Source organism: Pseudotabrizicola sp. L79, assembly GCF_036553525.1.
Taxonomy (GTDB): Bacteria; Pseudomonadota; Alphaproteobacteria; order Rhodobacterales; family Rhodobacteraceae; genus Pseudotabrizicola.
Map to the genome: position 1 here is coordinate 277,619 of NZ_JAZHDA010000053.1, position 111,915 is coordinate 389,533.

The 111,915-nt window shown below is 62.3% G+C and carries 110 protein-coding genes and 1 tRNA gene (2 of these 111 only partly in view); 52 read left to right on the plus strand and 59 right to left on the minus strand.

Going from position 1 to position 111,915, the window contains the following annotated elements; translation table 11 throughout:
• Both V3C85_RS16305 and V3C85_RS16310 read right to left on the minus strand, forming a co-directional pair.
• On the minus strand, positions 1-415 hold the 5' portion of the coding sequence (locus V3C85_RS16305; protein ID WP_331796431.1) for an aldo/keto reductase. It extends 479 nt beyond the left edge of the window; the window shows 415 of its 894 coding nt (coding positions 1-415); its start codon is at positions 413-415; its stop codon lies off the left edge, out of view.
• Positions 415-1,572 carry an LLM class flavin-dependent oxidoreductase gene (locus V3C85_RS16310; RefSeq protein ID WP_331796432.1) on the minus strand — a complete coding sequence of 386 codons (1,158 nt, stop codon included), beginning with the start codon at positions 1,570-1,572 and terminating at the stop codon, positions 415-417. The genes V3C85_RS16305 and V3C85_RS16310 overlap by 1 nt, the downstream gene beginning before the upstream one ends.
• Before the next feature lie 120 nt (positions 1,573-1,692).
• Here V3C85_RS16310 and V3C85_RS16315 point away from each other — a divergent pair, with 120 nt between their 5' ends.
• From V3C85_RS16315 to V3C85_RS16330, 4 genes are all read left to right on the plus strand, one after another.
• Positions 1,693-2,406, plus strand: coding sequence for a GntR family transcriptional regulator (locus V3C85_RS16315; RefSeq protein ID WP_331796433.1), 714 nt, complete (start codon positions 1,693-1,695; stop codon positions 2,404-2,406).
• A gap of 7 nt (positions 2,407-2,413) precedes the next feature.
• The gene (locus V3C85_RS16320; protein WP_331796434.1) at positions 2,414-3,523 is read left to right on the plus strand and encodes a Gfo/Idh/MocA family protein; all 1,110 of its coding nucleotides are present in this window, start codon (positions 2,414-2,416) and stop codon (positions 3,521-3,523) included.
• Positions 3,524-3,594: 71 nt separating this feature from the next.
• The gene (locus tag V3C85_RS16325; RefSeq protein ID WP_331796436.1) at positions 3,595-4,419 is read left to right on the plus strand and encodes an aldo/keto reductase; all 825 of its coding nucleotides are present in this window, start codon (positions 3,595-3,597) and stop codon (positions 4,417-4,419) included.
• Between the two features lie 174 nt (positions 4,420-4,593).
• Positions 4,594-5,838: an MFS transporter gene (locus V3C85_RS16330; protein ID WP_331796438.1), complete on the plus strand. Its 1,245-nt coding sequence runs from the start codon at positions 4,594-4,596 to the stop codon at positions 5,836-5,838.
• Here the strand turns inward: V3C85_RS16330 and V3C85_RS16335 are convergent.
• Positions 5,835-6,884 carry a DUF4424 family protein gene (locus V3C85_RS16335; protein ID WP_331796439.1) on the minus strand — a complete coding sequence of 350 codons (1,050 nt, stop codon included), beginning with the start codon at positions 6,882-6,884 and terminating at the stop codon, positions 5,835-5,837. The two genes, V3C85_RS16330 and V3C85_RS16335, sit on opposite strands and share 4 nt — an antisense overlap.
• A 113-nt stretch (positions 6,885-6,997) precedes the next feature.
• Here V3C85_RS16335 and V3C85_RS16340 point away from each other — a divergent pair, with 113 nt between their 5' ends.
• Entirely contained in the window at positions 6,998-8,170 is a 1,173-nt protein-coding gene (locus tag V3C85_RS16340) for an MFS transporter (protein WP_331796440.1), read from the plus strand.
• Positions 8,171-8,271: 101 nt separating this feature from the next.
• On the plus strand, positions 8,272-9,294 hold the full coding sequence (locus tag V3C85_RS16345) for an aspartate-semialdehyde dehydrogenase (RefSeq protein ID WP_331796441.1): 1,023 nt from the start codon (positions 8,272-8,274) through the stop codon (positions 9,292-9,294).
• Positions 9,295-9,361: 67 nt separating this feature from the next.
• On the opposite strand, the gene V3C85_RS16350 is transcribed toward V3C85_RS16345, so the two are convergent.
• Positions 9,362-10,006: a carbonic anhydrase gene (locus V3C85_RS16350; protein WP_331796442.1), complete on the minus strand. Its 645-nt coding sequence runs from the start codon at positions 10,004-10,006 to the stop codon at positions 9,362-9,364.
• 142 nt (positions 10,007-10,148) lie between these two features.
• On the opposite strand from V3C85_RS16350, the gene V3C85_RS16355 reads away from it, so the two are divergent.
• The 3 genes from V3C85_RS16355 to V3C85_RS16365 all read left to right on the plus strand — a co-directional run bounded on the left by V3C85_RS16355 (position 10,149) and on the right by V3C85_RS16365 (position 12,830).
• On the plus strand, positions 10,149-10,538 hold the full coding sequence (locus V3C85_RS16355) for a hypothetical protein (protein ID WP_331796443.1): 390 nt from the start codon (positions 10,149-10,151) through the stop codon (positions 10,536-10,538).
• 81 nt (positions 10,539-10,619) lie between these two features.
• Positions 10,620-12,011, plus strand: a complete 1,392-nt coding sequence (locus V3C85_RS16360; RefSeq protein ID WP_445942031.1) for a leucyl aminopeptidase family protein — start codon at positions 10,620-10,622, stop codon at positions 12,009-12,011.
• A complete protein-coding gene (locus V3C85_RS16365; RefSeq protein WP_331796445.1) occupies positions 12,012-12,830 on the plus strand; it encodes a C40 family peptidase in 819 nt (272 codons plus the stop codon).
• 7 nt (positions 12,831-12,837) lie between these two features.
• Here V3C85_RS16365 and V3C85_RS16370 read toward each other — a convergent pair whose 3' ends face one another.
• Both V3C85_RS16370 and V3C85_RS16375 read right to left on the minus strand, forming a co-directional pair.
• Positions 12,838-13,188, minus strand: a complete 351-nt coding sequence (locus tag V3C85_RS16370) for a DUF2794 domain-containing protein (protein WP_331796446.1) — start codon at positions 13,186-13,188, stop codon at positions 12,838-12,840.
• Between the two features lie 216 nt (positions 13,189-13,404).
• Positions 13,405-14,397: an asparaginase gene (locus V3C85_RS16375; RefSeq protein ID WP_331796447.1), complete on the minus strand. Its 993-nt coding sequence runs from the start codon at positions 14,395-14,397 to the stop codon at positions 13,405-13,407.
• A 183-nt stretch (positions 14,398-14,580) separates the two neighbouring features.
• Here V3C85_RS16375 and V3C85_RS16380 point away from each other — a divergent pair, with 183 nt between their 5' ends.
• The 4 genes from V3C85_RS16380 (at position 14,581) to V3C85_RS16395 (ending at position 18,822) form a co-directional block, all read left to right on the plus strand.
• Complete coding sequence (locus tag V3C85_RS16380) at positions 14,581-15,105, plus strand: invasion associated locus B family protein (protein ID WP_331796448.1); 525 nt, start codon at positions 14,581-14,583, stop codon at positions 15,103-15,105.
• A 114-nt stretch (positions 15,106-15,219) separates the two neighbouring features.
• A complete protein-coding gene (rlmN, locus tag V3C85_RS16385) occupies positions 15,220-16,398 on the plus strand; it encodes a 23S rRNA (adenine(2503)-C(2))-methyltransferase RlmN (protein ID WP_331796818.1) in 1,179 nt (392 codons plus the stop codon).
• A gap of 154 nt (positions 16,399-16,552) precedes the next feature.
• Positions 16,553-17,587, plus strand: coding sequence for a fatty acid desaturase (locus V3C85_RS16390; RefSeq protein WP_445942032.1), 1,035 nt, complete (start codon positions 16,553-16,555; stop codon positions 17,585-17,587).
• 41 nt (positions 17,588-17,628) lie between these two features.
• Positions 17,629-18,822: a winged helix-turn-helix domain-containing protein gene (locus tag V3C85_RS16395; RefSeq protein ID WP_331796449.1), complete on the plus strand. Its 1,194-nt coding sequence runs from the start codon at positions 17,629-17,631 to the stop codon at positions 18,820-18,822.
• On the opposite strand, the gene uvrC is transcribed toward V3C85_RS16395, so the two are convergent.
• From uvrC to V3C85_RS16450, 11 genes are all read right to left on the minus strand, one after another.
• Positions 18,819-20,693 (minus strand): excinuclease ABC subunit UvrC, encoded by a 1,875-nt coding sequence (gene uvrC, locus V3C85_RS16400; RefSeq protein WP_331796450.1) that lies wholly within the window; start codon positions 20,691-20,693, stop codon positions 18,819-18,821. The two genes, V3C85_RS16395 and uvrC, sit on opposite strands and share 4 nt — an antisense overlap.
• A 318-nt stretch (positions 20,694-21,011) precedes the next feature.
• Positions 21,012-21,785, minus strand: a complete 774-nt coding sequence (locus V3C85_RS16405; RefSeq protein WP_331796451.1) for an SDR family oxidoreductase — start codon at positions 21,783-21,785, stop codon at positions 21,012-21,014.
• A gap of 4 nt (positions 21,786-21,789) precedes the next feature.
• Positions 21,790-21,972: a hypothetical protein gene (locus tag V3C85_RS16410; protein ID WP_331796452.1), complete on the minus strand. Its 183-nt coding sequence runs from the start codon at positions 21,970-21,972 to the stop codon at positions 21,790-21,792.
• Position 21,973: 1 nt separating this feature from the next.
• The gene (locus V3C85_RS16415; RefSeq protein WP_331796453.1) at positions 21,974-22,768 is read right to left on the minus strand and encodes a S49 family peptidase; all 795 of its coding nucleotides are present in this window, start codon (positions 22,766-22,768) and stop codon (positions 21,974-21,976) included.
• Positions 22,769-22,816: 48 nt separating this feature from the next.
• On the minus strand, positions 22,817-23,026 hold the full coding sequence (locus tag V3C85_RS16420; protein WP_331796454.1) for a hypothetical protein: 210 nt from the start codon (positions 23,024-23,026) through the stop codon (positions 22,817-22,819).
• 104 nt (positions 23,027-23,130) lie between these two features.
• Positions 23,131-23,763, minus strand: coding sequence for a 4'-phosphopantetheinyl transferase family protein (locus tag V3C85_RS16425; protein WP_331796455.1), 633 nt, complete (start codon positions 23,761-23,763; stop codon positions 23,131-23,133).
• On the minus strand, positions 23,756-28,333 hold the full coding sequence (locus V3C85_RS16430; protein WP_331796456.1) for a MupA/Atu3671 family FMN-dependent luciferase-like monooxygenase: 4,578 nt from the start codon (positions 28,331-28,333) through the stop codon (positions 23,756-23,758). Before V3C85_RS16430 ends, V3C85_RS16425 begins: the two co-directional genes overlap by 8 nt.
• The gene (locus V3C85_RS16435; RefSeq protein ID WP_331796457.1) at positions 28,330-29,346 is read right to left on the minus strand and encodes a glycosyltransferase family 2 protein; all 1,017 of its coding nucleotides are present in this window, start codon (positions 29,344-29,346) and stop codon (positions 28,330-28,332) included. The genes V3C85_RS16430 and V3C85_RS16435 overlap by 4 nt, the downstream gene beginning before the upstream one ends.
• Before the next feature lie 4 nt (positions 29,347-29,350).
• Positions 29,351-35,698 (minus strand): type I polyketide synthase, encoded by a 6,348-nt coding sequence (locus V3C85_RS16440; protein WP_331796458.1) that lies wholly within the window; start codon positions 35,696-35,698, stop codon positions 29,351-29,353.
• A 106-nt stretch (positions 35,699-35,804) separates the two neighbouring features.
• On the minus strand, positions 35,805-37,100 hold the full coding sequence (locus tag V3C85_RS16445) for a glycosyltransferase family 4 protein (protein WP_331796459.1): 1,296 nt from the start codon (positions 37,098-37,100) through the stop codon (positions 35,805-35,807).
• A complete protein-coding gene (locus V3C85_RS16450; RefSeq protein ID WP_331796461.1) occupies positions 37,097-38,506 on the minus strand; it encodes a hypothetical protein in 1,410 nt (469 codons plus the stop codon). Before V3C85_RS16450 ends, V3C85_RS16445 begins: the two co-directional genes overlap by 4 nt.
• 192 nt (positions 38,507-38,698) lie before the next feature.
• Here V3C85_RS16450 and V3C85_RS16455 point away from each other — a divergent pair, with 192 nt between their 5' ends.
• The gene (locus tag V3C85_RS16455) at positions 38,699-39,451 is read left to right on the plus strand and encodes a WecB/TagA/CpsF family glycosyltransferase (RefSeq protein WP_331796462.1); all 753 of its coding nucleotides are present in this window, start codon (positions 38,699-38,701) and stop codon (positions 39,449-39,451) included.
• Here V3C85_RS16455 and V3C85_RS16460 read toward each other — a convergent pair whose 3' ends face one another.
• Positions 39,452-40,417 carry a glycosyltransferase family 2 protein gene (locus V3C85_RS16460; RefSeq protein WP_331796463.1) on the minus strand — a complete coding sequence of 322 codons (966 nt, stop codon included), beginning with the start codon at positions 40,415-40,417 and terminating at the stop codon, positions 39,452-39,454.
• A 340-nt stretch (positions 40,418-40,757) separates the two neighbouring features.
• On the opposite strand from V3C85_RS16460, the gene V3C85_RS16465 reads away from it, so the two are divergent.
• On the plus strand, positions 40,758-41,630 hold the full coding sequence (locus tag V3C85_RS16465; protein ID WP_331796464.1) for a CpsD/CapB family tyrosine-protein kinase: 873 nt from the start codon (positions 40,758-40,760) through the stop codon (positions 41,628-41,630).
• A 1-nt stretch (position 41,631) separates the two neighbouring features.
• A complete protein-coding gene (locus V3C85_RS16470; RefSeq protein WP_331796465.1) occupies positions 41,632-42,963 on the plus strand; it encodes a GumC family protein in 1,332 nt (443 codons plus the stop codon).
• Positions 42,964-43,042: 79 nt separating this feature from the next.
• On the opposite strand, the gene V3C85_RS16475 is transcribed toward V3C85_RS16470, so the two are convergent.
• Positions 43,043-43,750: a sugar transferase gene (locus V3C85_RS16475; RefSeq protein WP_331796467.1), complete on the minus strand. Its 708-nt coding sequence runs from the start codon at positions 43,748-43,750 to the stop codon at positions 43,043-43,045.
• An 803-nt stretch (positions 43,751-44,553) separates the two neighbouring features.
• Between V3C85_RS16475 and V3C85_RS16480 the strand changes: the two genes are divergently transcribed.
• Complete coding sequence (locus tag V3C85_RS16480; RefSeq protein WP_331796820.1) at positions 44,554-45,780, plus strand: glycosyltransferase; 1,227 nt, start codon at positions 44,554-44,556, stop codon at positions 45,778-45,780.
• Positions 45,777-46,574 (plus strand): hypothetical protein, encoded by a 798-nt coding sequence (locus tag V3C85_RS16485; RefSeq protein WP_331796469.1) that lies wholly within the window; start codon positions 45,777-45,779, stop codon positions 46,572-46,574. The genes V3C85_RS16480 and V3C85_RS16485 overlap by 4 nt, the downstream gene beginning before the upstream one ends.
• Here the strand turns inward: V3C85_RS16485 and V3C85_RS16490 are convergent.
• Positions 46,561-47,196, minus strand: a complete 636-nt coding sequence (locus tag V3C85_RS16490) for an SGNH/GDSL hydrolase family protein (protein WP_331796471.1) — start codon at positions 47,194-47,196, stop codon at positions 46,561-46,563. The two genes, V3C85_RS16485 and V3C85_RS16490, sit on opposite strands and share 14 nt — an antisense overlap.
• Before the next feature lie 111 nt (positions 47,197-47,307).
• Between V3C85_RS16490 and trxA the strand changes: the two genes are divergently transcribed.
• Genes trxA through V3C85_RS16505 form a run of 3 tightly spaced genes read left to right on the plus strand, consistent with a single transcriptional unit; the run spans position 47,308 to position 49,097 of the window.
• A complete protein-coding gene (gene trxA, locus V3C85_RS16495) occupies positions 47,308-48,231 on the plus strand; it encodes a thioredoxin (protein ID WP_445942033.1) in 924 nt (307 codons plus the stop codon).
• Positions 48,232-48,261: 30 nt separating this feature from the next.
• The gene (locus V3C85_RS16500; protein WP_331796823.1) at positions 48,262-48,906 is read left to right on the plus strand and encodes an LON peptidase substrate-binding domain-containing protein; all 645 of its coding nucleotides are present in this window, start codon (positions 48,262-48,264) and stop codon (positions 48,904-48,906) included.
• The gene (locus tag V3C85_RS16505; RefSeq protein ID WP_331796473.1) at positions 48,903-49,097 is read left to right on the plus strand and encodes a Trm112 family protein; all 195 of its coding nucleotides are present in this window, start codon (positions 48,903-48,905) and stop codon (positions 49,095-49,097) included. The genes V3C85_RS16500 and V3C85_RS16505 overlap by 4 nt, the downstream gene beginning before the upstream one ends.
• On the opposite strand, the gene mnmH is transcribed toward V3C85_RS16505, so the two are convergent.
• Positions 49,094-50,155: a tRNA 2-selenouridine(34) synthase MnmH gene (mnmH, locus tag V3C85_RS16510; protein WP_331796474.1), complete on the minus strand. Its 1,062-nt coding sequence runs from the start codon at positions 50,153-50,155 to the stop codon at positions 49,094-49,096. The genes V3C85_RS16505 and mnmH overlap by 4 nt on opposite strands.
• Positions 50,155-51,309: an acetylornithine deacetylase gene (gene argE, locus V3C85_RS16515; protein WP_331796475.1), complete on the minus strand. Its 1,155-nt coding sequence runs from the start codon at positions 51,307-51,309 to the stop codon at positions 50,155-50,157. The genes mnmH and argE overlap by 1 nt, the downstream gene beginning before the upstream one ends.
• Positions 51,310-51,492: 183 nt before the next feature.
• On the opposite strand from argE, the gene V3C85_RS16520 reads away from it, so the two are divergent.
• Positions 51,493-52,179 carry a hypothetical protein gene (locus V3C85_RS16520; protein ID WP_331796476.1) on the plus strand — a complete coding sequence of 229 codons (687 nt, stop codon included), beginning with the start codon at positions 51,493-51,495 and terminating at the stop codon, positions 52,177-52,179.
• Between the two features lie 3 nt (positions 52,180-52,182).
• On the opposite strand, the gene V3C85_RS16525 is transcribed toward V3C85_RS16520, so the two are convergent.
• The 7 genes from V3C85_RS16525 to V3C85_RS16555 all read right to left on the minus strand — a co-directional run bounded on the left by V3C85_RS16525 (position 52,183) and on the right by V3C85_RS16555 (position 60,755).
• On the minus strand, positions 52,183-52,401 hold the full coding sequence (locus V3C85_RS16525) for a hypothetical protein (RefSeq protein WP_331796477.1): 219 nt from the start codon (positions 52,399-52,401) through the stop codon (positions 52,183-52,185).
• 321 nt (positions 52,402-52,722) lie between these two features.
• Positions 52,723-53,766, minus strand: a complete 1,044-nt coding sequence (locus V3C85_RS16530) for a serine protease (RefSeq protein WP_331796478.1) — start codon at positions 53,764-53,766, stop codon at positions 52,723-52,725.
• Between the two features lie 36 nt (positions 53,767-53,802).
• Entirely contained in the window at positions 53,803-55,749 is a 1,947-nt protein-coding gene (locus tag V3C85_RS16535) for a caspase family protein (RefSeq protein WP_331796479.1), read from the minus strand.
• Positions 55,750-55,842: 93 nt separating this feature from the next.
• A complete protein-coding gene (locus V3C85_RS16540; RefSeq protein ID WP_331796480.1) occupies positions 55,843-57,288 on the minus strand; it encodes a patatin-like phospholipase family protein in 1,446 nt (481 codons plus the stop codon).
• An 18-nt stretch (positions 57,289-57,306) separates the two neighbouring features.
• Positions 57,307-58,668, minus strand: a complete 1,362-nt coding sequence (locus V3C85_RS16545; protein ID WP_331796481.1) for a sensor histidine kinase — start codon at positions 58,666-58,668, stop codon at positions 57,307-57,309.
• Entirely contained in the window at positions 58,665-59,360 is a 696-nt protein-coding gene (locus tag V3C85_RS16550) for a response regulator transcription factor (RefSeq protein WP_331796482.1), read from the minus strand. The genes V3C85_RS16545 and V3C85_RS16550 overlap by 4 nt, the downstream gene beginning before the upstream one ends.
• 15 nt (positions 59,361-59,375) lie before the next feature.
• Entirely contained in the window at positions 59,376-60,755 is a 1,380-nt protein-coding gene (locus V3C85_RS16555) for a trypsin-like peptidase domain-containing protein (protein WP_331796483.1), read from the minus strand.
• A 150-nt stretch (positions 60,756-60,905) separates the two neighbouring features.
• Between V3C85_RS16555 and V3C85_RS16560 the strand changes: the two genes are divergently transcribed.
• A complete protein-coding gene (locus V3C85_RS16560) occupies positions 60,906-61,523 on the plus strand; it encodes a hypothetical protein (RefSeq protein WP_331796484.1) in 618 nt (205 codons plus the stop codon).
• A 5-nt stretch (positions 61,524-61,528) separates the two neighbouring features.
• Entirely contained in the window at positions 61,529-63,571 is a 2,043-nt protein-coding gene (locus V3C85_RS16565) for a caspase family protein (protein ID WP_331796485.1), read from the plus strand.
• Positions 63,572-63,581: 10 nt separating this feature from the next.
• Here the strand turns inward: V3C85_RS16565 and V3C85_RS16570 are convergent, their stop codons facing one another.
• Positions 63,582-64,157, minus strand: coding sequence for a DNA-3-methyladenine glycosylase I (locus V3C85_RS16570; protein ID WP_331796486.1), 576 nt, complete (start codon positions 64,155-64,157; stop codon positions 63,582-63,584).
• Between the two features lie 107 nt (positions 64,158-64,264).
• On the opposite strand from V3C85_RS16570, the gene V3C85_RS16575 reads away from it, so the two are divergent.
• The 3 genes from V3C85_RS16575 to V3C85_RS16585 all read left to right on the plus strand — a co-directional run bounded on the left by V3C85_RS16575 (position 64,265) and on the right by V3C85_RS16585 (position 67,244).
• On the plus strand, positions 64,265-65,101 hold the full coding sequence (locus tag V3C85_RS16575; RefSeq protein WP_331796487.1) for an EAL domain-containing protein: 837 nt from the start codon (positions 64,265-64,267) through the stop codon (positions 65,099-65,101).
• A 122-nt stretch (positions 65,102-65,223) separates the two neighbouring features.
• Positions 65,224-66,396 carry an acetyl-CoA C-acetyltransferase gene (locus V3C85_RS16580; RefSeq protein ID WP_331796488.1) on the plus strand — a complete coding sequence of 391 codons (1,173 nt, stop codon included), beginning with the start codon at positions 65,224-65,226 and terminating at the stop codon, positions 66,394-66,396.
• A 122-nt stretch (positions 66,397-66,518) separates the two neighbouring features.
• Positions 66,519-67,244, plus strand: coding sequence for a beta-ketoacyl-ACP reductase (locus V3C85_RS16585; protein ID WP_331796489.1), 726 nt, complete (start codon positions 66,519-66,521; stop codon positions 67,242-67,244).
• A 55-nt stretch (positions 67,245-67,299) separates the two neighbouring features.
• Here V3C85_RS16585 and V3C85_RS16590 read toward each other — a convergent pair whose 3' ends face one another.
• Complete coding sequence (locus V3C85_RS16590) at positions 67,300-67,440, minus strand: RSP_7527 family protein (protein ID WP_331796490.1); 141 nt, start codon at positions 67,438-67,440, stop codon at positions 67,300-67,302.
• Between the two features lie 165 nt (positions 67,441-67,605).
• On the opposite strand from V3C85_RS16590, the gene yddG reads away from it, so the two are divergent.
• Positions 67,606-68,472, plus strand: a complete 867-nt coding sequence (gene yddG, locus V3C85_RS16595; RefSeq protein ID WP_331796491.1) for an aromatic amino acid exporter YddG — start codon at positions 67,606-67,608, stop codon at positions 68,470-68,472.
• A 10-nt stretch (positions 68,473-68,482) separates the two neighbouring features.
• Here yddG and V3C85_RS16600 read toward each other — a convergent pair whose 3' ends face one another.
• From V3C85_RS16600 to V3C85_RS16610, 3 genes are all read right to left on the minus strand, one after another.
• Positions 68,483-68,650, minus strand: coding sequence for a YdcH family protein (locus V3C85_RS16600; RefSeq protein ID WP_331796492.1), 168 nt, complete (start codon positions 68,648-68,650; stop codon positions 68,483-68,485).
• A gap of 100 nt (positions 68,651-68,750) precedes the next feature.
• Entirely contained in the window at positions 68,751-69,506 is a 756-nt protein-coding gene (locus V3C85_RS16605; RefSeq protein WP_331796493.1) for a tRNA1(Val) (adenine(37)-N6)-methyltransferase, read from the minus strand.
• Positions 69,506-69,721, minus strand: coding sequence for a putative signal transducing protein (locus tag V3C85_RS16610; RefSeq protein WP_331796494.1), 216 nt, complete (start codon positions 69,719-69,721; stop codon positions 69,506-69,508). Before V3C85_RS16610 ends, V3C85_RS16605 begins: the two co-directional genes overlap by 1 nt.
• A gap of 53 nt (positions 69,722-69,774) precedes the next feature.
• Here V3C85_RS16610 and V3C85_RS16615 point away from each other — a divergent pair, with 53 nt between their 5' ends.
• The gene (locus V3C85_RS16615; protein WP_331796495.1) at positions 69,775-70,776 is read left to right on the plus strand and encodes a polyprenyl synthetase family protein; all 1,002 of its coding nucleotides are present in this window, start codon (positions 69,775-69,777) and stop codon (positions 70,774-70,776) included.
• Here V3C85_RS16615 and V3C85_RS16620 read toward each other — a convergent pair.
• The 4 genes from V3C85_RS16620 to V3C85_RS16635 form a co-directional block, all read right to left on the minus strand.
• On the minus strand, positions 70,769-71,599 hold the full coding sequence (locus V3C85_RS16620) for a 4-(cytidine 5'-diphospho)-2-C-methyl-D-erythritol kinase (RefSeq protein WP_331796496.1): 831 nt from the start codon (positions 71,597-71,599) through the stop codon (positions 70,769-70,771). The two genes, V3C85_RS16615 and V3C85_RS16620, sit on opposite strands and share 8 nt — an antisense overlap.
• Positions 71,589-73,298, minus strand: coding sequence for a tetratricopeptide repeat protein (locus V3C85_RS16625; RefSeq protein WP_331796497.1), 1,710 nt, complete (start codon positions 73,296-73,298; stop codon positions 71,589-71,591). The genes V3C85_RS16620 and V3C85_RS16625 overlap by 11 nt, the downstream gene beginning before the upstream one ends.
• A gap of 108 nt (positions 73,299-73,406) precedes the next feature.
• Positions 73,407-73,838, minus strand: coding sequence for a hypothetical protein (locus V3C85_RS16630; RefSeq protein ID WP_331796498.1), 432 nt, complete (start codon positions 73,836-73,838; stop codon positions 73,407-73,409).
• Positions 73,838-75,487 (minus strand): electron transfer flavoprotein-ubiquinone oxidoreductase, encoded by a 1,650-nt coding sequence (locus tag V3C85_RS16635; protein ID WP_331796499.1) that lies wholly within the window; start codon positions 75,485-75,487, stop codon positions 73,838-73,840. Before V3C85_RS16635 ends, V3C85_RS16630 begins: the two co-directional genes overlap by 1 nt.
• 276 nt (positions 75,488-75,763) lie before the next feature.
• On the opposite strand from V3C85_RS16635, the gene greA reads away from it, so the two are divergent.
• Positions 75,764-76,234, plus strand: a complete 471-nt coding sequence (gene greA, locus V3C85_RS16640; RefSeq protein ID WP_331796825.1) for a transcription elongation factor GreA — start codon at positions 75,764-75,766, stop codon at positions 76,232-76,234.
• A gap of 25 nt (positions 76,235-76,259) precedes the next feature.
• Positions 76,260-77,273: a hypothetical protein gene (locus tag V3C85_RS16645; protein WP_331796500.1), complete on the plus strand. Its 1,014-nt coding sequence runs from the start codon at positions 76,260-76,262 to the stop codon at positions 77,271-77,273.
• Between the two features lie 2 nt (positions 77,274-77,275).
• On the opposite strand, the gene V3C85_RS16650 is transcribed toward V3C85_RS16645, so the two are convergent.
• Positions 77,276-78,232: an L-threonylcarbamoyladenylate synthase gene (locus tag V3C85_RS16650; RefSeq protein ID WP_445942034.1), complete on the minus strand. Its 957-nt coding sequence runs from the start codon at positions 78,230-78,232 to the stop codon at positions 77,276-77,278.
• 108 nt (positions 78,233-78,340) lie between these two features.
• Here V3C85_RS16650 and V3C85_RS16655 point away from each other — a divergent pair, with 108 nt between their 5' ends.
• The 5 genes from V3C85_RS16655 to V3C85_RS16675 all read left to right on the plus strand — a co-directional run bounded on the left by V3C85_RS16655 (position 78,341) and on the right by V3C85_RS16675 (position 82,427).
• A complete protein-coding gene (locus tag V3C85_RS16655; protein WP_331796502.1) occupies positions 78,341-80,053 on the plus strand; it encodes an acyl-CoA dehydrogenase in 1,713 nt (570 codons plus the stop codon).
• 74 nt (positions 80,054-80,127) lie between these two features.
• A complete protein-coding gene (locus tag V3C85_RS16660; RefSeq protein WP_331796503.1) occupies positions 80,128-81,072 on the plus strand; it encodes an MBL fold metallo-hydrolase in 945 nt (314 codons plus the stop codon).
• Complete coding sequence (locus V3C85_RS16665; RefSeq protein ID WP_331796504.1) at positions 81,054-81,548, plus strand: DUF6173 family protein; 495 nt, start codon at positions 81,054-81,056, stop codon at positions 81,546-81,548. Before V3C85_RS16660 ends, V3C85_RS16665 begins: the two co-directional genes overlap by 19 nt.
• 100 nt (positions 81,549-81,648) lie before the next feature.
• Positions 81,649-81,783: an aa3-type cytochrome c oxidase subunit IV gene (locus tag V3C85_RS16670; protein WP_331796505.1), complete on the plus strand. Its 135-nt coding sequence runs from the start codon at positions 81,649-81,651 to the stop codon at positions 81,781-81,783.
• A 32-nt stretch (positions 81,784-81,815) separates the two neighbouring features.
• Positions 81,816-82,427, plus strand: coding sequence for a hypothetical protein (locus tag V3C85_RS16675; RefSeq protein WP_445942039.1), 612 nt, complete (start codon positions 81,816-81,818; stop codon positions 82,425-82,427).
• On the opposite strand, the gene V3C85_RS16680 is transcribed toward V3C85_RS16675, so the two are convergent.
• Positions 82,428-82,733: an AzlD domain-containing protein gene (locus tag V3C85_RS16680; RefSeq protein WP_331796826.1), complete on the minus strand. Its 306-nt coding sequence runs from the start codon at positions 82,731-82,733 to the stop codon at positions 82,428-82,430.
• A 14-nt stretch (positions 82,734-82,747) separates the two neighbouring features.
• The gene (locus tag V3C85_RS16685; RefSeq protein ID WP_331796507.1) at positions 82,748-83,458 is read right to left on the minus strand and encodes an AzlC family ABC transporter permease; all 711 of its coding nucleotides are present in this window, start codon (positions 83,456-83,458) and stop codon (positions 82,748-82,750) included.
• A 73-nt stretch (positions 83,459-83,531) separates the two neighbouring features.
• Here V3C85_RS16685 and V3C85_RS16690 point away from each other — a divergent pair, with 73 nt between their 5' ends.
• Positions 83,532-84,125 (plus strand): GNAT family N-acetyltransferase, encoded by a 594-nt coding sequence (locus V3C85_RS16690; RefSeq protein WP_331796508.1) that lies wholly within the window; start codon positions 83,532-83,534, stop codon positions 84,123-84,125.
• A 144-nt stretch (positions 84,126-84,269) separates the two neighbouring features.
• Entirely contained in the window at positions 84,270-84,695 is a 426-nt protein-coding gene (mscL, locus tag V3C85_RS16695; protein ID WP_331796509.1) for a large conductance mechanosensitive channel protein MscL, read from the plus strand.
• A 64-nt stretch (positions 84,696-84,759) separates the two neighbouring features.
• Here the strand turns inward: mscL and ald are convergent, their stop codons facing one another.
• On the minus strand, positions 84,760-85,878 hold the full coding sequence (ald, locus tag V3C85_RS16700) for an alanine dehydrogenase (RefSeq protein WP_331796510.1): 1,119 nt from the start codon (positions 85,876-85,878) through the stop codon (positions 84,760-84,762).
• Positions 85,879-86,028: 150 nt separating this feature from the next.
• Between ald and V3C85_RS16705 the strand changes: the two genes are divergently transcribed.
• Entirely contained in the window at positions 86,029-86,487 is a 459-nt protein-coding gene (locus tag V3C85_RS16705; protein WP_331796511.1) for an Lrp/AsnC family transcriptional regulator, read from the plus strand.
• Positions 86,488-86,700: 213 nt separating this feature from the next.
• Here the strand turns inward: V3C85_RS16705 and rpsU are convergent, their stop codons facing one another.
• Entirely contained in the window at positions 86,701-86,907 is a 207-nt protein-coding gene (rpsU, locus tag V3C85_RS16710; RefSeq protein WP_101919315.1) for a 30S ribosomal protein S21, read from the minus strand.
• A gap of 108 nt (positions 86,908-87,015) precedes the next feature.
• Here rpsU and V3C85_RS16715 point away from each other — a divergent pair, with 108 nt between their 5' ends.
• Together V3C85_RS16715 and V3C85_RS16720 are read left to right on the plus strand one after the other, a co-directional pair.
• Positions 87,016-87,723 (plus strand): COQ9 family protein, encoded by a 708-nt coding sequence (locus tag V3C85_RS16715; protein WP_331796512.1) that lies wholly within the window; start codon positions 87,016-87,018, stop codon positions 87,721-87,723.
• Positions 87,724-87,769: 46 nt separating this feature from the next.
• A complete protein-coding gene (locus tag V3C85_RS16720; RefSeq protein ID WP_331796513.1) occupies positions 87,770-88,744 on the plus strand; it encodes an NAD(P)H-quinone oxidoreductase in 975 nt (324 codons plus the stop codon).
• A gap of 4 nt (positions 88,745-88,748) precedes the next feature.
• Here the strand turns inward: V3C85_RS16720 and V3C85_RS16725 are convergent, their stop codons facing one another.
• A complete protein-coding gene (locus tag V3C85_RS16725) occupies positions 88,749-89,414 on the minus strand; it encodes a ribonuclease T2 (RefSeq protein WP_331796514.1) in 666 nt (221 codons plus the stop codon).
• 124 nt (positions 89,415-89,538) lie between these two features.
• Here V3C85_RS16725 and V3C85_RS16730 point away from each other — a divergent pair, with 124 nt between their 5' ends.
• Complete coding sequence (locus V3C85_RS16730; RefSeq protein WP_331796515.1) at positions 89,539-90,294, plus strand: DUF1013 domain-containing protein; 756 nt, start codon at positions 89,539-89,541, stop codon at positions 90,292-90,294.
• 49 nt (positions 90,295-90,343) lie between these two features.
• Here the strand turns inward: V3C85_RS16730 and V3C85_RS16735 are convergent, their stop codons facing one another.
• The 4 genes from V3C85_RS16735 to V3C85_RS16750 form a co-directional block, all read right to left on the minus strand.
• The gene (locus V3C85_RS16735; protein ID WP_331796516.1) at positions 90,344-91,219 is read right to left on the minus strand and encodes a LytTR family DNA-binding domain-containing protein; all 876 of its coding nucleotides are present in this window, start codon (positions 91,217-91,219) and stop codon (positions 90,344-90,346) included.
• A 147-nt stretch (positions 91,220-91,366) separates the two neighbouring features.
• Entirely contained in the window at positions 91,367-91,981 is a 615-nt protein-coding gene (gene recR, locus V3C85_RS16740) for a recombination mediator RecR (RefSeq protein ID WP_331796517.1), read from the minus strand.
• 7 nt (positions 91,982-91,988) lie between these two features.
• Entirely contained in the window at positions 91,989-92,342 is a 354-nt protein-coding gene (locus tag V3C85_RS16745; protein ID WP_331796519.1) for a YbaB/EbfC family nucleoid-associated protein, read from the minus strand.
• A gap of 10 nt (positions 92,343-92,352) precedes the next feature.
• Complete coding sequence (locus V3C85_RS16750) at positions 92,353-94,116, minus strand: DNA polymerase III subunit gamma/tau (protein WP_331796521.1); 1,764 nt, start codon at positions 94,114-94,116, stop codon at positions 92,353-92,355.
• A gap of 74 nt (positions 94,117-94,190) precedes the next feature.
• On the opposite strand from V3C85_RS16750, the gene V3C85_RS16755 reads away from it, so the two are divergent.
• Positions 94,191-94,688, plus strand: a complete 498-nt coding sequence (locus V3C85_RS16755; protein WP_331796522.1) for a phosphatase domain-containing putative toxin — start codon at positions 94,191-94,193, stop codon at positions 94,686-94,688.
• 143 nt (positions 94,689-94,831) lie between these two features.
• Here the strand turns inward: V3C85_RS16755 and rlmH are convergent, their stop codons facing one another.
• Together rlmH and rsfS are read right to left on the minus strand one after the other, a co-directional pair.
• Positions 94,832-95,302, minus strand: coding sequence for a 23S rRNA (pseudouridine(1915)-N(3))-methyltransferase RlmH (gene rlmH / locus V3C85_RS16760; RefSeq protein ID WP_331796523.1), 471 nt, complete (start codon positions 95,300-95,302; stop codon positions 94,832-94,834).
• Positions 95,302-95,676, minus strand: a complete 375-nt coding sequence (gene rsfS / locus V3C85_RS16765; RefSeq protein ID WP_331796524.1) for a ribosome silencing factor — start codon at positions 95,674-95,676, stop codon at positions 95,302-95,304. Before rsfS ends, rlmH begins: the two co-directional genes overlap by 1 nt.
• 305 nt (positions 95,677-95,981) lie before the next feature.
• On the opposite strand from rsfS, the gene V3C85_RS16770 reads away from it, so the two are divergent.
• Positions 95,982-97,322 (plus strand): mechanosensitive ion channel family protein, encoded by a 1,341-nt coding sequence (locus V3C85_RS16770; RefSeq protein ID WP_331796525.1) that lies wholly within the window; start codon positions 95,982-95,984, stop codon positions 97,320-97,322.
• A 200-nt stretch (positions 97,323-97,522) separates the two neighbouring features.
• Positions 97,523-98,938 carry a 3-isopropylmalate dehydratase large subunit gene (leuC, locus tag V3C85_RS16775; protein ID WP_331796526.1) on the plus strand — a complete coding sequence of 472 codons (1,416 nt, stop codon included), beginning with the start codon at positions 97,523-97,525 and terminating at the stop codon, positions 98,936-98,938.
• Positions 98,939-98,998: 60 nt separating this feature from the next.
• On the opposite strand, the gene V3C85_RS16780 is transcribed toward leuC, so the two are convergent.
• Positions 98,999-100,138 (minus strand): HupE/UreJ family protein, encoded by a 1,140-nt coding sequence (locus V3C85_RS16780; protein WP_331796527.1) that lies wholly within the window; start codon positions 100,136-100,138, stop codon positions 98,999-99,001.
• 1 nt (position 100,139) lies between these two features.
• Here V3C85_RS16780 and V3C85_RS16785 point away from each other — a divergent pair, with 1 nt between their 5' ends.
• The 7 genes from V3C85_RS16785 (at position 100,140) to V3C85_RS16815 (ending at position 106,165) form a co-directional block, all read left to right on the plus strand.
• Entirely contained in the window at positions 100,140-100,973 is an 834-nt protein-coding gene (locus V3C85_RS16785) for a DUF4198 domain-containing protein (RefSeq protein WP_331796528.1), read from the plus strand.
• A gap of 55 nt (positions 100,974-101,028) precedes the next feature.
• Positions 101,029-101,634: a 3-isopropylmalate dehydratase small subunit gene (leuD, locus tag V3C85_RS16790; RefSeq protein ID WP_331796529.1), complete on the plus strand. Its 606-nt coding sequence runs from the start codon at positions 101,029-101,031 to the stop codon at positions 101,632-101,634.
• Positions 101,635-101,917: 283 nt separating this feature from the next.
• Complete coding sequence (locus V3C85_RS16795) at positions 101,918-102,727, plus strand: hypothetical protein (protein WP_331796531.1); 810 nt, start codon at positions 101,918-101,920, stop codon at positions 102,725-102,727.
• 35 nt (positions 102,728-102,762) lie between these two features.
• Positions 102,763-103,713, plus strand: a complete 951-nt coding sequence (locus tag V3C85_RS16800) for an endonuclease/exonuclease/phosphatase family protein (RefSeq protein WP_331796827.1) — start codon at positions 102,763-102,765, stop codon at positions 103,711-103,713.
• A gap of 93 nt (positions 103,714-103,806) precedes the next feature.
• The gene (leuB, locus tag V3C85_RS16805; protein WP_331796533.1) at positions 103,807-104,913 is read left to right on the plus strand and encodes a 3-isopropylmalate dehydrogenase; all 1,107 of its coding nucleotides are present in this window, start codon (positions 103,807-103,809) and stop codon (positions 104,911-104,913) included.
• 164 nt (positions 104,914-105,077) lie between these two features.
• Entirely contained in the window at positions 105,078-106,037 is a 960-nt protein-coding gene (locus V3C85_RS16810; RefSeq protein WP_331796535.1) for a DMT family transporter, read from the plus strand.
• Positions 106,038-106,088: 51 nt separating this feature from the next.
• Positions 106,089-106,165: transfer RNA gene (locus V3C85_RS16815), tRNA-Pro, on the plus strand.
• A 25-nt stretch (positions 106,166-106,190) separates the two neighbouring features.
• On the opposite strand, the gene V3C85_RS16820 is transcribed toward V3C85_RS16815, so the two are convergent.
• The 8 genes from V3C85_RS16820 to V3C85_RS16855 form a co-directional block, all read right to left on the minus strand.
• Entirely contained in the window at positions 106,191-107,093 is a 903-nt protein-coding gene (locus V3C85_RS16820; RefSeq protein ID WP_331796537.1) for an ornithine cyclodeaminase family protein, read from the minus strand.
• Positions 107,090-107,713, minus strand: coding sequence for an HAD family hydrolase (locus tag V3C85_RS16825; RefSeq protein WP_331796539.1), 624 nt, complete (start codon positions 107,711-107,713; stop codon positions 107,090-107,092). The genes V3C85_RS16820 and V3C85_RS16825 overlap by 4 nt, the downstream gene beginning before the upstream one ends.
• Positions 107,688-108,638: a DMT family transporter gene (locus V3C85_RS16830; RefSeq protein WP_331796540.1), complete on the minus strand. Its 951-nt coding sequence runs from the start codon at positions 108,636-108,638 to the stop codon at positions 107,688-107,690. The genes V3C85_RS16825 and V3C85_RS16830 overlap by 26 nt, the downstream gene beginning before the upstream one ends.
• A gap of 99 nt (positions 108,639-108,737) precedes the next feature.
• A complete protein-coding gene (locus V3C85_RS16835; protein ID WP_331796541.1) occupies positions 108,738-109,187 on the minus strand; it encodes a YaiI/YqxD family protein in 450 nt (149 codons plus the stop codon).
• Between the two features lie 3 nt (positions 109,188-109,190).
• Positions 109,191-110,021: an S-formylglutathione hydrolase gene (fghA, locus tag V3C85_RS16840; RefSeq protein WP_331796543.1), complete on the minus strand. Its 831-nt coding sequence runs from the start codon at positions 110,019-110,021 to the stop codon at positions 109,191-109,193.
• Positions 110,022-110,026: 5 nt separating this feature from the next.
• Complete coding sequence (locus V3C85_RS16845; RefSeq protein ID WP_331796545.1) at positions 110,027-110,956, minus strand: AEC family transporter; 930 nt, start codon at positions 110,954-110,956, stop codon at positions 110,027-110,029.
• Positions 110,957-111,065: 109 nt separating this feature from the next.
• On the minus strand, positions 111,066-111,440 hold the full coding sequence (locus V3C85_RS16850; RefSeq protein WP_331796546.1) for a hypothetical protein: 375 nt from the start codon (positions 111,438-111,440) through the stop codon (positions 111,066-111,068).
• 7 nt (positions 111,441-111,447) lie between these two features.
• Positions 111,448-111,915 carry the 3' portion of a DUF6478 family protein gene (locus V3C85_RS16855; RefSeq protein ID WP_331796547.1) on the minus strand. Its footprint extends 306 nt past the window's final position, so the window shows 468 of its 774 coding nt (coding positions 307-774); its start codon lies off the right edge, out of view; its stop codon occupies positions 111,448-111,450.

Consider the following 111,915-nt stretch of genomic DNA (forward strand, 5'->3'; position numbering starts at 1 on the left):
CGCAGGCATCCATCAGCGGATCGGGGCGATGCACCAGCAACAGATCAATCCGGTCGGTGCCCATGTCGCGCAGACTTGTCTCGACACTGGCGGTGATATGGGCGGCACTGGTGTCATAATACTTGACCCGCGCCGCCGCATGGCGGCCCACCGGGGCCACGATATCGCATTTGGTGACAATCTCGATCTGGTCGCGCAGGGCGGGGGCGGCCTTCAACGCCTCGCCCAGCAGGGCCTCGGCGGTATAGCCACCGTAGATGTCGGCCTGATCCATCGTGGTGATGCCTTGGGCAAGGCAAGCCTCGACCTTGGCCTGCACATGGGCTGCCGATGTCACCTCGTCATCTCCCAGACGCCACATGCCATACACCAGGCGCGACAGGGCAATACCGGGGGCGATCTCGATTTTCTGCATCAGCGACGAACTCCATTTCCAAGCGGGGTGGCGGGCGTTTGCGCAGGCACCCGGCCATAAGCATGTGGCAGCGAACAGGTCTTCAGCTGCGGCAGCACCTTGGTGCCAAAGTGATCGGCCTCATCCAGATGCGGATAGCCCGAGAAGATAAAGGCACGGATGCCCATCTTGCGATACTCTTCGATCTGGCTCAGCACCTGATCGGTGCTGCCCACCAGCGCCGCCCCACAGCCCGACCGCGCCCGGCCCACGCCTGTCCACAGGTTTGGCTCGGTATAGCCGAACTTGTCAGCCAGTTCCCGTGCCCGCGCCTGATGCGCAACACCCAGACTGATGCTGTCATGCGCCCGGCTGCGGATCAACGTGCCATATTCATCATCCAGCTTGCTGGCGATGTGGTCTGCATATTCCCGCGCCTCGGCCTCGGTGTCGCGCACAATCATATGCACGCGCAGCCCATAATCCAGCGTGCGGCCATGGGCCGCCGCGCGGGCATGCACATCACGCATCCGCTGCGCCAGCATATCCTTGGTTTCGGGCCACATCAGGTAAACGTCGCATTGCGCCCCGCACAACTCCAGCGCATCGGGGGAATAGCCGCCAAAATACAGCAGCGGCCCGCCGTTTTGCTGATAGGGCTTGGCCGGGTCGGCGCTGACCTTGGAAATCTTGTAGATCTCGCCATCATATTCAATCTCGTCCCGCGTCCAGGCCTGACGCAGGATCTCGACCACCTCATGGCTGCGCTTGTAACGATAGGCGCTGTCGGCCACCTCGCCCGGAAAATCCGACGAAATCACGTTCAGCGTCAGCCGGCCCTTCAGCATATGGTCCAGCGTCGCAACCGTGCGCGCCAACATCACCGGCTGCACTTCGCCGCACCGGATCGCGGCCAGAAAGTTGATCTTTTCGGTGATCGGCGCACAGCCCGCCACGAAAGACAACGTATCCTGCCCCACCTGATAGCTGGACGGGCACAGAATATTGCGAAACCCATGGCCTTCGGCTGCCTTCACAATGCTGGAACAATGTTCCCAGCTTGACCGCAGATTGCCATCCGGCACGCCCAGAAAGGCGTAATCATCCGAACACAAGGCGGCAAACCAGCTGACCTCAGACGCATCCAGATCGGCCGAGGTGACGGGCACCACAGTCATGAACTTCCTCCCATATCCACCCCGTTCGGGGCCATAAATCCCTTGGCTGGGACTCATCTTTTGTCTTGCGTAACATCGGGCAAAATGTAAATCAATCCTATATCAATTCATGGAACGCGAATGTCGAACGCGAAGTCCCAGCCCGGCGCCCTGCCGCTTTATCTGCAGATCAGCGAATTGCTGATCCGTGATATCGCCTCTGGCCGCCTGATCGACGGCTCTCGGCTTGCGCCAGAGCGTGAGATGGCCGCCGAATTGGGCATTGCTGTCGGCACCCTGCGGCAGGCGCTGAAAGTGCTGGCCGACAAGGGGCTGCTGGAAAGCATTCAGGGCAGCGGCAATTACATCCGCGCCAAATCCGACCCCGCCTCGGTTTACGCCCTGCTGCGGATTGAGCTTTTGTCGGGCGGCGGCCTGCCAACGGCCCGCGTTCTGTCGGTTGATCGGCTGCCCAAAGACCCGGCCCTGCCCGCCTTTGGCCAGTCAGATCATGGCCACCGCATCCACCGCCTGCGCTTTCTGTCGGGCGTTCCCGCCGCCGTCGAAGAAATCTGGCTTGATGGCACACAGGCCGACCGGATCGATCCCAAAGACCTGTCGGAATCGCTCTATCTCTACTACCGCCAACGGCTTAACCTGTGGATCGGCCGCGCCGAAGATCGTGTGGGCCTTGGCCACCTGCCCGACTGGGCGCCCCCCGAATTTCCCCATGCCCCCGGCACCACCCTGCCCCTGATCACCCGCGTGACCTGGGCGCAGGATGGCCGCTCGGTCGAGGCGTCCTTCACCTGGTATGACCCCGAAAAAGTGGCCTATGTGGCCCGCTTGAAATGAGAACATCATGAAACTGAACTACGGCATCATCGGTTGCGGCATGATGGGGCAGGAACATCTGCGCAACATCGCCCTGTTGGAAAACGCCAGCGTCGCTGCGATCTTTGAACCCGATCCCGCCATGCGCGCCCAGGCCGCCGCTCTGGCCCCCGGTGCCGCCATGGCACACAGCCTGGCCGAGGTGGTGCGCCACCCGGATGTGAACGTGCTGATGATCGTCAGCCCGAATTTCCTGCATCTGGCCCAGCTTGAAGAAATCGCCGCCATTCGCCCGCTGCCCATCCTGTGCGAAAAGCCGCTGTTCACCGATCCGGCCGATGCCCCCCGCCTTGCCGCCCTGCGCAGCGCCTATCCCGCGCCGATCTGGGTGGCGATGGAATACCGCTACATGCCCCCCGTCGCCCATCTGATCCAGCACGCGGCCGAGGCCACGGGCGGCATCAAGATGCTGACCATCCGCGAACACCGCTTTCCCTTCCTTGAAAAGGTCGGCGACTGGAACCGCTTTAACCGCAACTCGGGCGGCACTCTGGTTGAAAAATGCTGCCATTTCTTTGATCTGATGCGCCTGATTGCCGGCTGCAACCCGGTGCGCATCATGGCCAGTGCCGGGCAATCGGTGAACCATCTCGATGAACGCTATAACGGCGAAACCCCCGACATCTGGGACAATGCCTATGTGATCGTCGATTTCGAAAGCGGCCTGCGCGCCATGCTGGAACTGTGCATGTTCGCCGAAGGCGCCCGCTATCAGGAAGAGATTTCCGCCACCGGCCCCTTGGGCAAGATCGAATGCCTTGTGCCCGGCCCCGGCCGGTTCTGGCCCGCGCATCTGGGTGAACCCCCGGTGCCCAAAGTCATCGTCAGCCCCCGCAACCCCAAAGGCCCGCGCGAACTGGATGTGCCGGTCGATCCGACGCTTTTGGCGGCAGGCGATCATAATGGATCAACCTTTTACCAACATCAGGGCTTTGCCCGCGCCGCACGCGGCACGCAGGCCCCCGAGGTCAGCCTGACCGATGGCTGGTGGGCGGTTGCCATGGGCATGGCCGCACAGGAAAGCGCCAGCACCGGGCAAGCCGTTGACATGACCCGCGCCCCCTACGCCCCGCGCTGATCTGGCGTCCTTTTCGCTTGCATCGCGCGCCCGCGCATGGTCGATCTGCACCACCAGCGAAAAGGCAGACGATGACCCGGCTAAGACTGAACGATGGCAACCGCATTCCGAAACTGGGCCTTGGTCTGTGGCAGATCCCCGCAGACACGGCGTCACAGGCCGTTTCGGGGGCCATCGCACGCGGCTACCGCTTGTTTGACGGGGCCGCGATGTATGGCAACGAACAGGGTCTGGGCGATGGTATCCGCGCGGGCATGCAGGCAGGCGAACTGGCCCGCGATCAGCTGTTCGTGACCACCAAGATCTGGAACGATGCCCAAGGCCATGACGCCACCCTGCGCGCGTTTGAAGCCTGTGAGGCGCGCTTGGGCCTTTTGCCCGATCTGGTGCTGATCCACTGGCCCTGCCCGGCCAGGGGGCTTTACGTCGAAACATGGCGCGCCCTGATTCGGCTGCGGGACGAAGGTCGGGTGCGCTCGGTCGGCGTGTCGAATTTTCTGCCCGATCATCTGGAACGCATCATCGGCGAAACGGGCGTGACGCCGGTGCTGAACCAGATCGAGTTGCACCCCCGCCTGCAACAGGCCGAGTTGCGCGCCCTGCATGATCGTCTGGGCATCGTCACCCAAAGCTGGAAACCGCTGGGCGGCGGGGCCTGCTTTGCCGATCCGGTTGTTGCCGCCATCACCGCCCGCAGCGGCAAGACCCCGGCGCAGGTGATCTTGCGCTGGCACCTGCAACTGGGCTGTTCGGCCATCCCCCGCTCGGCCCGCGCCGAAGGGCAGGCCGAAAACATCGACCTGTTCGATTTCGAACTGACCGAGGCCGAGATGCAGGCCATGGCGGGCCTTGAGACAGGCGGGCGCCTTGGCCCTGATCCGGTCAGCTTCGCCTGATCTGCGCCTTTGCCCTGTGGTCACAGCTGTGACCACAGATGTGGCACGCAAAAACCACGGCTTCCCCACGGCAAAACCACGGCCGGGCGGCACCACGATTGTGCCGGGCACAACTTTGCATTTGACCGCACAAGGTGCGCGGCCCAAAGTCCGCCGCCCAAGCAGGAGCGCCCGATGACACATGCCGAAAAAGCCCCGCTGATCACCCCGGTTCTGATCGCCGGTTGCGTGATCTTGATGCTGGGCTTTGCCATCAGGGCCAGCTTTGGCGTGTTCCAGATCCCGATCGCGTCAGAATTCGGCTGGGCGCGGGCCGAATTTTCCTTGGCCATCGCCATTCAAAACCTTGCATGGGGCATCGGACAGCCGCTTTTCGGTGCGATGGCCGAGAAATTCGGCGACCGCAAAGCCATTGTCGCAGGGGCGCTGACCTATGCCGCAGGGCTGGTGCTGTCGTCCTTTGCCGTGACACCGGGGCAACACCAACTGCTTGAAATACTTGTAGGATTCGGCATCGCCGGCACTGGCTTTGGCGTTGTGCTGGCCGTGGTTGGCCGCGCGGCCGCGCCGGAACATCGCTCGCTGACCCTTGGCATCGCCACCGCCGCAGGCTCGGCCGGTCAGGTCATCGGCGCCCCCACGGCCGAGGTCTTGCTACAATCCTATGACTGGCAACAGGTCTTCGTGATCTTTGCCGTGGTCATCCTTGGCGCGCTCTTTGCCCTGCCCTTCATCCGCTCTCCGAAAGTGGCGTCGAAACAAGAGCTTGAGGAAAGCATGGGGCAAGTGCTGGTCCGCGCCTTCAAGGATCCGTCCTATACGATGATCTTTCTGGGCTTCTTTTCCTGCGGCTATCAACTCGCCTTTATCACGGCCCATTTCCCGGCCTTTGTCACCGAACTTTGCGGCCCCATCGACCCCGCAGGCTTGCTGGCCGGCATGGGCATCACCACCACATCCGCCCTTGGCGCCGTTGCCATTGCGGTGATCGGGCTGGCCAATATCATCGGCACGGTAACGGCCGGGTATCTGGGCAAGAAATACACCAAAAAGTATTTGCTGGCAGGCATTTACACAGGCCGCACCATCGCCGCCGCGGCCTTTATCCTGCTGCCGATCACGCCGGAATCGGTGCTGATCTTCTCGGCGGTGATGGGGGCCTTGTGGCTGGCCACCGTGCCGTTGACCAGCGGCCTTGTCGCGCATCTGTATGGGCTGCGCTACATGGGCACGCTTTACGGCTTTGTGTTTCTGTCGCACCAGATCGGCGGCTTTCTGGGCGTCTGGCTGGGTGGCAAAATGTATGACATCACAGGCGATTACACCCTTGTCTGGTGGATCGGCGTGGGCGTCGGGGCCTTTTCGGCCATCGTTCATCTGCCCGTTCGCGAACACCGGTCAACGGCACTGGCCACCTAGTCGCCCAAGGGCTGCACCACCAGGATCGCCAGATCATCCTGGGGCGTAAAATTCTGTTTTTCCATCACAAAAGTGGTGGGCCCGGTCTTCTTGATCCCGCTGGCGCAAAGGGAAATCACGTTATCGACCGATCCCTTGTCCAACGTCAGCTGAAACCGGCCAATCGGCCCGGCCCAACTGTTGGCGGTGCGCAGCACATAGGCGATGTTCCACGCCATGCCCGTGACGTAATCCTCGCCGCTTGACGCGCTGCCCTTCAGCCGTTTCATGATCGCGGCCGAGGTGCCGGCATCAATGCAATACTGCGCCGTCACCTGCTGCAACCAGTCGTCCGACGGCGGATCGCGCCAGACGAAAATCCCCCCGGAAGGACGGTTTTCATAGCTGTGCGAAATCCGCAGATCCGCCCCGGCGGGAAAGGTCTGGGTCCAGTGATGGCGCAGCACGATTGACCAGTTCGGCACGATTTCGTCGCCCCCCGACCCATCGCCATAAACCTCGATCGCCCCCGCCCCAAGCAAAGCCGCGCGCCCCTTGGCCGACACCTGCCCAAGCCGTTCCACCACCAGATCAACATCCAGAGACAGTGGAATATCAAGGCTTTGCAGCAATGCCGTCACATCCTGCCCCGGCGTGTCATATTGCTCTGACAGCGGGCGATCCTCGCTCCATGGCGGCTCGACCACGGCCAGCCGGTCGATCTGAAAGGGCACGGGCTGGCCCTCGACTGTCACGGAAAAGCCGACCAGATTTTCGCGCGATCTGTCTTCGGGCAGGTTCCAGTCTGACATCATCATGGCCCCCAGCGAGATGGGCGGCAGCGGAAAGATAACCTCACCGGTCACATCCTGGGCCGAGGTGTTGCGGAACAGGTAATCAACCGAAATGCGGTCGATGCCGATGAACAGATCTTCTTCTACCATCGCAACCGCATTGGTCTGACCAAAGGTCAATCCAGTGGCGCTGATCCCGCCAAAGCCGTCATTCGCCTGCGCCATGCCAGCCAGAACGGCGCACAGACCCAATCCCTGCAAGATCGCGCGCATGATACCCCCCATCGCGGTTTCTGCCCTGATCAGGCGCCGTTTTCAGGGCTTGCGCAAGCGCTTGATTTCCATACCTTGGCGCACCGATCCGGGCCAAGCCAAAAGGATACCCCATGCGCGCAGGACTTGCGGCCCTTGTGGCGGCCTATGTGCTTAGCCAGTTTTACCGCGCCTTTCTGGCGGTGCTGACCCCGGTTCTGGCCGTTGATCTGGGCACCACTGCCGCCGACATGGCTGCGGCCTCGGGCTATTGGTTTCTGGCCTTTGCGCTGATGCAACTGCCTGTGGGTCTTGCGCTGGATCGCATCGGCCCGCGCTGGACAGCGGCCAGCCTGCTGGCGCTTGGCGGTGGTGGCGGGGCTGCGCTGTTTGCAATGGCCCAAGGGCCTGCCAGCATTCAGATTGCCATGGCGCTGATTGGCGTGGGCTGTTCGCCGGTGCTGATGGCCTCGTTCTACATCTTTGCCCGCAGCTTTGCGCCAGCGGTTTTTGGCACTTTGGCGGGTGTGACCATCGGCGTCGGAAATCTGGGCAACATCGGCGCCTCGGTGCCGCTGACCATGGCGGTTGATCTGATTGGCTGGCGGGGCACCTTGGGGGCTTTGGCGGCGGTGACGCTGATTGTGGCGGTGATGATCGTGGCCTTGGTGCGCGACCCCGAGCAGGTGACAACCGACCAGAAAGGCAGCCTGCTTGATCTGCTGCGCCTGCCCGCCCTGTGGCCGATCCTGATCATGATGGCGGCCTGCTATGCCCCTGCTGCGGCCATCCGCGGGCTGTGGATCGGCCCCTATTACCGCGATGTCTTTGCCGCCGATGCCGCCTTGATCGGGCAGGCCAGCCTGATCATGGGGCTGGCGATGGTGGCTGGCAATTTCGCCTATGGCCCGCTTGAGCGCGTGTTCAAATCCCGCAAGGCGCTGATCCTGACGGGCAATCTGCTGACGCTGCTGTGCCTTGCCGGGCTGTTTGCCCTGCCATCGGCGGGGGGCTGGGTCACGCTGGGGCTGCTGATGGGGGTTGGGTTTTTCGGGGCCTCGTTCCCGATGACGGTGGCGCATGGACGGGCCTTTATCCCGCCGCATCTGCTGGGCCGTGGGGTGACCTTGCTGAACTTGTTTGGCATCGGCTCGGCCGGGTTGATGCAACTTGCCACCGGGCGGGTGCATGCCGCCATGGGGCCGCCGCCAGTGACCGCGCCCTATGTGGCCCTGTTCGGCTTTATCGGGATCTGGCTGGCCATCGGTCTTGCCGTCTATGCCTTTGCGCAAAACCGTAACGATTAAGCCCGCTTTGGTGCCTTTTGCACCAGCAGATCAGGTCGCCCCTTCCCCCCAGCCCGCCTTTGCGCTATGCGGCCCCGGATTTGGGACGTCAGGAGGGCCAGATGGGCTATAAGGTCGTTGTCGTCGGCGCCACCGGGAATGTGGGCAAGGAAATGCTTAACATCCTGGCAGAGCGTGAATTCCCCGTGGACAAGATTGCCGCGCTTGCCAGCCGCAAGTCGCTGGGCACGGAAGTCAGCTTTGGGGAGAAAACCCTGAAGACCCAGGATCTGGACACGTTCGATTTCACCGGATGGGACATTGCGCTGTTTGCCATCGGGTCTGATGCCACCAAACTTTACGCCCCCAAGGCCGCAAGCCAGGGCTGCGTGGTGATCGATAACTCGTCGCTGTATCGCTATGATCCCGATATTCCGCTGATCGTGCCGGAAGTGAACGCCGATGATGTCGTGCGTTACAAGAACAAGAACATCATCGCCAACCCCAACTGCTCGACCGCGCAGATGGTTGTGGCGCTGAAGCCGCTGCACGACCGCGCGCGCATCAAGCGGGTGGTGGTGTCAACCTATCAGTCGGTGTCGGGCACCGGCAAAGAGGCGATGGACGAGTTGTGGAACCAGACCAAGGGCATGTATGTGCCCGGTCAGGAAGTGGCACCATCGGTTTACCCCAAGCAGATCGCCTTCAACGTGATCCCGCATATCGATGTTTTCCTTGATTCCGGCGATACCAAGGAAGAGTGGAAAATGGTCGTCGAGACCAAGAAGATCCTTGACCCCAAGATCAAGGTCACAGCCACCTGCGTGCGCGTTCCGGTTTTTGTCGGCCATTCGGAATCGATCAATATCGAATTCGAGGATTATCTGGATTGGGAAGAAGCCACCGAAATCCTGCGCGAAGCACCGGGCATTCTGGTTGTCGATAAGCGTGAGGCCGGCGGTTACATCACCCCGATCGAATGTGTGGGCGAATATGCCACCTATATCAGCCGCATCCGCCAGGATGAGACGATCGAGAATGGTCTGAACCTGTGGTGCGTTTCGGACAACCTGCGCAAGGGTGCGGCCCTGAACGCGGTGCAGATCGCCGAAGTTCTGGGCCAGCGGTGCCTGAAAAAGGGCTAAGCCCCGCCCGCCGCGACAAGAAAACCCGCCCGAATGGGCGGGTTTTTTCATGCCTGTCTCTGGCTGGTCAGACCGAGACGAACCCCCGCGCCGGGTCAAACTGCTGCAACGCGCCTTCGCCCGTGTCATTCCACAATCCGTGCAGCGTCAGGCGTTCTTCCTCAACGGCTTGGCGCACAAAGGGGAAGGTCATCAGGTTTTCAAGGCTGACCAGCACGGCCTCTTTTTCCAGCGCGCGGGGGCGATCGGCTTCGGGCAAGTCCTTTACCCTTTCAAACCCCGGGCGCAGAATATCCATCCAGCGGCCAACGAAAGACGACTTCTCCTCTAGCGCCGGGGCAAGGCCACAACACATGTCGTGGCAGCCCTTGACGCCGCCGCAGTTGGAATGCCCCAGCACCACGATATGCGCCACACCCAAAGAGGTGACCGCATATTCCACCGCCGCAGAGGTGCCGTGATATTCGCCATCGGGGTTATAGGGCGGCACCAGATTGGCCACGTTGCGGTGAATGAAGAACTCTCCTTCATCGGCCCCGAAGATCGAGGTGACATGGACGCGGCTGTCACAGCAGGAAATGACCATCGCCCGCGGGTGCTGACCACTTTCGGCAAGGCGGCGAAACCAGGCCTTGTTGTCCTGATAGGTGGTCGCACGCCATCCTTGAAAGCGCTGGATAAGATAACTGGGAAGTGGCCGGGCCTCGTTCATGCCTGTCGTCCTTCTGACCTGTCAGCCGCCCGAATACGGTGCAATCGCAGAAAATTCGAGAGGAATAATGCCAAGAAGGCAACCTTTTCTTCAGCCTGCCGGTGCCAACTGGGCGCGGGTGTGAACAAGAAAGGTGTGGGCCATGTTGCCTGAGAACGTCGTCAAACTATGCCCGGCTGACCGGGTCAGACAGGATGCCGAGGCAATCGCCTCAATCTACCGCAATCTGGGCACGGCTTCGGCCGAACAGATCGTCACACGGGCACTGGCAGAATTGGCCTTGACCATGGCCACACTGGCCGAACAGGTGCGCGCCCGTGATCTGGCCGATCTGGCGCGCCAGTTGCGCAAATTGCAGGCCATGGGTGAAAATCTGGGCATGCTGTCACTGGGGCAAGTGGCAAATGACCTGCGGGTCTGTCTGGAACGCGGCGATGCCACCGCCTTTTCGGCGGTATGGGCAAGGCTGATCCGTATTGCCGAACGATCCTTGGCGGTGGATCGCGATCTGATGGATCGGTCAACCAGTTGATTTGGCCTTCGCGCCCTGACGGGCCTTGCAGGTGGTGGCGGAAGCATTAGGCTTTGCGCACCCCAACCCAAGAGGCCCCGCATGTCCCGCCTGCCCACCTTTGCGCCTGCCGATTCGGCGTCGCTTCCCTTGTTTGTTTTGCATCCGCATGAGGTTTCGGCCTGGCTGCATGACGCGGGTCAGGCCTGGGCCGGATGGTTGCAAAGCACGGGCTTTGAGGCGGGCTTGGGCGATTTGCGGCTGTTGCCGGGGGCACAGGGGGTGGCTGGCGCGGTTCTGGGGCTGGGCACCCCGGCCAGTCGCGCCCGCACCCGGTTTGGCCTGTCAAAGGCCGTGGCGGCGCTGCCCGTGGGCGATTGGCATCTGGTGGGCGATTTGGGGGCCCATGACAAGGCCGAGGCTGCCTTGGGGTGGCTGTTGGCCAGCTATCGGTTTGATCGCTATCGCCCCGGCAAAGCCCCTGCAAAACTTGCGCAGTTGAAACTGCCTGACGGGGTCGAGGCCGACACCATCCTTGCGATGGCCGAGGGTGAGTATCTGACCCGCGACCTGATCAACACCCCGGCCAGCGACATGGGCCCCGATGAAGTGCAGGCCGCCCTGTTCGATCTGGCAAAGGCCTTTGGCGCAACGGCCGAAGCGATTATCGGCGACGATCTGTTGGCACAGAACTTTCCCATGATCCACGCCGTTGGCCGTGCAGCGGCGCGCGCACCGCGCCTGCTGGACATGCGTTGGGGCGACGAAGGCCCGCAAGTGACGCTGGTGGGTAAGGGCGTATGCTTTGATACCGGCGGGCTGGATATCAAGCCAGCCTCGGGCATGCTGCTGATGAAAAAGGATATGGGCGGCGCGGCGACTGTGTTGGGTCTGGCCCATATGATCATGCGGCTGAACCTGCCACTGCGGCTGCGGGTGCTGATTCCTGCGGTCGAGAACAGCATTTCCGGGGCCGCCATGCGCCCGCGTGACATCCTGACCAGCCGCAAGGGGCTGACGGTTGAGGTGAACAACACCGATGCCGAAGGCCGTTTGGTTCTGGCCGATGCACTGGCCTATGCCTGCGAGGAATCGCCCGATGCCTTGATCTCGATGGCCACACTGACGGGGGCGGCACGGGTGGCGGTCGGGCCCGATCTTGCGCCCTATTACAGCGACGATGCCGAAATCGTTGCCGCCCTTGAGGCAGGGGCCTTGGCCGGGTTCGACCCCGTCTGGCGCCTGCCCTTTTGGGAACCGTATGAGCCAATGATCGAGCCGGGGATCGCCGATCTGGACAATGCACCGTCGGGCGGCTTTGCCGGGTCGATCACCGCGGCGCTGTTCCTGCGCCGGTTTGTCAGCGGAACGCGGTATGCGCATTTCGATATTTACGGCCATGTTCCCAGCTACTTGCCCGCCCGGCCCAAGGGGGGGGCCGGTCAGGGGGCGCGGGCCGTGCTGCATGCCTTGCCGCAGATTCTGGGCCTTTAGATGGATCGCCGGCTGACCCCGTTTTCCGGCCGTGTGGCACTGCTTTCGCTGCGCGGCAAAATCGCTGCCGACGCCTTTACCCAAGGCGAGCCAGCCAGTTTGGCCCAGCCCCTTGCCGATCTGCTGGCGGCCCCCGGTGGCGCGCGTGACCGGCAACTGCTGATGGGCGAGGCGCTGACGGTGATCGACCGGCGCGACGGCCATGCCTTTGTGCAGGCCGGGAAAGACGGCTATTGCGGCTGGCTGGCCGAGTCTGCCCTTGGCCCGGCGCGCAACCCCACGCATTGGGTGGCGGCCCCGGCCAGTCACCTTTACACCGGGCCAAAGGTGCAGGCCCCTGAAACCGCCGCGCTGACCATGGGGGCAAGGCTGGTTTTAACCGGCACGGACGGGGCCTTTGCCCAAACCGATGCAGGCTATGTGCCCTTGGTGCATCTGCGCCAGATCGGAGACTGGGCCCCCGATCCGGTGACCGTGGCCGAGGCCTTTCTGGGAACGCCCTATCTGTGGGGCGGCAACAGCCATGCGGGCATTGATTGTTCGGGCCTTGTGCAGGCAGCGTTGCAGGCCTGCGGGCTGCCCTGCCCCGGCGACAGCGATCTGCAACAGGCCCTTGGCCGCGACCTGCCCGAAGCAGAGCCTTTGCAACGCGGCGATCTGCTGTTCTGGAAGGGCCATGTTGCGATGGTTGTCGATGGCACACGTCTGATCCATGCCAATGGTCACAGCATGTCCGTCGCGTATGAAGGCATCGACGCCTGCATCAACCGCATCTTGCAGCATGATGGCACAGCGGTAAAGGCACGGCGGCGGCTATAGCTGCCGTTCAATCCCCCACGGGGCGGATCAACTTACGCTCCAGCACCCGCAGCACCTGTTCCAGATCATGCCCGCGCCGCAAGATCTGCCCATCCATGCCCACGACGGCATAGATGCCCTGCTTGGCCCGCAGTTTGGGGCGCTTTTCAATGCGATACAGCGGGTTTTCTGCCGTGCGCTTGAACACCGCAAACACGGCGACATCACGCAGAGCGGCAATGCCGTAGTCACGCCATTCACCCATGGCGACCATCTTGCCGTAAAGATTCAGGATTTTTCCCAATTCATGCCGATCAAAGCTGACCTGTTCAGGCAGCCGGTCGGAAAGGGGAATAGGGGTCGGTGTCTGAACCGTCATAGGGTCAGATTACGCCGGTCGGCGCGCAAATCAACCCCTTCGGCAATCGCCATCAATCTGGCGCGGCGGGGCCGCAATGGCGCCACGAATCAAGGTCATATCAACCAGACGTAGCGTGTGCTGGCCCGGTAGAGGCGTAACTGCCCCCACCCAAGCCTTTATCGGGTTCGCACGCTCGTGAATGACGGCCCCTGTCTTAACCGGCAGGGGCCGGCTTCACAGAAAGCCATCGGCAAGCCGCAATTCCCCAGTCTCGATCCCCCGCCGATTGCGCTGCACGGCGGGCAGGCGCTTTTGGGCCATGGGATGGGCGGCCGACAGCACGCCAAGATGCACCAGAATGGCCGTGATCGCCGCTTCGGATGCGCGTGTGGCACCATCGGTGATCTTCAGCGCGACACCGATTTGGTGCTCGGGCACTATGGCCACGAACACCGCCTCGGCCCCGGTCTTGATGGTGACCTTGTGATCCATCGCGCGCATCAGTTCCGTGCAGGCGCGCCCCTCGCCCGCCACCAGTTCGGGATGCTGGGCCATGGCGCGGGTCAGCCGGTGCATGGCCCGCTGACGGGCAGACCCCGTATCGCGCGCAGCGGCAAAGGCCTGCATGGCCCGGGCCAGACCGCCAACCGACAGCGCGAAATTGGGGGCCGAGCAGCCATCAATGCCATAACCGGCCACAGCCTCGCCCGTCACCTCTTCGGTCGCCTGCCGAATGGCCTGCTGCAAGGGGTGGTCAATCTCGACATATTCGGGGCCGGCCTTCATATCCTGGGTTGCCGTCAGAAACCCACAGTGCTTGCCCGAACAATTGTTGTGCAACTGGCAGGGCTGTTCATCGGCCCGGATCAGGCGGTCACGCTCGTCGCGGTCATAGGGCTCGTGCGATCCACAGCGCAGATCTGCCTCGGCCAGACCCAGATCCGCCAGCCAGCGAGAGGTCATGCCAACGTGCAGCCCCGCCCCCTGATGACTGGCACAAGACAGCGCCAGATGGCGGTCGGTCAAACCCACACGGTCGGCAGCACCAGAGTCGACCAAGGGCAAGGCCTGAATCATTTTGCACGATGACCGTGGAAAGATCACCTGATCCGGATCGCCCCAAGAGCGCAGCACGCCCCCCGGCCCCCAGATCACCGCATGCCCTGCATGCAGGCTTTCGGGTTGGCCACCACGCCAAAGCTCGACCATTGCTTGCGGATTTCCCATCAGATTCCCCGTATTATGCTTTCACACATGCGCGATTTATTGCGCATGGGGCTTTCGCCGAATGGCCTTTTTAGGCTAAGGGTGAAATATCGAGATTAGCGCCCCCATGCCAGTTGAAAAGGCCGAATTCAGATCGGCGGCAGGTGGGCAGAGGCACTGAACAGCTTGGAGGCTGTGAACGAGATGACTTCCTTCCTTGTGCGCGTCGCCTGTGCGGCTGCCCTGACCCTTGGCGCAAGCGCCGCAATTGCCCAGGAATCCACCAATCGCGTGGCGACCAAAACCGACTGGAGCGTGTTTATCGAAGACAGCCCCAAAGAGTGCTGGGGCGTGTCAAAGCCGAAAGAAACGGTCAACAGCCGCAATGGCCAGCCCGTTTCCGTGCGCCGGGGCGACATTCTGCTCTTTGTCACTTTCCGTCCGGGTGCCGGCGCGAATGGTGAGATTTCGTTTACCGGCGGCTATCCTTTTGCCAATGGGTCCACCGTCAAGCTGAACATTGATGGCAAGGATTATGATCTGTTCACCGATGGCGAATGGGCCTGGCCGGGCAGTGCAGCCGCAGATTCCGAACTGCTGGCTGCGATGAAGCGCGGCTCGACCGCCATTCTGACCGCGCAATCTGGCCGCGGCACGCAGACCAAGGATACCTTCAGCCTGCGTGGCTTTACCGCCGCCATGGAAGAGGCCGAGGCGCGCTGCAAGTAAGCGCCCATGATTGACGAAGACGCCCCAGGTGTTCTGGGGCGTTTTTCATTGGGCGGTTCCGTTTTGCGCGCGAATCCCCTATATGCATTGCATCTTCATCCATCGGACATGCCCATGACCGCCTCGGCCCCCATTACCCAGGACGTGCTGACCCTGCCGCGCAAGCTGCCCGAGGGCGGCAAGACAAACATCGTCGGCCTGACGCGCGATCAGTTGCGCGACGCCTTGATTGCAGCCGGCACACCAGAACGGCAGGCCAAGATGCGGCTGGGGCAGATCTGGCAATGGGTCTATCACTTTGGCATCCGCGATTTCGCGCAGATGACCAATCTGGCCAAGGATTACCGCGCCCTGCTGGCCGAGCATTTTGAAATTGCCGTGCCCGAAGTGGTCAGCCGCCAGATCAGCGCCGATGGCACCCGCAAATATCTTGTCCGCATCGCCGGCGGGCATGAGGTGGAAACCGTCTATATCCCCGAGGAAAGCCGCGGCACCCTGTGTATCTCCAGCCAGGTGGGCTGCACGCTGACCTGTTCGTTCTGCCACACAGGCACACAAAAGCTGGTGCGCAACCTGACCGCCGGGGAAATCGTGGGGCAGGTGATGCTGGCGCGCGATGATCTGGGGGAATGGCCGGTGCCGGGCACGCCCAAGGATGAAACACGCCTTGTCAGCAATGTTGTGCTGATGGGCATGGGCGAACCGCTGTATAACTTTGACAACGTGCGCGATGCCATGAAGGTTGTGATGGATGGCGAGGGTCTGACGATCTCGCGCCGCCGCATCACCCTTTCGACCAGTGGTATCGTGCCCGAAATCGCCAAGACCGCCGAAGAAATCGGCTGCCTGCTGGCCGTCAGCTTTCACGCCACCACGGATGAGGTGCGCGACCGTCTGGTGCCGGTGAACAAGAAATGGAACATCCAGACCCTGCTGAACACGCTGCGTGATTACCCGCGCCTGTCGAACAGCGAACGGATCACCTTTGAATATGTGATGCTGAAGGATGTGAACGACAGCGATGCCGACGCGCGCCGTCTGGTCAAGCTGATTGCCGGCATTCCGGCCAAGATCAACCTGATCCCGTTCAACGAATGGCCCGGCGCCCCCTATCAGCGCAGCGATTGGGAACGGATCGAGGCCTTTGCCGATATCGTCTATAAGGCAGGCTATGCCAGCCCGATCCGCACGCCGCGCGGCGAAGACATCATGGCAGCCTGCGGGCAATTGAAGTCAGCGACCGAACGGTCGCGCAAAAGCGCGCGTGAAATTGCCGCAGAGGCCGGTCTATAGGCCGTCAGCCCCCCAAAACAGGCATGTTCCAAGGTATAGGTCCAAGAAAACTCTTGGACCTGACGCATGGGAAGCCGTATCAGATCATCAACAGGCAGGGCAGAACGGCGCAAGACCGACTTTGCCAACACCAACAGGCAAAGAAAGCAACCGGATGAACTCTATGACCCTGGAAATGGCCGAGGCCCAGAAGGCCAGCGCCAAGATGTGGGTGCCCATCCTCGCAAAATATCGCGAACCACTGGTCGGCCGGTCGCTGTTTGAACTGGCGATCACACTGGGGGCCTTTCTGGGGGTTTGGGCTTTGGCGTGGTTCGCCATGTCGATCAGCCCTTGGCTTGCCCTGCCGATTGCCCTTTTGAACGGGGTCTGGTTGGTGCGGGTGTTCCTGATCCAGCACGATTGCGGCCACCAATCGCTGTTTCGCAGCCGCCATGCCAATGATTGGGTGGGCAGGATTGCCGGTGTGCTGACGCTGACCCCGTATGATGTCTGGCGTCGCACCCATTCGATCCACCATGCCCATGCGGGCAATCTGGATCGCCGCGGCATTGGCGATGTGATGACCCTGACGGTTGAGGAATATCGCAGCCGGTCATGGTTTGGCCGTCTGAAATATCGGCTGTATCGCAACCCCGTGGTCATGTTCGGCCTTGGCCCGGCCTATCTTTTCCTGCTGGATTACCGCCTGCCGCTGGGGCTGATGAAATCGGGCTGGCGGTATTGGGCATCGTCGATGGGCACCAACCTGATGCTGATCGCGCTGCTGTCGGTGCTGTATTACTTTGGCAGCTGGCAGGTTCTGGTCTTTATCTATCTGCCCACCGTGCTGTCTGCCGCCACGATTGGCGTCTGGCTGTTCTTCGTTCAGCATCAGTTTGAAGAAACCTATTGGGGCCATGAACCCGATTGGCAGATGCATGATGCGGCACTTATGGGCAGCTCGCATTACAAATTGCCCCAGCCTTTGCGGTGGCTGACGGCGAATATCGGTATTCACCATGTGCACCATTTGTATAGCCGTGTGCCGTTCTACCGGCTGTCCGAGATTTTGCGCGACTACCCCACCTTGGCCGAGGCACAAGTGCTGACCCTGCGCGAAAGCCTCGCCTGCGCCCGTCTGCATCTGTGGGATGAGCGGGCCAAGAAACTGGTGTCATTCCGCGACGCGGGGCTGGCCGCCGCCTGAAACCTGTTGACCCAACCGCCGTCAGGGGGTTCGGTGGCACGATGACACCTGTTCTTTCCAACCCTGCGGCGCGGGCCATCTTTTTGCAGGCCCACGCCTTGGCCGATGCCCCGACAGGGCCCGCCAACGGCCCGGCCTTGGCTCGGCTGATCGACCAGATCGGCTTTGTGCAGGTTGACAGCATCAACACGGTTGAACGTGCGCATCAGATGATCCTGTGGTCGCGCTGCCAAGCCTATCAGCCCAAGACGCTGAAACGCCTGCTGGAACAGGATCGTGCGCTGTTCGAGCATTGGACGCATGATGCCAGCATCATCCCCATGCGGCTGTTTCCCTTTTGGCGGCACCGATTTGATCGTGATGCCGACCGGTTGCGCCACCATTGGCGCCGCTGGTTTCGGGAAGGATATGAGGCGCAGTTTGACACCATCCTTGACCATGTGGCCCGCGACGGCCCTGTCAGCTCGTCTGACGTGGGCAAGGATGAACAGCGGGGCAAAGGCGGGTGGTGGGATTGGCATCCGTCTAAAACCGCGCTGGAATGGCTGTGGCGCACGGGCAAGTTGTCGATCACCCGGCGCGACGGGTTTCGCAAGGTCTATGACCTGACCGAGAATGTGGTGCCCGCTGACATCTTGCACCAGCAGATAGACCGTCCGGGCCTGATTGACTGGGCCTGCAACTCGGCGCTTGATCGGTTGGGCTTTGCCGACGAGGGCGAGATCGCCCGCTACTGGAACGCGATCGACAAGCCCGATGTGCAGGCCTGGGCACACAAGGCCGTGGCTGATGGGCAGGCGTGCCGGATAGCGGTCGAGCAGGCCGATGGCAGCGCCCGGCCAGCCCTGACCCGGCCAGCGACGCTGACACAAGCCAGGCCCGATGTTGCACAGCGGCTGCGGATTCTGTCGCCCTTTGATCCGGCCCTGCGTGATCGGGCGCGTGTCGAGCGGCTGTTCGGCTTTGCCTATCGGATCGAGGTTTTCGTGCCCGAACCCAAGCGCCAATACGGCTATTACGTCTTTCCGGTGATCGAGGGCGATCGTTTGATCGGGCGGCTGGATGCGCGTGCTTTGCGGGCCGAAGGGCGGTTGCACATGCGTGCCTTTTGGCCCGAGGCGGGGCAGCGCATGGGCAAAATGCGGCAAGACAGGCTGATGCGTCAGGCCGAACGGCTGGCCCGTTTTGCCGGCTGCGACCGCGTGACGGTTGAAGACGGCTGGCTGCGCGCCTAGCCTTTCTGGTGAAAGAAATCGTGGATCGTCTGGGCCATCGCCTCGGATATGCCATCGACCGCTTTCAGATCATCCACCCCGGCACGCGACACCGCCTTGGCGCTGCCAAAATGCGCCAGCAGCGCCCGCTTGCGCGTGGCGCCGACACCCGGCACCTCATCCAGCGGCGTGGCCCCCACGGCCTTGGCCCGCTTCGCCACATGGGCACCATTGGCCCACCGGTGGGCCTCGTCTCGCAGGCGCTGGATGAAATACAGAACCTGGTCGTTGCGTTGCAGGGCAAAGACGGGTTCTCCGGGCCGGTAGAATTCTTCCTTGCCCGCATCCCGGTCGATGCCCTTGGCCACGCCGACAAAGGGCACATCGTCGATGCCCAAAGTCTCCATGATCTCGGCCACCGCCGACACCTGGCCCGCCCCGCCGTCAATCAGCAACAGATCGGGCCAGACGTCGCTCTTGCGGTCAGGGTCTTCTTTCAGCAGCCGCTCGAACCTGCGGGTCAGAACCTCTTTCATCATGCCAAAGTCATCGCCAAGGGCACCAGCCGCGCCCTTGATGTTGAATTTGCGGTATTGCGATTTGACGAAACCTTCTGGCCCGGCAACGATCATCCCCCCCACCGGGTCAGAGCCTTGGATATGGGCGTTGTCATATACTTCGATGCGGCGGGGCGGGGCATCCAGATCGAAGGCATCGGCCAGACCAGCCAGCAATTTGCTTTGGGTGCTGGTTTCGGCCATCTTGCGCGCCAGGGATTCACGGGCATTGCGCACCGCGTTTTCCACCAGCTCGGCCTTTTCGCCCCGCTGCGGCACGGCCAGTTCCACCTTGCGGCCCGCACGTTCCGACAGCGCTTGGGTCACCAGATCGTCATCTTCCACCGCATGTGACAGCAAGATCAGGGGCGGCGGGTCTTTGTCATCGTAAAACTGGGTCAGGAAGGCAGTCAGGATCTCGGCCTCATCCGCGCCCGATCCGGTGCGCGGATAGAAATCACGGTTGCCCCAGCTTTGGTTGGCGCGGATGAAGAACACCTGCACGCAGGCCTGCCCCCCCTCGACAAACAGCCCGATCACATCCGCCTCGGCCACGCCACGCGGGTTGATGCCTTGGGTTTGTTGCACATTGGTCAGCGCACGAATGCGGTCACGCAGGGCTGCGGCGCGTTCAAATTCCATCTCTTGGCTGGCGCGGGCCATTTCTGTGGCCAGTTCCGCCTGCACAGCGGTGGATTTGCCTTGCAAGAACCGCTCGGCATCGGCGACCAAGCCGGCATAACCTTCGGCGCTGACCTTGCCGACACAGGGCGCGGCGCAGCGTTTGATCTGATATTGCAGACAGGGCCGGGTGCGGCTTTCAAACATGCTGTCGCTGCAATTGCGCAGCAAGAACACCTTTTGCAACTGGTTCAGCGTGCGGTTCACCGCGCCCGCACTGGCAAAGGGGCCATAATAGCTGCCCTTTTCCGATTTCTTGCCCCGGTGCTTTTTCAATTGCGGATAGGGGTGCGACTTTGAAATCAGGATATTGGGGAAACTCTTGTCATCCCGCATCAAGACATTGTAGCGCGGCTTCAACTGCTTGATCAGGTTCTGCTCCAGCAGCAGCGCCTCTACCTCGGTGCGGGTGGTCAGAAACATCATGCTGGCGGTTTCAAAAATCATTCGCGCGATCCGCGCCGAATGGCCCGAAGGGCGGGCATAGTTCGACACGCGGTTCTTCAGGTTGCGCGCCTTGCCCACATACAGCACTTCGCCCTTGGCGTTCAGCATCCGATACACACCGGGCGATCCGTCAAGCGTTTTCAGATAGCCCTGAATCACCTCGTGCCCGGTGGCCGTCTGGTCCTCTTGGCTCTGGTCGTCAGTCATCCGGCCCCCGGCAAAAAGATGAATATGTGATTGTTCGATTCTGCGCCTGGCTGCAATGATAGCCGACCAAGGGCAAGAGGGAAGAAGTCCACGGTTTCTGTGGATAACTCTGCGGAAAAACTTTCGAGATCGCCGGATTTCTGTGGAATTTGGCCCCTTTCTCCGCATTGCCTATTTTTTAGGCAAATATGTAAGCCGCTGAAAACAAACAAAAGAAAAATGAACGGCCTACAAATCGTTGAGAAAAAAGGGCTTTTTGTAACAGGCCCGTGAAGACCTATCCAAAAGTGGACAACTTTGACGCAAGGTCAGGTGCCCTTATTCAACACCCAAGACATCCGGCGTTTCCCAGGCCAGATGTTGGCCCCCATCGACGGCAATCATCTGCCCTGTCACCGCCGGCGAGTCGAGGAAGAACCCAAGGGCCGCCACGATATCGGCGGTGTTGGCACCACGCCCCAAAACAGTGGCCGCGCGCTGCCGGGCAAAGTGCGTTTCTGACTGACGCCCGCCCCGCAAGGTGGGGCCGGGGCCGATGCCATTCACCCGAATATCTGGGGCCAGCCCTTGCGCCGCCGTGCGCGTCAGCGCCCAAAGGCCCATCTTGGCAATCGTATAGGTGCTGAACTCGGGGGTCAGTTTGTGGATACGTTGATCCAGCATATTGATGATCAGGCCCTGTGCCAGCGGCTCGCCCCTCTCATCCGTCAGGGCCTTGGGGCATTGTTGGGCAAAGGCCTGCGTCAAGACATAAGGCGCACGCAGGTTTGACATCATATGCCGGTCCCAGCTTTCGCGCGTCGCAGTCTGAATGCGATCATATTCAAAGATCGAGGCATTGTTGATCAGCACGGTCAACGGCCCCAAGGCTTCGACCGCGCGCGGCACAAGGTTTGCGATCTGCGCCTCATCCAGCAGGTCGGCTTGCAGCGTCACAGCCTCGCGCCCCATGGCCCTGATTTCATCCGCGACCGCCTCGGCCTCGTCGCCCGAACTGGCATAATGCACCGCCACGTCATGGCCGCGCTGCGCCAGATACAGCGCCATCGCCCGCCCCAGCCGTTTGCCCGCGCCAGTCACCAATGCAGTCATTCTGTCAGCCCTTTTTGTCGCAATCACACCGCTTGCCCACGACATAGCGCCCGCAGCGCCGACAAACAGGGGCACGGTCCTTGCCTTTGCGCAGACGGCGCGACAGGGCATCAGGAAACAGGGCCTTGCCGATCATTCCCACCAGAACCATCGCCAGCAGAAAGATCATGATGATCTTGAACAGCATCCTATAACCCGTAGCGCGCCCACAAAGCCCGCTCTTCGACCGACGCCATCATTGTATCTGTCATCGCCAGACCAAAGCGCTGAAACAGGCTGCGTTTCTGGCCATAAGGCACCAGCCGCACCTTTTCGCCATACATCTCTTTCAGCTTGGGCTTTACATGGGCCAACCCATCGACCAACCCCATATCCACCGCACCCTGCCCCACCCAGATATCGGCATTGAAAAGGTCAGCCTCTGGCTTAAGCCGGTTGCCACGGCTGCTTTGCACATGGCGGATGAAATTCTGATGCAGGGGCGCCAGCATGGCATGGATGCGCTCTACATCCTCGGGGCGTTCGGGTTTGAACGGGTCAGCAAAGCTTTTTGACTTGCCGGCCGTATGCACCCGACGCTCGACCCCTTGTTTGTCCATCAGCTGATGAAAGCCAAAGCTGGCATAGATCACCCCGATCGACCCGACCAGCGATGACGCATCAACCCAGATGTCATCGGCCGCACAGGCCAGCCAATAGCCGCCAGATGCCGCCACATCTTCGACAAAGGCGTGGACAGGCACCTTTTTCTCATCCGCCAGCCGCCGGATACGGCTGGCAATCAGGCTGGATTGCACGGGCGACCCGCCCGGCGAGTTGATGACAAAGGCCACCGCCGCAGGTTTGCCCTTGGCAAAGGCCCTTTCGATCAGGGGGGCCAAGGCCTGATCAGACAAGCTGCGGCTACCTGTTCCAATCGCACCTTGCAGGCGGATCACAGGCACGATTGCGGGTTTCGGCAGAAAGGGGATCAAATGTCTCATGCCCCAGAGGTAAGCCGGGCCATGGCAATGAACAAGGGGGCAGGCCGCTTAGCCCTGTTCAACCCGCCGATAATTCATCGGCTTGTCGTTGCACAGACGGATATAGGCAAAAACCCCGGTCAAGAACCCGACAGCCGCCAAGACCGCCGCGACCATGATCTGACCATGCTGATAGGTTTCAGCCGACAGCGCCAAATAGCCAAAGGCCCAAAAACCCGTCCAGCTGACGACGCATAGAATAGCAACAAGTTTGTTCATTTTTCCTCCGCTTCCCGTTGTGACAACAGGCTCCCTGCGCGCAAATGTAGCAGGTGATTTGCGAATGTCCCGAAAATTTCTGGCCAATACGGGGGCTGGCGGCGTTACAGCAGGGCAAGCGTCAGGATATGGCCCTGCGACCGGCTGATGCGGCCATGCAGTCGATCACCCGCCGCCAGGGGCGCCACGGCCCTTTGCAGCTGCGCCTGAAAGGTTCCGTCGCCCAGTGTGATCCGCAGATCGTGGAAGTCCAACATGGTCTTGGTCAACGGATACTGCGCCTTGTAGGCTGCCTCTTTGGCCGAAAACACCTGCTTGGCCTGCTGCGCCTGCACCTGGGTGCCGCGTTCAACCGCATCCAGAACCAAGGGCCACAGATCGGGCGCAAGGGGTGTGTCTTCCTCAAGATCAATGCCAATACCACGGACGACCCCAAGGGGCAGGGCCACGGCAAGGCATTGCGTGGCGCTGTGGCTGATTGACCCGATCACCCCGCGCGGCCAAACCGGGGCGCGATCTGCGCCATGCGGAATGGCAACGGGGGCAAGGCCGATCTGGGCCAACGCCGCCCGCGCCGCCGCGCGCCCCGCCGAAAACTCGCGCAAGCGCCGCGGCACGGCACCGGGCAGGCTTTCGCCCCCCAACAGCCCGTGATCGTGCCGCGGATCGGCCCAGCCACAGCCCGCCGCGGGCGGGGCCATGGCGCGCAAGGCCCGCAGCAGATCAGGCTCAGGCATCTGCACCACTGCGCGCCGCCCGCATCGCGCGCCTGCGGGCCATGGCATCGGTCCGGGCCCCAGCCTGTGTATGAATACCCGAGGCCTGTGCCGGTTGCGCAGCCATCGGCGCCGCTGATTGGGCCGCTTTTGGCCTGTCGTCCAGATGGCGGGCCAAGGCCTGCAACACCGGAAAACGGAAGATATCGGTAATCGACAGCTTGGCCGCGCCCAGTTGGTCGCGAATTTCCCGATGGGCCTGCACCGCCAGCAACGAATGGCCGCCAAGGGCAAAAAAGTTATCCTTGGCCCCCACCTTCGGCACCCCCAGCACGCGCTGCCAGATGGCGGCCAGCTGGGCTTCGATATCAGACTCGGGCGCAACAAAGGCCACCGGGGCCACAGCCCCCACACCGGGCGCGGGCAGAGCCTTGCGGTCAACCTTGCGGTTCGGTGTCAGCGGAAAGGCCGACAGCGGCACAAAATGCGCAGGGATCATATGGTCGGGCAAAACCCCGGCAAGCGCCGCGCGCAAGGCGGCCTCTTGCGCGGAACCGGTCAGATAGGCCACCAGCCGCAGATCGCCGGGGCTGTCTTCGCGCGCCAGAACAACCGCTTGGGTAACACCGGGTTGCGCCTCCAGCACCGCCTCGATCTCTCCCAACTCGATGCGATAGCCGCGGATCTTGACCTGATGATCCGCGCGTCCCAGAAAATCGATCTTGCCATCGACGCGCGCGCGCACCAGATCGCCCGTCCGATACATCCGCGCCCCCCATGGGCAAGCACGGTCTGCCGTCACAAAAGGATCGGGCCTGAAGCGATCTTCGGTCAGATCAGGCCGTTGCCAATAGCCGCGCGTCACGCCGTCGCCGCCAATCCACAACTCGCCCGCCTGTCCGGGTGGCACGGGGGCCAGGGCTTCGTCCAGCACATACATCTGCTGATTGGCAAGCGGCGTGCCGATGTTCGTTGTGGCCTCGGGCGCGCCCACCTCTTCCACGCTTGACCAGATGGTGGTTTCAGTCGGGCCATACATGTTCAAGATCCGCGCATCGGTGGCCTGCCGCAAATCGGCCACCTGTGCGCCCGGCAAGGCCTCGCCGCCCAGCATGATGGTCTTGACCCCGGCCAAGGCGTGGCGCGAGTCTTCGTTCAGCGCAATCATCCGCGCCATCGACGGGGTGCATTGCAGATGCGTGACATTGTGGCGGATCAATTGCGCCGCAATCGAGAAATCATCAGCCTCAACCGCCCCACCCGCATTCGCGCGGCGCACCACCTCGGACAAGGGGTATAGCCCCTCCATCACCTGTTCAGGCGCGATGCCGTAATCAATCAGGCAGGCCACTTCCGAAACGCCGATGCGCTTCAACTGCTCAACCCGGCGCAGCGCATCTTCGACGGTGCCAAACAGGCCGGAATCTTCAAAATAGCGATGGAATGCGAAATCCAGAATTGCGTCATTTTCCTCGGGCGTCAGGCTGCGCAGGTCGATATCCATCGGGTTTTCCACCCCGGCAGGTTTTTTGAACGCCGGAAAGGCCCAGGCATATTGCTTGACCAGCCCCACCGCCGCCGCAAGATAGGCCTTCATCGGCCCCTCGGCCACGCGCCGCACCTGATCGCGGTCGCGGCCCACAAAGGTATGCAACATCAGGCTGACTACACCCGTCGCGGGATCATGGCCTGCCTTGGCCCGCGCCTCTCGGTAGATCTTGATCTTGCCCGCCACTTCTTCAATCGACTGGCCCAGCAAATGGGTCAGCACATTGGCGCCCATCTCGCCCGCCTCGCGCCATGTCTCGGGGTTGCCTGCCGTGGTCACCCACAACGGCAATTCGGCCGAAACCGGGCGCGGCTGGGTTTTCACGCTGAACATCGACCCATCTGCCTTGGGGAAATCGACCCCCTCGCCGCGCCACAACCGCCGGATCTGGTCAGCCGCCGCATACATCGCCGCCTTGTTGGCAGGTGGCGTATTTTCAGGGCGCAACACGAAATCTTCGGGCTGCCAGCCACTGGCAATGGCCAGCCCGGCCCGCCCATTGGTCAGGTTGTCAATCACCGCCCATTCTTCGGCAATCCGCGCCGGATGGTGCAGCGGCACCACGCAAGACCCGGCCCGCACGCCGATATTCTTGGTAACTGCCGCCACTGCCGCCCCAGTGACCGACGGGTTGGGATAGGGCCCGCCAAAGGCGTGGAAATGCCGCTCGGGCGTCCAGACGGCAACAAAGCCATGGGTGTCGGCGAATTTGGCGCCCTCGATCAGCAGTTCGTATTTCTTGGGGCCCACCCCATCATCATTGCCCCAGTAGTAGATCGAGAAATCCATCTTCTGCGCACTGGCGATCCGGCCCGACGACACCAGCGCCCGGTTTTCATCGGAAGAGATCACCACCTTGAACCCGCGCGCCAGTGTCCAGAACAGTTCCAGCACCGAAATATCAAACGAGATCGAGGTCACCGCCAACCAGACGCCGGCCCCCGTTGCCGGCCCAATGCGCTGATCCATGCCCGTGAAAAAGTTCACCACATTGCGATGTTCCACCATCACGCCCTTGGGCCGCCCGGTCGATCCGCTGGTGTAAATCACATAGGCCAGATCAGCAGGTGTCACGCCGCTGTCAGGGTTTGTGTCTGGGGCCGCGGCAAGACGGCCATCATTGTCAAGGCACAGCTTTTGCACCTGCCCCGGCAGCCCACCCTCTAACGCCCGTTGCGTCACTATCACCGTGCAGCCGCTGTCTTCGACATAAAGCGCCGTGCGGTCGGCAGGATAGCTTGGGTCCATCGGCACATAGGCGCCGCCCGCTTTTTGAATGGCAAGCGCGCCCACCAGCATATCGACGCTGCGCCGCAAATGCAGGCCCACCAACATGCCAGGCCGCACGCCCATCGACATCAGCACATGCGCCGCACGATTGGCGCGCGCATTCAGTTGCGCATAGGTCAGGGTGACAGACTCAAAGCAGACGGCAGGTGCATCGGGGGTGCGGGCAACCTGCGCCTCAAAGGCCTGATGCACACACAGATCATGGCGGGGGGCCAGCGTCTGGTTGTGGGCATGCAGCACTGTCTGCATCTCATCCGGGTGCAGGGCCGGGGCGCGGGTCAGGGGGTGATCCGCATCAAGGCCCGCGATGGCAGCAGCCACATGGCCAAGGCGGCGGGCCAGGGCCTCGGCCTCGGCCCGTGACAGGCGCGCCAGATCAACATGCAGGGCCTTTGGGCCAAGGGTGATCGCCGTGCCCGCAACCGGCCCCGCCAGTGAAAGGCCAACCTGCGGCATCGGCAGGGCCGACAAGGCGGTGTCGCGTGTCATCAGATCCAGCGGCCAACCAGCCACATCGCGGGCCATGTCCGCCACGCGGTCAAAGGCCGCTGCAGCCGCCCCGCGAGAGGTGCCGGTTTCAACCGAAAGCGGCAACCACCCACTGGTATAGCCCGGCAAGCTGGCCTTGGCCGCAAGCGCAAAGCCCGTCACAGGCTGCCCCGTGATGCGCGCCATCGCCATTGCGGCAAGGCCAAGGTCATCATCGGGCAGGGTCAGCGGCAGCACCATCCAGTCAGGCTGTGACGTCTGGGCCGCGGCAACAGAAACCGGCTGCAACCGGGCAAGCGCCTGCCGCAGCCGTGGGTCGTGCGGGGCAATGGCTGTCAGCGCATCAGAAAGCTGTTGCGCACGGGCGGCGGGCAAATCGGCAAGGCGCTGGTCGGCAATGGTCGAGGGGCAAACAGGCAACCCCTTGATCTGACAGGTCAGACGGCTCAGCCGCACAGCCCCCATGCCACAGGCCACAATCAGCCCTTCGGGAGTTGCGGCCAGAACCGTGCCAGCCTCTCCGGCCCCGTCACAAGGCTCTGCCGTGCCGACATTCAGCACGCCACCCGCGCCTTCGATCTTGGCGGTGGTCAGCGGGTTCCAATAGCGCCCATGGTCCAAGGCGCGCACCAGACGCGCAACCGCTTGGGCCGATTGCGAGAAATCGATCCGCCCAAAGGCCGCTGGCCTGTCGGCCCGTGCATGAACCGTGCGGCGGCTGAAATCCTGCGGTACAGGCCGAAGGCCCGTTTCCAATTGCGCCATCACGGCAGGAAAGCTGTCGATTGCCGCTTCATAGCAGCGCGTGTTCAGCGTCAGCGCTGTATCCTGCGCTGAGATGTCAAAGCTGCGGCTCTCGAGAATATCGCCTTCGTCCACACCTTGGGTGATCAGATGCCAGGTGATCCCATGCTGCGCATCGCCTGCCAGCAAGGCCCAGACCGGGGCGTTCAGGCCGGCATGGGTCGGCAAGGGGCCATCGTGAAAGTTCACCCCGCCCTGCCGCGCCAGGGCCAGAACCGTGTCGGGCACCAGTGACAGGTTGGCCACCGACAAGACCCAATCGACCGACACACCCGCCAGACGCGCGGCCAGGCCTTTTCCCGGTGCCTCTACCCTGATCCCCGCGGCCTCGGCCCAGGCCCGCACCTCGGCCTGCCGGGTGACAACAGCGTCCAGCGCATGCCCCCGCGCAAGCCATGCCGCGCCACATTGCTGGGTCAGAGATTCATTGCCGATCAAAATTGCAGAAAGCCGGGTCATGTCAGATGCTCCTTCCCCGATGGGGAAATGCCCTGCCCATCAGTGGGACGGGGCCGAATGGGCCGCAGCAGCACACGGGCCGCATGGCTGGCCAGATCAGTCAGGTAATGCGGGGGGTCAATCACATCGCGCCGCTGCACCAAGGCCCGCAGCCGCCAGATCAGCCCCCCTGCCAGATGCGCCAAGGTTGCCATCGCCGCCTTCAGGGTGCCATGGTTCTTGACGTAGTAATAGTGCCGTGAATCCAGCCAAAAGCCCGGAATCCGCTGCCATTCCTTCATGCCCGTGCTGACGCTGCCGATATGGGCCACGCGGCTTTCCACCACATAATCCGTCGGCCAGCCAGCCCGCGCCGCGCGCAGGCACAGGTCGGTTTCCTCAAAATACAGAAAATAGGTCTCGTCAAACAGGCCGATCTGATCAAGCACGTCCTGCCGCATCATCAGACTGGCCCCGGCCAACCAATCCACTTGCGTGGTCGCCAAAGGCAGCGGTGGGGCCACGACAAAGCGCCGCAACAGGCGCGAAACCGGGCCAAACCTTGCGGCTTGCTCAAACTCTCCGGCAACCGAGGGAAAGCGAAAGGCGGTGTGGTGCGCATCGCCTTCGGGGCCGTGGATATGGCTGCCGGCAAAGCCCGTGGCCGGATGCGCCAGCAAATGATCCAGCAGACAGCGAATGGCATCGGGTGCCGGAAAGGCATCAGAATTCAGGATATAGACGAAATCGGGCCGCGCGCCCCCTGGCAGACCCGCCCGGATGCCCACGTTGTTGCCCGCCCCGAAACCGCCGTTCCAGCCGGCCTGCACCACCTGCACCGGCGTGGTGGCCCGATCCCATCCCCGCGCATGAACAACCGCCGCCATCTGTTCAAACGACCCATCCTGCGAGTCATTATCCACCACCGTGATCGCGCCATCGATCCCCTGCATGGCCGTCAGCGCCGCCTGAACCGACCGCAAGGTCATGTCAGGGGTGCGCCAGTTCAGGATCACGGTCAGAACCTTTGGCATGGCGCTACTCTGCTGCCGCGGGCAACGGGTGCGCCGTGCCTTCTGCCGCCTCTATGGCGGCTTTCATCCGGGTGGCCAGCACCCGCACATTCGGCTCAAGCACCATGCTGTCATGATCGCCGGGCACCTCGACCACCTGCAAGGCAGGGGCAAATTGCGTCAGATCATTATCGGCAAAAACGAATTCCCGCGCCGCGCTGACCCAACGCCCGCCCGTCACCTGCCACCGCAGATCCAGCGGCGGACGATACAGCACGGTGGGCCCCAAGCGGGGCTGCATGTCATAAAGCGGCAGGGCATTGCGGAACGCGGCTTCGATGGCTGCATTGTTGAACTGTGCCCCGTCTGCTGCCCCCACGCCAGCAAGTCCTGCCTTGTAGGCCTGCTTTTCGCGCCACCAGCGGGCCAGAAAGCCCGGCCCCTCGGCCCGCAACTCGGCCAAACGGATCATCAGCTTGTCGGCCTTTGACAAGGTTGGCCGCAACGGTATGGGCGTATCCAGCAGCACCACCAAGGGCACCTCTTCGCCCGCCGACTCCAGCTGCCGGGCGATTTCCCATGCGATCAGGCCGCCACCCGAAAACCCACCCAAAAGATAGGGGCCGTGCGGCTGCACCTGACGCATCTCGGCGATATAGTCCGTTGCCGCACTGACAAAATCGCTGTGCGGTTCGGCATCACCATACAGCCCGCGCGCCTGAAGGCCAAAGAAGGGGCGGTCGCCGCCCAAAAGCTGGGCAAGGTGGCGCAGGTTCAGCACATTGCCGAACATGCCTGCCACCAGGAAAAACGGCGGGCGCGCGCCACCCTCACCGCGATGCATCGGCACCAGATGGGTAAAGCGGCGCTGTGGCGCTGTGGCGGCCTTGGGGGCCTCTCCTGCCACCGGGTCTCCTATCTGGTCGGTGATCAACCTGGCACAGGCGGCAATGGTCGGGGCCTCGAACAGCACCGAAATCGGAAAATCGACGCGGTAGGTTTTCTTGACCATCGCAAACAGGCGCACCGCAATCAGGCTGTGGCCACCAAGGTCAAAAAAGCTGTCGTCGACCCCCACCTTGCCCACACCCAGCAGTTCTTGCCAGAAACCAACCAAGGTGCGCTCGACGTCGTTGCGCGGTTCAAGATAATCCGACTCCAGATCTGGGCGGTCGAACGACGCGCCCTCTGCCTGGGTTGCGGCGGCCGCTTGCGTCTGGCGCACAAGGGCCGGCAGATCCAGCGACGATACGATGATCTGGCTGTGGCCCAAGGCAAGCGCACGGCCAAAGGCGGCGGCCCCTTCTGCGGGGCGGATACCATTGTTGAACGCATGCAGCAGTCGGTCTTCGGCGGGCGACAGGGCCTTGGCACCGGCATCGTCGAATTCAAGCGCGCGGGCATCCGGAGGCGGAAAGCCAAGCCCGCCTTCAAGGCGGTGAATGGCAAAGCCTGTAATTTCGATGCACACCTCGCCCTCGGGCGTGGCCAGGGTAACATCGAACACCGCCGTGCTGCGTTTGGCTGCATTGGGTGCGGCATTGCGCACATGGCTGACAATGCGGGCGGGAAGCGGGCGGAACACCTGAACGCGGGCATAAGACACTGGCACCCACAGGTGATCGGGCTGATAGCCTTCGATCAACCCCATGGCCCAACCCGTTGCCAGATCCATCAGGGCCGGGTGGATCAGCCACGTTGCGCCAGCCTCGTTCTCGAACGCCTGTGGCAAGGCCAGATTGGCCAAGCCCTCGCCGTGCCCGATGCTGCGGCTGGTCAACACCCGCCACCGGGGGCCAAAGCTTAGATGCGCCTCTTGCGGGCTGGTCATGCCCTGCCCCGTTTCGGGGGCGGGCAAGCGGGCGGAAATCGCGGCAACGTCCAGCCTGGGGGCCGCGGACCGCAGGGGCATCAACCGGGCCGAGGCATGCAACAGCCACCCCAGCCGCCCCTTTTGCACATGGCCCGAGTGCAGATCGAACCCATAGCCTTCGTCACTGCGCACCAGTCGCGCCCGCACAGGGCAGGCCGGCCCGTCGGCCACATCCAACGCGCGGAAAAACGTCAGGTCGCGGGCCTCGAACGCGGTGCCTTCGCCCTGCTCGGCCATCGCCTCGGCCATGATTTCCAGATAGCCCGTGCCGGGGATCAGCGCCGTGCCATCCTTGGTGCGGTGGCCATCCAGCACCCAGCGATCATGCCCGTACTGGGCCGTGAACACACGGTTGCCGCGGCCATCGAACCCGGCCTCGTCCAGCATCGGGCGGTGGATTGGCAGCTTGGGGCTGTCAGGGCGGCCAGTGCGATCGGCCAAGGCCTCGGCAGCCATGCCAACGCCCTGCCAGATGCCCCAGTTCAGCGCCACCACCCGCGTCTTGCCACCCGCCCGGTGCCGGGCATAGGCGTTCAGATAGGCATTTGCCGCCACATAATCGATCTGCCCGGCAGGCCCCGTCACGGTAGAGGTGGACGAAAACAACACCAGCAGCGCAATCGTGCCATCGGGAAACAGGCGTGCCAATACCTGCGTGCCATGCAGTTTGGGGGCGAAAACCTCTTCTACTTCTGCCGGGGTCTTGGTCAGGATCGGGCCGTCATCCACCACGCCTGCGGCATGGATCACCGCATGCACTGGGCCAAAGCGCCCCTGCCCTGCGGCAACCGCGGTCTCCATCTCGGCCAGATTGGCCACATCGGCCTGCGCCACAAAGACAGCGCCCCCCAAAGCCTCAAGCCGTTGCACGGCCAGAATGCGACGGGCCAGCGGGTCGTCGGGGCCAGCTTTCGCCAAAACGTCAGGCCACAGCTTGCGGTCGGGCAGCGGGCGGCGGGCGATCAGGGTGATCTGCACGGCATGGCGGCGGATCAGGTCTTCGGCAATGGTCAGGCCAATGCCCCCGAACCCGCCAGTGATCAACACATGCGCCCCCTGCGGCAGGTCAAGCCGGGCCTCGGGCAGCTTGGCAGGCTTCAGCCCCAGTTCATAGCGCCGCTCGCCCCGCAAGGCGGCAACCGCTTCGCCGTCACCAAGGGCTTCCTCCAGCAGTTGCGCCGCCAGATCCGCAGGCTTGGGCGGCAACACCAGATCCAGCGTGCGCACCGCAACACCCGGCAACTCGCGTCCAATCACACGCGCGGGCCCCAGCACCATGGCCTTTTCAGGATCAGCCAGCCGCTCGTCCTTGACCTGTGCGGCACCTGTTGTGGCAACGGTGATCTGAATGGGCTTTGGCAGGTTTTCCTCCGCCATCGCCTGCGCCAGGAACATAAGGGCGTAAAAGCCCTGCTCGATATTGCGGTGCAGAAAGCTGGACCCAGGCCGGAACGCCGCAGCACGCGTCACCAACCAAAGATGCAAGATGCGCGTCGGCACCTGCCCCCGCGCCACCAGATCGCGGATCAGCAGATCATAGCCTTCGCGACCGCGCTCGGGTGCCAGAACATAGCCACCCTCGCCATCACGGGCAAAGGTATCGCCTGCCCGCACGGTCATGACCGTATGCCCTGCCGCGCGCAACCGCGCCACAGCCGCCGCCCCCAGACCTTCGGTATCGATGAACACCAGCCATGTCTGCACTGGCAGATCGGCCAGATCGTCAATCTCCAGCGCGACCGAGGCAGGGCGCCAATGCGGCACCCAGCCCCAATCGGCCAGGTCGTCCAATCGGGCGGGCAGGGCCTCGGACTCTGGCGTTGTGGCCTTGGAGGGCGCGATGAAATACGGCTTTTTCTGAAAGGCGTAGGTTGGCAGCGGCACCCTGTTGCGCCGCGCCTCGCCCCAGATCGGCGTCCAGTCCACCGGCACGCCACAGGCCCACAGGCGGGCGATCGTAGCCATGTGCCACGCGTCATCTGCCACGGCCTGATCAGGGTGACGCAAGGCTGCAATCACCTGACCCGAGGCGACGCCATTGGCCTGCGCCAAGGACGACAAGGCCCGCCCCGGCCCCATTTCGACAAACACCCGCCCCGGCACCGATGCCAGCGTTTCCAGACAGGCGCGGAAGTTCACCGTATTGCGCAGATGCTGCACCCAGTAATCAGGGCTGGTGGCCTGCTGGGCCGTCAGTTCCTGACCGTTGCAGTTCGAGATAATCGGCAGACGGGGCGGATGCAGCGGGATCGACCGCAGATAATCGCCGAACCGGGCCAAGACAGGCTCTAGCATGCGGGAATGGGCGGCGATGTCGATGGCGATGCGCTGCGTTTCCACCCCGTCAGCCGCCAAGGCCGCCGCCAGGGTTTGCAACGCAGTATCAGGGCCAGACACGACACACAGCCCCGGCGCATTGACCGAGGCCATGTCATGATCCGCGCCCAGATAGGGCTGCAAATCCGCCTGTGACAGCGGCACCGACAACATGCCCCCCGGCGGCACGGTATCAAACAACTGGCCGCGCAGATGCACAAGGCCAATGCAATCTTCAAAGCTGATCACCCCGGCCAAAGCGGCCGCGGTGTTTTCGCCCATCGAATGCCCCACAAGCGCGGCGGGCCGCACCCCCCAACTGAGGAACAATTGCGCCAAGGCATATTCGGTGATCATGATCAGCGGCAATTGCACCGACGGCTTTTTCAGCACCGCATTCGCCGCAGCCTCGGCCCCCGGCTTGGGCAGCCACAATGCGCGAAGATCGTAATCCAGCTTGGGTTCCAGCACGGCAAGGCCACGGTCCATCCAGTCGGCAAAGACCGGCTCTGTTTCATACAGATCGCGCGCCATGCCCGCATATTGCGCCCCGCCACCGGGGAACATGAACACCACCTCGGGGTCATCGCCCAGCCAGTCATGGGTAAAGACACGGCGCGGATCCGACCCTTCCAGCAAGTCGGCGGCCTCGGCATGGGTTTCGGCCACCAGCACCCGGCGTTTTTCAAAGGCGCGGCGGCCATGCTTCAACGTCCAGGCAACATCAGCCAAGGGCTGTTCGGGATGTGCGCGCAAATGTGCAGCCAGTTTGGCGGCCTGCGCATCCAGCGCCGTTTTCGATCTGGCCGAAAGCACAATCGGCTGAAACGGCCAATCCGAGGGGTCCGATGCCCCCCGGATCGGGGCCTCGGCCAGAACGGCATGGGCATTCGTGCCCCCGACGCCCAGGCTGTTCACCCCGGCAAGTCGAGGGCCCGGGCTGACCCAATCGGTCAGCCGGTCATTCACCCGAAAGGGCGAGGTTTCAAAGTCAATCGACGGGTTCGGCGCGTCAAACCCCAGCGAGGGTGGCAGTTCTTGATGCTTAAGCGCCAAGGCCACCTTGATCAGGCTGGCCACCCCAGCGGCCGTATCCAGATGGCCGATGTTGGTTTTGACGCTGCCAATCCGGCAATGCCCCACCCCCTGCCCGGTTTCGCGGAACGCCGCCGTCAGCGCCGCCACTTCGATCGGGTCACCCAGATAAGTGCCTGTGCCGTGACATTCGACATAAGACACCTGATCGCCGGTGACGCCCGCGATTGCCTGCGCCTCGGCCACACAGGCGGCCTGGCCATCAACCGAAGGCGCCAGATAGCCCGCCTTGGCGGCCCCGTCGTTATTGACGGCCGTGCCCTTGATGATCGCCCAGATATGGTCGCCGTCGCGGATCGCATCGCTGGCCCGGCGCAAAACCACACAGCCCGCACCGCTGCCAAAGACCGTGCCTTGGGCGCGGTGATCAAAGGCGTGGCAATGGCCATCGGGCGACAGGATTTCACCCTCTTCGAACAGATAGCCGCGGGCATGGGGCAATTCGATGGTCACCCCCCCGGCCAAGGCCATGTCGCATTCGCCGTTCAGCAGGGCCTGCGCCGCGTAATGCACCGCCACCAAAGAGGTCGAGCAGGCGGTCTGCACGTTGATCGACGGACCCTTGAGATCAAAGATATGGCTGACCCGCGTGGCCAGAAAATCCTTGTCATTGCCGGTGTGGCGCAACAGGAACATGCCCGTCTGATCCACCAGATCGCGGTTGGAACAGATGTTGAAATAGAAATAGCTGCCCATTCCGCAGCCGGCCCAAACCCCGATGCGGCCCCCAAACCCTTCGGGCGGATGGCCGGCATCTTCCAGCGCCTCCCATGCCACCTCTAGAAAATGGCGGTGCTGGGGATCAAGAATGGCGGCCTCTTTCGGTGAGAACCCGAAGAATTCGGCATCAAAGCCTTCAAAGCCATCCAGCACAGCGGCGGCGGGCACATAGTTGGCACGCGCCATACGGGCGGGGTTTTCGCCCGCGGCCAGCAACTCGGCATCGCTGAGATGGCGGATCGATTCAATACCACCACGCAGGTTGCGCCAGAATTCCCCAACATCGCCCGCGCCGGGCAGATGCGCGGCCATGCCAACGATCGCGATATCCGTCTCGGCGACAGGATCGGGCTGTTGGGAATCGGACATGGGGCTTGAACTCTGCTCAATCATAACGGTTTTCGCTAACTAACAAACTTGACGAAATTAAGGAATGTGACCCGCTGGCCCAGCAAGCCAGCCGTGCAAGCCCGCCTTAGGGCCCATCAAAGAATATGGGCTTTTCAGGGGTTTGTCCCAATACCCAGGCATAGACCTGTGCCAATTGATCGGCCTTGCGCCCCCATGTGAACAGGGCCTGCACCCGGTCGCGCGCGGCAGCACCCTTCTGCGCCACACCTTCGGGGTTTTCGCAACATGCCTGTAAAGCGGTTGCCAAACCCTCAATAACCGTCGCGCGTGGCCCAATCGGCACCTTAAAGCCTGTGGCATCCGTGACCAATTCGGCAGGCCCGGCATAGTCGATCACAATCGGGCACAGGCCAAGGGCCATTGCCTCTAGCACCACACCGCCGCCAAACTCACGGATTGACGGAAAGGCCAGCACGGTGCAGCGCGCGGCGATATCCTGCACGGCCTCATGCTTTTGCCAGCCGTGAAACACCACCGCATCGCCAAAGGGCGATGCTTGGGCGCGCAAGGCCGGCATCATGTCGCCATCGCCCACGATGTCCAGCACCAACTGGCCGCTGGTCAACAGGGGGGCCGCCGCAGCAAGCAGCATGTCCACACCTTTCAGCGGCACCAGACGCCCGATGAAACAGGCCCGCAAGGGGCCGGGCTGGCCATGACTGGCCTGCCGCCAGAACCGCGCGGGATCGATGGCGTTTTCCGGCAGGTAGATCACCCGGCCCTGATGCGCGGCAGGAATATCGCGCATGGTCTGACGTGACCCGGCCAGAATGGCATCGGCCCGCAAGGTGCCCGTCCGCCCCGGCAAGGCACGATACAGGCCGCGCAACCGGCTGAGCCATTCGTTTTCACGCTTCATCTCGGCCTCAAACCCTTTGGGCCAAGGCACGCCGCCGTTGATCGGACCCAGCACGAACGGCACACCCGCCCGGCGGCATTTGGCGGCAATCGGGCTTTGCTGCACAGGCGACAACGGCGTGATGCGATGGACAAGATCAAACCGGCCTGCACGGAGATCGGCCCTGAACCGGCGCCAGACCAGATGTTCGAAATAAGGATAGCTGATCGTTTGCACGGCCTGCTGAATCGTCCACCCCTTGCCGTCGCCGCCCGAAAGCCACGCCCCAAGCCGCCAAAGGGGGCGGGCCAGGGCCTCTGAGTCGATGGCGGTGAAATCCTGCCCCTCTCTCAGGCCCGCCCGCAAAAATGCCTCGCGGTTGCGCACCTGGGTCACGACATGCACGTCCGCCACCGCTTGCAGCGCGCGCGCCATCGACCAGCCCACCAAGGGCACTGAAACCCATTCGGGGTTCGCGGCCTCGGCCATGACCAGAACACGGGGTTTGCGGGCATCTGTCATATCACGGTGCGTCCCGGTTTGAATTTCGCGGCAAAGGCTGCCGCCCGCTGGGTGCGTCTGTCGCGGGCCATGGCCTCGGCATGGCCCAACAACGCCCCGGCCAGCAGCCAGGTAAAGGGGATCAGCGTATCATTGGGCAGCAGGTCAACCAGATTGGCCGCAAGGATCAGGGCAACCGCCCCCAGATAGGGCGACAGCGCCGCACCCTGACGCGCCAGACCTTCACGCGCGACCAGGATCAGCGGCACCACCAGCAGGCCAAATTCCGAAATATACCCAACCCAACCGTTCACACCCAAAGTCAGAATCCAGCCCCCATCGGCAATGACCGAAATCTGACCAGTGACCGGATCATGCAGCATATTGCGCCCATAACCGCCCCAGCCAAAGACCGGATGCTCGGCCGCGCGGGCCAACAGCAATTCCTCGCTGTTGATGCGAAAGGCCAGCGACTGGCCACGCTCTTCGTTCAGCGCCATGGCAAGGTTCAGCATGTCATCGATCGGCACAAGATGCGCGCCGCGCAACAGCGGATAGGTGATCACCAGAACCGCCATGGCAACGGCGATCATCAAGTGCAGCCGACGCGGCAATATCAACAGCACCGGCACCAACAGCAGCGCATAGATCACCGGCCCCGCACTGCGGCACAACAGCAGCACGACCGCAAGATAAAGCACGGTCAGCACCTGGCGCGGGCGCGCCATCGCTGGCCCCACGCGAAACAGCGTTACCGCCGCCAACAAAGACATCAGCGCAAAGAAAGCCACCCACAGGCCATGCGGCATGAAGACAAAGGGCCGAAACCCCCCAAACCGGATGGCTTGGCTGAAATCATGCTGGAAATAGCCGTAAATGCGCAGGTTCAGTTGCGGTGACATGCGCGATTCAAACAGCATTGGCACCGAATATATCAGCCCGGCCACGACCAAGGCCACAATCACCGCCCGCAATCCCTGATCCGTCGCCAGATATTTGCGGGCCAGAAAGAACGGAAACAACGTGATCATCTGGTTCGCCACCAGTGCCAGCGAGTCATAGAGGCGCAGGGCCGGGATCGTCGCCTGTTCAAAGTAAAGCGGCGCGCTGTTGACCAGAACGGTGCCGAACGGCCCGGCGACATAAAGAATGATCAATCCCCGCATCAGCCAACTTTGCGGCCACAGGCTGAACCGGTCTTTCAGCAAAAAGACAACCGCCGCCGCCGCCGCCAGATTTGGGATCGAATATTTGTCGAAATCGGGCACCATCGGCAGATCGATCGCGATCACCGGGGGCAGCAGCATGTAACCGCCCAGAATAACCCAGATCAGCGCGCGTGCCGGATCAAGCCGCTGGTACAAAAACCAAGCGAAGACCGGCCATATGGCCAGCATGAAATAGGCAAGCGGGTTGGCAATAGGCATTCTGCTGTTGCGGTTCTGGGTCCATCGGTTTCGATCTGGTGCCAGTGTCACGCGCAGTATGGCACCGCCACGCCACAATAGGGGCTTTGGCATGGCGAAACAGTCTTTCCCCAGGCTTTCATCACATTTTTTCGCCCCCGCGCTGCCGCGCATGCTATCAGCGCGCCAGCCCATAAGGATGCGACGCGCGCCATGCAGTTTCGGTTTTCTGACCAGACCATCACGATCAACATGCCTGATCAGGCGGCGGTTCTGGCCGAAATCACGGCGCGCCTTCGGGCAGGGCGGGGATTTTCGCTGGCGACCATCAACCTTGATCACCTTGTCAAACTGCGGCGCTCGGCGGCCTATCGACAGGTCTATGCTGCGCAAAGCCTGATCGTGGCCGATGGCAACCCGATCGTCTGGTTGTCGAAACTGGCTGGCAAGCCTGTGTCGCTGGTGCCCGGATCTGATCTGTTGCTGCCCCTGTTGCGTTGCGCCGCTGCCGAGGCGATGCCAGTCGCCTTTTTTGGCTCCTCTCCGCAGGTTCTGGGCCTTGCGGCCAAGCGGCTGCAGCATCAGGTGCCGGGGCTGAACATCGTCTGGACAGCCGCCCCCCCGATGGGTTTTGACCCAACCAGCCCCGAGGCGCATCGCGCCGTGCAACAGATGCAGGCCGCCGGGGCGCGTCTGTGCATCATCTCGCTGACCGCCCCCCGGCAAGAAGCCTTTGCCGCCTTTGGCCATGACCTTGCCCCTGAAATCGGCTTTTGCGGTTTTGGCGCCGGTCTTGATTTTGTGGCCGGCCAGCAGATTCGTGCGCCGAAATGGGTGCGTGCAATCGCGATGGAATGGCTGTGGCGTGCCCTGTCGGCCCCCCGTCGCTTGCTGCCGCGCTATGCGTCTTGTGCGGCCATCTTGCCCGGTCAGGCACTGGACGCCCTTCGCCAACGCAGGCAGTGATCACTTGTATTCCAACAGCCCGCGCTTTCGCCCGATCAGGCGCCGCAGATAGAATTCCAATGCGCCCTGCGCTTCGGCGAACTTGCCCAGAACGGTGAAAAAGGCCCAAGCCCATCCGCCACGCCGCGCCAGGCGACCCACTTGCAACGGATAGACAAGCAGCCCAAGCAGCAGGGGCGCAAAGAGCAGCGCACCGGCCAACACAGCCGCAGGCAGCGCAAAGCCCCAGATCAAGGCCCGGCGCGTTTCGGCCACCCAATGCCGCTCGGGCCCCGCCCCATGCCGCGCCGCGCCCTCGGCAAAGGCAAAGCCAGCACGCCTGCTGCGTCGCCACCATTGCGAAAACCGGGTCATCGCCGCGTCATGCAGGGTCATCTCGGCATTGATCCGCCAAACTTCCCCCCCGTTGCGCCGCAGACGCAAACACAGGTCAGGCTCTTCCCCGGCAATCAGCGCGGGGTCATAGCCACCAACGGCCTGCACCGCCGCAAAGCGCATCAGGGCATCCCCGCCGCAGGCCCGCGCCTGCCCGACGGGCGTGTCCCACTCTATATCTGCCAGACGATTGTAGATCGAAAGCTCTGGCCTGCTTTCGCGTCGCCGCCCACAGACCACGACTGCCGCCGGATGCTGATCAAAGGCCATCCGGGCCGCCGCAATCCAGCCCGGCTGAACCTGACAATCGCCATCGACGAATTGCACGAAATCAGGGGGATCACCCTGCAATGCCTGCCAGCCCGCATTGCGTGCCCGCGCGGCCGTAAAGGGCATCGTCATATCCAGTGCCACCACCTGCACCCCCATGGCCTGCGCCATGGGAACCGAGCCGTCGGTTGATCCGCTATCCACATAGATGACCCGCCGCACCTGCCCCAACAGTGAGTTCAGACAGGCCTGCAATCGCGCGCCTTCATTGCGCCCGATGACCACGGCATCAACAGGAACAGGGCGGGGGCTTTCTGGCATTGGCATCCTTGCGTCACTGGCTTGGACCATAGCCACAAATGGTCGGCAGCGCCAAGCCACCAGCCCGCGCCATTCGGGGCAAACCCTTCCATTTCCGGGGTTTATCTGCTAACACTGAAAAGAATTGGGCGGGGGCCCGGCGAATCTGGCACAGGGGAAAATGGGATGTTTCCAGCCCTTTCATGCCCGAGGACCCAATGTCACTGCCTGCTGTGTAGCGGGTTTAGAAAACCGATGCAGCCCACCAAGGCTGCGCTATGCAGGAGCGTGCCATTTAATGGCCCGACACAACACACAGGCGTTGGTTCCGAAAAACGCACCAGATATGGGGTTTTTTGTGATGCCCGAGGATGATCCGTCTCACCCACGCCGTGACCGCCCCTCTGGCGTGTCGGTTTTTCGCCCCGGTCAGACCAAGGATCATGGGCCGCTGGACATCGATATTGATGTGGGTCGTGACATCTTTACCGAGTCTTTTCCCTTGGCCCTGTTCAACCCCGCGCGAGTCTGGGAATCGTTGAATGCCGTCTCGCTTGAGGCGGATATCTTGGCAAGAAACGGTCTGTTTACAAAAACGACCGAAAGCCGTGTTGGCCCGACTTTCGACATTCTGCGCACCCGCGTCGCCCAAGCCATGGCCGCCAATGGCTGGCGGCGGCTGGCCATTACCGCTCCAACCCATGGCTGCGGCAGCTCGTTCACGGCGGCCAACCTGGCGCTTGCCTTGGCCCGGCGCCCCGGCAGCCGCACCGTGCTGATCGACCTTGATCTGCGCCGCCCCAATTTGCACCGCCTGTTTGGGCTGCCCCCTACCGGGGCTTTGCGCGACTTTCTGGACGGCACACAACCGATGGAATCGCTGTTTGTGCGGATCGGCCACAGCTTGGCCCTTGGCCTGAACGCAGAGCCTGTTCCCGATGCGGGTGATGTGCTGCACGCCCCCGACACGCGTGATGCCTTGCAGGCGATGGAGGTGCAGCTTGACCCTGAACTGGTTCTTGTCGATCTGCCGCCGACATTGGTGGGGGATGATGTGATCGCCATGGCTGACAAGGTGGATGCCGTTCTTCTGGTTGCCGATGCCACCAAGACGACAGCCAAAGACATTCGTGCCTGCGAACAGATGTTTGCCGGCAAGGTGCCGCTTTTGGGTGTTGTGTTGAACCAGGCACAGGACACGGGCTTGGGCAATTTGCGCTACGGGAAAAGATAAAATGGGACCCATTCAAACCCTCGAAGATCTGATCGGCCTGATCAGGCGTCGTTGGGCGCTGATTGCCCTTGTCACCATTCTGGGCACCCTGCTGGGGGCCTGGTATGCCAAATCCCGGCCCGATACCTTTGAAACAGCGGCCGTTTTGCAGGTGGAACAGGCATCGGTCGCCAATCTGGGCGAGGGACAGACGGCCAACCCGTTGCAAGTGCTGCAAAACATCGAGCAACGCCTGACCACGCGCGAAAATCTGCTGGAACTGATCAACCGCCATCAACTGTTTGCCGACGCGCCCGGCCTTACAACCGAAGAACGGGTGGCCGCGATGCGGGCGTCGATCCGGTTTCAAAGCGTGTCGAATGCCACGGGCGGGGGGCTTTCGGCGATTATCGTTTCGGCACAGGCAGGAACGGCCGAAAACGCAGCCAGGATCGCCAACGATCTGGCGCAAAGTGTGCTTGATCTGGGACGAGAGGGCAAACAAGCCGTCGCCGACGCCAATTTCAGTTTCTTCACCGCAGAAGAGGCCCGCGTCTGGCAAGAGCTTTCGGCACTAGAGGCCGAGATCGCCACCTATCGCGAAGCCAACCGCAATGCGCTGCCCTCGGTGCGCGAGGCGCGGCAGAACGAACTGGCGCAATTGGACATCGGCCTGCGCGAACTGGATCAGGAAATCGCAGGGCTGCAAATCGAGCAAGACCGGATCGCAGCGGCCCAGACACAGCGCGCCACAGATCGCCGCAGGCTGGAAGAAATCAGCCAAAGGCTGGCCGTCCTTGCCGCGCAGCGTGACCCCATCCTTGCGCGCAAGGCCAGCCTTGACGTGTCGCTGTCTAATGTGGCCGAGGTCGAGCGCGCCCTTGCCACCTATGACCGGCAACAACGCCAGTTGCAGGAACAATACACCGTGGTGGCGCAAAGACTGGCCGAGGCCGAAACCACCCGTCGGCTGGCCGAAAACCAGCAATCTGATCGCTTTACCCTGCTAGAGCGCGCCATCACACCAGATTATCCCATCGGATCCGGCGGCAAGAAAATTGCAATCGCAGGGGCGATTGGCAGCCTGGGTCTGGCACTGGTCGTGGCATTCATGCTGGATCTGATGCACCCCGCCATCCGCACCAGCAGCCAGATGGAGCGAGAGTTGAACATCCGCCCCATCGTTGCGATCCCGGCGCTGCGCCAAAAGGATCGGGCCAAAAAGATGCGCAAGATGATTCACACCCTGATCGAGAGTGAAGCAGGCCGCCTGCGCACGGGCGGGATGCCCGGAAATGCAACGATCTTGGCAGGGGTCAGCCTGCTGTTGGTCGTGATGCTGTCCTTGGCCTGACCTCTGCGGTCACGAAATGCACAAGGCCCGCCCTGTATGGGGCGGGCCTTTGCGTTGTCATGGCGGGTGTCTTGGGCCCCTAGCAGCCCGTTCCGTTCATCACCACACTGATCGTGCGCCACAAAATCCGCAGGTCGGTTGCCAAGGCTACGCTGTCTTCATAAACGGCATCATACTCGGCACGCGCCTGAAACGTGGTGCGATTGCGCCCGGCCGTTTGCCAATAGCCCGTGATACCAGGGCGCAACAGGTAATAGGCCGTGCCCGGATACATGTCTTTCTGCTCGACCATCATCGGGCGCGGGCCGACCAAACTCATATCGCCAATCAGCACATTCCAAAGCTGCGGGATCTCATCCAGCGACGACCGCCGCAGGAACTGGCCCAGCTTGGTGATGCGGGGATCATTGCGCAGCTTTTGCGTCGATTCCCATTCGGCCTTGGCCGCGGGGTCATTGGCCAACAGGAATTGCATCTGCGCATCGGCATCGCGGACCATCGACCGCAATTTCCACATGCGAAAGACACGCCCCCCCTTGCCGATACGGTTTTGCGTATAAAACGGGCTGCCCCCGTCACGGGCCACGCTGACAGCCAAGACAGCAACCACCGGCACGATAACCGGCGCGGCAAGTAAGACGGCCGTCACATCGAACACGCGCTTGAAAACCTCTCGATACAGCCCAAAAGGCCGATGCGAGCCAACAAGCTTGCCCGATGTAATCAATGATTTAGACGCCACCGGCGTCGCCGATCGGGTCGGGATTTCTGGAAAACTGATACTCATGACAAAGCACCGCCCGTCATCATCAGTCGCCTGGCCATAAACAATGACCGAACCTCTAACCCTGTGGCAGTCTCGTCTGTCCGGGCATTTCGGCCCGGAACAAGCAGCCTTGTGAACAACATCTTAGCACTCGGATCAAGCGCCCCCAGTTACCGAGTTTACCCAATCTTCAGCATGTTTGACGACAGGGCATCGGCACCATTTCGCCAATTATTTGCCCCACCGGCACCATTTCTCTGCCCAATGTCTGCCATACGGTTGCCGCAGTCTCGCAATCTCAATCATGGGTTGTTTCTTGCGCCCACGACCAAAGGAAACAGCAGGGTTGGCGAATCATACGCCTGGCTCGGCTTGCTGAAAAAAGGCCAGATCCCTCATTCAGGTGACGTCGGCTTTTCGCCCGTTATCGCCCCGCGATTGATGCAGGTATGGAAACAATCATTCCGACAATTTCAGGCGACCCGGCACTTTCCATGACAAAAGACAAAGTGCTGAAATGCCGAAGAAAACATAGAAAAGAAATGCCAGGACGACCCCGCCCCCCATGGCAAGAACGAGGACCGAGCCGCACAGGCCCATCACGACCGCCAATCCTACAATTCCCAACATGCACTCGGAACGCATCAGGACTGCCCACCGTTAAACGCCAGCTTACCAAAATCGTACGTTAACTATATTCACGACGATCCAGCCTTGCAAAGCCTGCGGTTCCGACCACAACGCGCGCATTGCCCTTGCATCCGGTGGGGTAAGGCCTGATCCTTGGCAAATGCTTGCCCAGCACCCAGGCACGAGGCCCATTGTTGAAGATTGCTTACCTTGTAAACACCTATCCCCGCGGGTCGCAGACCTTTATCCGGCGCGAAATTCATGCGCTTGAACGGATGGGCTGGCATGTGCATCGCTTTGCCCTGCGCTCAGATCGGGCTGCACTGGTTGACCCCGCCGATATTGCCGAAGATGGCCGCACCGAACATATCCTGGACAAGGGACTGCGCCACCTGTTGCCCACGGCGTTGAACTGGTGCGCCAGACACCCACGCGGCACTTGGGCGGCGCTGCGGTTGGCCGTTGCTTGCGGGCGTCGTGGCGCCGGCGACACGCCGGGCACCGGGGGTATCCTGCGGCATCTGATCTATCTGGCCGAAGCCGCCTATTTCGCCCGCCGCTGCAATGACCTGCGCCTGACCCATGCGCATGTGCATTTCGGCACCAATGGCACCACCGTTGCCATGCTGGCCGCACAGATGGGGGGGCCGGGATATTCCTTTACCGTCCACGGCCCCGAAGAATTTGACGCCCCCCGCGCGCTTTCACTTGGCGAAAAGGCCGACCGCGCCCGCTTTGTCGTGGCCATTTCAAGTTTTGGGCGCAGTCAGTTGTGTCGGTGGGCGGCGCTTGACACCTGGCCCCATCTGAATGTGGTCCATTGCGGGATCGAGCCTTGGCGCTTTCCCACCCCCATCCCCCTGCCGCAGGGGGGGCCGCATCTGGTGGCCATCGGGCGCCTGGCCGAGCAAAAGGGCTTTGGCCTGCTGATCGAAGCCATTGCAAAGGCCGCCCCCGATCTGCCCGACCTGCGCCTGACGATCGTGGGCGATGGCGAGATGCGACCGCAGATCGAAGCACAGATTGCGGCGCTAAAGCTGGGGCGCCATATTCACTTGGCGGGCTGGCTGGATGAGGCCCGCGTGCATCAGGCCCTGAACAGCGCCACCGCCCTTATCCTGCCCAGTTTTGCCGAAGGATTGCCGATGGTGCTGATGGAGGCGATGGCGGCCGGCCGGCCCGTCATTGCCACGTCAATCGCTGGCATTCCCGAACTGGTGACGCCCGATTGCGGCTGGCTGGTGCCGGCAGGCGATGCAGCCAGTCTGGCCGAGGCGATCTGCCATCTGGCGGAAACCCCGTTTGACAGGCTGACGATCATGGGGCAAAGCGCCCGCAACCGGGCCTTTGCCCGCCACAACATCGAAACCGAGGCTGAAAAGCTGACGCTGCTGATCGCTCGCAAAGGCACGCCTGAATGACCGCCCCCTTTGTTCTGGCCTGCGCCAGCAATTCCGACAGCATCCTTGGCGGCAATCTGGCAGCCTCGCCTGCTGTGTCGCAGGGCATCCCCCTGCATGTCGAACGCGGCGCCCCCTCGGCCAGTATCGCCTATAATCGCGCCTTGGATGCCACACAGGCCGAAATCGTGGTCTTTGCCCACCATGATGTCTATCTGCCCAAGGGCTGGGATGCGCTGTTGATGGCCCGATTGGCAAGATTGACGGCCCAACACCCCGACTGGGCCCTGGCCGGGGCTTACGGCGTGGCCGCCGATTATCGGCAATTTGGTCCGGTCTGGACCTCTAGTCTTGGGCAGATCATCGGCCGCGTGCCCTTGCAGCCCGAACCGGTGCACAGCTTTGATGAAATGCTGATCGTCTTGCGCCGGTCATCAGGCATTCGGTTTGATGACAGCCAACCCGGTTGGCATATGTATGGCACCGACATCGTCTGCACTGCACGCGCTGCGGGGCGTGCGGCCTATGCCATCGGCCTGCCCTGCATTCACAACGATCGCTTTCACGGCACACTTGGCCCTGATTTCACCGAAAGCTATCGCTGGATGCAACGCAAATGGCCGCAGATGCTGCCCCTGCAAACGCCGGTGACCAAGATCAGCCGTTCGGGGCTGCACTTGCTGCGCGAACGCTGGAACATGCGCAACTCGCACCGGTTTCGGGTGGCCGATGCCGTTGATACCGGCACGCCCCCGGCAGAACTGGCCGCGCTGTGTGGCTGGTCAGACTTGACGCCCGCTGTCACAGCGCCCTGATCGCCCCGGACACCGCCTGGGCCAATGCGGCATGGGCCTCGGCTTCGAAATGCACCCCATCTACCGGGCTGACGCTGATCACCACGCCCGCATCCAGAAAACCGATGCCACGGGTGGCGGCGAAATCGCGATACAGCGGCGCCAAGGCCTGGCTGCGCGCAGCGGCACCATAGAACTCGCCTTGCAACGGCCCCACTTCCTGAACCGGCGGCGGGCAGATCAGCAAGATCCGAAAGCCGCCGTGGCGCTGCTGCATATCGATCGATTGTGCAACATCCACCAGCCCGGCCACCCCAGCCAACACCATCTGGGCCGTGCTGGCAAACCGCGCCTTGACGTCATTGGTGCCCAACATGATCGTCAGCACATCAATCGGGCCGTGGCTTTGCAAGGCAATGCGCAGCCCTTGCCGCCCGTTCATATGGTCACCCATCACCGGATCATCAAAGGCCGCCGTCCGGCCCGGCAATCCCTCTTCCGCCAGTTCCCACTCTGGCCCCAAGGCACGCAGGCAAAGCTGTGGCCAGCGAATTTGCGCGCCATAGCGGTGGTAATCGCCCCGCACAACGATCGGCGGGGTGCCGTGGGTGTTGCTGTCACCGAATGTCAGAAGAAAGGGCATGATCACCTCTGTCTGTGCTGGCGCCACGCTAGGCCGGCCAGGGCCCGGGTTGCAATGCCCCCCTTGGACTCTGGCGCACCAAAGCGCATATATGACCAAACCATCCGCCTGATGAGGGATCAGATGCTTACCCTGAACGATACCACCGCCAAAGCCCCCGCCGCCAAAGACCTGATCAAGGACAGCTCTGAAGCGACCTTTATGAAAGACGTGATCGAGGCGAGCCGTGACGTGCCCGTGATCGTCGATTTCTGGGCACCCTGGTGCGGCCCGTGCAAACAGCTTGGTCCCGCGCTTGAGGCTGCGGTCACGGCTGAAAAGGGCCGTGTGCGCATGGTCAAGGTGAATGTCGATGAAAACCAGATGATCGCCAGCCAACTGCGCATCCAGTCGATTCCCACTGTCTTTGCCTTCTGGCAAGGACAGCCGGTTGATGGCTTTCAGGGCGCGCTGCCGGGATCAGAGATCAAGAAATTCATCGATCGCGTTGCCGCACTTGGCGGGGACGGCGGTCTGGGCGAAGCCCTTGAGGCCGCCGAGCAGATGCTGGAGGAAGGTGCCGCCGCAGATGCCGCAGAAACCTTTGCCGCGATCCTAGAGGAAGAGCCAGAGAATGCGGCCGCATATGGCGGGCTGATTCGTGCCCATCTGGCGCTTGGGGATCAGGACAAGGCCCTTGCCCTGCTGGATGCCGTGCCGCCCAGCATGACCGCCGCCAAAGAGATCGAGGCCGTGCGCGCCCAGATCGAATTGGCCAAACAGGCCGCCAAAGCTGGCCCGCTGGCCGAGCTTGAGGCCGCCGTGGCCGCCGACCCCATGAACCACCAGGCCCGCTTTGATCTGGCGGCTGCCCTGCTGGCGGCCAAGAAAACCGAAGAGGCCGTGGATCAGTTGCTGGAACTGTTCCGTCGTGACCGCGAATGGAATGACGGGGCTGCCAAAACCCAACTTTTCACCATCTTCGACGCCCTGCCCGCCAAAGACCCGATCGTTCTCAAGGGGCGGCGCAAACTGTCGTCGATGATATTTGTCTAAGCGCGGCCACGAGCTATGTCACTGGGCATCATGATCAGTCAAAAAGACCTGCCCGAAACCATCCCCGTCTTCCCCCTGCCCGGCGCGCTGATGCTGCCCCGGGCAAGGCTGCCCCTGCATATCTTTGAACCACGCTATCTGGCGATGATCGAAGATTGCATGAAGACGAAAACCCGCCTGATCGGCATGGTGCAGCCGCGCGAAACACCCGGCGGTGAAAAACGCTTGCACAGCATCGGCTGTGCGGGTCGATTGACCGGCTTTTCCGAAACCGAGGATGGTCGCTATATGATCACCCTGACCGGAACCAGCCGCTTTCGCATCCGCGAGGAAGTGCAGGGTTTCAGCCCCTATCGGCGCTGCACCGTTGATTGGGCAGGCTTTGGCCGCGACATTTCCACGACCGAAGAAACTGATGCCGGCTTTGACCGTGACGCCTTTCTGGGGCTTTTGGGGCGCTATCTGGCAGCGATGAAGTTGTCCACCGACTGGGGCAATCTGCGCGAGGCTGATACGGAACTGCTGATCAACTCGCTGTCAATGCTGTGCCCCTTTACCCCCGAAGACAAACAAGCCCTGCTTGAGGCCCCGTCGCTGTCAACCCGGCGCGAAACACTTGTCACCCTGATCGAATTCGCCCTGCGCGGCGGGTCGGGCGAAGAGGTAATACAATGACAGCCACCCCCTCCGAAGGCACCACCTTTGACCCACGCATGCTGGAAAGCCTGGTTTGCCCGGTCACCCATGCCGTGCTGACCTTTGATCGCGACCGTCAGGAACTGGTGTCCAAGGCCGCGCATCTGGCCTTTCCCATCCGGGGCGGTATTCCGGTCATGCTGGTGTCCGAAGCGCGCAAGATAGACTAAGGCAGCGCGGCCTGGACCGTCGCCAAAAGCGCCTCAACCCGTGCCGCCAGAATTGCAATGCCGGTGGCGTCCAAGCGGTCGGCCTGCACTTCGGTAACGGGCACCTCTATTCTGGCCCGATGCTTGGCATAGCGCGGGTCATAATGGTTATCCATCAACTGCTCGGCCAACTCGGCAAAGCGCCCTGTGGCCGCCATGGCCTGCCATTCGGCCACGCGTTTGGCGGGATGGGCATGGCGCAACTGCTGCAACACCTCGGACAGTCGGGCCTGATCTGCCACCATATCGGCATAGGCCCGGATCAGATACTCGGCCCGCGCCGCCAACGGCACCGACAATGCCACGCGCGGCGCCTGTGTCATCGCTTTCCACAGGCGCGGTGGCACGCGGCACTCACCCACTTTGGAACTTTCGGCCTCGACCACCACGGGGCGCGCCGGATCAAGCCGGGAAAGGGCCATGGCCAACCGGCCCTCAAATGCCTTTTGGCTGGGCTGTGGCCCCATGGCGCCGAACAATGATCCGCGATGATTGGCCATCGCCTCCAGATCGATCACCTGCACGCCGCGCGCGGCAAGGGCCTGCAACACTTCGGTCTTCGCCGAACCGGTGTTGCCATCCAACACGATCACCCGGCTGGCAACCGGCTGGTCATAAACCGCCTGCACCACCAACCCACGCCACGCCTTGTAGCCCCCCTTGACCAACTCGACCCGCCACCCGATCTGCGACAGGATCGAGGCGAAAGACCCCGACCGCTGCCCCCCGCGCCAGCAATAGACCAAAGGCCGCCATCCCCCCGGCCGGTCGGCCAAGGGCCCGCGCAAATGCAGCGAGGCATTTTTGGCCACCAGCGCCGCGCCGATCTTGCGGGCATCAAAGGGCGACACCTGCTTGTAGATCGTGCCCACCTGCGCGCGCTCGGCATCATCCAGAACTGGCAGGTTGATCGCGCCCGGCAGATGGTCTTCGGCATATTCGGCGGGGGCGCGCACGTCGATGATATCATCAAAGCGATGCCCCCCAAGATCGGCCAGCGAGGTCAGCTCTAACGCCATCAGAGCCCCGTTTCCAGGCGGGCCAAAAGGGCGGCAAGCATTGCCTCGCACCGCGCCATCTGTTCTTGCGATACATATTCATCGGGCTTGTGCCCTTGCGCCATGCTGCCCGGCCCACAGATCACCGTCGGAATACCCAACCGCTGCGAAAACAGCCCGCCTTCGGTGCCATAAGCCACCTTGATCGTTCCATTGGCCCCCGTCAGCCCCTTGACGAAATTCACCACCCCCGCATCCGACGGCGTGCCAAGGCCGGGGTAATCCCACAGCCGATCGACCCGGATCGACGCTTCGGGGAAGTCCGCGCGCAGGGGGGCCACAATCGCCTCGGCGGCGTCGCGCAGGCGCGCAATCAGCACCTCGGGGTCATCTTCGGCCAGCGAGCGTATCTCGAAATCCACCACCGCCTGATTGGGCACGATGTTCACCTGCACCCCACCCCGCATTACCCCGGCATGCACCGTGGTATAGGGCACGTCGTAATCACCATCGCGCAGCCCCTGCGCCGCAATCTGGCCCTGCACATCGCGGATCGCCCGGATGAAATCGGCCGCAAGATGCAGCGCATTCAGCGCCAGCGGGGCAAGGGCCGAATGTCCCTCGCGGCCCGTGCAAGTGGCGCGCAAGGCCACCTTGCCCTTGTGCCCGGTGGCAACAGCCATACTGGTCGGCTCGCCCACGATGCACATCGCCGGCCGCTGTGGCGCGCCCTCTAACATCTCGATCAGCGAGCGGACACCAAGGCAGCCCACCTCTTCGTCATAAGACAACGCCAGATGAAGCGGCGTTTTCAGATCACGCCCTGCCGCTGCAATCGTCGCTGCAATCGCCGCCGCGCAAAACCCCTTCATGTCGGTCGTGCCGCGCCCGTAATAGCGCCCGTCCCGTTCGGTCAGGGCAAAGGGCGGCACCGTCCAGTCCTGCCCATCAACCGGCACCACATCAATATGACCCGACAGCATCACCCCACCGCGATCTTGTGGGCCAACTGTCGCGTAAAGATTGGCCTTGGCCCCTGTGGCATCAGGGATCAGCACCGCCTGCACCCCAGACTCGGCCAGCAGATCGCGCACCCATTCCATCAACGCCATATTGGGGTTGGAACTGACCGAGTTGAACCCGACCAACCGTTCCAGAATGCTGCGCATATCCATCTTGGGCCACCTTTCCTTGCGCCGCACCAAACCTGATTTTCCCCGACAGTGCAAACGGCCAAGATGGCGCGGTCTGGCCTGTGATGACAGCATTCGTCATCCGATGCCCGCTTTTCATCGGGGCCAACAGATGCCAATCTGCTGCCCATGCTGACCATAGCCCCTTTTACACAGAGCTGTCCCATGCCCCGCATCCTTGGCCTTGCACTGTTGTCCTTTGCCACCCTTGCCCAACCGGCCCTGTCGCAGACGGCGGAACCGAATATCATGGCCGCCCAGACCACGGCCCCGGGTGGGGCACGGATTTTTGCCATGGCGCAAGATCTGTATCTGCTGGGGGTGGCCAACAAGGATGCACTGACCGTGCTGACTGCCGCCCGCCTGGCAGGCTCGGTGGCCTTGCAGGATGGGGCCGAGGTGAAAAAGGAAACCCGCGGCACCGCTGTGGCCGGATCATACGATGACGACAGTGATGGCCCCGTTACCGTACCGCAAATGTTGGACATGGCCAAGGAACTGGCAGGCGAAGATGATCTGATCCTGTCGCTGATCGACGATGCCGAGGTCGAGGGCGCGCGGGGGCGCGTTGGTGGCGCCATTCAGCGCCTGTCGGGCTTGCACGGTGGCCTGACCGATGTCTGGGAAGTGCCGTTTTATGGGGCATCGCAATCCGAAGTCGCGATCATCGGCAATGGCGACACCAATCTTGACGTCTTGATCACCGATGCCAACGGCAACACAGTTTGCGTTGACGTGTCGGCATCCGACAAGATGATGTGTGATTTCGTTCCGGCCGAAAACGGCTATTTCTATGTCACCGTCCAGAACAAGGGCGAAAGCAAGAACAGCTATTATCTGCTGACGAACTGACGTTCAGCCCGCCTGCCCCTTGGGGCAGCTCAGGCGGCCCCGCATTTCGCCACTGTCACCCTGCAACGACGATTCAACCAGCTTGCACCCCGTGACATCGGGGATCAAGGCGATCATCGTGGCGCGAATGGCCTCATGCTCTCCGCGGCGGGCGTAGCCAAGGCGGATCACCTCTACCCGCTCCTCCTTTTGAAAGACCGTATAGGCGCGCCCGTCGCGCATTACATCTGTGCGTGTTGCGCCCAGAAACTGCGGTGCCGGTTGGGCACCGCAGCCAAGCAACACTAAACAAAGGGCCAAAGCAACATACCGCATGGACACCACGGTGCGCTGCAATGGTTAAGGCGGGGTTAACGCCGGCCCCACGCTGGCAGATGATCCCTTGGCCCGCATCCTTTAGGCTTGGCAACCTGCCCTGCTGCCCAAGACCGCACGACATAAAAAACCCGCCCTTTATGGGCGGGTCTGGTTCGCTGTCACAAAGGCCTTGCCCACCAACACAACCCTGGCCACGCCAAGGGGGCGCTGTTGGCAAGTGATCCCTTAGTTCTGGCCGATGGTCTGTTCCAGCCAAGGCAGGAAGTTCGACACACGGGTATAGGCCGAGAACAGGGCGCTTTCTTCGCAGCCTTCACCATTCGAGGCCGCAAGCCCCCAAGACACAACGCCCGCCTGAATATAGCTGCCATCGGTCAACGGAACCACCAGCGGCCCGCCCGAGTCACCCGAACAGGCTGTCTTGCCACCCTCATAGGTGCCCGAGCACAGCATGTTGCCGCTCATCGGGATCGGCGCTTTCGACACCAGTTGATCCCACAGCGCATAGGCATCGTCTTCCTTGATGCCAAAGGCATTGACCGCATAGCCAAAACCCTTGACGGCCTCATCCGCGCGGGCCTCTAGCATGGCCTGATTGCACAGCTCTCGGTCCAGCATCTGGATTTCGGCCTGACGCAGGGTTTCGGGGCGCCCACCACCATCGGTCAGGCCCCATCCGGTGACGATGGTCGTTACGCCGGGCTGATCCAGCATGTCGCCAAATTCGGCATCCGGCACCTTGATCGTCGAATAGCGGGCGTTGGGGGCGCGGGCCAGTTTGATCAGCGCAATGTCGTGGTCAAACTCCCACCCCACATAGTTCGGGTGGCGGATGATCTTTTCAACCGGCACCAGATCACCCTGACCGGGGGCCAGCACGTTCGACCCCACCTGAATGCTGATCGCCTGGGCCGGGATATCGCCCCAATTTCCGTCCTTGTCCGACATATGCACGCAATGCGCCGCTGTCAGAACCCAGCGGTCCAAAATCATCGAGCCGCCGCAGAACTGCCCCTCGGGCGATTGGGGGGCACCGTTGATCATCAGCGCCACCTGCCAGGGCCAGGCCCCGTCAGCAGCCTCCTGGCCCCCGATCACCTTGCCACCGCCCGCTTCGGCCGCAGCCGATTTCATATGTTCGGCCTTTTTACCCGATTGGGCATAGGCAAAGGGTGAGGTGTTCATCCCCGGTCCGAAATCCGGTTGATCTTGTGCCACGGCCACACTGGCCAGAAACGGCAAAGTCATGCAGGCAAAATAGGTCTTCATCTCAGTCTCCCTATGCACTTTGGCATGTCAACGTCATCAGTTCTCGGGCCTGATCCGAACCGTTTTTCGGATCAGGTTAAACGGTGTTGGCTTGGGCGCAAAGCCCCTTGTGCCCTCCCCATCATCGGCCAGCTGGCGATCCATCCACTGCATCAGCGGCGCACCAGCCCCGGTCGCAACCGCACGGGTGGCGGTTGGCGTGGCCAATTGCGTCAGATCGGTGCGTGGCCCGTCTTCGGTGGCTGGAACCGCCAGCACCCACAGTTCCTCGATCGCGGGCGGGCTGTCGGGTGCGATCTGCAACCCGGTGCGCAGTGTTTCACCATGGGCCAGCCGGTTCGACAGGCCCCGGCTGGGCCAGATCGCCTGCACCGTATAATCGCCCGCCAGATACAGCACAGACACATCCTGATCCTTGCCCGAGGTGTTCTTCACCTCCAGCCACAACTGGTCACAGCGCGCGGCATCACCTTCAAAAGCCACGGCAGGGCCGGCGGTGCTGCAATCTTCTTCCACCAAATCGGCGGGGCGTTTTTCCAACGCCACCTCCAGCACGGGTCGCGCAGTCAGCGTGCGCGCCTTACCCCCGCCGGCCAGCAAAAGCTGCCGCAGTCGCAGACCATAGCCCACCTGCGCCAGAACCCGCGCCACGGCCTCGGCCTCTGTCTCGCCCGGTTCGGGGCGGATGCGCGGGCTGGACCCAGGGCCTTCGGGGTCAAGCACTGCGTCGGGGCCTGCCAGGGCCACCCCGCCGTCGGCCAGGATCGGCACCAGATCGGGCTGCGCCACGGGCGGCGGCAATGCCGCCAGCCAGAGCGCATAGTCAAAACCATCGTCGGCCTGTGCCCGCAAAGGCGTGCCAAGTTGCAGCGGCAAGGGCGGGGCGGGCACCGCAAGTTCGGCCCAGGCGGCACCTTCGGGCAGTGCCTCCACCTCGGCCACACGCGCCTCGGCCCGTGTCACGATGGCAGTGCCCAGAGCCTCTCCGCCCGCGGCATCGGCGTAAAACGCCAGTTCGGCCCCCACCGCCACACCCGCCAGAAACCCGGCCTGCACCTTGCCAGACTGAACGGCCATCCGCGCCGCCAACTGGCCCTCACCAAACACCGGGGCCGACAGCATCGGCCCCTCGGCCTCGGGCTGCTGGCGCGTGGCCCCTTGGGCCATCCGATCCGTCACCGCTGCCAGAACCTGAGCCCAACTGGCCTCTGGCACCTCGCGCAACACTTCGGTCAGGCGCAGGGTAAATTCGCCATGCCAGACTGCCCCATCGGCACTGGGGTATTCAAACGACCGCTGATCTGACTGGCTGGAATAAAGGAACACAAATTCCCCCTCCATCGGTTCGGCCATACCTGCGGGCGCGTCGCTGATATCTTCTTCGGGCAGACCCAAAGCCGTTGGCGGCACCCAGCGGGCCACACCCGCCCCGCCGACAGCGCGAAAACCGGTGGCGGAATGGCACGCATCAATGATCCCCACCACCTTGACGCCGCGCGCCAGCATCGGCTGCGCCCAGGCGGCCAATTCATCGTCGATCAGCGCATTCTGAACCGCGCCCACCTGCCCTTTCCAGGCATCGGCATCGGCGGGCAGCAAGATCTCGTCATAGCCACCCCCTTCATCGCCATTGGCATCCGGCGCCTGCGACCCGTGGCCCGAGAAGTAGAACACCACCGTATCTCCGGGTTGGCTGGCCGCCGAAACAGCCTTTAGTGCTGCCAGAATATCGGCCCGCACCGGTGCCGCCTGCACCACGCCAGCGGGCAGTGCCGCGCCACTGGTCAGGGCCGTGATCGCAGTTGCAGGCACACCCCGCGCCATCAGCGTTTCAGCCATCAGCACCACATCGGCTGGCGGCCCCTGCAAATCGGCATCCAGATGCAGATAGTCGCCCACCCCCACCAGAACCGCCCGCACCTGACCGGCGCCGGTCTCTGCCCGCACCATCGGTGCGGACAGAGCCAAAGGCACTGCGATCATGGATACAAGAAAGGTTCTGGTCATGCGCCCAACATACCCCACCTGCCCCATCACTCAAGCATCCTCTTGATCATGAACGTATTTGTCACAAAGCTATTGGCCCACTGGCAGGATGCGCCGGCCACCGGCCGCAACGCCTGCTGCAATTCGGTTTTCCACCGCATTCCCGGACAGCGAGGCCAGAAAACCGTTGAATTCCGGTGTCATCCGTGTGGCCAGCCGCCCGGCCTCGATCACCTGATCAACCTGATCGGGGGGCAGGCGCAACCGGGTGGGAATGGTGTTCAGTTCCGCCCGCATGGTGCGTGGCAATGCTTCAAAGCTGGCTTGGCCGACAAACAGCTTGACGTCCTGGCAATCCCAGCCCGTGGTTGATCCGCGCAGCCGCCGCACCTCGGCCATCGGCAGGCTGCAACGCCACTCGACCAGTTCTTCTTGCCAGTCCCGCAACTCTCCCTTCATCGCATCATAGCCAGATCGCGTGGCCGCACTCATGCTGGCAGTGGCAATCGACATGCCCAGCCCCAGCCCCCCCGGACCCGGCACTTTCTGTGTCCAGCTATAGTCCTTTTCCACCCCGGCATTGGCCACCAGAAACAGCATCCGCGTCATCCTGACGGCCTCTTGCGGGGTCATCGGCGCATAGGGGGCCTGGGCCCGCGCCCGCTCGACCGCCAGACCTGTGGTTCCGAAATTGTCGGTGATGCCGCCATCCAGCAGCTTGACGAATTTCACCTCGTCCGGGTTTGCATAGCTTTCCAAGGCCCGCGCCTGCGCCTTCATCGCGCTGGTGGCCTCGGGGTTGTTGCGCGCCGCCGTCAGCCAATCCGGCTCGCGGTAGTCACATTTGCCCTGATGCGCCTCTAGCACGATGGGCGTGAACACCAGCGGAAAGGCCGCCGACGCGGCCACCGCCTCGCTGATCGGCACCTGCGACAGGTCGGAACACAGGGCATCAAAGGTTTCGGGTGAAAACAGAAACGGCGTGTTGTTCGCCATGTCGGTCGCGTTGATCCAGGTCTTGATCTGTGACCGCGCCCGCAAATCGCCAAAGGTGGCCTTGCGGAACAGCACTTCATCCAGATAGCGGGCAAAGGTCGTCCGCCCATTCGCGCCACCTGCCAAACCCTTGACCAAGGTCAGCGGGTTCAAGGGCGAGTTGGCCATGTATTTCTCGGCATTGGTCAGCAGATAGCGTTCGCGATAACCCACCAGCCCCGCCGGGCCGTACAGCCCGAATTGCGCTGCAGTGACAGATCCGCCCGACACACCCGACACCAGCCGCACATGATCCAACACCCCATTCGGCGTGCCGGTCACAACGCCTTGGGCGCGCAATTCTTCAAGCATGCCATAGGCAAAGGCCGAGGCGCGCATCCCGCCACCCGAAAAAGCCAGACCCACATAAAGCTCACCGGGTTGCACCGTGCTTTGATCAACGAGGGCAAGGTTTTCGCCGTCAAGCGGTGGGTTGATCGGGCGGTTCCACGCGGCACAGCCCACCATCAGGCAAAAGGCGAACAGGGCGGTCAGACGCATGGGAATCGGCTTTTCTGGTTACAAAGTAGCCGCCACCTTAGGCCAGCCGACCTCAATCGCAAAACCTTTCTCCCGTTGGGGTAAGGTCAGCTTGGCACCGTGCCGCGTTGCAATCGCCCGCACCAGCGCAAGACCAAGGCCATGGCCCGGCAAGGCGCGATCCCTCTCGCCTCGGGCAAAACGATCAAACACCGTCTCGCGCAGATCGGCGGGCAGGCCGGGGCCGGTATCGGCCAGCGTCATCACCTGCCGGTCGCCAACCTCTGCCAACGTCAGGGTCAGGCTGTCGCCCGCGCGGCAATATTTCACCGCATTGTCGAGCAGGTTCGCCACCATCTGCGAAATCAGCGTGCGGTCGCCCAAAACCCGCAGCCCATCTGGCACCGCGATCTGCGTGACCAACCCCTTGTCTTCGGCCAAGGGCTCATACAACTCCCACAGCTCTACCAGCAGCGCCGACAGATCCACCGGGCGCAAGCCACCCCCCGGCCCACCTGCGACGACAGCATCTGCTTCGGCCCGGCTGATATCCAACAGGGCATCAAAGACCCGAACAGTCTGGCGCATTTCGGCGCGCAGATCATCGGTCACGGCATCCTGCCCCTCGATCCGGCCCAGCTTTTGCAGCATCCGGTTCAGGGGGGTGCGCAGTTCATGCGCGATCGTATCAGACAGCCGATGCGTCTCACGGTTCAGCGCCTCGATCTTGTCCAGCATCTCATGCACATGGGCCTCTAGTTGGCCAAATTCATCTGCCGAACGCAGGCCGGGCAACCGCGCCGACAGATCGCCTGCGGCCACGCGGTCGGCCAGCACGTTCACGCGCCCTATGCGCGCCATCACGCGCCCCGCCATGACCCAGCCCACCAAGGCCCCGGCCGCCAACATGGCAAATCCCAAGGCAACGATGCCCCGCCGCAGCGCCGACAGCGTGTCGAGAACCGGCCCCAGATCACGGGCCACCAGCAAGGGAAACCCCCCCGGCAAGACGCGCCCCACGCCCAACCAGTCTTGCCCCCCCGCAGCAAACCGCACCGCCCCGTCCGGGCCGAAACCAGCCCCTTCGGGCACCACCGCCACGGGCCAGTCGGCATGCGTGCCCGCCAGAACCGTGCCGTCACGATTCATCAGCATCAGCATTTCGCCAGACGCGCCTGATGCGGCCCGGAACTCGATCGCCTGACGCAGCGCGATGATCCGGCGTTGTTCATAAAGGGTGGCAAAGCCATCCAGATCGGCGGCCAACAGGCGCCCGGCCTCATCCATCAGACGGGCTTCGACCAACCGGTATTGCAGCGCCATCCCGGCCAGCGACAAAAGCGTAACCGCAACGGCCACCACCGCCGCAAGCCGCAACGTGGCCGCCGGCACCACCCTCACCCGCTGACCTCGGCCCCCAGGGGATCGAACACATAGCCCTCTCCGCGCGCTGTCTGAATGGCGGCGCAGCCTGCGCCCTCCAGCTTGCGGCGCAACCGCCCGACATGCACATCAACCACATTGGTGCCGGGGTCGAAGTGCAGCTTCCAGACCTGTTCCAGCAGCTGCATCCGCGTCACAATCTGCCCGGCGTTTCGGGCAAAAAAGGTGATCAGTTCAAACTCCTTTGGGCTGACGGGCACATGCGCACGTTTCACATAAACCGTCCGGGCCTTCATCCGGATTTCCAGATCTCCAAAGGCCAGCAGGTCATTGTCCAATACCTCAATACTGGCCCGCCGCAGCAGCGCCCGCAACCGCGCCCGCAATTCATCTGGCTCAAAGGGTTTGGGCAGGTAGTCATCGGCCCCTTTCTCCAACCCCTCTACCCGGTTCGCCGCCCGTCCCAAGGCCGACAGCACAAGGATCATCGCCCGGCTGCCCCCTGCCCGCATCCGCGCCATGGCATCGACACCATCACCGCCCGGCAACATGCGGTCCAGCACGATGACCTTGAAATCCATTTGGATCGCTGCGGAAACCCCTGCCTCGAGCGTGATTTGGGTGACAGGTTCCAGCCCCAACCCCCGCACACATTCGGCCACAGCCTCTGCGGTTACCGGGTCATCCTCGATGATCAGAATACGGTCCATCTCCATCCCCTCAGTTCAGAACACGACCACAGCCGGGTCAAGCACATTCGCATCACCCACAGGTCGCAAACCGGCGGCTGTGTTCCAAGGATCAAGCACCACATGCCGCGTGCGGCCATTGCGGCCCTGCACCAGCACGATGGCAGGTTCGGTCAGTTCAAGTCCACGCAGCGCCGGGGTGTCATAGGCCACACCGTTCACCATCAGAATACGGTCGCCTTCCACCAGCCCGGCCCAAAGCGCAGGCGAGTTTTCCAGCAGCTTGTCGATCCGCCCAGCCGCCCCCAGTTCCAGCCCCAAGGACTCGATCCGATAGCTGGCCTTGCGCGCGGCCTCTGACCCCGGCGCATTGCGCTGCAACAGCCCGGTTTCGGCTGCCTCGGCAAAGGCAACTGTCACCAGAACGGCCTGCCCCGCCCGCAAGATCGCAAGATCAGCCTCGCCCCGCGTTACAGCCGCTTCGATCAGAAAGGCAAAGTCGCCAGCCACTTCGATCACCACGCCATCCACCGCCAGGATCACGTCCCCCGGCTTTAGCCCGGCCCGTTCGGCCATGCCACCGACAGCGACGTCTTCGACCAGCAATCCACCTGTCGAGACGCCCAAGGCAGCGGCAATCATTCGGTCAATGGGGCGCATGCGGAAATCCATCTTGGGAAAGGGCGGCAGCTCTTCGGCAATCAACATCGGCACGATCCGGGCCAGATCGTCAGCGGTGATCGCATAGGCGATGCCCACGAACATGCGGCTGCCATCGGCAATGCGGGTGTTCATGCCCACCAGCAAGCCATTGGCATCCACCAATGCACCGCCCGATGATCCGGGGTTTACCGCCGCATCATGCTGCACCAGACGCACCGGCACTGCGGTTTCCACCTGCCGCGCTGCTGCCGAAATCTGGCCCTTTGTCAGCGTGAATTCCAGCCCCAGCGGCGCCCCCAAGGCCCAGACAGCCTGCCCAAGGCTAGGCGCTGCCCCAACGACAAACCCCGCCATACCCCGGAACCTGTCGCCCAAGGCGACCAAGGCCACGTCGCGCACCTCATCACGGGCAATCACAACGCCCACGTCCTCGCGGCCCTGGCTATCCACCAGCCGCACCTCGGCCGCCTTGCCCACCACATGGGCCGCTGTCACCGCCACCTCGGCCTGTTCGCCCCACAACAGGGCCGAACCCAAAAACCGATCCGCGTTGTCAGCACTGCGCACGACCAAGACCTTCTCCATCGCGGTCTCCATGACCCCCGGCGCCAGTTCGGCAGCCCTTGCAGGCGACAGGGCGGCAACCGAGGTCAGCACCACCAGCGCGGCCAGAACCTCAAGGAAGTAGCGATGTGCCCGAAACCGCATGGCGCGGGGGTGAAACTTGGAAACAGGTTGGTCAACGAACTTCATGGAAACCCTCCACAGCTTTGTTGACCAGACCCTAGCAGCGCCCTTTGCAAGGATCACATGACAAAGGCCGTCATGAAAAAAACATGCGTTTACAGGGAAAAACACACAGGGCACTCTGACCCTGATCTCGTTTTGCCCGAAAGGAAGACCATGCGCCTTTCTCTTGCCCTTTGTCTTTGCCTTGCCTCGCCCGCAATTGCCGAACAGCCAAGCGCTGTGAAAACAGCCGCGCTGTCGGCCCAGTTGTTTGCCACCGGCACCAGTTTGCAAGACCCGCTGCTGATGCTGTCGGCGGCCAAGCTGCGCAAGATGTTGAACCCGACAGAAACCACCCGCACCGCCGAAGGCGCCAGCGCAGGGGCCGTGGACAGCCCGCTGACATGGCAAGACATGCTGGCCGCAGCCGAGCCGCTGGCCGCCGGCGACGATACGATGCTGGGGCTGATTGACGACATCCGCGCAGAAACCACCAAAGGCGTCGCCACGGGCCCGGTCTATAACATCGGCACGCTGGCCAATGGCCGGTCTGACACCTATCCGAAGATTGACTTCATCGGTGGCGAATATGCCGAGATCTATGTCGAGGCCAAAGGCGCGACCGACCTGAACCTGAGCGTGACGGATGCACAGGGCCGCCTTGTCTGTTCCGATACGGATCGCAGCCACATCGCCTATTGCGGCTGGCGGCCTGATCGGACCGAAGCCTATCAGATCCGCGTTGAAAACCGTGGCCCCAACGGCGTGAATTACGCCCTGATGACGAATTGATGCCCATGCGCAATCTTATGCTTTCAACGGCCCTTGCCTTGTTCGGCACGCAGGCCTTTGCCGAAAACCGCGCCTTGCTGATCGGGGCCAATGAATACCCCAATCTCAAGCAGGATTTCTGGCTGAAAGGCCCGTCAAATGACGTCAAGCTGGTTGAGACGTATCTGACGACGGCCGCACCGGTGCCCTTTGCGCCCGAAAACGTCACGGTTCTGGCCGATGGCCTGCCCGGCAAACAGGCCCCCACGCTGGCGGCCATCCGCACTGCCTTTGCCGATCTTGCACAGCAGGCGCAGGCAGGTGATTTCATCTATCTGCATTTTTCGGGCCATGGCTCGCAGGCACCTGCGCTGAACCCAGAAACCGAACTGGATGGCTTGGATGAACTGTTCTTGCCCGTTGATATCGGCCCGTGGAACGACAGCATCGGCACCGTTGAGAACGCGTTGGTTGATGACGAAATCGGCCAGATGATCGATGCGATCCGGCAAAAGGGGGCCAATGTCTGGGCGGTGTTCGACTCGTGCCATTCCGGCACCGTCACCCGCGCCGCCCCTTCGGGCGACGAAGAGGTGCGCACCCGCCAGCTTCCGCCCGAAGCCCTTGGCCTGCGGTCAGAAGACATGCAGACCGCCACCCGCGCGCTGCCGCAAGCTGACCCACGCGCCAAGCCAGAGGCCCCAGTGGATGCAACAGGCCCGGCCAGCGGCAGCTTTACGGCGTTTTTCGCGGCCCAGACCAATGAGGTGACGCCGGAAAAGAACCTGCCAAAGGGCAAGCCCAACCGCGTGCCGCAGGGCGTGTTCACCTATACCTTGTTTGAAACACTGGCCGAATACCCCAACGCGACCTATGGCCAACTGGGGCAAGAGGTTCTGCGCAAATACGCGGTCAAGAACCTTGCCCGTTCAACCCCGCTGTTCGAGGGTGATCTGGATCGCGTGGTGTTTCAGGGCACTGCAGGCGAACGTGTGGCCCAATGGCCCGCCACGGCCGAAGGCCCCAACTTTACCATTCCCGCCGGCACTTTGCATGGTCTGGCACAGGGGATGGAGCTGGCGATCATGCCCAATGCCGCCGCCCCGCTGGACGAAAGCCTCGGCCGCGTGACCCTGACCAGCACCGACACATTCACAGCCACCGGGACAGCCCCGGCAGATCTGCCGCGCGGCGCCTATCTGCGGCAGGTGGAACAGGCGGTCGATTACAGCCTGACCGTGGCGCTGCCCCAGCCAGGCACCGCCCCGGCAGATGCCTTGGCCGATGCTTTGTCGGTGCTGCAAGACATCACTGGCCCGCGCCTGAACTTCGTCGCCGCCGGAGAGCCCGCCGATCTGCGCCTTGCCGTGCTGCCAGAAAGCCCCCGCCCCGATGCGCTGTGGGTGCTGCCCGAAACCGGGCTGGCCGAAGATCTGTCGCAAACCCCGTCCGTCTCGACGGCGGACAAGACACCCGATCTGCTGGCCGAAACCCTTGGCGATACGCTGAACACCATGGCCCGCGCGCTGAACCTGTTGCGCCTTGGCGATGCCGTTGGTCAGGGCAGTCTTGATGTCGAGGTCGAGATGCTGACGCGCCAGGGCAAGGGTCAGCCGCTGGTGCCCCTGTCGCGCAATGATGTGCCGCGCCTGATCCCGAATGACGAAGTGCATGTTCTGGCACGAAACAACATGGATCAGCCTGTCGATGTGAATGTGCTGTATGTCGCCGCCAATTACGAAATCAGCCACTGGTTCGCAGGCCGTCTGCAACCGGGCGACGCCTTGAAACAAGGCCTGTTCCGCATCTCGGATGACGTGTTGGGTGCCGAACGCATGGTGGTGGTCATGACGCCGGCCCAGCCGCAAAGCCCGGTCGAAGATCTGTCCTTTCTGGCCCAGGATGCGCTGGAACTGACCCGTGGTGTTGCGGGCGGGCTTGAGGCGGCTTTGCGCGACGCGGGCTTTGGTGCCGTCACCCGCGGGGCAATCGCGCTGGATGCCGAAGATGACAGCGGCCCCGCGCCCGGCATCATCCAGATCGAATTGCGCACCGTTCCTGCGGGGTAAAGGCCACCTTTCAGGCCAGTTGTGCCACCCGGTCATGTGACGGGCAGGTCACCAGATGGTCATTCACCATCCCGGTGGCCTGCATGAACGCATAGGTGATCGTTGGCCCACAAAAGCTGAATCCCGCGCGTTTCAGGGCCTTGGACATTGCCTGCGATGTCGGGGTCTGCGTGGGCACTTCGGTCATGCTTGCAAATCGGTTCTGCACGACTCGGCCCTGCTGAAACTGCCAAAGAAAGCGGGAAAAGCCCTCGCGTTCCTCAATGTTCAGATAGGCCTGTGCGTTCTTGATCGTGGCTTCGATCTTGCCCCGATGCCGCACGATTCCGGCATCTTGCAGCAATCTTTGCACATCATCTTCGCCCCAACTGGCAATCTTGACAGGATCGAAACCGGCGAATGCCGCCCGAAATGCATTTCGCTTTTTCAAGATCGTGATCCAGCTCAGGCCGGCCTGAAACCCATCAAGGATCAGCTTTTCCCACAGCGCCCGCCCGTCCCACTCGGGCACGCCCCACTCATGGTCATGATACTGCACATAAATTTCATCTTCCCCACACCAAGGGCAACGCGCGTCACCGGCCATGACCACTCCTTGAACCAACTGCGCCAATTTAGAACTAAATGTGAATTTTAACACAAGATTCACGGACGAGGGGCAGCTTAATAGGGTCTATCGTGGGGGATGGCCTGATGCTGGAATACAAAAAACGCCGCGCTGATGTAGATTGGGGGGATTCCAATCCCTTGGCCTTTACAATTTATGAAAACGACCGGCAGACCATGTCCATGGTCAAGGAAGCCTTGTCAGAAGGTCGGGTTCTTCTGGCCTATCAGCCCGTTGTCATGGCTGTGCAGCACAAAAGGATCGGCTTTTACGAAGGTCTGATCCGGGTTCTGGACAAGACTGGCCGCCCCATCCCCGCAAGGGCCTTTATGGGGGCCGTAGAGGCCCATGAAATCGGCCGCGAAATTGACTGCGCCTCGCTCGCACTCGGGCTGCGCACACTTGAACTGCATCCCAGCATCCGGCTTTCGATCAACATGTCGGCCCGATCTATCGGCTATCCGAAATGGGTGCGCATCCTGCGCCACTATCTGGCGACCGAGGCGACTTTGGGCGAACGGCTGATCCTGGAAATCACCGAAACATCGGCCATGCAGCTGCCTGAAATCGTTGGCTCTTTCATGCGGCAATGGCGGGCAAAGGGGGTGTCTTTCGCGATGGACGATTATGGCTCGGGTCATATCTCGATCCCGCAGCTTAAGGCCTTTGACTTTGATATTCTGAAGATTGATGGCAAGCTTACACGCAACATCCACAAAGCCACCGAACATCATGATGTGACGGCCGCACTTTTGGCCGTTGCCAAACAATTCGACCGCCTGTGTGTCGCCGAAGCCGTCGAAACCGCAGAGGATGCCCGATGGCTGACGTCCCTTGGGGTCGATATGCTGCAAGGCTATGCGTTTGGTGCCCCCACTGTGAAACCGGATTGGCTGTCAACTCCCTCCAGGAAATCTGCCTGATGCAAGCTGCCGCTGCGTCAATCAAGACGCGCAAGAATCTTGCGCTTCGGCAATTTGGGGCTTAGGTCGAAAGGGCAAGCGGGGCACCGCGTCCCGTAACCTTGGCCAAGGGAGAGGACTATATGACCAATGTCGTAATCGTCGCCGCAGGGCGGACTGCTGTTGGCAGTTTCAACGGATCATTCGCGAACACACCCGCACATGACCTTGGTGCCGCCGTGATTGAGGGTGTGATCGCCCGCGCCGGTATTGATAAGGCCGAAGTGGAAGAAACCATTCTGGGCCAGGTGCTGACAGCCGGTCAGGGCCAGAACCCCGCGCGCCAAGCGCATATCAAAGCGGGCCTTGCGAAAGAGGCAAGCGCATGGTCGCTGAACCAGGTCTGCGGCTCGGGCTTGCGGGCTGTGGCTTTGGGTGCCCAGCATGTGCAATTGGGCGATGCGCGTATCGTCGTTGCGGGCGGGCAGGAAAACATGTCCTTGGCCCCGCATGTGGCCCATCTGCGCGCCGGGCAAAAGATGGGGGATCTGTCCTTTATCGACTCGATGATCAGAGACGGGTTGTGGGATGCCTTTAACGGCTATCACATGGGCCAGACCGCCGAAAACGTCGCAAACCAGTGGCAAATCAGCCGCGACATGCAGGACGAATTCGCCCTCGCCAGCCAGAACAAGGCCGAAGCCGCGCAAAAGGCCGGCAAGTTCAAGGATGAAATCATCCCCTTTACCGTGAAAACCCGCAAGGGTGACACGGTGGTGGATGCCGACGAATACATTCGCCACGGCGCCACACTGGAAAGCATGTCGAAACTGCGCCCCGCCTTTGCCAAGGACGGGTCGGTCACGGCGGGCAATGCCTCGGGCCTGAATGACGGTGCCGCCGCTGTGCTGCTGATGACCGAGGAAGAGGCTGCAAAGCGCGGGCTTAAGGTGATTGCCCGCATCGCGTCATATTCCACGGCGGGGCTTGATCCGGCAATCATGGGCGTTGGCCCGATCTTTGCCAGCCGCAAAGCCCTGGACAAAGCCGGCTGGAAAGCAAGCGATCTGGATCTGGTTGAGGCGAACGAGGCCTTTGCCGCCCAAGCCTGCGCCGTGAACAAGGATATGGGCTGGGATCCTTCGATCGTGAACGTGAACGGTGGTGCCATCGCCATCGGCCACCCGATCGGGGCCTCGGGCTGCCGCATCCTGAACACGCTGCTGCATGAAATGGTGCGCCGCGACGCCAAGAAGGGCCTGGCCACCCTGTGCATCGGTGGTGGCATGGGTGTCGCGATGTGCCTGGAGCGCTGATCAGCGCCCGCTCTGGCAGATAACTCGCTGCGACTGCAAAATGGGCGCGCAATAATCTTGCGCGCCCTTATGCTTAGATATAACTAAGATTTCAATAAAGCCCAGAATCTGAGGAGAGAGACATGGCTAAGGTTGCATTGGTTACTGGTGGGTCACGCGGGATTGGTGCCGCGATTTCGGTGGCGCTTAAGGCCGCCGGGTATAAGGTCGCCGCCAACTATGCCGGCAATGACGAGGCTGCCGCCGCCTTTACCAAGGAAACGGGCATTCCCACCTATAAGTGGTCGGTCGCCGATTACGACGCCTGCGCCGCCGGGATCGCCAAGGTTGAGGCCGATCTGGGCCCGGTTGACGTGCTGGTGAACAATGCGGGCATCACGCGCGATTCGATGTTCCACAAGATGACCCCGCAGCAGTGGAAAGAAGTTATCGACACCAACCTGACGGGCCTGTTCAACATGACCCATCCGCTGTGGTCGGGCATGCGCGACCGCAAGTTTGGCCGGGTGATCAACATCAGCTCGATCAACGGGCAAAAAGGCCAAGCGGGTCAGGCAAACTATTCGGCCGCAAAATCGGGCGATCTGGGCTTTACCAAGTCGCTGGCCCAGGAAGGCGCACGCGCCGGGATCACCGTGAACGCCATCTGCCCCGGCTATATCGGGACAGAGATGGTGCGGGCCATCGATGAAAAGGTGCTGAACGAGCGGATCATCCCGCTGATCCCCGTTGGTCGCCTGGGCGAACCGGAAGAAATCGCGCGTTGCGTCGTCTTCCTTGCGTCAGACGATGCGGGCTTTATCACAGGCTCGACCATCAGCGCGAACGGCGGCCAGTTCTTCGTTTAACGCCCGTCAGCTTGCAAAAAAGAAAAGGCCACCCCACGGGGTGGCCTTTTTCATGTCAGGCATGTACTGCTGCGGCCTTGGGCTTGCGTGAAAACACGGCAAGCATTGATGCCAGCAAGTCCCGCATTGCTTCGGCGCGCAGTTGGCGGGCATGCGCCATGATTTTTTCGTGGTCGGTGAATTGCGTTTCAAACATTGGACTACCCTTGCAGAGTTGTCCTCCCTCCGACCAAGATGGCCCGATATCCCCAGATAGACAACCCAGGCACCTATGCAGATGCGGAATGTCGGCGCGCCCCCAACTGCAAGGCTTGCATCCAAGGGGTGGCTGTCATTAGGTGCACGAAAAGCAGGGGGCAGCATGAACAAGGCGACAGGCATCGGCTTTACGGCTGTTTTGATGTGGGCGCTGTTGGCCCTGTTTACCATCGGATCAGCCCCCGTGCCGCCGTTCTTGCTGAACGCATTGTGCTTTGGCATCGGCGGGACAATCGGCATCTTCTGGACGGCGCGAAAGGGCTTTGGCGTCCTGCGTGCGGTGTCGTGGAAGGTTTACGCCTTTGGCACTCTGGCCTTGTTTGGCTATCATGCCCTGTATTTCACAGCCTTCCGACTGGCACCTTCGGCGGAAACCGGGCTGATCGCCTATCTTTGGCCTTTGTTCATCGTGCTGTTTTCCGGCCTGCTGCCGGGCGAACGGCTGCGCGCCACCCATATCATGGGGGCGCTGATTGCCTTTGCCGGGGCTGCATTGATTGTGCTGGCCCGCGATCCGGGCGGAGAGGCAAATGCCCTTGGCCTGATCTTGGCCTTTTGCTGTGCGCTGACATGGGCCGCTTATTCGGTGCTGTCCCGCCGCCTGGGCGATGTGCCCACCGAAAGCGTCACGGTGTTTTGCCTCGCCACCGCGGCCTTGTCGGCTGTTGTGCATTTTGCTTTTGAAGAAACCCTGTGGCCTATGGGCACGATGGGGTGGCTGTCTGTCGCGGCGCTTGGGGCTGGCCCGGTCGGGGCGGCCTTTTTTACTTGGGACATCGGAATGAAAAAGGGCGACATCCAATTTTTGGGGGTCGCCTCATACGCGGCCCCATTGCTGTCTACACTGGCACTGGTGGCAGCAGGGCTTGCCCCGGCAACCCTGACGTTGATCATCGCCGCAATCATGATCACCGGGGGGGCGGCACTGGCGGCAATGGCCAGTGCCCGCAAAGGTCAGGACATCACCTGACAAAAAAACTTCAGGCCTGAGAAAGCCGGGTGATTTCTTCCTTGAGCTTCAGCTTTTGCTTTTTCAGATCAGCAATCCGCATGGCATCAGAGCCCGGGCTGCGCTGTTCTTGTTCCACCTTGGTCGAGAGGTGCTCATGCTTCCGGCGCAGTTCCTGCAAATGCGAAGCAACAGTCATGTCTTCCCTCCTGTGTTGTGTTCCAATGTAACGATTGCACCACAGGAATTGAGTCGTGTCGCCCCCAAAACCCCGCCGCGGCGCAGCATTCACAGCAAATTCAGCGAAAATGCGCCAAAAGGTCGGCGCCATGGCGCAAAACCGCGTTGGCAGCGGGGGTATAGCTTTCACGATCGCTGGAATGTTCGGCACCTTCGTGGATCACAAACGGTGCCAACAGACGAAACGCACCGCGCCCCCCCTTGCGCGCCTGCACCAGCACGCGGGCCGTGGCGCGCCCGACGCGGGGCTGCAAGGGCAAAACCGACACCGAGCCCAGCTTGTCGCGCATTCCTGCCAGAACGCTGGGCAAACCATCTGCGCCGCAAATCAGCGTCAGCCATCCCCCCGGCCCCAGCCGTCGCGCCCCGGCCTGCACCCAATCGGCCAAAGGCAATTCCACTTGCATGGCCCGCGCCCGCCCCTGAACGGGCGAGGCCGTGCCGCTGCTGTAATAGGGCGGGTTGGCGATAACATGATCGAAATTCACCCGCAAAGGCGGCGGCATCTGGGTGATGTCGCCGGTATGAACCTGAACCTCAACACCGTTGCGGGCCGCATTTTCACGCGCAAGGTCGGCATAATCGGGCTGCAATTCAACGCCGAACAGCCGCAGATCGGGCACCCGCCAGCCAAGGCACAGCGCGGCGGCACCCACCCCGCACCCCATATCCAACACCGATTCACCCGGCTTTGCCGCACAGGCCGCCGCCAACAAAACGGGGTCAGTGGCGGCCCGATAGCCACGGATCGGCTGCAACAACCTTAGTTTGCCGCTTAGAAACTTGTCGTCAGACAACTGATCCGGGGCAAACATCACAGCCCTGTAGGAATATCATTGTCGCGCAAAACGACGCTGGCAATGAAGTGATCGGCATCGCGCACCATCAGTCGGCGCGGCAAAATACCCAGTGACCCATCAAGGACACTCATGTGGACGTCCAAATCAAAGGTGGCTATACCCTCGCCCTGTAAGAGGGCCTGGGCATAAGCGATCAATGTCGGATCGGTGGTGCGCATCAACTCTTTCATGTCTCCAGATTTAAGACGCCACTGGGGAAAAGGCGAGAGTGGAGCATCGGGGAATGAGCTTGGACAACGCAACGCAAAAACCGCACGACCGCCTTGGGGCTTGGCTTGCCGCCGATATGCAGGCAGTCAACACCCTGATCCGCACCCGCATGGCCAGCGAACATGCGCCCCGCATCCCCGAGGTGACGGCCCATCTGGTCGAGGCCGGGGGCAAGCGCCTGCGGCCAATGCTGACCTTGGCGGCGGCCAGACTGTGCGGCTATGAAGGCCCCTATCATGTGCATCTGGCGGCAACGGTTGAATTCATCCATACCGCCACGCTTTTGCATGATGACGTGGTCGATGAAAGCAAACAGCGCCGGGGCCGGCCAACGGCCAATCTGTTGTGGGACAACAAATCCAGCGTTCTGGTGGGCGATTACCTGTTTGCCCGCAGCTTTCAGTTGATGACCGAAACCGGCAACATGCGGGTGTTGTCGATCTTGTCGAATGCTTCGGCCGTGATTGCCGAAGGCGAGGTCTTGCAACTGACAGCGGCCCAGGATCTGGCGACGGATGAGAAGATCTATCTGCAAGTGGTGCGCGGCAAGACGGCCGCTTTGTTTTCTGCCGCAACCGAAGTGGGTGGCGTGATTGCTGGCGCCCCGGAAGATCAGGTGCGCGCCTTGTTCGATTATGGCGACGCTTTGGGCATTGCCTTTCAGATTGTTGATGATCTGTTGGATTACGGCGGCACCACGGCTGCCATCGGCAAGAACACCGGCGACGATTTTCGCGAACGCAAGCTGACGCTGCCCGTGATCAAGGCCGTGGCAAAGGCCGATTCAGATGAGCGCGCCTTTTGGGTGAGGACCATCGAAAAGGGCAAGCAGGTGGATGGCGACTTTGAACAGGCGCAGGCCATCATGGCACGGCACGGCGCAATGGAGGAAGCCCGGCAGGATGCCTTGGGTTGGGCCGCCAAGGCCCGCACTGCGCTGACCGCTTTGCCAGATCACCCACTGCGTCAGATGCTGGATGAACTTGCCGGTTACGTCGTCGAACGGATCAGCTGAGCATCCGCGCAGCCACGGCCCACCAACCGGGCTGTGCGGCCTGAATGGCATGGGCGGCGGCACGGGCGGCCAGGCCATCGGCGAACAGGCCAAAGCAGGTCGCGCCCGAGCCTGACATCCGCGCCACCAGACAATCGGGTTGCTGACGGATCAGCGCCTTTGCCTGACCAATCACAGGGGCAAGGGCGGTTGCGGGTGGCTCTAGATCGTTGCGCTGCATCTGCACAAAATCCGCCAGTTCAGACACCGTGCCCAATCGGGGCAGGATACGCGGCATCGGGGCATTGTCTTTGCGCGTCAGGGCCTTGAACACGGCAGGCGTTGGCGCAGCCACGCGCGGGTTGACCAGAACCAACCACGCCTCGGGCAAGGGGGGGACCGGATCAAGCTGATCCCCCACCCCCGACATGCGCGCCGCACGCCCCTGCAAGCACACCGGCACATCAGCCCCCAGTTGTGTCACCACGGACCGTTCCGGCAAAGGCTGGCCGGACAGCCGCGCCAGAAGGCGCAAGGTGGCCGCCGCATCTGCCGATCCACCACCGATGCCGGATGAAACCGGCAAGTGCTTTTCCAGCGCCAAGGCCCCCTTGCCCCCCATCAGACGCGCAGCCCGCAGCACCAGATTGTCAGGCCCTGCCGTCAATCCATCCGCCATTGGCCCCGTCAGATGCAGGCCAAGGGGCAGGGTCATATCAACCGAAACCCGGTCGCCCACATCGGCAAAAACCACCAGGCTGTCCAGCAGATGATAGCCATCGGCCCGCTGCCCCGTAACATGCAGCGTCAGGTTGATCTTGGCCGGGGCAAATTCAGATATCATCAGGGGCAGTGATCAGGGGTGGCGCCCCCTCTTCAACCAGAACGGCATCCAGCCCAATCTCAAGTTTGCGGCGGATCCGGGTTGCATCCTTTTCCTCGGGGTCGAACGACAGCGCGCGGCGCCACTGAAACCGCGCCTCAAGCTGGCGACCAACGGCCCAATAGACATCGCCCAGATGGTCGGTCACCACCGGATCGACAGGCTCCAGCAGGCTGGCCCGCTCCATCGGCTCAAGTGCATCCTGATAGCGACCCAGCCGGAAGTAGGCCCAGGCAAGGCTGTCGATGATATATCCCGCATCGGGGCGCAGGGCGACGGCGCGTTCGATCAACTCCAGCGCCTCGTCCAGATTCGTGCCTTGATCGACAAAGCTGTAGCCCAGATAGTTCAACACCTGTGGCTGATCGGGGTTCAGGGCCAGGGCTTTGCGAAAATCAGGTTCGGCCTGATCCCACATTCCGGCGCGTTCATGGGCGACCGCGCGGGCATAGAACAGGCCCCAATGCCGCGCCTCGGGCTCTCCAACCAGGTTGATGGCCGCGGTATAGGCCGCGGCGGCCTCGGCGAACCGCTCTTCGCGGCGCAGCGCGTCACCGTAAGACATCTGCACCACGCTCAGATCAGGGAAACGCGTGCTCAGGGCTTGCAGGGCAGCAAGGCCTTCGTCCTTGCGCTCTAGCGCGAACAAGGTGCTGATCCGGCCCAGTTCTGCGGTGTAAAAGGCCGGGTGGTCGGGCGGGATGCGCCCGTAGGCTTCGGCCGCCAGCTCTTGTTGGCCCAACTGTTCCAGCAGACCCGCATTCAGCAAAACCGCCTCGGTATGGTCCGGACGCAGCGCCGTGGCTGCGGCGGCGTAAAGCAGGGTATAGGATGGCTCGGCCTCGCCGTTCAGTGCAATCGCCAGCGAAAACAGCACTTCGGCCATACCATCCTGCGCGGTTCTGACCGCATCAAAGGGCACCGTTTGCCCGGCAACAAGGGCTGCGCGCAGGGCCATCAGCTCTGGCTCTGGCTCATTGCCAAAAGACCGGTCCAGCAGGGCCAATGCATCGGCAGGGCGCTCTAGCTGGCTCAGGATCTGGGCGTGGGCGATCACACCCCGGCGGTTCACGATCAGTGGCCCCGCAGCCTCGCCCGACAAGATCTTGTCAGCGGTGCCAAAATCACCCACAGCCGCCAAAGCAAGGGCTTTGTGATACAGGCCAAAGGGCTTCAGGCCATCGGTTGCGGAAATCTCGTCAAAGCGGGTCACCGCCTCTGACATCTTGCCTTGCCCGAATTCGGCCCAGGCCAGCACCAGCTTATCCATCAGATTGCCGATCGACCGCTCGGGCGGTGCGGCCAACAGCCCAGCATAATCGCCGGCCTGAACGTCGCGCACCAAAAGCGCGATATTGGCGGCGATGCCCCGCCCGTTCAGCGCCACAAACCGATCTGCCGCCTCGGCGGCCAAGGCAAAATCACCCTGCCCGATCTGCGCCAGAACCAAGCCTTCCAGCAAGAACGTGTTGTCTTCATCCGCAAGCAAGGCACGGGTGAACCAATAGGCCGCATCGCGATACTGATAGTCAGACAGAGAGATCCGCGCCGCCAGATAGGCCCCCGGATCCCCATCATCACTTTGTGCCGCAACGGGGGCGCTGGTCAGCGACAGCCCCAGAACAAGGGCAAGGGCTGACTTAAGAAAGGGATAGGTCATCGAACACTCGGTCTCCGTGCCATGGGGCTGGGCAATGCGGTCAAGCTAGCCCCCGGCATAGGGCGAAGCAATGGCAACCACCCCCGAAAGCGCCAGATCGCGCTTTTGTCAGAACGCGCGCCACAGCCAGATCAGCGCAGCCGCCAAAATCGGCAGGGCGGCCAGCACGAGGGCAAGGTTGATCCAGTCGCGCACCGGGCGCGGGGTCAACAGCGGATAGCGCAAAGGCCAATCCCCGCGCCGGGCGGCCAGGGCCAGAGTGCTGACAGGCAAGGGCATCCGCACACCAAAAAGCGGCGCAATCGGCACAGGCCACCCAAAGCGCCCAGCCCTTTTGGCATCGCGGTGGTGAAAGGCGGGCTCATAGCCCGCCATGTCCACCTTGAAAGCCTTGGCATAGTCGGCCATCAGCGTCTCGGCCTTGGCCCCGTCAAGATCAAGCGCCGCAAAGATATCTGCCCGTTCCAGCACACCCAGCTTTCGCCCGGTGTGCTGTTCGATAAACAGCAGAATATCTTCGTCGCGCGGTCCGTTCTGCATCACATGTTCGGATAGTTCGGCCCACCCGCGCCTTGGGGCGTGGTCCAGGTGATGTTCTGGCTTGGGTCTTTGATGTCACATGTCTTGCAATGCACGCAGTTCTGGAAGTTGATGACAAAGCGCGGGTCTTTGCCGTCTTCGGCCACCACTTCGTACACGCCCGCCGGGCAATAACGTTGCGCCGGTTCGGCATATTTCGGCAGGTTGACCGAAATCGGGATCGACGGGTCTTTCAGCTTCAGATGCGCAGGTTGCGCTTCGTCATGGTTGGTAAAGCTGAAGGCGACGTTGGTCAGGCGGTCGAACGACAGTTTGCCATCGGGCTTGGGATAGTCGATCGGCTTGAAGTTCTTGGCCTCACCCGTGGCGGCGGCATCGGTCTTGCCGTGGCGCAGGGTGCCGAACAGGCTAAAGCCCAGCGTGTTCGTCCACATATCCAGACCACCGCCCACAAGGCTGGCGACCAGCCCGTATTTCGACCACAACGGCTTGACGTTGCGAACCTTTTTCAGATCCTTGCCAATCGCACCTTCGCGGACGTCCTGTTCATAGGCGGTCAGCTCATCCCCCGCGCGGCCCGCCGTGATGGCGGCATGGGCGGCCTCGGCAGCAGCCTTGCCCGACAGCATGGCATTATGGTTGCCCTTGATGCGGGGCACGTTGACCATACCCACCGAACACCCCAGCAGCGCCACACCGGGCACCACCATCTTGGGCATCGACTGATAACCGCCCTCGGAAATCGCCCGCGCGCCATAGGCCACGCGTTTGCCGCCCTTCAACAACTCGGCCACCATCGGGTGATGCTTGAAGCGCTGGAATTCCATATAGGGATAAAGATGCGGGTTTTCATAATTCAGGTGAACCACAAACCCGACATAGACCTGATTGTTCTCAAGGTGATAGATGAACGACCCACCACCCGCATTGCTGCCCAGTGGCCAGCCCATCGTATGGGTGACCGTGCCCTCACGATGTTTGGCGGGGTCGATCTCCCAGATCTCTTTCATGCCAAGGCCGAATTTCTGCGGGCAATGGCCTTTGGACAGGTCGTATTTGGCGATGACTTCCTTGGCCAGGCTGCCACGCACGCCCTCGGACAGGAACACATATTTGCCCAGCAGTTCCATCCCCGGCTCATAGCTGGGGCCCGGCTCGCCCGTGGCCGGATCACGGCCAAATTCCCCCGCGACCACACCGGCCACGCGGTTGCCGTCAAACACCAACTCGCTGCACGACATGCCGGGGAAAATCTCGACGCCCAGGCCCTCGGCCACGCCCGCCATCCAGCGGCACACATTCGCCATGCTGACAATGTAATTGCCATGGTTGTTCATCAGCGGCGGCATCGGCGCATTGGGAATGCGCACCTGGCCGGCGGGGCCAAGCATGTAGAAGTTGTCTTCCTTGACCGGCACCTTGATCGGCGCATCCATGTTGCGCCAGTCGGGCAGCAGGGCATCAAGACCCGATGGGTCAAGCACCGCGCCCGACAAGATATGCGCGCCAACCTCTGATCCCTTTTCCAGCACGACGACAGACAGGTTGCTGTCAAGCTGTTTCAACCGGATCGCAGCAGACAGGCCCGCAGGCCCGGCACCGACGATTACAACGTCATATTCCATCTTTTCGCGCACGATCTGGCTCATCGCTTGTCCTTCATGCGGGCTGATCGCCCGGTATCCCGTTTGAATTCGCTGCTTCTGTCATTGCCCTAAGGCAGGCCAAGGGTCAACCGTAACGCAACATCACGTTTCCGCATCGCAGCGTTACGGAAATATTCTTTCCCACTGGCGACAACCCGCCGCTTTCCAGCGCCATACCCCTTGCAATTGGCGGGCGCATCCGCTTGGGTAAACTCGCAACAAATGGGCCATGGCCCCCGGGTGCGGGGGCCGTGGTTCTTCTTTTCGTGGAAGATGACGATGGAAAAGATTCCGATGACCCGCTCTGGCTTCAACGCTTTGGACAGCGAATTGAAGACCCTGAAATCGGTTGAACGCCCCGCCGTGATCCGCGCCATTGCCGAGGCGCGCGAACATGGCGACCTGTCGGAAAACGCCGAATACCACGCGGCGCGCGAAAAGCAGTCGTTCATCGAGGGCCGGATCAAAGAGCTGGAAGGCATTTTGTCGCTGGCCGAAGTCATCGACCCGTCCAAGTTGTCAGGTGCGATCAAGTTCGGGGCCACGGTCAAGCTGGTGGATGAAGATACCGACGAAGAGAAAACCTATCAGATCGTCGGTGAAACCGAGGCTGATATCGAGCGTGGCCTGCTGAACATCCGCTCTCCCTTGGCCCGCGCCTTGATCGGCAAAGACGAAGGCGACAGCGTCGAGGTGAAAACCCCGGGCGGCGACCGCAGCTACGAAGTGTTGTCGATCCGCTATCTCTAAGGCATGTGCAAAGGATACCGGGGCAATGCCCGAACGCGATGACAATCAAGGTGATCTGGGCCTGAACCTCCCAGTCCAGGAATCGCGGTTTTCCCTGACCGAAGCGGTGGCCGCAGGGCTTGCCGTGGTTTGGGTGGCAGCTGTGCTGATCTATGTTTTCACCGCCCCCGAAGGCACGGGCACGCTGGGTCTGGTCATGACCCTGTTGGTGGTGTTCCTGCCTTTGGCGCTGATCTGGGCGGCGGTCACCACCCTGCGCTCGGTGCGCATTCTGCGGGCCGAAGCGGCGCGGCTGCAAACCTCGGTCGATGCGATGCGCAACGCCTATATCTCCAGCCAGCAATCCGGCGCCGCTTTGAAACCTTCGGTCGAGCGGCGGATCGAAGAACTGGCCCATGCGGCGAAACAGGCCGAAACGGCTTTGGCCACGTTTTCAACCCGGCGCGACACCGGGTTGTCGGTGGCCTCAGCCGATCGCAAGGCCGCTTTGGTGGCCCCTGTGCAATCTGCCCCGCCCGAAGAACAGCCCGGCCTGGCCCTTGGCACCCCGGCCGATGCCTTGCGCGCGCCGCTGTCGCTGGCCGATTTCATTCTGGCCCTGCAATTCCCGGAAAGCCCGGATGATAAGAACGGCTTTCGTGCCCTGCGCGCCGCGCTAGAGGATCGCGAAGTGGCCAAGCTGATCCGCGCCGCGCAAGACGTGCTGACGCTGCTCAGCCAAGAGGGCATTTACATGGATGACCTCAAGCCTGACCGCGCCCGCCCCGAGGTTTGGCGGCGCTTTGCGGCAGGAGAGCGCGGCAAGGGCGTGGCCTCTGTGGGGGGCATTCGTGATCGGTCGTCTCTGGCACTGACGGCGGGCCGTATGCGCGAAGACCCGGTGTTCCGCGATGCCGGCCACCATTTCCTGCGCACCTTTGACCGCATGTTGCAGCAGTTTGAACGCAATGCCACCGATGCCGAGATTGTCGAACTGGCCGATACCCGCACCGCCCGCGCCTTCATGCTGTTTGGCCGGGTGATGGGCGTGTTTGACTGACGCTAGGGCCGTGGGGCTGCGGCCCGGTTCAGACGATCATTGATGGCCCGGCCAAGGCCATGGTCGGGCACCGGCGCAAAGGCGATCTTGCCGCCCGGCCCTGCCAGTCGGTCAGCGTCGCGCAGCGTCTGAAACAGCGCCGCCGCCGCCTGCACCAGATCACCTGTGGCCGACAGGGTCAGGTGCGCGCCCCTGCACTCTGGCCCAAAGCCTATCCAAACCTCGCCATCCTGTGGCGCTTCGGCATTCAGGCGCACCGGCGCATCGGGGGCGTAATGGCTGGCCAACTGGCCCGGTGCATTGGGTTTATCGGCATGTCCACCCGCTGCAATCGGGCCCAACAGCGCCTCCAGCGCCTCGACCGGGATGCCCCCGGGGCGCAGCAGCGCAGGGGCGCCATCCAGCCCCAGAATCGTTGATTCCAGCCCGACGGAACAGGCGCCCCCGTCCAGCACGGCATCAATCTTGCCCCCCAGCCCCTCTTGCACATGCGCCGCCGTGGTGGGGGACACCTTGCCCGATGGGTTGGCCGACGGGGCCGCCAACGGCCCACCAAACGCCCGCAGCAGGCCCTGCGCCACCGGATGCGCGGGCATGCGCAGGGCAACCGTGGTCAGCCCCGCCGTCACCAAGGGCGACAGCCCCGCCGTGGCCCGCACCGGCAGCACCAGCGTCAGTGGCCCCGGCCAGAACTTTGCCGCCACCGCCTCGGCCCGCGCATCAAACAGGGCGATGTCGCGTGCCATGCCCAGATCGGCCACATGCACGATCAGCGGGTTGAACCTTGGCCGCCCCTTGGCCGCGAAAATCTGCGCCACCGCTGCGCCGTTTCGGGCATCTGCCGCAAGGCCGTAAACCGTTTCGGTGGGCATCGCCACCAGCCCACCTGCGCGCAAGATCGCCGCCGCACGGCCAAGGCCATGGTCATCGGGCACAAGAAGATGGGTTTCCATGGACATGTGACGTAGCGTAGGGCTTGAGTGGTCAGCCCCCATGGCTAACCTGTAAACTGTGCCAATAGACCCGACCGGCCCTTTTGCCAAGGCTGGCAGACTTTCGAGGATCAAATGCCCTACCGCGCGCCTGTTTCCGATTTCCGTTTTCTGCTTGATCATGTCGTCGGCTTTGATCAGGTCGCGAAAACCGACCGCTTTGCCGAAGCCACGCCGGAAACGGTCGAGGCGGTGCTGACCGAGGCAGGCAAACTGTCAGAAACCGTGCTGGCGGGGCTGAACCGGGCGGGCGACAAGACCCCCGCGCGGTTGGAAAACGGCGTTGTGCGCACCCCGCCCGGCTTTGCCGATGGCTATAAGGCCATTGCCGAGGGTGGTTGGGTCGCCATCGCGGCGGGGCAAGATCATGGCGGCATGGGCCTGCCCCTGACCGTAGCCAGTGCCGTGACCGACATGTTTTCCTCGGCCTGTCTGTCATTGCAACTGTGCCCGCTGCTGACCCAAGGCCAGATCGAGGCGCTGGAACACCACGCCAGTGATGCCTTGAAAGCCACCTATCTGCCCAAGCTGATCGCCGGAGAGTGGAACGGCACGATGAACCTGACCGAACCGCAGGCCGGATCTGACGTGGGGGCCCTGCGCTCTAAGGCCGAGCCGAATGGCGATGGGTCTTATGCAATCAGCGGCCAAAAGATCTACATCACCTGGGGCGATACCGATTTTCTGCCCAATACCGTGCATCTTGTGCTGGCCCGCTTGCCCGATGGCGGCCCGGGCACCAAGGGCATCAGCCTGTTCCTGGTGCCCAAATTCATCCCCGATGCCGATGGCAACCCCGGCAAGCGCAACAGCCTGCAAGTCGTCAGCCTTGAGCATAAGCTGGGCATTCACGGCAGCCCGACATGTGTGATGCAGTTTGACGGTGCCACCGGCTGGCTGGTTGCCCCCCCCCATGGCGGTATGGCGGCCATGTTCACCATGATGAACAACGCCCGCCTTGGCGTCGGCCTGCAAGGCGTGGGCATTGCCGAGGCGGCCTATCAACAGGCGCTGGATTACGCCAATGGCCGCGTGCAGGGCAAAACGCCCGAGGCGGGGCAGAAATCCATCATCGGTCATGCCGATGTGCGCCGCATGCTGGCCAGCATGAAGGCCGAGGTCTTTTCGGCCCGCGCAATTGGTCTTGCCTGTGCTGTGGCGATTGACATGGGCCATGCCACCGGCAGCGCCGAATGGAAGGCCCGCGCCGCCCTGCTGACCCCCATCGCCAAGGCCTATGGCACAGATGTCGGTGTGGCCGTCGCCTCGGAAGGCGTGCAAATTCATGGCGGCATGGGGTTCATCGAAGAAACCGGCGCCGCGCAATTCCTGCGCGATGTGCGGATCACCCCGATTTACGAAGGCACCAACGGCATTCAGGCGATGGACCTTGTCGCGCGCAAGATGATGGATGGGGGCGATGCGGCCTTTCGTCTGATCGGCGAGATTGAGGCCAATGCCAAGGCCGCCCGCGACGCGCTGCCTGATCTGGCCGAAGATGTCTGGGGGGCCGCCGAAACATTGCGCGAAGCGACCGAGGCGATGATTGCCCGCGATCTGAACGATCGTTTTGCCGGCGCCGTGCCCTATCTGCGCGCCTTTGCCCTGATCCTTGGGGCGCATTACCACCTGACCGCCGCGATGGCCGAGGCCGAACCCGGCGCGCGGCGCAAGCTGGCGCGGATTGCCATCAAGCGGCTGCTGCCCGACCATGCCGCCTTGCTGATCCAGGCGGCCGAAGGTGCAGACGATCTCTATGCCCTGTCGCCCGAGGATCTGGCGGCGTGAGCCTGATCCGCTTTCCTTTCGATGCCCCTCCGGGCCAAGGAACAGCGCTGGAAGTTTCGGAAGGCGTGCTTTGGATGCGCCTTCCGCTGCCCATGGCCCTTGACCATGTCAATGTCTATGCCCTTGACGATGGCGATGGCTGGACGCTGGTTGATACCGGGCTGAACAGCAAACGCGGGCGCGCAATCTGGGAAAGCCTGTTGTCAGGCCCACTTGCGGGCAAACCCGTGCACCGGGTGATTGTCACCCATCACCACCCCGATCACGTTGGCCTTGCCGGATGGTTTCAGGAACAAGGCGCCGAATTGTGCATGACACGCACAGCCTGGCTGTTTGCCCGCATGCTGACCCTGGATGAACAACCCCGCGCCACGCCGCAATCGCTGGCCTTTTACCGCGCCGCCGGCATGCCCGAAGATATGTTGCGCCAGCGGGCCGCGGATCGCCCGTTCAATTTTTGCGATGTCGTGCACCCCATGCCCGTTGGCTTTACCGCCCTGACCGAAGGCCAGCAGTTGCACATCGGGGGGCGGGATTGGACTGTGCATCTGGGGTCTGGCCACGCACCGGACCATGCCACCTTTTGGGCCGATGATCTGGTCTTGGGTGGGGATCAGCTTTTGCCGGGCATTTCGGCCAACATCGGGGTCTATCCCACCGAACCGGCCGCCGATCCCTTGGCCGATTGGCTGAACAGTTGCCGCCGCTTTCAGCCGCTTGCCACAGACAGCCAGTTTATCCTGCCCGGCCACAAACTGCCCTTTCACGGCCTGCCATTGCGCCTGCACCAGATGATCGAAAACCACGACTCGGCGCTGGATCGGCTGCGCAGCCATCTGCAATCGCCCCGCACCGCGCATGATTGCTTTCCTGCCCTGTTCAAACGCGAAATCGGCCCCGCCGAATACGGGCTGGCATTGGTCGAATCCGTCGCCCATCTGAACCATCTCTTGCGTCGGGGCGATGTTTCACGCCATCTTGGGCCGCAGGGGGCTTGGCTATGGCAGACGATCCGCTGACCGCAATCAGCACCAGCGCAGAAATCGCCGAAGACGCCGCCATGCCGCGCGCAGCAGCGGTGCATTCAGACCCGACGGCCCCAGCCAGTGCCGAACAAAAACCGTTGCCCAAAGCCATGGCCCGCCGACCCGTTGCCCAGAAAAGCGCCGCTGAATGGGCTTATGAACGCGTCATCCTTTATATCCGCAACTTTGAGGAACAGCTGGACAGCGCCCAAGAGGTTGCCATGGGCTTTGCCGGGGGGGATGCGGGTGTTTTGCAGATCGAAGGCGTGGGGTTTTTCGAACCCGATATCCTGACGTTTTATGGCCGCGATGAAGACGGGCTGAAAACGCAACTCATCCAGCATGTCAGTCAGCTGAACGTCGTCTTGCGGGCGATCCCCAAGATGGAACCCGAAGAACCTGCACGCCGCATCGGCTTTCGGCTGGAACAGCAATGGACAGGCGGCGATGCGGGTGATGGCTCGGTGTGAAACTCATATGTGACACACATCTTTGTCGCGCATCCGCCCTCGTGACAGGGGCGAATGAATCGGCTATGGCAGAAAAAAGCGACTTTGGAAGGGATGAAAAATGGCCGAACACAAGCATGGCAGCATGGATATCCGGGTGCAGGAAAAAACCTTTGCCGGTTTCATCAAGATGGTGACCTGGGGTGCCGCAATTTGCATTGGCATCCTTATTTTCATGGCGCTTGTGAACGCCTGATACTCTCTAGCCTGTCTGGAATGAATTGAATGATCCGCCTTTTCCTGGCCCTTGCCGTCGCGCTTACCCTTTCCGCTTGTGGGAGCGCAGAACCGAAATGGGCTTCGGATGAGGCGGTGGCGCAAGCACGCTATGTCCATAACGGGCCGCCCTCGATCACGCTTTACACGGTAACGGCGACACGGGATGGCAGTGGTGCGCATTCGGGTCTGCTGATCAATTCATCCGAACGTATCATCTTTGATCCTGCTGGCACATGGCATCACCCAAGGCTGCCAGAGCGCAACGACGTCCATTTCGGCATGACACCCAAAATGGTAGCCTATTATATCGATTATCATGCCCGAGAAACCTTTGACGTGTACGAGCAAACGCTTGAAGTCTCGCCCGAGACCGCGGCACTCATTGCCCAGCGCGCCAAGGCCTATGGGGCCGTACCAAAGGCACAGTGCACCAATTCGGTGTCTTCGATCCTGACGGGCGTTCCCGGATTTGAGGACCTGCCAAGAACATGGTATCCGACCAAGTTCATGAAGGCCTTCGGAGCGATGCCGGGCGTCAAGACGCGCAAATATACTGACGACGATACTGACAACAACCACGGCGTCTTGCTGGTGCAGGCCGATGATCCCAGATTGCAGTGATCACATCCACAGTAGGGTATAAAGCGTAACGCCACCCGCCAGAATGGCCCCGATCACGCTTCGGGTGGCGATACCCACCAACAGCGTTACACAAGCCGCCGCAAGCCGGGGCAGATCAGTCTGGCCGCCCGTTGCCGCGGGCCATAACACAGCGGGTGCCACAAGGCCGGGCAAGATTGCCACGGCAGTATAGCGCAGCGCCCGCCGCAAAGCGGCTGGCAGGGGGCGGTTGCCCAGCATGCCCAAGAACGAAAACCGGATCAGAAAAGTGCCAACGGCAAGCGCGGGCACGACAGTCCAGAACATGGCCGGATCAACTTTCACCGCGCAGCCCTCCGCTCCAGCACCACCTCTGCCGCGGCCCCGGCCGCCATTGCCAGACCGGCGGCAAGCAACAATCCAGATCCATAGGGCATGGCCGACAGCAACAGGGCCGCGACGATGGACACCACCGCCGCAATCACATGCGGCACACTGCGCAGCATCGGCGCGCAAATCGCCAGAAAGGTGATCGGCACCGCAAAATCCAGGGCATAGTCCTTTGGAATGGCCTGCCCGATCAACGCCCCCGCCAGTGTCGAACCAAACCACAGCGGCGCGATCGGGGTGACCGAGCCGAAGAAGAACGCCACTTTCTCGGCCAGGCTTTGGTTGGGGCGTTTTTCAAACTCTACCGTGCTGGCCGCAAAGCTTTGATCCACCAGAAAATAGGCCATCAGCGCCCGCATCCCCAAGGGCGCCGCCCCCAGATGGGGCGCCATCGCCACAGAATACATCACCATCCGCAGATTCACGGCCAAAGACGTCGCCAGCACCACCAGCACCGGCGCATCCTCTTGCATCAGTTGCAGGGCGGCAAATTGCGACGCCCCGGCAAAGACGCTGACCGAAAACAGCATCACCTTGGCCACATCCAAACCGGCCTCGGTCGCCACCACCCCAAACAGCAGGGCAAAAGGGGCCACCACGATAACAAAGGGTGACGAGGCAAGACAGCCGCGCAAAAAAGCTTTGGTTGTGGATTTCGACATGATCTGGGGTCTTTACCGCTGGGCCTCTACCGCTTAGGCATTCCGAATGGCAAGGGAAAGAGGGAAAGCCATCGTGCTTGTCAGACAAGGCCTTCCGCAGACCTATCGAGAAGATGCGGCACGGCTGTATTGGCAGGCCTTTGGCGGCAAACTGGGCCGCGTTCTGGGGCCTGAACGCCGCGCCGTTCCGTTTCTGGCGCGCGTTTTACGGGCCGACCATTGCCTTTATGTCACCGACGATCATGGCACCCTTTTGGGGATCGCTGGCTTCAAATCGCCGCTTGGCAGTTTTGCGGGCGGCGACAAGGACGATCTGCAAGCGGTTTACGGCAAATTTGGCGCGCTTTGGCGGCAAGGCGTGCTGCATCTTTTGCAACGTGACATCGACAATGAGCGTTTTCTTGTTGATGGCATCTGTGTCGAGCGCAGCTGGCGCGGGCAAGGCATTGGGTCAGCCCTACTTGACGCGCTGATCGCCGAGGCGCGGTGGCGCGGATATACGGCGGTGCGGCTGGATGTCATCGACGCCAATATCCGGGCCCGCGCCCTGTATGAACGGATCGGGTTCATGCCGTGGAAAAGCGAGACCTTGGGGCTGCTGCGGCATGTCTTTGGCTTTTCGCGGTCAACCACCATGATCTACGATCTATCGCCCGGCAAAGGCTAAGCGCGCCTTTTACTGCCGAGTCTTTCAAAACATTCCCCCTGCACCCTCGGACCAGTTCATGGCATATTGCCCGCGCCAAGCATCGGCTTACACAATCAAACGCGCGAATGTCGCAGCAGGCGACACATCAAAGGGAACAGTGAAATGATCAAAGAATTCAAAGATTTCATCGCCAGAGGCAATGTTGTTGACCTTGCGGTTGGTATCATCATCGGTGCGGCGTTCACCGCCATCGTCAACTCATTGGTGTCTGATCTGATCAACCCGATCATCGGCCTGATCACGGGTGGCGTTGATTTCTCGAACCTCTTTATTGATCTGTCCGGCACGGCCCCGGCCTCGCTTGCTGCCGCCAAAGAGGCAGGGGCACCCGTCTTTGCCTATGGGGCCTTTATCACCGCGGTGATCAATTTCCTGATCATTGCATGGGTCGTGTTCCTGATCGTCAAGGGCGTCAACCGCCTGAAGGAATCCACCGCCAAGAAAGAGGCCGAAGTGGCCGCAGCCGCCCCGGCAGGCCCAAGCGAGTTGGACATCCTGATGGAAATCCGCGACTCGCTGAAAAAGTAAAGCCCGCAAAATCAAAAGGCCCCGGCAGTGTCCGGGGCCTTTTTTGTTTAGGTCGCTGGCTGGATCACATCTTGATTGCCGCATCCGCGGTGATGCTGGGCAGGCCAAGCGCCTCACCCACGGCGGCATACGTCAGCTTTCCGGCATGGGTGTTCAGCCCCGCCTTCAGATGGGGGTCATCGGCGCAGGCTTGCTTCCAGCCCTTGTCGGCAAGGGCCAGCAGGAAGGGCAGGGTTGCATTGCCCAAGGCAAGGGTCGATGTCCGCGCCACTGCGCCCGGCATGTTGGCCACGCAGTAATGCAGAATGCCGTCCACCTCATAGATCGGGTCTTGATGGGTGGTGGCGCGGCTGGTTTCAAAGCACCCGCCCTGATCAATCGCCACATCAACAATCGCAGCCCCCGGCTTCATCGTCGAAAGCTGGGCCTTGGACACCAGTTTGGGTGCCGCAGCGCCGGGGATCAGCACGGCGCCAATCACCATATCCGCCTCGGCCACCAGATCAGCGGTGGCCCCGGCACTGGCATAGCCGTTCTTGAATTCCCGCCCGAACACATCATCCAGATAGCGCAGGCGCGGCAATGACCGGTCCAGCACAGTGACATCGGCGCCCATGCCCGCCGCCACGCGGGCTGCATGCGTGCCCACCACGCCGCCGCCGATCACCACCACCTTGGCGGGCGTCACACCCGGCACTCCGCCCAGCAAGACGCCCCGGCCACCATTGGCCTTTTGCAGCGTCCACGCCCCGACTTGCGGCGCCAAACGGCCCGCCACCTCGGACATCGGCGCCAGCAGCGGCAAGCCGCCAGACCGGTCGGTGACCGTTTCATAGGCAATCGCCGTGACGCCGGATTTCAACAGATCGTGGGTCTGATCCGGGTCTGGCGCCAGATGCAGATAGGTGAACAGCACCTGCCCTTCGCGCAGCCGCGCACGTTCCGCTGCCTGCGGTTCCTTGACCTTGACGATCATTTCGGCCTTGGCAAACACGTCTTCGGCCGTTGCAACGATCTCAGCGCCCACTGCAACATAGTCGGCATCTGGAAAGCCAGCGCCTTCGCCGGCGCCGGTTTCGATCATCACCTGATGACCATGGGCAATCGCTTCTCGGGCGGCATTTGGGGTCATGCCGACGCGGAATTCCTGGGGTTTGATTTCTTTTGGGCAACCGATTTTCATGTTTTTCTCCCTGCTGGACTTTGGGCCAGTCTGTGCCAACAGGATCGCGCTGATTGGGTGTAAATTCTTTGAAACCTCGGTGACAATGCGTCAGGGTTTTCGTAGGATGTTGCGTGAAATGTCAGTATAGCAAGAGAATCTTCTGCACCCATGGATCTTGACGCAACCGACCGCCGCATTTTGAACGTCTTGCAAAAAGAGGGGCGGATCACAAATGCCGAGTTGTCGGAACGGGTGAATCTGTCGCCGTCGGCCTGCCATCGCCGCACCCAAAGGCTGGAGGAAGAGGGCTATATCGCCGCCTTTGTTGCCCTGTTGGAGCCGCGCAAACTGGGCCGCAATACCACCGTTTTCGTTGAGATCACGCTGGAGGGTCAGGCCGAGGAACTGCTTGATTCCTTTGAAAAAGAAGTGGCGCGCATTCCCGATATCCTGGAATGTCATCTGATGGCGGGGTCAGCCGATTACCTGCTGAAAATGATGGTCGAAGATACCGAGGATTTCGCCCGCATCCACCGCCAGTTCCTGTCACGGTTGCCCGGTGTGCGGCAGATGCAGTCGTCTTTCGCGCTGCGCACTGTGGTAAAGACCACGGCACTGGCGGTGTAAAATCCGGGGCTGAAACGGCCACCAAAACCGGGGAAATCCCCGATACACCCCCCGTACACCCCCTGTGCACCCCCCGTGCAGACCATTTTGCAGACCGCTGGGCCGGTGCGAATGCCCCCGGTTTCCCCCGGCGCGGGGCGCAAAGAAAAACCCCCGGCCAGAGGACGGGGGTTGATCGTATCGGGCATCGCTGCCCCAGTGTCGCAAAACGCCTTAGATTGCGCCTTCGCGTTGAGCCTTTTTGCGCGCGAGTTTGCGCGCACGGCGGACGGCTTCGGCTTGCTCGCGCGCTTTTTTGACGGAGGGCTTCTCGAAATGTTGCTTGAGCTTCATTTCCCGAAACACGCCTTCGCGCTGGAGCTTTTTCTTGAGGGCCCGGAGGGCTTGCTCGACGTTGTTGTCACGAACGCTGACCTGCATGTGGTTGTCACCACCTTCCTAAGTTAGAGTTGCACTGTAAGTGCAGGCGAAGCGCGCTATAACAGGGGTAAGACCGTCTGTCCACCTTTAGCAACCGGGGCCAAACCGATGGAAACGCCGAATTCACCCGAAGCTGCCGCCACCCACCTGCTGGATGCCGCCCTGCTGCATGTGGCTTTTGACGGCTGGTCGGATGCCACCTTTCGCGCCGCTGTAGCTGATTCGGGCGTGGATATGGGCCTGGCCCGCGCGCTGTATCCGCGCAAGGGGGTGGATCTGGCGATTGCCTATCACAAGCGCGGCGATCAGATCATGCGCGAGCGTCTGGCCGAAACCGATCTGGCCGCCATGCGCTATCGCGACCGGGTGGCCCATGCCGTGCGCCTGCGGATCGAGGCGGTCGAGGACCGCGAGGCGGTGCGGCGCGGCACCACGCTGTTTGCGCTGCCGATGCATGCAGGCGAAGGGGCCAAGCTGATCTGGGGCACGGCGGATGCGATCTGGTCTGCCCTGGGCGACAGCAGCCGCGATGTGAACTGGTACACCAAGCGCGCCACGCTGTCGGCGGTGTATTCCGCCACGGTGCTGTATTGGCTGGGCGACGACAGCCCCGGCCATCAGGCCACATGGGATTTTCTGGATCGCCGCATTGAAGACGTGATGGGCATTGAAAAGCTGAAGGCGCAACTGCGCGACAACCCGATTTCAAAGGCGCTGTCAGCAGGCCCCTTGAAGTTCATGGAGCAAATCCGCAAACCCAAGGTGCCCGATGATCTGCCGGGCCAGATGATGGACCGTTTGCGCCCCAAGACCTGAAGGAGCCTGCCCTGCCATGACCCAGACGATACCCGCATCGCACACCATGACCGCGATCGAGATCACCCAGCCGGGTGGCCCCGAGGTGTTGAAGCCCGCCACCGTGCCGGTGCCGGTGCCCGGCCATGGGCAGATCGTGATCCGCGTGGCCTATGTCGGGGTGAACCGGCCCGATGCCTTGCAGCGCGCGGGCCTTTATGCGCCCCCGCCCTCGGCCTCGCCGCTGCCGGGGCTGGAGGCGTCGGGCGTGGTGGTGGCGCTGGGGCCGAATGTGACGCGCTGGCAGATTGGCGACAAGGTGACGGCGCTGTTGCCCGGTGGCGGTTATGCCGAATATGTGGCCACGCATGAATCGCATGCCCTGCCCGTGCCCGAAGGGATGGGGCTGAAAGAGGCGGCCTGTCTGCCCGAAACCTGTTTTACCGTCTGGTCGAATGTGGTGATGCGGGGCCGGTTGCGGGCGGGCGAGCGGTTCTTGGTGCATGGGGGATCGTCGGGCATTGGCACCACCGCCATTCAGATCGCGCGGGCCCTGGGGGCGCGGGTTTTCACCACGGCGGGCAGTGCCGAAAAGGTGGCCGCCTGCAAGGGGCTGGGCGCGGACTATGCCTGGAACTACCGCGACGAGGATTGGGCCGCCGCCATCAAGGCCGAGGGCGGGGCCGATCTGATTCTGGATATGGTCGGGGGCAGCTATCTGCCGCGCAACATCCGCAGTTTGGCCGATGACGGGCGGCTGGTGCAGATCGCCTTTTTGCAAGGCCCAAAGGTTGAGCTGAATTTTTCAGAACTGATGGTGCGGCGGTTGACGATCACCGGATCGACCCTGCGCCCGCAATCTGACGGGGCCAAGGCGGCCATCGGCGCCGAGGTAGAGCGCCATGTCTGGCCGATGATCGCGGCGGGCAAATTTGCCCCGGTGATGGACAGTGTTTTCCCGCTGGCCCAGGCGGCGGCGGCCCATGCGCGGATGGAAAGCTCGGGCCACACGGGCAAGATCGTGCTGGAGGTTGGCGGCTGAGGCGTCAGCGCACCGCTTGCAGGCCAGCGTCTTGCAGGGTGCAATCGCGGATCGTGTCGGCCCCGCAGCGGCGGGGTTCAAGATCCTTGGTCAGGCAGATCCGCACCTCCTGGATCATGCCCGCACGGCAGGTGACGGTCACCTGATCACGCTTGAGGCCGGGGTTTGCCTCTAGAAAGGCGCCTTCGATCACATTGGCGGGCACCTTGAGGTCTTTGTTGATCTGCGGAAACACTGGCGCGATCTTGACGCTGCCAAAGGCGCGGCGGGCAAGGGCGAAATAATCGCGCGACGACAGACCCGAACAGCGGCCGTGTTTCTTCCACTGGTAAAAGGCGGCCCCCGCACCGCCGAAGACATCGGCCATGGCGGCAGTGTCGCTGCGGGCCGGGTCGCGCTGGCCGGTGCGGCAATAGCTGGGCCAGCCGGATTCGTATTGGGGCCACAGCCCGTGCAGCACAAAGGTGGTGCCTGTGCCGGGCGCGCATTGCGGATCGCGGCGCTGGTCGCCCTCGAGCGCGCACCAGTTCGAGGACCAGGACAAGGCCATGACGTAATAGTCAAAATCCCCCGCCGGTTCGCCATCGGCTGCGGCGCTTTTGGCTGACATCCCCACCGACACCCCAGCCAACAAACACAAGGCCGCGACCCAAAGACCAAGCTTATGCATTTGCACTTCCCCTTTTCCCCAAAACTGACTATATCGGGCCTGAATTCCCGACATCGTGGAAATCGCGGACCAAGGTTCGCAGCCGTTTTCCCGGCCCGGGACAGATTTGTAAAGGAGCCTGCGCATGAACAAGCCGCTCATGGCAAAAGCCACCGCCGTTTGGCTTGTGGACAACACGACGCTTTCCTTCAAGCAGATCGCCGATTTCTGCGGCATGCACGAGCTGGAGGTTCAGGGCATCGCCGATGGCGACGTGGCCCCCGGCGTGAAAGGGTTTGACCCGGTTGGCAACAACCAGTTGGACGAAGGCGAGATCGAGAAGGGTCAGAAAGACCCGCTGTATCGCCTGCGCCTGAAGCACAACCCCGCCGCCGCTGGCGAGGAAAAGCGCCGTGGCCCGCGCTATACGCCGCTGTCCAAGCGTCAGGATCGTCCGGCTGCGATCCTTTGGCTGGTCAAGTTCCACCCGGAATTGTCGGATGGCGCGATTGGCAAGCTGGTGGGCACCACCAAGCCCACGATCCTGTCGATCCGCGAACGCACGCATTGGAACATCAACAACATCTCGCCGGTTGATCCGGTGGCCCTGGGCCTGTGCAAACAGACCGAGCTGGATGCCGCCGTGCAGCAGGCCGTGCGGCGCCGGGCTGCCGAGGGCGTGGTGATGTCGGATGACGAACGGCGCAAGCTGGTGTCAACCGAGCAATCGCTGGGCATGGCGCCCGAACCGAAGATGCCGTCTTCGATTGCCGGGCTGGAGAATTTCTCGCTGTCGGAAGAGGAAGAAAAGCCGGCTGATTTTTCGGATGCCGACAGCTTTTTCAACCTGCCGCAGGGTGAGGATGATGAGGATGAGGATGACGACGATCCGCGTCGCTGATCTGTTGCCCCTGTCGCCGGTGAAGCAGGCCCCCAACCGGGGGCCTTTTTCATGCAAATTCCAGTGTTTCGATCCATTCCTTGATTTCAGGCACCCGGCCACGGGCCACCGGCAGCTTTGTGCCATCCCGCAAGACAACCATGGTAGAGCGCGCATCTGACTGAACCCCGGAAACGGCCTGTGCCGCCACCCAATGGCTGCGGTGGATCAACCGCCCCGCCGTTTCTGGCATCGCGGCCACCGCATCAGACATGCGCCCCCGCAACAGCCGGGTCTGGCCCGAGGTCAGAAAGACCTGAACATAATGCTCATCCGCCTTGATCGCCAGAATCTGGGGCAGGGCAAAGGATGTGCCCAGAATCAGCACATTGCCAAAGTGCGGGGCCGTGCTGGTTTCGGGAACAAGGCTGGGGGCCACCGCATAGGGTGAAATGACATGGGGCGGGACGGTGGGGGCCTTGGGTTCCGCCGCCTGGCCCCGGATGTCGCGCATGATGCCCGGCAACAGAAACGAGGCCAGAACAATCTCGCCCAGCACGCCAAAGATGCAATTGAACACGGTGACAAGAAACAGATCGGAAAGCAGCGGAAACGGCGCGCCAAGTAGAACGCCGCTGACCATGCCGATCATGGTGGCCCCGGTTGTGGCCAATGGCACCGTGATCATGCTGAACACCGTCAGGCCAAAGCGCTGGGTCAGATAAACGGTGCCCACCAGAAAGACGAGAAACCAGAGCACGCCATTGGCGTAAAAGATCGTCAGACGCAGGGCGTTGAAGTTGATCAGGTCATCATAGGGGCGCAAGGCCACGACAATCGCACTGATCGACATCACAAGGGCAACGAAACGTGGGTGCCAGAACAACTGGCGCATTTCATGCCACGTTATCTGTTCTTGCGTGCCGTTGACGAAAACGATGCGCATTCTATTCCATTCATCTGGAAATCTATATGTTTCACTCAGACGATGGCCCCTTGGGTCGGGGGCACTATGCCCGGTTTTCAGTTCGATAATTTGTGTGCCGACCCAACTTTGTCCAGTCAATAAGGGGCAGAAAACTGATTGTAACCGTCACAATTTGCGGCGTGCCCGCAGGGCGGCGCCAATCGTGCCATCATCCAGATAATCCAACTCTCCGCCTATGGGCACGCCTTGGGCCAAGGTGCTGATCTGCACCTGACCGGGGGCAAGCGCATCGGCAATGTAATGGGCGGTGGTCTGGCCATCGACGGTGGCATTCAGCGCCAAGATCACCTCGGTGATGCCTTGGTCTTGCACGCGCGCCACCAGATGCGGAATACGCAATTCATCGGGGCCGATGGCATCAAGGGCCGACAAGGTGCCCCCCAGCACATGATAGCGCCCGCGAAAGACGCCCCCCCTCTCCATCGCCCAAAGATCGGCCACATCCTGCACCACGCAGATCTCGCCCGTGGCGCGCCGGGGATCGGCGCAGATGGGGCAGATGTCATCGGTGCCGATGTTGCCGCAGATGCGGCAGTCGCGCGCGGTCAGCGCCACTTGTGCCATGGCCTGCGCCAAGGGGGCCATCAGGCCCGCCCGCTTTTTCAGCAGCGCCAGCACCGCCCGCCGGGCCGAGCGCGGGCCAAGGCCCGGCAGCCGCGCCATCAGGTCGATCAGCGCCTGAATGTCACGGCTGGCATCTGGAAGGGTGGGATCGGGCAAGATGGCCTCAGAACGGCAGTTTCATGCCGGGCGGCAGGCCCAGATCTTCGGCCATCTTGGCCAGTTCGCGCTGGCTGCGATCCTGCGCCTTGGCCTGTGCATCCTTGATCGCGGCCAGGATCAGATCCTCGACCACTTCCTTTTCGCTGGCGACAAAGATCGAAGGGTCGATATCCAGCCCGGTCAGATCGCCCTTGGCCGTGGCCCGCGCCTTGACCAGCCCGGCCCCGGATTCGCCCACAACCACGATCCGGGCAAGATCTTCCTGCATTTCGGCCATCTTGGCCTGCATGTCCTGCGCGGCTTTCATCATCTTGGCCATGTCGCCAAGCCCGCCCAAACCCCCAAGTCCTTTCAGCATGCTTTTCCTTTCAGCCGTCTTCAAACGGATCCCATTCATCTTCTACTTCTGGCAGCGCCTCTTCGGCGGCGGCCTCGGCCATCTGGTCGGCGGTGCGGATGTCAACGATTCTGGCACCCGGAAAGGCCGAAATCACCGCCTGCACCACCGGGTTTTGCATCGCCTCGGCCTCGGCCTGCCGTTTGCCGGCATCGCGCGCCTCGGCCAGTGTGGGCTGGCCACCCCCCGCCACCACCGACACGCCCCAGCGGCTGCCCGTCCAGCCCTGCAACCGCTGGCTCAGCCGGGAGGCAAGGTCGGGCGCGGCATCGGGCGCCGGTTCGAATTCGATCCGGCCCGGCGCATAGCGCACCAGCCGCACACCCTGCTCGACCTCATACAGAAGTTTCATGTCGCGCCGGTCGCGGATCAGGTCGATCACGGCATCGAAAGTGGCGATGACGGGTGCCTGACCGGCCACGGCCAGGGCCTGCCCGGCGTTGTTCATCATGGCGCTGTGCATCATGGGGCCGCGCATCGGGGCCGAAGGCGCCATCATCGCGCCATGCACCGCGCCGCCCCCCGCTGGCGCGCCGCCCGGCATGCCGCCGCCGCCCGGTGTGGGGGCAGGCTGCGATTGCAGGCGTTTGATCAGGGTTTCGGGGTCGGGCAGATCGGCCACATGCGTCAGCCGGATGATCGCCATCTCGGCGGCCATCATCGCATTCGGGGCCAGCCCCACTTCCTCGATCGCCTTCAGCAGCATCTGCCACATCCGGCTTAACACCCGCATCGGCAGCTTTTCCGCCATCTCCAGCCCGCGCGCCCGTTCGTCGGGCGGGGTGGTCGGGTCTTCGGCGGCCTCGGGGGTGATCTTGATCACCGAAACCCAATGGGTGATTTCGGCCAGATCGCGCAGAACGGCCATCGGATCGGCCCCATCGGCATATTGGCCGGAAAGTTCCGTCAGCGCCTGCGCCGCATCGCCGCGCAGGATCAGATCAAACAGATCCAGCACCCGGCCCCGGTCGGCCAGACCCAGCATGGCCCGCACTTGCAGCGCCGTGGTTTCGCCCGCGCCATGGGCAATGGCCTGATCCATCAGGCTCATGGCATCGCGGACCGAGCCTTCGGCAGCCCGCGTGATCAGCGCCAAGGCGTCAGGGGCCAGCTTTGCGCCCTCGGCCGCGGCGACGCGCGACAGATGCGCCATCATCACTTCGGGCTCGATCCGTTTCAGATCAAACCGCTGACAGCGCGACAGAACGGTGACCGGAACCTTGCGAATCTCGGTGGTGGCAAAGATGAATTTCACATGGGCTGGCGGTTCTTCCAGCGTTTTCAGCAGCGCGTTAAAGGCGCTGGTCGACAGCATGTGAACTTCGTCGATGATGTAGATCTTGTAGCGTGCGCTTGCCGCCCGGTAATGCACCGAATCGATGATTTCGCGAATGTCGCCCACCCCGGTGCGGCTGGCGGCGTCCATCTCCATCACATCGACATGGCGGCCTTCGGCGATGGCGCGGCAGGGGTCGCATTGGCCACAGGGTTCGGTCGTCGGGCCGCCTGTGCCATCGGGGCCGATGCAATTCAGCCCCTTGGCGATGATCCGCGCCGTGGTGGTCTTGCCCACCCCGCGCACCCCGGTCATCACAAAGGCATGGGCGATGCGGTCGGCGGCAAAGGCATTCTTCAGCGTGCGCACCATCGCCTCTTGCCCGATCAGATCGGCAAAGGTGGCCGGCCGGTATTTCCGGGCCAGAACCTGATAGGCTTTTTCCGTGGTTTCCGACATCTTGCTTCCAACCGGTTCGTCCGGACAGACACTAGGGCCAAGCGCCCCGAACGTCCACCACAACGGAGAGCGAGATGCCCTTCACCCTCACCGATCTGCCCCTGCTGGCCGGCCAGATCGGCATCTGCCCAATGCCCGGCCGCACGGGCCAGTATCAGGCAGATCTGGCGCAGATCATCCGCTGGTCGCCCGATCTGGTGCTGACGATGACCCCGCTGGACGAATTGGCCGCCAAGGGCGCGGTGGGCCTGCCCGCAGACCTGGCCCGGCATGGCATTGCCTGGCGGCACCTGCCGGTTGCCGACTTTGGCAGCCCCGATGCCCAGACAGCCGCAGCCTGGCCCAAGGCGTCCGATCAGGCCCGCGCCATTCTGGGCCGGGGCGGGCGCGTTCTGGCGCATTGCATGGGGGGCTGCGGGCGGTCTGGCATGGCGCTGCTGCGCCTGATGGTTGAGACAGGCGAAGACCCTGCGCTGGCCCTTGCCCGGCTGCGCGCGGCTCGCCCCTGCGCGGTGGAAACCCGCGAGCAACAGCGTTGGGCCAGCGCCGTGGCCACATCAGACAGGGCCTGACCTGCGTTTCATCTGTTCAAAAATATCCTCGGGGGAAGGTGGTTTGCCGCAGGCAAACCAAACTGGGGGGCAGACAGCCCCCCCTGCCCGGCCAGCCACCCGCGCCTCAGGCCCCCAGTTACACCCCCCCAGTTACACCCCGGTCAGGCCCGGTGATAGGGCAGGCCCGCCAGGATGCTGGCCGCGCGATACAATTGTTCGGCCAGCATCACCCGCACCAGCATATGGGGCCAGACCATCTTGCCAAAGCTGATCGACGCATCGGCCCGTGCGCGCAGGGCCGGATCGATGCCATCGGCGCCGCCAATCACAAAGGCCACATCCTGCCGCCCGCCATCGCGCCATTGGGCCAGCATCTGCGCAAATTCCGGGCTGGTCAGCAGCTTGCCACGTTCATCCAGGGTAACAATCAGCGCCCCGGCGGGAATCGCCTTGGCCAGAAGATCGGCCTCGGCGGTCATGCCAAGGTTTTTCTTGTCTTCAACCTCAACCTCTGACAGCGGGCCAAGGGCCATGCCCCGCCCGGTTCGGTCAAACCTTTGCACGTAATCGTCGATCAGATCACGCTCGGGGCCCTGCCGCAGCCGGCCCACGGCGCAAAGATGCACCCGCATCAGGGCTGCGAAACCTGCGCGGCAAGGGCATCGGCGCCGCTGGGCAGCCACATCTTTTCAAGCTGATAGAAATCGCGCACTTCGGGGCGGAAGACGTGAACGATGACATCGCCCGAGTCGATCAGCACCCAATCGCCGGTTTCCTTGCCTTCCATCTTGCAGACAATCCCAAAGGTGTCTTTCAGACGTTGGGCCAGCTTTTCAGAGATTGCCGCGACCTGACGCGACGACCGGCCCGAACAGATGACCATGTAATCGGCCACATCCGAGCGCCCGCGCAGATCGATCTGCACAATGTCTTCGGCTTTGTCGTCGTCAACCGAGGCCAGCACCGTTTCCAGCACCTGTTCGGCAGAAAAGTCAGGGCCCGTCATGCGATTTGCCCGCGGTCCGACCGGCAATCCGGTCGCTGGATCAGAATGAGACAGGACATCGTCCTCCTGGTTGCGCGCCGATCCATGCCCCGGCGCCGGGCGGCTTTGACCAAGAATAGCATCCGCAAGACGCAATCTCAACACCAGCCGGAAAGGCCGGGGCCATATCGCCTATTGGCCGGCTTCGCAAGGCTTGATGGCGGGCGCGGCGGCGGTTTGGGGGCTTATGGCGCTGGGTGCGACATTTGCTCATTGCCTGCAACTGTGCGACTCTGGCGGAAAGGCCAAGAAAAACCGGGGGAAAGATGGACCTGATCGATCCACAAGTCATTGCCAGCGCCGAGCAGGTGCTCAAGCAGCTTCAGGGGTTCTTTCTGTCGTTGTTGCAGCCGTTCCGCCTGTGGCAGGTGGTGATTGTCATCGGCGTCTTTGCCTTGGCCCATGTTCTGGCCCGCCTTTTGGCCCCACGGGTGGATGACTGGGCGCGCAGCCATACCGAGTTGAAGCCTTGGCAGGCGCGCACCATCATCACCCTGCGCAAACGGCTGCGCGGGATCTTGTTTGTGGTGCTGGCCTGGGCGGCGGTGGTGGTCATTTCGATGATCAACCCGTTCCCGTCGCGCCGCTATATCGTAGAGTTGGCCGCCACCATCGGCACGGCCTGGGTTGTGATCGGGCTGGTGACCAAGCTGATCCGAAACCGGTTCTTGCGCCGGATGGTGACCTGGGGGGCATGGGTCTATGTGACCGTGCTGTATCTTGGGTTTCTGGATACTTTTACGCAGTTTCTGGATTCGATCGCCATCACCTTTGGCGATTTCCGGCTGTCGGCCCTGACCGTGACCAAGGCGCTGGTGGTGACCGGTGCGCTTGTCACCGCGGCGCGGTTGCTGACAACGGGGGCCGCCAACCGTATTCGCCGCAATGACGACATCAGCCCATCGGTGCAGGTGTTGGCGGTCAAGCTGATGCAGATCAGCGCCTATGGGGCGGCGTTTTTCATCGGGCTGAAGGCGGTCGGGTTTGATCTGACCGGGCTTGCCGTTCTGTCGGGGGCGATTGGTGTGGGCCTGGGTTTCGGTCTGCAAAAGGTGGTGTCGAACCTTGTGTCGGGCATGATCATCCTGCTGGACAAGTCGATCAAGCCGGGGGACGTGATCAGCATTGGCGACACCTTTGGCTGGATCGAAAGCCTTGGCGCGCGCTATGTCAGCGTGGTGACCCGTGACGGCAAGGAATATCTGATTCCGAACGAAGACCTGATTACCGGGCAGGTGGTGAACTGGTCGCATTCCAACAATTTCGTGCGGATCGAGATTGCCTTTGGCACGTCATATCACGACGACCCTTATCTGGTGCGCCGGGTGGCGGTGGCCGCGGCCGAAAGCGTTGAGCGCGTGCTGCGCACAAAGCCTGCGGTTTGCCATGTGGCGGGCTTTGGCGACAGTTCGGTGGATTATGTGCTGCGCTTCTGGATCACCGACCCGACAGAAGGCCTGGCCAACATCCGGTCCGAGGTGTTTCTGGCCCTGTGGGACGGGTTCAAGGAAAACGGCATTTCAATTCCCTTCCCGCAGCGCGAGGTGCGGGTGCTGAATGACCAGATCAGGGTCGAGCGGCCCGAAGATGCCGGATCGCTTGCCTGAAACGGGATAAACGCGTATATCGCTGGCCATGCACGGGTTCATCTATTTCAACATCACCGATCATGCGCGGCTGCCGGCCCGCTTTTTCGGCATGACCCGCACCATCCTTGCCCGACTTTGACGCGGGGGGCGCCATCGCGCCCGCAACTGCGTTCAGGACGACCCCTTTTTTCCGAACTTTCCAACGATAGGTCAGAGCCATGGCTCCTCGCACACTCTATGACAAGATCTGGGACGACCATGTTGTCCACCAAGCCGATGATGGCACCTGCCTTCTGTATATCGACCGCCATCTGGTGCACGAAGTGACCAGCCCGCAGGCCTTTGAAGGCCTGCGCATGACGGGCCGCAAGGTGCGCGCACCGGAAAAGACCATTGCCGTGCCGGACCACAACGTGCCCACCACGCTGGACCGCGCCAATGCCGCGACGATGACCGAAGACAGCCGCATTCAGGTTGAGGCCTTGGACAAGAACGCCAAGGATTTCGGCATCAACTATTATCCGGTGTCTGACGTCCGTCAGGGCATCGTGCATATCGTCGGCCCCGAGCAGGGCTGGACGCTGCCGGGCATGACGGTGGTTTGTGGTGACAGCCATACCGCAACGCATGGCGCCTTTGGTGCGCTGGCCCATGGCATCGGCACATCCGAGGTGGAGCATGTGTTGGCCACCCAGACGCTGATCCAGAAGAAATCGAAGAACATGAAGGTGGAAATCACCGGGTCATTGCGCCCCGGCGTGACCGCCAAGGACATCACCCTGTCGGTGATCGGCGCCACCGGCACGGCGGGTGGCACCGGCTATGTCATCGAATATTGCGGCCAGGCGATCCGCGAATTGTCGATGGAAGGCCGGATGACCGTGTGCAACATGGCCATCGAGGGCGGTGCCCGCGCGGGCCTGATTGCGCCCGATGAAAAGACGTTTGACTACTGCATGGGCCGCCCCCACGCGCCCAAAGGTGCCAAGTGGGAGGCCGCGCTGGCCTATTGGAAAACGCTGTTCACCGATGAAGGCGCGCATTTCGACAAGGTCATCACCATCAAGGGCGAAGACATCGCCCCGGTTGTGACATGGGGTACCAGCCCCGAAGACGTGCTGCCGATCACCAGCACCGTTCCGGCGGCCAGCGACTTTAGCGGTGGCAAGGTCGAGGCTGCCCAGCGCTCGATCGATTACATGGGCCTGACACCGGGGCAAAAGCTGACCGACATCAAGATCGACACCGTGTTCATCGGATCGTGCACCAATGGCCGGATCGAAGATCTGCGCGCTGCGGCGGCCGTGCTGAAGGGCAAGAAGATTGCCGTCAAGCGCGCCATGGTGGTGCCGGGATCGGGCCTTGTGCGCGCACAGGCCGAAGAAGAAGGGCTGGCGCAGATCTTTATTGATGCCGGTTTTGAATGGCGTCTGGCGGGCTGCTCGATGTGCCTGGCGATGAACCCCGACCAACTGGCGCCGGGCGAACGCTGCGCCTCGACATCCAACCGCAACTTCGAAGGGCGTCAGGGTTATAAGGGCCGCACCCATCTGATGAGCCCGGCCATGGCCGCCGCTGCCGCCATCACCGGCCATCTGACAGATGTGCGCGAGATGATGGGCGAAACCGCCTGATCGGCCCAGACCCAAGCAAAAGGGGGCGGCGGGGAAACCTGCCGCCCCTTTGCTTTGGGGTCAGAAGAACGCCCGCTCGACCGTCCACCACGCGCCCACCGCCGCGATGGCGCAGGATGCGGGCACCGCGATTGCGCTGCGATACCAAGGCTTTTTGCCAAAGGGCAGGCCCAGCGCCAGAAAGGCCACCAAAATCACCGCCAACTGGCCCAGTTCCACCCCGATATTGAACCCGATCAGCCCCACCACGAAACGGCTGTCTTGCAATCCGACATCGCCCAGCACCGAGGCAAAGCCAAGCCCGTGCAGCAGGCCAAAGCCAAACACAACCGCCACCCGCAACGGGCCGATGCGCCCGCCGCCGATGATGTTTTCAACCGCGACATAGACGATCGAGGCCGCGATCAGCGGCTCGACGATCTCGGCCGGCACCTGCACGATTTTCAGGCTGGCCAGCGCCAGTGTGACCGTATGGGCAAGGGTAAAGGCGGTGACCTGCGCCAGCATCGGCCCAAACCGCAGCGCATAGAAATAAAGGCCCAGCACGAACAGAATGTGATCAAGGCCCTTGGGGATGATATGTTCAAAGCCCGACACGATATAGCGCACAAAGACCGCGCCGGCGCTGTCATCCACCACCGTGTCACGCGGCAGGGCGTCGGACAGGGCACCCCCTGTCAGCAGCGCCGCATAAGAATTGGCATCGCCTTCGGCCTGACGCAGGGCAAGGCTGCCAAAGGCCGCATCCCAGCCGATCTGCACGGGGGTGCCATCGGCGGGCAAATCGGCCATCAGCACCAGAAAGGAATCGCGCGGCAGGCTGACATCTCCCACCTCGGGCACCGAAACGGTCAGGATGCGCGGCACCACCAGCGTGTCCCCCGCCTTGATCACAAAGCGCGGCGCAAGCCGGGGCCAGGCCCGCTCCAGTTCTGCGGTCAGGGTGCCGGGGTCTTCGGCGCGCAAGGCATCATAACGGTCGGAAAAGGGCGAGTCGTTGGTATCTTCCAGCCCGGCCAGATCCATTCCGGCCAACATGGGTTCCAGCGTCAGGCGGATGGTCAGCGCAACGGTATCGGCCCCAATGGCCACATCGGCCACGGCGGGCCGCACCTCATGCGCGCGGGCGGGCAGCGCCGCAATTGACATGACCAGAATCAGGGCCAAGTAACGAAGGAAGGAAAACAGGGGAACGGCCATCATGGATCTCATTCATTGGCGCAGCATCAGCCGCGTGATCGGTCTTGGGCTTATGATCGTGTCATTTAGCGCGACCTTGGCAAAGGCCCATGAATTCTGGCTGATGCCCGAAAACTTCTTGGTTCAGCCGGGGGGCAGCCTAAGGGTCGATCAGAAGAATGGCCAGCATATGAAGGGCGTGTCGATCCCCTATCTGCCCGGAGAGATCACACGGTTTGAGGTGGTGATGGGCGAAGATGTGGCCCCGGTTGTCAGCCGGTTGGGCGATATTCCGGCCCTTGACGGCGCAGCCCCCGACCAGAACGGGCTGGCGGTGGTGGTGCACGAAACCGCCTATAGCAGCCTGCGCTACAAGGAGTTTGCCAAGTTTGAAACCTTTGCAACCCACAAGGCCGCGCCCGAGGTTTTGGCCCAGCATCGCGCGCGGGGCCTGCCAGAGTCGGGCTTTACCGAGATTTACCGCCGCTTTTCCAAAGCCTTGATCGCTGTTGGCACCGGGTCCGGGGCCGATCGCGCCATGGGTTTGCGCATCGAGATCGTGGCGCAGGCCAACCCCTATACCGACGATCTGACCGCTGGCCTGCCGTTGCTGGTGCTGCTGGATGGCCAACCCCGCCCCGGTGTGCAGGTCGAATTGTTTGCCATGGCCGCCGATGGCAGTGTGACCGAGACGATGCACACCACCGATGCACAGGGCGTGGCGCGGGTGCCCGCGCAATCGGGTGTCACCTATCTGGCCGATAATGTGGTGATCGAAGCACTGCCCAACAATGACGCCAAGGCCGGGCCGGTGTGGAAATCTGACTGGGCGGCGCTGACCTATTTCGTCCCGTGACTGCTTGATGGGTGGCCTGTGCTGCGCTATGAGGCAGCAACGACAGGAGAACCCGATGACCCCCTTCACCACGCTGACCGGCATCGCGGCCCCCATGCCGCTGGTCAATATCGACACCGACATGATCATCCCCAAGCAGTTCCTGAAGACCATCAAGCGGTCGGGCCTTGGGGTGAACCTGTTTGACGAAATGCGCTATGACCGGCAGGGCAATGAGATTGCCGATTTCGTGCTGAACAAGCCGCAGTATCGCAAGGCCCAGATTCTGGTCGCGGGCGACAACTTTGGCTGCGGCTCGTCGCGCGAACATGCCCCTTGGGCCATCGCCGATTTCGGCATCCGCTGCGTGATTTCGACCAGCTTTGCCGACATCTTCTACAACAACTGCTTCAAGAACGGCATCCTGCCGATCGTGCTGCCCGAGGCCGAGCGCGATCTGTGCATGAAAGATGCCGAAAAGGGCGCCAATGCCCGGATCGAAGTCAGCTTGGCCGATCAGACCATCACCCTGTCCGATGGCACCAAGATCGGGTTTGACGTTGACCCCTTCCGCAAGCACTGCCTGATGAACGGTTTGGACGATATTGGCCTGACGCTGGAAAAGGCCGCCGCAATCGACAGCTTTGAAGCCAAGAATGCGGCACAGCGCCCTTGGGCCTGATTTCCCTTATACCACAATATCTTGGGCCGCCCCTTGGGGCGGCCTTTTTCTTGCCCCCAGTTTGATGCAATCCGGCGACAGTTCCTCCGCGAAAGCGCCCCATTGGTAAAGGAAGGTCCAAGAACTGATTGCGAGGCCAGTCGAAAGAAGGCACAAATTGGGCAAGATTGAGGCAGGCCGCCACAAATGGGGCGGAAATCATGGTCTAAGGCAGCCGCAAAGCACGGAGGCCGACCGCACGGAAGGTATGAAGGCAGTGGCTTCACGGGCAACCGGGGCATTGATGCGCGCATTTCTGATGGTGGCCGTTCTGGCGGCACCGTCACTTTTGCTGGACAGCGCATCAGGCGATTCAAGGCAACTCGTTGCACTTTTTGCCTTGTTTGCCGGGGCGCTGGTCTTTGCCGAATACAATTCGGAATATCCCAGTGTCACCGAATTCCGCGACGCCCCGCCCTTTAACCGCATCCGTTTTGGCATGCTGGTGATGACCGTGATGGGGCTGACCATCATCGAACGCGGGCAAACGGCGCCGAACAGCCTGTCGGAATTCGTGCAGGTGATTGGCGTGCTGATCGGCCAGGCGATGGATTTCCCCTATTCCCCGGTGCGCCTTGTCACGCTGACACTGGCGGGCGATGCCACCGCGCAGCAGATCGCCACAGTGCGCATTGCAGCGGGCATTGCCTATTTCACCTCGCTGATCTCGCTGTCGGTTTTTGTCATCTCGATCCGCATGGGCGCCTGGCCGATGAAGGATCGGCCCTTCAATGTCTGGGTGAACCTGCCAACCTTTGACCCGACGGCCGGGGGCGACGTTGTCACGCGGCTGGAACGCGATGGGCGCATCAACATTGCCCTTGGTTTTCTGCTGCCCTTTGCTCTACCCTTGGTTGTTGCACTTGGCAGCACCGGGCTGGACCCCGACAGGCTGACCTCGTCACAAACCCTGATCTGGACGATGACAGCATGGGCCTTTTTGCCAGCCAGCCTTTTCATGCGCGGTATCGCGCTTGGGCGCATTGCCGAGTTGATCCGCGACATGCGCCGCGCCAACGACCAGACCGACGGGCGCGCCTTGGCCACGGCCTGATCCTTGGGCTGTTGCTGGCGCTGACCACCCCGGCCATGGCCCAGGATCTGCGTCTGGGGTTCTGGAATGCCGATGTGCAGCGCAAGGGCCCCGGCCTGCTGGCCCGTGATCTGATGAAACTGGTCAATCAGGACGGCAGGCCCGATCAGGACAGTCTGGCCGATCTGGCGCAGGCTGTGCAAGCCATCGACAGCCTGAAGGCCGATGTTCTGGTGCTGAGCGGCTTTGATTACGATGCCGGCGGGCTGGCCCTGCGAGCGCTGAATGCGCAACTGGCGCAGCCCTATCCCCATCTGGTGCCCCTGCGCCCCAATACCGGGGTGCCAACCGGGCTGGATCTGGATGGCAATGGCCGCAACGATGAGGCGCGCGATGCCATGGGCTTTGGCCTGTTTCCCGGCCAAGGCGGCATGGCGCTGCTGTCGCGCCTGCCCGTTCTGCCCGATCAAGGCCAGGACCATTCGGCCTTTTTGTGGCGCGACTTGCCGGGCGTCGATCTGCCGCCCTTGCCCGATGGGGCCGCGGCACTGCTGCGCCTTTCGACCAATGGCCATCACGACACGGCCCTTGCCCTGCCCGATGGCCGGGCGTTCCACATTCTGACATGGCATGCCACCACGCCCGCCTTTGACGGCCCCGAAGACCGCAACGGCAAGCGCAACCACGATGAAACGCGGTTCTGGACGCTGCTGCTGGATGGCGCTTTGCCCGCCCCGCCCCCCGCAGCCCCCTTTGCGCTGGTGGGGCAGGCCAATGCCGACCCCGACAAAGGCGATGGCAACCCCGCGGCCATTCAGGCGCTTTTGGATGACCCGCGTCTGCAATCGGCCCTGTCGGGGGATACGTCGGATTATGGCGGCACCATCGGCCCGTTGCGCACCGCCTATATCCTGCCCTCGGCCGATCTGGCTGTCAGCGCGTCGGGTCTTGCCGCCGCGCCCGCGGGCGCAAGGCACCGCCCCATCTGGGTAGATCTGCACTTCTGACAGCGGGGCAACGCTGCTGCTGTGCCCAAATCCCTTGACCCCGGGGCAGACCTTGGCTAGGCCCGGTCCGACCCGATCAACAGGAGCCTATCCGTGGCAAATCCCTCCCTTCTGATCCTCGCCGGCGACGGCATCGGCCCCGAAGTCATGGCCGAAGTGAAAAAGATCATCGCCTGGATGGGCGACAAGCGCGGCGTCACCTTTGACGTCAGCGAAGATCTTGTCGGCGGCTGCGCCTATGACGCCCACGGCACCCCGCTGACCGATGCCACCATGGCAAAGGCGCAAGAGGTGGATGCCGTTCTTCTGGGCGCCGTTGGTGGCCCGAAATATGACAAGCTGGATTTCAGCGTAAAGCCCGAGCGCGGCCTGCTGCGCCTGCGCAAGGAAATGGATCTGTTTTCCAACCTGCGCCCCGCCCAGTGCTTTGACGCGCTGGCAGATTTCTCCAGCCTGAAGAAAGAGGTCGTGGCCGGTCTGGATATCGTGATCGTGCGCGAACTGACCAGCGGTGTCTATTTCGGCGAACCGCGCGGCATCTTTGTCGAGGGCAACGAGCGTGTGGGCATCAACACCCAGCGCTATACCGAGAGTGAAATCGCCCGCGTTGCCCGCAGCGCCTTTGAACTGGCCCGCAAGCGTGGCAACAAGGTCTGCTCGATGGAGAAGGCCAATGTGATGGAATCGGGCATCCTGTGGCGCGAAGTGGTGCAGGAAATTCACGACAAGGAATACCCCGACGTCGAGCTGAGCCATATGTATGCCGATGCCGGTGCCATGCAGCTGTGCCGCTGGCCCAAGCAATTCGATGTGATCGTGACCGACAACCTGTTCGGCGATCTGTTGTCGGATGCGGCGGCCATGCTGACCGGTTCGCTGGGCATGCTGCCCTCGGCCAGCCTTGGCGCACCGATGGCCAACGGCCGCCCCAAGGCGCTGTATGAACCCGTGCACGGTTCGGCCCCAGACATTGCCGGTCAGGGCAAGGCCAACCCGATTGCCTGCGTTCTGTCGTTTGCCATGGCCTTGCGCTATTCGTTCGATATGGGCGACGAGGCGACGCGCGTGGAAAAGGCCGTGGAAAAGGTGCTGGCCGATGGCGTGCGCACAGCCGATCTGATGGGCCCCGAAGGCGGCACCCCGGTGTCAACCAGCCAGATGGGCGATGCCATCATCGCCGCCCTCGACGCAAGCCTCTGACCCCCGCCTCTGACTCGGGCCTCTGACCCCGGCAGAAGACCGCAAAAGGCCCGCCATTCGTGCGGGCCTTTTCATTCCAGCTTGAGCCACCGGCGCGCTTCTGCCAAAAGGCCGATAGCGCAAACGGGTCTCTTTTCCAGCCCAAGCCAAAAAGGAAATGCACCATGGGACCGAACCTGAAAGGGGCGCTTCTGTCGCTGGCAGCTTTTGGCATCTATGCCACCCATGATGTGGTGATCAAATTCCTTGGCTCGGATTACAGTTCGTTTCAGATCATCTTCTTTTCCGGCCTGCTGGGGTTTCCGCTGATCACCCTGATGCTGATGAGCGATCCGACAGATGGCAACCTGATCCCCCGCCACCCGTGGTGGTCGCTGATCCGTGCCCTGACGGCTGTCAGCACCGGTGCTGCGGCCTTTTACGCCTTTTCCGTTCTGCCACTGGCGCAAACCTATGCCATTCTCTTTGCCATGCCGCTGCTGATCACGCTGCTGGCCATCCCGATGCTGGGCGAAAAGGTGGGCATCCGCCGCGGCCTTGCCGTTCTGGTGGGCCTGTGCGGCGTGCTGATCGTGCTGCGCCCCGGTTCGGCCGATTTGTCCTGGGGCCATGCCGCCGCACTTGGCGCTGCGGTGACGGGGTCGATCAACTCACTCATCGTGCGCAAGATCGGGGCGGCCGAGCGTTCGGCGGTGCTGATGATCTGGCCGATGATGGCCAGCGTTTTTGTCACCGGCGCCACCATGCCCTTTGTCTATGTGCCGATGCCGCTTGAACATCTGGCCTTGACCGGGGTCATCGCGGGCATGGGCTTTATCGCCGCCATGCTGGTGATTGCCGCTTATCGCGCGGCCCCGGCCGTCATCGTCGCGCCCATGCAATATTCCCAGATCATCTGGGCCGCCCTTTACGGATCGCTGTTCTTTGACGAACACCCCGACAAGTGGACGATCATCGGCACGGGCGTCATCATCGCCTCGGGCATCTATATCGTGCTGCGCGAAGGCACGTCGGATGCATCAAAGAACACACCGGTTCTGGCCAACAAATCCCGCGCCGAAACCGGCCTGATGCCGCGCATCAGCCTGCTGTTGAAACGCGGCGAAAGCCAGCGGGGCGACTAGGGAAATCCTCTTGCCATTCCCGGCAGAAGGGTTTAACCGAACGCCCACGGTCGGAGCGTAGCGCAGCCTGGTAGCGCACCTGCTTCGGGAGCAGGGGGTCGGAGGTTCGAATCCTCTCGCTCCGACCAAATTTCCCCGAACATTTCAGAACAGTCAGGCCCGTGCGGCCCAGACCCCGGCGATATAGTCGGCGGTCATCAGATCCAGATGCGCGCCACCGCCGTTCTTGGCAATGGTGATCTCCTCGTCAGAGCGCCGTGCATACAACGCCGGATCATCGTAGAAATCGGCAATCACATCCGCCTCGGCAATCGCGCCCGAGGCCAAGGGCTCGATCAACTCGCCGATATGGTGCAGCGTGGTGGCCCGCGAATCGACAAACAGCCGCGCCCGCGCCATGGCGGTGTCATCCACCTCACGCATGCCGGGCTTATAGGCCCCGATCAGATCAAGATGCTGGCCGGGTTGCAGCCAATCGCCCTTGATCAGCGGCGTGGTGGCCATGGTGGCGGTGCAGATGATGTCGGCCGCCTTGACCGCCGCCTCCAGATCCTCGGCCACGGCCTGCCCCATCGCCTCGGCACTGGCGCGGGTGCGGCTCCAGACGGTGAACCGTGCCGCCGGAAAGGCGCTGGAATAGGCGTCGATCATCGACCGCGCCACCGTGCCCGCCCCCACCAGCAGAATGCGCCGGGCATCCTTGCGCGCCAGCCGCCTGGCCGACAGCAAACTGTCGCCAGCCGTTTTCCACTTGGTCACCAGATGAAAATCGATCAGCGCCTTCAGCATCCCGGTCTGGTCGTCATACAAGGTGACGGCCCCGTTGATCGTGGGCTGCCCGGCAGCGGCATTGCCCGGAAACACCGTCGCCACCTTGACCAACTGGGCCAGACCATCAATCCAGGCCGCCCGGTTCAACAGGGTGTCACCGCCCCGATACAGGAACATATCCTTGATCTCGGCCCGTGGCCGCCGATGCCCGGCCTCGATCGCGGCGGTCAGCCCCGCCCAGGTCATCAACGCCTCTGCTTCCTTGCCGATCACCTGAATGGTCATAGCCCTGCCTCTGCCTGTGTCAAAAGACCAACGGCCACCAGACGCTCGGCCCAGCCCCGCCAACCGGTAAAGAGATGTGTCTGCCAGCCCTGCGCCGCCGCGGCGACAATATTGTCGGCCCGGTCGTCGGTAAAGATCAGCCGCCCGGGGGCCAGCCCGCAATCGGCCCCCACCGCGCGATAAATCGCCGGATCAGGCTTGATCATGCCCAAATGCCCCGACACATAGGCCCGGTCGAATTCGGCCAGAAAATCATATTGCGTCTGGGCATAGGCAAAACTGTGAATGCCAAAATTCGTCAGCGCAAACACCGGCACGCCCTTGGCCCGCAGCGCCCGCAGCAGGGCGATCGAGCCTTCGATCCGCGGGCTGGCCATATCGATCCAATGGTCATACCACCACCGGATTTCGCGGCCCCAATCCGGGTGCCGCGCGGCCCAATCGTAAATCGTTTCGCGAAACAGCGCGCCCGCGTCGATCAGATCATTCATGCCATGCAGATCAACCTCGGCAAACAGCCGCTGCCGCGCCTCTGGGCCAATCTGGCTGTCGTAAAACCGCTCGGGGTTCCATTCGATCAGCACATTGCCGATGTCAAACACGACCGCTTCGGGTGTCAAACCGTGTCTCCTGCCTGCGTCTGGTTTCGCGGTACAGCGTGTAAAGCCCGGCCCCGCAGATCAGCGCAATCCCTGCCCAGGCCGTCATGTCAGGCCATGTTCCAAAGATCATCACCCCCCAGAAAATAGCCATCGGCATTCCGGCATATTCAAACGGGGCAATCAACCCCGCTTCGCACAGACGATAGGCCTGACTGACCATCAGCCCCCCCACCGCCACCGCCACACCCGTGGCCAGAAAGGCGGGCAGATCGGTCAGCGCGGGCCAGACCCAGGGCCGGAACAAGAACGCCAGCGACGGGTTGGCAGACCCGGCGAATTTGCCATCGCCCACCACCAGCCCCATGGTGCAACTGACCAGAACAAAGCCGCATTGCACATAGAACGACAGGGTGATCGCGCTTTCGGTGGCCCGCATCCGCCGTGTCATCATATGGCTAGAGGCATAGCAAAACGCCGAAATCAGCACCAGAATGGCCGCAGGCTGAATCACGCCCGATCCGGGCCGCAGCATGATCAGCACCCCGATCATCCCCACCGACACCGCCGCCCAGCGCCGGGGGCCCACACTTTCGCCCAGCAGCACCACAGACAACAGAGTGACAATCAGCGGCGAGACATAGGCCACCGCCACCGCATCGGCCAAAGGCATGGCCGCAAGGCCCAGAAAATAGGTGACATTCGACACCATGACGATCGACACCCGGATCAGATGATCCAGCGGCTTTTGCGTGCGAAACAGCCGAAAGCTTTGCCCCGACAGGCGGATCAGCCCGGCCAGAAACACCAGGCCAATCACCGCGCGCACCAGGATCACCTCATGCAGGGGGTAATCGCCCGACAGAAACTTGATCGCGACATCATTGATCGACAGGGTCAGCGACCCACCAAGGGCCAACAGAATACCTGTCAACGTGGGGTTCACTGGCGGCAGGGCGGGGGATGCAGGGGGTAAGGCCATGCCGCCAGTAGAAGCGCCCCCAGACGCAAGCATCTAGCTTGTTTCCGACAAATTCGGGCGCATTCAGCCTTTCACACGCCGAACCAACCGGTCCAGAACATCCAGAAACCGCGACCGGTCGGCCTTGGAAAAGGGCCGCCCGCCGCCCTGACGAAAGGGATCGGCGCTGCGCAGATCCTGCATCAGATCGCGCGTGGCCAGCGCCATGCCGATATTGGCGGGCGTCAGTTCCTCGCCATTATGCTTGATCACCGCCGCCCCCGCCGCCACGCATTTCGCGGCCAGCGGAATATCCCCCGTCACCACCACATCGCCCGGCCCACAGGCCTCGGCGATCCATTTGTCGGCCTCATCCGGGCCTTCGGCCACAAAGACCGATTGCACCAAAGGGTTGGCCGACGGCCTTATACCGCCGTTCGACACCACCAGCATCGCCACCCCATGGCGCGAGGCCACGCGCTCGGCCTCGGCCTTGACGGGGCAGGCATCGGCATCAATGAAAATGCGCGCCATGGCCTAGCCGTAAATCGCCTTGGCGTGAAAGGCCATGTGATCCTCCATAAAGGTCGAGACGAAGAAATAGCTGTGATCATAGCCCTTTTGCATCCGGAAAATCCCGCCCTGCCGGCGGCTGGCCATGGCCTCGGACAAGGCCTCGGGCATCAGCAGATCAAGGAACTGATCCTGCGTGCCCTGATCAATCAGGATCGGCCCGTCAAACCCACGCTTGCGCATCAACAGCGTTGAATCATGCGGGGCCCAGGCCGCCTCATCCTTGCCCAGATAGGCCGCAAACTGCTTGCGCCCCCAATCGCTGGCCGTGGGGTGGCAAATCGGCGCAAAGGCCGAAACCGATTTGAACCGCCCCGGAAAGCTCATCGCGATGGTCAGCGCGCCATGGCCGCCCATCGAATGACCCATGATCGCCTGCGCCTCTTCGGCCAGCGGAAAGGCGTTGAACAAAAGGGTCGGCAGTTCCTCGGTCACGTAATCCCACATGCGGAAATGCGGGGCCCAGGGTGCCTCGGTCGCGTTGACATAAAAGCCCGCGCCCTGCCCCAGATCAAACGCCGGGTCATTGGCCACGCCCTCGCCCCGCGGCGAGGTATCGGGAAAGATCAGCGCCACCTGCGCCTCGGCCGCCCAGCGCTGCGCACCCGCCTTGGCCATGGCGTTTTCATGTGTGCAGGTCAGCCCCGACAGATACCAGACCACCGGCACCGCCCCATCCTCGGCCGCTTCGGGCAGATACAGGCCAAAGGTCATATCCCCCCCCGTCGCCTGCGACGCATGGGTATAAACCCCTTGCACCCCCCCGAAACAGCGGTTTTCCGAGACCGTCTTCATTGCGCTTATCCTCCATGAACCATGGCGATCACCCATGTCACCGTCAGCACCGAGGCCGCGGTTGACAGCAGGATCGCCGTTGAAACCCGTTGCGGCGCCACCCCATAATGGGCCGCCAGAATATAGACATTGCCCGCCACCGGCAGGGCCGCAGCCGCAATCATCACCGATGCGGCAAAGGGCTCGACCTGAAAGACAACCAGCGCCGCCACGGCCACCGCCGCCGGATGCAGCACCAGCTTGCAAAAGGCCAACCAGCCCGCCACCTGCACCCGTTCGGCACTGCGCCCCGCCAGCGAGGCGCCAATGGCAAACAGCGCCCCCGGCGTGGCCGCCGCGCCCAAAGTGCCCAGAAAATCATTCACCGGCCCCGGCACCGGCCACCCCGTCGCCCCCCAGGCCAGCCCCAGCACGATCGACACGATCATCGGGTTCTTCAGCAAGCCCAGCCCCAGCACGCGCAAAATGCCCAGGCTCATCCGCCCTTCGCGCACACCCGTGATCACCAGCGTGATCACCGAGGAAAACACGATCAAATCAATCGCCAGCACCAGCAGCACAGGGCCCGCCGCCGCCTCACCCAACAGCAGAACCAGCATCGGCACCCCCAGAAAGCCGACATTGCCGATCACCGCGCATTGCGCCTCGACCGCCGCCTCTTCCACCGACACGCGCCGCCACAGCGCCACCGCCGTTGCCAGCGCGTAAACGACCAGACAGCCCGAAAGATAGGCCAAGACGAAATTCCAGTCGAACACCGCCCCCAGCGACAGATTCGCCGCAAAACGGAACAGCATCGCCGACAGCGCGAAATAGAACACGAATTTCGTCAGGGCCGCCGTCGCCTCGGGGCTGAAAAACCGGCTGCGCCCGGCCAGATAGCCGGTGCCGATCAGCGCAAAGAAGGGAAGCGTTTTCAGAAGGATCGGCAGCATCGGTCAGCCCGCGATTAACTGGCCCGACCGTTTCACGTTCCGCCCCCCGGTTCAACCCGCCGCCGCAGCCGGAAACGCCCCGCAAACCGCCCCGCCAACCGCACAGGCCTCAGGCCATGGTTTCCAGACAGTGGCGGCGAAAGGCGCGCTTCAGCATATCCAGCTCTTGGCGCAGCAAATCCACCTCGGCGCGCAGGTCATCTTCCATCGCCACCCCGGTGATGATGGTGAAATGCGCCAGCGTATCGCCCGACGGCTTGTTCTGAATCAGAAACGTCTGCACCCCATCGGTCAGCACCTCGGCCGGAATCGGCACCTGAACGGCCCATTCGCCATCGCGCCCGGTGACAGGCTCTATCCGCAGGCCCGGCATCGGGCGCTCCAGCAGCAGCACTTCCAACTCGGGGCGGGTTTCGCTGCCCGATAGCACGCCTTCCCACATTCCGGCGCGAATGCGCGTCTTGGTCAGCTTCATCTCCTGCATCGCCGCCTCACAATTCCGCCCGCGGGCGACGGCTTAGCGTCACATCCCGCAGAATGATCTGGTTCATTTCCGGCCCCTCAAAAATCAGGTCCACCCACAGCCGCTCGATCCGACGCTCGTTCACCTTGGTATAGGCAAGGTCGAACTCAACCATCACATCCTCATCGCCCAAGGGCAGCTCGCGCACGATCTGTTCGACATTGGGGCCATGCTTGATGTTCAGCCGCGCGAAAATCTCCAGCGGCTTTTCCATCTCGACGATCACATCCAGCCGGATCAGATGCCGCAGCTTCAACCCTTCGGCCGCGCCGGGTGGCAGATCCAGCACAAGGCTCAGGAACGATCCGTCAAACCGGAACACATCCATCCGAAAACCAAAGGGCGCCAGATCGGCCTCTCGCGTGTTGCGGATCTGGCGCACGGTCAATTCGCTGCGGCGGCAATCGTGAAACACCGTCGCCCCGTCACACACAAC

Excerpts from the sequence above, each read along its gene's own strand:
- V3C85_RS16310 (WP_331796432.1), bottom strand. The coding sequence starts at position 1,572 with ATGACTGTGGTGCCCGTCACCTCGGCCGATCTGGATGCGTCTGAGGTC.
- V3C85_RS16315 (WP_331796433.1), top strand. The coding sequence starts at position 1,693 with ATGTCGAACGCGAAGTCCCAGCCCGGCGCCCTGCCGCTTTATCTGCAG.
- V3C85_RS16320 (WP_331796434.1), top strand. The coding sequence starts at position 2,414 with ATGAAACTGAACTACGGCATCATCGGTTGCGGCATGATGGGGCAGGAA.
- V3C85_RS16325 (WP_331796436.1), top strand. The coding sequence starts at position 3,595 with ATGACCCGGCTAAGACTGAACGATGGCAACCGCATTCCGAAACTGGGC.
- V3C85_RS16330 (WP_331796438.1), top strand. The coding sequence starts at position 4,594 with ATGACACATGCCGAAAAAGCCCCGCTGATCACCCCGGTTCTGATCGCC.
- V3C85_RS16335 (WP_331796439.1), bottom strand. The coding sequence starts at position 6,884 with ATGCGCGCGATCTTGCAGGGATTGGGTCTGTGCGCCGTTCTGGCTGGC.
- V3C85_RS16340 (WP_331796440.1), top strand. The coding sequence starts at position 6,998 with ATGCGCGCAGGACTTGCGGCCCTTGTGGCGGCCTATGTGCTTAGCCAG.
- V3C85_RS16345 (WP_331796441.1), top strand. The coding sequence starts at position 8,272 with ATGGGCTATAAGGTCGTTGTCGTCGGCGCCACCGGGAATGTGGGCAAG.
- V3C85_RS16350 (WP_331796442.1), bottom strand. The coding sequence starts at position 10,006 with ATGAACGAGGCCCGGCCACTTCCCAGTTATCTTATCCAGCGCTTTCAA.
- V3C85_RS16355 (WP_331796443.1), top strand. The coding sequence starts at position 10,149 with ATGTTGCCTGAGAACGTCGTCAAACTATGCCCGGCTGACCGGGTCAGA.
- V3C85_RS16360 (WP_445942031.1), top strand. The coding sequence starts at position 10,620 with ATGTCCCGCCTGCCCACCTTTGCGCCTGCCGATTCGGCGTCGCTTCCC.
- V3C85_RS16365 (WP_331796445.1), top strand. The coding sequence starts at position 12,012 with ATGGATCGCCGGCTGACCCCGTTTTCCGGCCGTGTGGCACTGCTTTCG.
- V3C85_RS16370 (WP_331796446.1), bottom strand. The coding sequence starts at position 13,188 with ATGACGGTTCAGACACCGACCCCTATTCCCCTTTCCGACCGGCTGCCT.
- V3C85_RS16375 (WP_331796447.1), bottom strand. The coding sequence starts at position 14,397 with ATGGGAAATCCGCAAGCAATGGTCGAGCTTTGGCGTGGTGGCCAACCC.
- V3C85_RS16380 (WP_331796448.1), top strand. The coding sequence starts at position 14,581 with ATGACTTCCTTCCTTGTGCGCGTCGCCTGTGCGGCTGCCCTGACCCTT.
- rlmN (WP_331796818.1), top strand. The coding sequence starts at position 15,220 with ATGACCGCCTCGGCCCCCATTACCCAGGACGTGCTGACCCTGCCGCGC.
- V3C85_RS16390 (WP_445942032.1), top strand. The coding sequence starts at position 16,553 with ATGAACTCTATGACCCTGGAAATGGCCGAGGCCCAGAAGGCCAGCGCC.
- V3C85_RS16395 (WP_331796449.1), top strand. The coding sequence starts at position 17,629 with ATGACACCTGTTCTTTCCAACCCTGCGGCGCGGGCCATCTTTTTGCAG.
- uvrC (WP_331796450.1), bottom strand. The coding sequence starts at position 20,693 with ATGACTGACGACCAGAGCCAAGAGGACCAGACGGCCACCGGGCACGAG.
- V3C85_RS16405 (WP_331796451.1), bottom strand. The coding sequence starts at position 21,785 with ATGACTGCATTGGTGACTGGCGCGGGCAAACGGCTGGGGCGGGCGATG.
- V3C85_RS16410 (WP_331796452.1), bottom strand. The coding sequence starts at position 21,972 with ATGCTGTTCAAGATCATCATGATCTTTCTGCTGGCGATGGTTCTGGTG.
- V3C85_RS16415 (WP_331796453.1), bottom strand. The coding sequence starts at position 22,768 with ATGAGACATTTGATCCCCTTTCTGCCGAAACCCGCAATCGTGCCTGTG.
- V3C85_RS16420 (WP_331796454.1), bottom strand. The coding sequence starts at position 23,026 with ATGAACAAACTTGTTGCTATTCTATGCGTCGTCAGCTGGACGGGTTTT.
- V3C85_RS16425 (WP_331796455.1), bottom strand. The coding sequence starts at position 23,763 with ATGCCTGAGCCTGATCTGCTGCGGGCCTTGCGCGCCATGGCCCCGCCC.
- V3C85_RS16430 (WP_331796456.1), bottom strand. The coding sequence starts at position 28,333 with ATGACCCGGCTTTCTGCAATTTTGATCGGCAATGAATCTCTGACCCAG.
- V3C85_RS16435 (WP_331796457.1), bottom strand. The coding sequence starts at position 29,346 with ATGCCAAAGGTTCTGACCGTGATCCTGAACTGGCGCACCCCTGACATG.
- V3C85_RS16440 (WP_331796458.1), bottom strand. The coding sequence starts at position 35,698 with ATGTCCGATTCCCAACAGCCCGATCCTGTCGCCGAGACGGATATCGCG.
- V3C85_RS16445 (WP_331796459.1), bottom strand. The coding sequence starts at position 37,100 with ATGACAGATGCCCGCAAACCCCGTGTTCTGGTCATGGCCGAGGCCGCG.
- V3C85_RS16450 (WP_331796461.1), bottom strand. The coding sequence starts at position 38,506 with ATGCCTATTGCCAACCCGCTTGCCTATTTCATGCTGGCCATATGGCCG.
- V3C85_RS16455 (WP_331796462.1), top strand. The coding sequence starts at position 38,699 with ATGCAGTTTCGGTTTTCTGACCAGACCATCACGATCAACATGCCTGAT.
- V3C85_RS16460 (WP_331796463.1), bottom strand. The coding sequence starts at position 40,417 with ATGCCAGAAAGCCCCCGCCCTGTTCCTGTTGATGCCGTGGTCATCGGG.
- V3C85_RS16465 (WP_331796464.1), top strand. The coding sequence starts at position 40,758 with ATGCCCGAGGATGATCCGTCTCACCCACGCCGTGACCGCCCCTCTGGC.
- V3C85_RS16470 (WP_331796465.1), top strand. The coding sequence starts at position 41,632 with ATGGGACCCATTCAAACCCTCGAAGATCTGATCGGCCTGATCAGGCGT.
- V3C85_RS16475 (WP_331796467.1), bottom strand. The coding sequence starts at position 43,750 with ATGAGTATCAGTTTTCCAGAAATCCCGACCCGATCGGCGACGCCGGTG.
- V3C85_RS16485 (WP_331796469.1), top strand. The coding sequence starts at position 45,777 with ATGACCGCCCCCTTTGTTCTGGCCTGCGCCAGCAATTCCGACAGCATC.
- V3C85_RS16490 (WP_331796471.1), bottom strand. The coding sequence starts at position 47,196 with ATGCCCTTTCTTCTGACATTCGGTGACAGCAACACCCACGGCACCCCG.
- trxA (WP_445942033.1), top strand. The coding sequence starts at position 47,308 with ATGAGGGATCAGATGCTTACCCTGAACGATACCACCGCCAAAGCCCCC.
- V3C85_RS16500 (WP_331796823.1), top strand. The coding sequence starts at position 48,262 with ATGATCAGTCAAAAAGACCTGCCCGAAACCATCCCCGTCTTCCCCCTG.
- V3C85_RS16505 (WP_331796473.1), top strand. The coding sequence starts at position 48,903 with ATGACAGCCACCCCCTCCGAAGGCACCACCTTTGACCCACGCATGCTG.
- mnmH (WP_331796474.1), bottom strand. The coding sequence starts at position 50,155 with ATGGCGTTAGAGCTGACCTCGCTGGCCGATCTTGGGGGGCATCGCTTT.
- argE (WP_331796475.1), bottom strand. The coding sequence starts at position 51,309 with ATGGATATGCGCAGCATTCTGGAACGGTTGGTCGGGTTCAACTCGGTC.
- V3C85_RS16520 (WP_331796476.1), top strand. The coding sequence starts at position 51,493 with ATGCCCCGCATCCTTGGCCTTGCACTGTTGTCCTTTGCCACCCTTGCC.
- V3C85_RS16525 (WP_331796477.1), bottom strand. The coding sequence starts at position 52,401 with ATGCGCGACGGGCGCGCCTATACGGTCTTTCAAAAGGAGGAGCGGGTA.
- V3C85_RS16530 (WP_331796478.1), bottom strand. The coding sequence starts at position 53,766 with ATGAAGACCTATTTTGCCTGCATGACTTTGCCGTTTCTGGCCAGTGTG.
- V3C85_RS16535 (WP_331796479.1), bottom strand. The coding sequence starts at position 55,749 with ATGATCGCAGTGCCTTTGGCTCTGTCCGCACCGATGGTGCGGGCAGAG.
- V3C85_RS16540 (WP_331796480.1), bottom strand. The coding sequence starts at position 57,288 with ATGCGTCTGACCGCCCTGTTCGCCTTTTGCCTGATGGTGGGCTGTGCC.
- V3C85_RS16550 (WP_331796482.1), bottom strand. The coding sequence starts at position 59,360 with ATGGACCGTATTCTGATCATCGAGGATGACCCGGTAACCGCAGAGGCT.
- V3C85_RS16555 (WP_331796483.1), bottom strand. The coding sequence starts at position 60,755 with ATGAAGTTCGTTGACCAACCTGTTTCCAAGTTTCACCCCCGCGCCATG.
- V3C85_RS16560 (WP_331796484.1), top strand. The coding sequence starts at position 60,906 with ATGCGCCTTTCTCTTGCCCTTTGTCTTTGCCTTGCCTCGCCCGCAATT.
- V3C85_RS16565 (WP_331796485.1), top strand. The coding sequence starts at position 61,529 with ATGCGCAATCTTATGCTTTCAACGGCCCTTGCCTTGTTCGGCACGCAG.
- V3C85_RS16570 (WP_331796486.1), bottom strand. The coding sequence starts at position 64,157 with ATGGCCGGTGACGCGCGTTGCCCTTGGTGTGGGGAAGATGAAATTTAT.
- V3C85_RS16575 (WP_331796487.1), top strand. The coding sequence starts at position 64,265 with ATGCTGGAATACAAAAAACGCCGCGCTGATGTAGATTGGGGGGATTCC.
- V3C85_RS16580 (WP_331796488.1), top strand. The coding sequence starts at position 65,224 with ATGACCAATGTCGTAATCGTCGCCGCAGGGCGGACTGCTGTTGGCAGT.
- V3C85_RS16585 (WP_331796489.1), top strand. The coding sequence starts at position 66,519 with ATGGCTAAGGTTGCATTGGTTACTGGTGGGTCACGCGGGATTGGTGCC.
- V3C85_RS16590 (WP_331796490.1), bottom strand. The coding sequence starts at position 67,440 with ATGTTTGAAACGCAATTCACCGACCACGAAAAAATCATGGCGCATGCC.
- yddG (WP_331796491.1), top strand. The coding sequence starts at position 67,606 with ATGAACAAGGCGACAGGCATCGGCTTTACGGCTGTTTTGATGTGGGCG.
- V3C85_RS16600 (WP_331796492.1), bottom strand. The coding sequence starts at position 68,650 with ATGACTGTTGCTTCGCATTTGCAGGAACTGCGCCGGAAGCATGAGCAC.
- V3C85_RS16605 (WP_331796493.1), bottom strand. The coding sequence starts at position 69,506 with ATGTTTGCCCCGGATCAGTTGTCTGACGACAAGTTTCTAAGCGGCAAA.
- V3C85_RS16610 (WP_331796494.1), bottom strand. The coding sequence starts at position 69,721 with ATGAAAGAGTTGATGCGCACCACCGATCCGACATTGATCGCTTATGCC.
- V3C85_RS16615 (WP_331796495.1), top strand. The coding sequence starts at position 69,775 with ATGAGCTTGGACAACGCAACGCAAAAACCGCACGACCGCCTTGGGGCT.
- V3C85_RS16620 (WP_331796496.1), bottom strand. The coding sequence starts at position 71,599 with ATGATATCTGAATTTGCCCCGGCCAAGATCAACCTGACGCTGCATGTT.
- V3C85_RS16625 (WP_331796497.1), bottom strand. The coding sequence starts at position 73,298 with ATGACCTATCCCTTTCTTAAGTCAGCCCTTGCCCTTGTTCTGGGGCTG.
- V3C85_RS16630 (WP_331796498.1), bottom strand. The coding sequence starts at position 73,838 with ATGCAGAACGGACCGCGCGACGAAGATATTCTGCTGTTTATCGAACAG.
- V3C85_RS16635 (WP_331796499.1), bottom strand. The coding sequence starts at position 75,487 with ATGAGCCAGATCGTGCGCGAAAAGATGGAATATGACGTTGTAATCGTC.
- greA (WP_331796825.1), top strand. The coding sequence starts at position 75,764 with ATGGAAAAGATTCCGATGACCCGCTCTGGCTTCAACGCTTTGGACAGC.
- V3C85_RS16645 (WP_331796500.1), top strand. The coding sequence starts at position 76,260 with ATGCCCGAACGCGATGACAATCAAGGTGATCTGGGCCTGAACCTCCCA.
- V3C85_RS16650 (WP_445942034.1), bottom strand. The coding sequence starts at position 78,232 with ATGTCCATGGAAACCCATCTTCTTGTGCCCGATGACCATGGCCTTGGC.
- V3C85_RS16655 (WP_331796502.1), top strand. The coding sequence starts at position 78,341 with ATGCCCTACCGCGCGCCTGTTTCCGATTTCCGTTTTCTGCTTGATCAT.
- V3C85_RS16660 (WP_331796503.1), top strand. The coding sequence starts at position 80,128 with ATGCGCCTTCCGCTGCCCATGGCCCTTGACCATGTCAATGTCTATGCC.
- V3C85_RS16665 (WP_331796504.1), top strand. The coding sequence starts at position 81,054 with ATGGCAGACGATCCGCTGACCGCAATCAGCACCAGCGCAGAAATCGCC.
- V3C85_RS16670 (WP_331796505.1), top strand. The coding sequence starts at position 81,649 with ATGGCCGAACACAAGCATGGCAGCATGGATATCCGGGTGCAGGAAAAA.
- V3C85_RS16680 (WP_331796826.1), bottom strand. The coding sequence starts at position 82,733 with ATGTTCTGGACTGTCGTGCCCGCGCTTGCCGTTGGCACTTTTCTGATC.
- V3C85_RS16685 (WP_331796507.1), bottom strand. The coding sequence starts at position 83,458 with ATGTCGAAATCCACAACCAAAGCTTTTTTGCGCGGCTGTCTTGCCTCG.
- mscL (WP_331796509.1), top strand. The coding sequence starts at position 84,270 with ATGATCAAAGAATTCAAAGATTTCATCGCCAGAGGCAATGTTGTTGAC.
- ald (WP_331796510.1), bottom strand. The coding sequence starts at position 85,878 with ATGAAAATCGGTTGCCCAAAAGAAATCAAACCCCAGGAATTCCGCGTC.
- V3C85_RS16705 (WP_331796511.1), top strand. The coding sequence starts at position 86,029 with ATGGATCTTGACGCAACCGACCGCCGCATTTTGAACGTCTTGCAAAAA.
- rpsU (WP_101919315.1), bottom strand. The coding sequence starts at position 86,907 with ATGCAGGTCAGCGTTCGTGACAACAACGTCGAGCAAGCCCTCCGGGCC.
- V3C85_RS16715 (WP_331796512.1), top strand. The coding sequence starts at position 87,016 with ATGGAAACGCCGAATTCACCCGAAGCTGCCGCCACCCACCTGCTGGAT.
- V3C85_RS16720 (WP_331796513.1), top strand. The coding sequence starts at position 87,770 with ATGACCGCGATCGAGATCACCCAGCCGGGTGGCCCCGAGGTGTTGAAG.
- V3C85_RS16725 (WP_331796514.1), bottom strand. The coding sequence starts at position 89,414 with ATGCATAAGCTTGGTCTTTGGGTCGCGGCCTTGTGTTTGTTGGCTGGG.
- V3C85_RS16730 (WP_331796515.1), top strand. The coding sequence starts at position 89,539 with ATGAACAAGCCGCTCATGGCAAAAGCCACCGCCGTTTGGCTTGTGGAC.
- V3C85_RS16735 (WP_331796516.1), bottom strand. The coding sequence starts at position 91,219 with ATGCGCATCGTTTTCGTCAACGGCACGCAAGAACAGATAACGTGGCAT.
- V3C85_RS16745 (WP_331796519.1), bottom strand. The coding sequence starts at position 92,342 with ATGCTGAAAGGACTTGGGGGTTTGGGCGGGCTTGGCGACATGGCCAAG.
- V3C85_RS16750 (WP_331796521.1), bottom strand. The coding sequence starts at position 94,116 with ATGTCGGAAACCACGGAAAAAGCCTATCAGGTTCTGGCCCGGAAATAC.
- V3C85_RS16755 (WP_331796522.1), top strand. The coding sequence starts at position 94,191 with ATGCCCTTCACCCTCACCGATCTGCCCCTGCTGGCCGGCCAGATCGGC.
- rlmH (WP_331796523.1), bottom strand. The coding sequence starts at position 95,302 with ATGCGGGTGCATCTTTGCGCCGTGGGCCGGCTGCGGCAGGGCCCCGAG.
- rsfS (WP_331796524.1), bottom strand. The coding sequence starts at position 95,676 with ATGACGGGCCCTGACTTTTCTGCCGAACAGGTGCTGGAAACGGTGCTG.
- V3C85_RS16770 (WP_331796525.1), top strand. The coding sequence starts at position 95,982 with ATGGACCTGATCGATCCACAAGTCATTGCCAGCGCCGAGCAGGTGCTC.
- leuC (WP_331796526.1), top strand. The coding sequence starts at position 97,523 with ATGGCTCCTCGCACACTCTATGACAAGATCTGGGACGACCATGTTGTC.
- V3C85_RS16780 (WP_331796527.1), bottom strand. The coding sequence starts at position 100,138 with ATGGCCGTTCCCCTGTTTTCCTTCCTTCGTTACTTGGCCCTGATTCTG.
- V3C85_RS16785 (WP_331796528.1), top strand. The coding sequence starts at position 100,140 with ATGGATCTCATTCATTGGCGCAGCATCAGCCGCGTGATCGGTCTTGGG.
- leuD (WP_331796529.1), top strand. The coding sequence starts at position 101,029 with ATGACCCCCTTCACCACGCTGACCGGCATCGCGGCCCCCATGCCGCTG.
- V3C85_RS16795 (WP_331796531.1), top strand. The coding sequence starts at position 101,918 with ATGCGCGCATTTCTGATGGTGGCCGTTCTGGCGGCACCGTCACTTTTG.
- V3C85_RS16800 (WP_331796827.1), top strand. The coding sequence starts at position 102,763 with ATGGCCCAGGATCTGCGTCTGGGGTTCTGGAATGCCGATGTGCAGCGC.
- V3C85_RS16810 (WP_331796535.1), top strand. The coding sequence starts at position 105,078 with ATGGGACCGAACCTGAAAGGGGCGCTTCTGTCGCTGGCAGCTTTTGGC.
- V3C85_RS16820 (WP_331796537.1), bottom strand. The coding sequence starts at position 107,093 with ATGACCATTCAGGTGATCGGCAAGGAAGCAGAGGCGTTGATGACCTGG.
- V3C85_RS16835 (WP_331796541.1), bottom strand. The coding sequence starts at position 109,187 with ATGGCGCGCATTTTCATTGATGCCGATGCCTGCCCCGTCAAGGCCGAG.
- fghA (WP_331796543.1), bottom strand. The coding sequence starts at position 110,021 with ATGAAGACGGTCTCGGAAAACCGCTGTTTCGGGGGGGTGCAAGGGGTT.
- V3C85_RS16845 (WP_331796545.1), bottom strand. The coding sequence starts at position 110,956 with ATGCTGCCGATCCTTCTGAAAACGCTTCCCTTCTTTGCGCTGATCGGC.
- V3C85_RS16850 (WP_331796546.1), bottom strand. The coding sequence starts at position 111,440 with ATGCAGGAGATGAAGCTGACCAAGACGCGCATTCGCGCCGGAATGTGG.